This is a genomic window from Sulfuracidifex metallicus DSM 6482 = JCM 9184 (assembly GCA_032834875.1).
In the GTDB taxonomy this organism is placed as follows: domain Archaea; phylum Thermoproteota; class Thermoprotei_A; order Sulfolobales; family Sulfolobaceae; genus Sulfuracidifex; species Sulfuracidifex metallicus.
This window is the reverse complement of the sequence record CP135238.1, coordinates 1-111,499: the sequence shown is the minus strand read 5'-3', so window position 1 is coordinate 111,499 and position 111,499 is coordinate 1. Positions and strand designations below refer to the sequence as shown.

131 protein-coding genes, 12 tRNA genes, 1 other RNA gene and 1 pseudogene (1 of these 145 cut by a window edge) are annotated in these 111,499 nt (G+C 35.5%); 48 read left to right on the top strand and 97 right to left on the bottom strand.

Translation table 11 applies throughout. The annotated features are described in order from the left end of the window. From RQ359_RS00725 to RQ359_RS00620, 22 genes and pseudogenes are all read right to left on the bottom strand, one after another. Positions 1–77 carry the 5' portion of a 50S ribosomal protein L32e gene (locus RQ359_RS00725; protein WP_054838630.1) on the bottom strand. Its footprint begins 337 nt before the window's first position, so the window shows 77 of its 414 coding nt (coding positions 1–77); its start codon is at positions 75–77; the stop codon falls past the left edge of the window. A gap of 1 nt (position 78) precedes the next feature. Continuing rightward, on the bottom strand, positions 79–624 hold the full coding sequence (locus tag RQ359_RS00720; protein ID WP_054838631.1) for a 50S ribosomal protein L6: 546 nt from the start codon (positions 622–624) through the stop codon (positions 79–81). A 13-nt stretch (positions 625–637) separates the two neighbouring features. Continuing rightward, positions 638–1,039: a 30S ribosomal protein S8 gene (locus RQ359_RS00715; protein ID WP_338116954.1), complete on the bottom strand. Its 402-nt coding sequence runs from the start codon at positions 1,037–1,039 to the stop codon at positions 638–640. A 6-nt stretch (positions 1,040–1,045) separates the two neighbouring features. Next, the gene (locus tag RQ359_RS00710) at positions 1,046–1,210 is read right to left on the bottom strand and encodes a 30S ribosomal protein S14 (protein ID WP_083476976.1); all 165 of its coding nucleotides are present in this window, start codon (positions 1,208–1,210) and stop codon (positions 1,046–1,048) included. After that, positions 1,210–1,752 (bottom strand): 50S ribosomal protein L5, encoded by a 543-nt coding sequence (locus tag RQ359_RS00705; RefSeq protein WP_054838633.1) that lies wholly within the window; start codon positions 1,750–1,752, stop codon positions 1,210–1,212. Before RQ359_RS00705 ends, RQ359_RS00710 begins: the two co-directional genes overlap by 1 nt. Position 1,753: 1 nt before the next feature. Beyond that, positions 1,754–2,473 carry a 30S ribosomal protein S4e gene (locus RQ359_RS00700; protein ID WP_054838634.1) on the bottom strand — a complete coding sequence of 240 codons (720 nt, stop codon included), beginning with the start codon at positions 2,471–2,473 and terminating at the stop codon, positions 1,754–1,756. A 13-nt stretch (positions 2,474–2,486) separates the two neighbouring features. Then, the gene (gene rplX, locus RQ359_RS00695; protein WP_054838635.1) at positions 2,487–2,891 is read right to left on the bottom strand and encodes a 50S ribosomal protein L24; all 405 of its coding nucleotides are present in this window, start codon (positions 2,889–2,891) and stop codon (positions 2,487–2,489) included. A gap of 11 nt (positions 2,892–2,902) precedes the next feature. Beyond that, positions 2,903–3,319 (bottom strand): 50S ribosomal protein L14, encoded by a 417-nt coding sequence (locus RQ359_RS00690; RefSeq protein WP_054838636.1) that lies wholly within the window; start codon positions 3,317–3,319, stop codon positions 2,903–2,905. A 5-nt stretch (positions 3,320–3,324) separates the two neighbouring features. Continuing rightward, positions 3,325–3,660, bottom strand: a complete 336-nt coding sequence (locus RQ359_RS00685) for a 30S ribosomal protein S17 (RefSeq protein WP_054838663.1) — start codon at positions 3,658–3,660, stop codon at positions 3,325–3,327. Positions 3,661–3,664: 4 nt separating this feature from the next. Then, on the bottom strand, positions 3,665–3,916 hold the full coding sequence (locus RQ359_RS00680; protein WP_156016306.1) for a ribonuclease P protein subunit: 252 nt from the start codon (positions 3,914–3,916) through the stop codon (positions 3,665–3,667). An 80-nt stretch (positions 3,917–3,996) separates the two neighbouring features. Next, a complete protein-coding gene (gene rpmC, locus RQ359_RS00675; RefSeq protein WP_156016307.1) occupies positions 3,997–4,224 on the bottom strand; it encodes a 50S ribosomal protein L29 in 228 nt (75 codons plus the stop codon). After that, a complete protein-coding gene (locus tag RQ359_RS00670; RefSeq protein WP_054838637.1) occupies positions 4,221–4,949 on the bottom strand; it encodes a 30S ribosomal protein S3 in 729 nt (242 codons plus the stop codon). The genes rpmC and RQ359_RS00670 overlap by 4 nt, the downstream gene beginning before the upstream one ends. 1 nt (position 4,950) lies before the next feature. Beyond that, a complete protein-coding gene (locus tag RQ359_RS00665; protein ID WP_054838664.1) occupies positions 4,951–5,424 on the bottom strand; it encodes a 50S ribosomal protein L22 in 474 nt (157 codons plus the stop codon). Positions 5,425–5,429: 5 nt separating this feature from the next. Next, positions 5,430–5,849 (bottom strand): 30S ribosomal protein S19, encoded by a 420-nt coding sequence (locus RQ359_RS00660; protein ID WP_156016308.1) that lies wholly within the window; start codon positions 5,847–5,849, stop codon positions 5,430–5,432. Between the two features lie 33 nt (positions 5,850–5,882). Beyond that, entirely contained in the window at positions 5,883–6,596 is a 714-nt protein-coding gene (locus tag RQ359_RS00655) for a 50S ribosomal protein L2 (RefSeq protein ID WP_054838639.1), read from the bottom strand. Positions 6,597–6,606: 10 nt separating this feature from the next. Further along, positions 6,607–6,852 carry a 50S ribosomal protein L23 gene (locus RQ359_RS00650; protein ID WP_218185296.1) on the bottom strand — a complete coding sequence of 82 codons (246 nt, stop codon included), beginning with the start codon at positions 6,850–6,852 and terminating at the stop codon, positions 6,607–6,609. A 2-nt stretch (positions 6,853–6,854) separates the two neighbouring features. Further along, positions 6,855–7,649: a 50S ribosomal protein L4 gene (rpl4p, locus tag RQ359_RS00645; protein WP_054838665.1), complete on the bottom strand. Its 795-nt coding sequence runs from the start codon at positions 7,647–7,649 to the stop codon at positions 6,855–6,857. 7 nt (positions 7,650–7,656) lie between these two features. Continuing rightward, positions 7,657–8,670, bottom strand: coding sequence for a 50S ribosomal protein L3 (locus RQ359_RS00640; RefSeq protein WP_054838641.1), 1,014 nt, complete (start codon positions 8,668–8,670; stop codon positions 7,657–7,659). 65 nt (positions 8,671–8,735) lie between these two features. Next, complete coding sequence (locus tag RQ359_RS00635; RefSeq protein ID WP_276608302.1) at positions 8,736–9,461, bottom strand: putative RNA uridine N3 methyltransferase; 726 nt, start codon at positions 9,459–9,461, stop codon at positions 8,736–8,738. Between the two features lie 53 nt (positions 9,462–9,514). Further along, a pseudogene (gene ileS, locus RQ359_RS00630) lies at positions 9,515–12,652 on the bottom strand (isoleucine--tRNA ligase); the annotation flags it as partial. Positions 12,653–12,725: 73 nt separating this feature from the next. Next, positions 12,726–13,739, bottom strand: coding sequence for an isocitrate/isopropylmalate family dehydrogenase (locus RQ359_RS00625; RefSeq protein WP_054838666.1), 1,014 nt, complete (start codon positions 13,737–13,739; stop codon positions 12,726–12,728). Positions 13,740–13,752: 13 nt separating this feature from the next. After that, positions 13,753–14,328, bottom strand: coding sequence for a DUF447 domain-containing protein (locus tag RQ359_RS00620; RefSeq protein WP_156016311.1), 576 nt, complete (start codon positions 14,326–14,328; stop codon positions 13,753–13,755). An 8-nt stretch (positions 14,329–14,336) separates the two neighbouring features. Here RQ359_RS00620 and RQ359_RS00615 point away from each other — a divergent pair, with 8 nt between their 5' ends. Continuing rightward, on the top strand, positions 14,337–15,803 hold the full coding sequence (locus tag RQ359_RS00615; protein WP_156016312.1) for a M28 family peptidase: 1,467 nt from the start codon (positions 14,337–14,339) through the stop codon (positions 15,801–15,803). On the opposite strand, the gene RQ359_RS00610 is transcribed toward RQ359_RS00615, so the two are convergent. From RQ359_RS00610 to RQ359_RS00535, 16 genes are all read right to left on the bottom strand, one after another. Next, positions 15,786–16,505 (bottom strand): HAD family hydrolase, encoded by a 720-nt coding sequence (locus RQ359_RS00610; RefSeq protein WP_156016313.1) that lies wholly within the window; start codon positions 16,503–16,505, stop codon positions 15,786–15,788. The two genes, RQ359_RS00615 and RQ359_RS00610, sit on opposite strands and share 18 nt — an antisense overlap. A 6-nt stretch (positions 16,506–16,511) precedes the next feature. Continuing rightward, on the bottom strand, positions 16,512–18,725 hold the full coding sequence (locus tag RQ359_RS00605; RefSeq protein ID WP_054838647.1) for an elongation factor EF-2: 2,214 nt from the start codon (positions 18,723–18,725) through the stop codon (positions 16,512–16,514). 164 nt (positions 18,726–18,889) lie between these two features. Next, positions 18,890–19,612 (bottom strand): 3'-flap repair endonuclease Xpf, encoded by a 723-nt coding sequence (gene xpf, locus RQ359_RS00600; protein WP_156016314.1) that lies wholly within the window; start codon positions 19,610–19,612, stop codon positions 18,890–18,892. A gap of 33 nt (positions 19,613–19,645) precedes the next feature. After that, positions 19,646–20,023 carry a prefoldin subunit beta gene (locus RQ359_RS00595; protein WP_054838667.1) on the bottom strand — a complete coding sequence of 126 codons (378 nt, stop codon included), beginning with the start codon at positions 20,021–20,023 and terminating at the stop codon, positions 19,646–19,648. Continuing rightward, a complete protein-coding gene (locus tag RQ359_RS00590) occupies positions 20,001–20,258 on the bottom strand; it encodes a KEOPS complex subunit Pcc1 (RefSeq protein ID WP_156016315.1) in 258 nt (85 codons plus the stop codon). Before RQ359_RS00590 ends, RQ359_RS00595 begins: the two co-directional genes overlap by 23 nt. Further along, complete coding sequence (locus RQ359_RS00585) at positions 20,255–20,788, bottom strand: hypothetical protein (RefSeq protein WP_054838648.1); 534 nt, start codon at positions 20,786–20,788, stop codon at positions 20,255–20,257. Before RQ359_RS00585 ends, RQ359_RS00590 begins: the two co-directional genes overlap by 4 nt. After that, positions 20,748–20,960, bottom strand: coding sequence for a 50S ribosomal protein L37ae (locus RQ359_RS00580; protein ID WP_083476981.1), 213 nt, complete (start codon positions 20,958–20,960; stop codon positions 20,748–20,750). The genes RQ359_RS00585 and RQ359_RS00580 overlap by 41 nt, the downstream gene beginning before the upstream one ends. After that, complete coding sequence (gene rrp42, locus RQ359_RS00575) at positions 20,953–21,804, bottom strand: exosome complex protein Rrp42 (protein ID WP_156016316.1); 852 nt, start codon at positions 21,802–21,804, stop codon at positions 20,953–20,955. The genes RQ359_RS00580 and rrp42 overlap by 8 nt, the downstream gene beginning before the upstream one ends. Next, positions 21,805–22,542 carry an exosome complex exonuclease Rrp41 gene (rrp41, locus tag RQ359_RS00570; protein WP_054838649.1) on the bottom strand — a complete coding sequence of 246 codons (738 nt, stop codon included), beginning with the start codon at positions 22,540–22,542 and terminating at the stop codon, positions 21,805–21,807. Then, the gene (rrp4, locus tag RQ359_RS00565) at positions 22,508–23,251 is read right to left on the bottom strand and encodes an exosome complex RNA-binding protein Rrp4 (RefSeq protein WP_156016317.1); all 744 of its coding nucleotides are present in this window, start codon (positions 23,249–23,251) and stop codon (positions 22,508–22,510) included. Before rrp4 ends, rrp41 begins: the two co-directional genes overlap by 35 nt. A gap of 6 nt (positions 23,252–23,257) precedes the next feature. Beyond that, complete coding sequence (locus RQ359_RS00560) at positions 23,258–23,956, bottom strand: ribosome assembly factor SBDS (protein ID WP_156016318.1); 699 nt, start codon at positions 23,954–23,956, stop codon at positions 23,258–23,260. Between the two features lie 9 nt (positions 23,957–23,965). Continuing rightward, positions 23,966–24,694: an archaeal proteasome endopeptidase complex subunit alpha gene (gene psmA / locus RQ359_RS00555; RefSeq protein ID WP_054838650.1), complete on the bottom strand. Its 729-nt coding sequence runs from the start codon at positions 24,692–24,694 to the stop codon at positions 23,966–23,968. Positions 24,695–24,958: 264 nt separating this feature from the next. Then, positions 24,959–25,405 carry an Rpp14/Pop5 family protein gene (locus tag RQ359_RS00550; RefSeq protein WP_054838651.1) on the bottom strand — a complete coding sequence of 149 codons (447 nt, stop codon included), beginning with the start codon at positions 25,403–25,405 and terminating at the stop codon, positions 24,959–24,961. After that, a complete protein-coding gene (locus RQ359_RS00545) occupies positions 25,402–25,947 on the bottom strand; it encodes an RNase P p30-like protein (RefSeq protein WP_156016319.1) in 546 nt (181 codons plus the stop codon). The genes RQ359_RS00550 and RQ359_RS00545 overlap by 4 nt, the downstream gene beginning before the upstream one ends. Beyond that, the gene (locus RQ359_RS00540) at positions 25,895–26,359 is read right to left on the bottom strand and encodes an RNA-binding domain-containing protein (protein ID WP_162308969.1); all 465 of its coding nucleotides are present in this window, start codon (positions 26,357–26,359) and stop codon (positions 25,895–25,897) included. The genes RQ359_RS00545 and RQ359_RS00540 overlap by 53 nt, the downstream gene beginning before the upstream one ends. Before the next feature lie 4 nt (positions 26,360–26,363). Further along, positions 26,364–27,014, bottom strand: coding sequence for a 50S ribosomal protein L15e (locus RQ359_RS00535; RefSeq protein WP_054838654.1), 651 nt, complete (start codon positions 27,012–27,014; stop codon positions 26,364–26,366). 65 nt (positions 27,015–27,079) lie between these two features. On the opposite strand from RQ359_RS00535, the gene RQ359_RS00530 reads away from it, so the two are divergent. Continuing rightward, the gene (locus RQ359_RS00530) at positions 27,080–28,282 is read left to right on the top strand and encodes a redox-regulated ATPase YchF (RefSeq protein ID WP_156016321.1); all 1,203 of its coding nucleotides are present in this window, start codon (positions 27,080–27,082) and stop codon (positions 28,280–28,282) included. Here RQ359_RS00530 and spn read toward each other — a convergent pair. From spn to RQ359_RS00490, 8 genes are read right to left on the bottom strand one after another with little or no spacing between them, the layout of a single operon-like run. After that, entirely contained in the window at positions 28,272–29,483 is a 1,212-nt protein-coding gene (gene spn, locus RQ359_RS00525) for a bifunctional sugar-1-phosphate nucleotidylyltransferase/acetyltransferase (RefSeq protein WP_156016322.1), read from the bottom strand. The two genes, RQ359_RS00530 and spn, sit on opposite strands and share 11 nt — an antisense overlap. Continuing rightward, on the bottom strand, positions 29,455–30,081 hold the full coding sequence (locus RQ359_RS00520) for a 30S ribosomal protein S3ae (protein WP_054838655.1): 627 nt from the start codon (positions 30,079–30,081) through the stop codon (positions 29,455–29,457). The genes spn and RQ359_RS00520 overlap by 29 nt, the downstream gene beginning before the upstream one ends. Positions 30,082–30,090: 9 nt before the next feature. Beyond that, positions 30,091–30,792: a tRNA (cytidine-2'-O-)-methyltransferase TrmJ gene (trmJ, locus tag RQ359_RS00515; RefSeq protein WP_054838656.1), complete on the bottom strand. Its 702-nt coding sequence runs from the start codon at positions 30,790–30,792 to the stop codon at positions 30,091–30,093. Next, positions 30,780–31,367 (bottom strand): HemK2/MTQ2 family protein methyltransferase, encoded by a 588-nt coding sequence (locus RQ359_RS00510; RefSeq protein WP_156016323.1) that lies wholly within the window; start codon positions 31,365–31,367, stop codon positions 30,780–30,782. Before RQ359_RS00510 ends, trmJ begins: the two co-directional genes overlap by 13 nt. Then, positions 31,319–31,969, bottom strand: a complete 651-nt coding sequence (locus RQ359_RS00505; protein ID WP_083476984.1) for a 16S ribosomal RNA methyltransferase A — start codon at positions 31,967–31,969, stop codon at positions 31,319–31,321. Before RQ359_RS00505 ends, RQ359_RS00510 begins: the two co-directional genes overlap by 49 nt. Beyond that, on the bottom strand, positions 31,966–32,616 hold the full coding sequence (locus RQ359_RS00500; RefSeq protein WP_156016324.1) for a DUF655 domain-containing protein: 651 nt from the start codon (positions 32,614–32,616) through the stop codon (positions 31,966–31,968). The genes RQ359_RS00505 and RQ359_RS00500 overlap by 4 nt, the downstream gene beginning before the upstream one ends. Positions 32,617–32,659: 43 nt before the next feature. Further along, on the bottom strand, positions 32,660–33,001 hold the full coding sequence (locus RQ359_RS00495) for an Rpb4 family DNA-directed RNA polymerase subunit (protein WP_054838658.1): 342 nt from the start codon (positions 32,999–33,001) through the stop codon (positions 32,660–32,662). Between the two features lie 12 nt (positions 33,002–33,013). Next, positions 33,014–33,319, bottom strand: coding sequence for a 50S ribosomal protein L21e (locus RQ359_RS00490; protein WP_054838659.1), 306 nt, complete (start codon positions 33,317–33,319; stop codon positions 33,014–33,016). An 86-nt stretch (positions 33,320–33,405) separates the two neighbouring features. On the opposite strand from RQ359_RS00490, the gene RQ359_RS00485 reads away from it, so the two are divergent. Continuing rightward, positions 33,406–33,506 (top strand) — tRNA-Leu (locus RQ359_RS00485). Between the two features lie 327 nt (positions 33,507–33,833). Here the strand turns inward: RQ359_RS00485 and RQ359_RS00480 are convergent. The 7 genes from RQ359_RS00480 to RQ359_RS00450 form a co-directional block, all read right to left on the bottom strand. Beyond that, positions 33,834–33,918: transfer RNA gene (locus tag RQ359_RS00480), tRNA-Leu, on the bottom strand. Between the two features lie 37 nt (positions 33,919–33,955). Further along, positions 33,956–34,063, bottom strand: a tRNA-Ser gene (locus RQ359_RS00475). A 31-nt stretch (positions 34,064–34,094) separates the two neighbouring features. Next, positions 34,095–35,006 (bottom strand): polyamine aminopropyltransferase, encoded by a 912-nt coding sequence (speE, locus tag RQ359_RS00470; protein ID WP_156016325.1) that lies wholly within the window; start codon positions 35,004–35,006, stop codon positions 34,095–34,097. Next, positions 35,006–35,191 carry a 50S ribosomal protein L37e gene (locus tag RQ359_RS00465; protein WP_084739562.1) on the bottom strand — a complete coding sequence of 62 codons (186 nt, stop codon included), beginning with the start codon at positions 35,189–35,191 and terminating at the stop codon, positions 35,006–35,008. Before RQ359_RS00465 ends, speE begins: the two co-directional genes overlap by 1 nt. 6 nt (positions 35,192–35,197) lie before the next feature. Further along, complete coding sequence (locus RQ359_RS00460) at positions 35,198–35,422, bottom strand: LSM domain-containing protein (RefSeq protein ID WP_054838660.1); 225 nt, start codon at positions 35,420–35,422, stop codon at positions 35,198–35,200. A 56-nt stretch (positions 35,423–35,478) separates the two neighbouring features. Beyond that, positions 35,479–35,569: transfer RNA gene (locus RQ359_RS00455), tRNA-Tyr, on the bottom strand. Between the two features lie 46 nt (positions 35,570–35,615). After that, complete coding sequence (locus RQ359_RS00450; RefSeq protein ID WP_156016326.1) at positions 35,616–36,077, bottom strand: zinc-ribbon domain-containing protein; 462 nt, start codon at positions 36,075–36,077, stop codon at positions 35,616–35,618. Between the two features lie 203 nt (positions 36,078–36,280). Between RQ359_RS00450 and RQ359_RS00445 the strand changes: the two genes are divergently transcribed. Continuing rightward, positions 36,281–36,357: transfer RNA gene (locus RQ359_RS00445), tRNA-Ile, on the top strand. Positions 36,358–36,646: 289 nt separating this feature from the next. On the opposite strand, the gene RQ359_RS00440 is transcribed toward RQ359_RS00445, so the two are convergent. Then, positions 36,647–36,719: transfer RNA gene (locus RQ359_RS00440), tRNA-Val, on the bottom strand. 34 nt (positions 36,720–36,753) lie between these two features. Then, a complete protein-coding gene (locus RQ359_RS00435) occupies positions 36,754–38,673 on the bottom strand; it encodes a beta-CASP ribonuclease aCPSF1 (protein WP_338116956.1) in 1,920 nt (639 codons plus the stop codon). A 78-nt stretch (positions 38,674–38,751) separates the two neighbouring features. Between RQ359_RS00435 and RQ359_RS00430 the strand changes: the two genes are divergently transcribed. Continuing rightward, entirely contained in the window at positions 38,752–39,807 is a 1,056-nt protein-coding gene (locus RQ359_RS00430; protein WP_054838823.1) for an NAD(P)-dependent glycerol-1-phosphate dehydrogenase, read from the top strand. 94 nt (positions 39,808–39,901) lie between these two features. On the opposite strand, the gene RQ359_RS00425 is transcribed toward RQ359_RS00430, so the two are convergent. Next, entirely contained in the window at positions 39,902–40,597 is a 696-nt protein-coding gene (locus RQ359_RS00425; protein WP_156016328.1) for an FKBP-type peptidyl-prolyl cis-trans isomerase, read from the bottom strand. A gap of 153 nt (positions 40,598–40,750) precedes the next feature. Here RQ359_RS00425 and ahcY point away from each other — a divergent pair, with 153 nt between their 5' ends. After that, positions 40,751–41,992, top strand: a complete 1,242-nt coding sequence (gene ahcY, locus RQ359_RS00420; protein WP_206338976.1) for an adenosylhomocysteinase — start codon at positions 40,751–40,753, stop codon at positions 41,990–41,992. Positions 41,993–42,196: 204 nt separating this feature from the next. On the opposite strand, the gene RQ359_RS00415 is transcribed toward ahcY, so the two are convergent. The 7 genes from RQ359_RS00415 to RQ359_RS00385 all read right to left on the bottom strand — a co-directional run bounded on the left by RQ359_RS00415 (position 42,197) and on the right by RQ359_RS00385 (position 46,355). Further along, positions 42,197–42,287 (bottom strand) — tRNA-Val (locus RQ359_RS00415). Between the two features lie 35 nt (positions 42,288–42,322). Continuing rightward, positions 42,323–42,793, bottom strand: coding sequence for a RecB-family nuclease (locus RQ359_RS00410; protein ID WP_054838822.1), 471 nt, complete (start codon positions 42,791–42,793; stop codon positions 42,323–42,325). Continuing rightward, positions 42,786–43,742, bottom strand: a complete 957-nt coding sequence (locus tag RQ359_RS00405) for a DNA cytosine methyltransferase (protein ID WP_054838821.1) — start codon at positions 43,740–43,742, stop codon at positions 42,786–42,788. The genes RQ359_RS00410 and RQ359_RS00405 overlap by 8 nt, the downstream gene beginning before the upstream one ends. After that, the gene (locus RQ359_RS00400; RefSeq protein ID WP_156016330.1) at positions 43,729–44,256 is read right to left on the bottom strand and encodes a transcription factor; all 528 of its coding nucleotides are present in this window, start codon (positions 44,254–44,256) and stop codon (positions 43,729–43,731) included. The genes RQ359_RS00405 and RQ359_RS00400 overlap by 14 nt, the downstream gene beginning before the upstream one ends. Further along, a complete protein-coding gene (locus RQ359_RS00395) occupies positions 44,249–44,713 on the bottom strand; it encodes an RNA methyltransferase (protein ID WP_156016331.1) in 465 nt (154 codons plus the stop codon). The genes RQ359_RS00400 and RQ359_RS00395 overlap by 8 nt, the downstream gene beginning before the upstream one ends. 68 nt (positions 44,714–44,781) lie before the next feature. After that, complete coding sequence (gene hflX / locus RQ359_RS00390) at positions 44,782–45,849, bottom strand: GTPase HflX (protein WP_338116957.1); 1,068 nt, start codon at positions 45,847–45,849, stop codon at positions 44,782–44,784. After that, the gene (locus RQ359_RS00385; protein WP_156016332.1) at positions 45,846–46,355 is read right to left on the bottom strand and encodes a multiprotein bridging factor aMBF1; all 510 of its coding nucleotides are present in this window, start codon (positions 46,353–46,355) and stop codon (positions 45,846–45,848) included. The genes hflX and RQ359_RS00385 overlap by 4 nt, the downstream gene beginning before the upstream one ends. A 73-nt stretch (positions 46,356–46,428) precedes the next feature. Between RQ359_RS00385 and RQ359_RS00380 the strand changes: the two genes are divergently transcribed. The 3 genes from RQ359_RS00380 to RQ359_RS00370 are packed head-to-tail and all read left to right on the top strand — an operon-like array spanning position 46,429 to position 48,837. Beyond that, positions 46,429–47,616 carry a proteasome-activating nucleotidase gene (locus RQ359_RS00380; RefSeq protein WP_054838820.1) on the top strand — a complete coding sequence of 396 codons (1,188 nt, stop codon included), beginning with the start codon at positions 46,429–46,431 and terminating at the stop codon, positions 47,614–47,616. Further along, on the top strand, positions 47,613–48,122 hold the full coding sequence (locus tag RQ359_RS00375; RefSeq protein WP_156016333.1) for a PUA domain-containing protein: 510 nt from the start codon (positions 47,613–47,615) through the stop codon (positions 48,120–48,122). The genes RQ359_RS00380 and RQ359_RS00375 overlap by 4 nt, the downstream gene beginning before the upstream one ends. Next, a complete protein-coding gene (locus RQ359_RS00370; protein WP_054838818.1) occupies positions 48,112–48,837 on the top strand; it encodes a proteasome assembly chaperone family protein in 726 nt (241 codons plus the stop codon). Before RQ359_RS00375 ends, RQ359_RS00370 begins: the two co-directional genes overlap by 11 nt. Here RQ359_RS00370 and tgtA read toward each other — a convergent pair. Beyond that, positions 48,799–50,292, bottom strand: coding sequence for a tRNA guanosine(15) transglycosylase TgtA (gene tgtA, locus RQ359_RS00365; RefSeq protein ID WP_338117023.1), 1,494 nt, complete (start codon positions 50,290–50,292; stop codon positions 48,799–48,801). The genes RQ359_RS00370 and tgtA overlap by 39 nt on opposite strands. Further along, positions 50,292–50,729, bottom strand: coding sequence for an Lsm family RNA-binding protein (locus RQ359_RS00360; protein WP_156016335.1), 438 nt, complete (start codon positions 50,727–50,729; stop codon positions 50,292–50,294). Before RQ359_RS00360 ends, tgtA begins: the two co-directional genes overlap by 1 nt. A gap of 57 nt (positions 50,730–50,786) precedes the next feature. Here RQ359_RS00360 and RQ359_RS00355 point away from each other — a divergent pair, with 57 nt between their 5' ends. Beyond that, entirely contained in the window at positions 50,787–51,170 is a 384-nt protein-coding gene (locus RQ359_RS00355; protein WP_156016336.1) for a DNA-directed RNA polymerase subunit G, read from the top strand. A 4-nt stretch (positions 51,171–51,174) separates the two neighbouring features. On the opposite strand, the gene psmB is transcribed toward RQ359_RS00355, so the two are convergent. Genes psmB through RQ359_RS00340 form a run of 3 tightly spaced genes read right to left on the bottom strand, consistent with a single transcriptional unit; the run spans position 51,175 to position 53,453 of the window. Beyond that, complete coding sequence (psmB, locus tag RQ359_RS00350; RefSeq protein WP_156016337.1) at positions 51,175–51,762, bottom strand: archaeal proteasome endopeptidase complex subunit beta; 588 nt, start codon at positions 51,760–51,762, stop codon at positions 51,175–51,177. A gap of 35 nt (positions 51,763–51,797) precedes the next feature. Next, positions 51,798–53,072, bottom strand: a complete 1,275-nt coding sequence (gene hisS / locus RQ359_RS00345) for a histidine--tRNA ligase (protein ID WP_156016338.1) — start codon at positions 53,070–53,072, stop codon at positions 51,798–51,800. A gap of 6 nt (positions 53,073–53,078) precedes the next feature. After that, a complete protein-coding gene (locus RQ359_RS00340; protein ID WP_156016339.1) occupies positions 53,079–53,453 on the bottom strand; it encodes a ribonuclease BN in 375 nt (124 codons plus the stop codon). A 57-nt stretch (positions 53,454–53,510) separates the two neighbouring features. Here RQ359_RS00340 and RQ359_RS00335 point away from each other — a divergent pair, with 57 nt between their 5' ends. Both RQ359_RS00335 and thsB read left to right on the top strand, forming a co-directional pair. Then, complete coding sequence (locus RQ359_RS00335) at positions 53,511–54,020, top strand: TFIIB-type zinc ribbon-containing protein (RefSeq protein WP_156016340.1); 510 nt, start codon at positions 53,511–53,513, stop codon at positions 54,018–54,020. A gap of 124 nt (positions 54,021–54,144) precedes the next feature. After that, positions 54,145–55,797 (top strand): thermosome subunit beta, encoded by a 1,653-nt coding sequence (gene thsB / locus RQ359_RS00330; protein ID WP_156016341.1) that lies wholly within the window; start codon positions 54,145–54,147, stop codon positions 55,795–55,797. An 8-nt stretch (positions 55,798–55,805) separates the two neighbouring features. On the opposite strand, the gene RQ359_RS00325 is transcribed toward thsB, so the two are convergent. From RQ359_RS00325 to RQ359_RS00295, 7 genes are all read right to left on the bottom strand, one after another. Then, positions 55,806–57,452 carry an ATP-binding protein gene (locus tag RQ359_RS00325; RefSeq protein ID WP_156016342.1) on the bottom strand — a complete coding sequence of 549 codons (1,647 nt, stop codon included), beginning with the start codon at positions 57,450–57,452 and terminating at the stop codon, positions 55,806–55,808. Positions 57,453–57,484: 32 nt separating this feature from the next. After that, positions 57,485–57,859, bottom strand: coding sequence for a hypothetical protein (locus RQ359_RS00320; RefSeq protein ID WP_156016343.1), 375 nt, complete (start codon positions 57,857–57,859; stop codon positions 57,485–57,487). After that, entirely contained in the window at positions 57,860–58,144 is a 285-nt protein-coding gene (locus RQ359_RS00315) for a ubiquitin (RefSeq protein ID WP_457921224.1), read from the bottom strand. Further along, on the bottom strand, positions 58,116–58,355 hold the full coding sequence (locus tag RQ359_RS00310) for a 30S ribosomal protein S17e (RefSeq protein WP_277020807.1): 240 nt from the start codon (positions 58,353–58,355) through the stop codon (positions 58,116–58,118). Before RQ359_RS00310 ends, RQ359_RS00315 begins: the two co-directional genes overlap by 29 nt. A 12-nt stretch (positions 58,356–58,367) precedes the next feature. Next, positions 58,368–59,516, bottom strand: coding sequence for a fructose-1,6-bisphosphate aldolase/phosphatase (gene fbp / locus RQ359_RS00305; RefSeq protein ID WP_156016346.1), 1,149 nt, complete (start codon positions 59,514–59,516; stop codon positions 58,368–58,370). A gap of 41 nt (positions 59,517–59,557) precedes the next feature. Next, positions 59,558–61,360, bottom strand: coding sequence for a ribosome biogenesis/translation initiation ATPase RLI (locus tag RQ359_RS00300; protein ID WP_054838824.1), 1,803 nt, complete (start codon positions 61,358–61,360; stop codon positions 59,558–59,560). Positions 61,361–61,825: 465 nt separating this feature from the next. After that, a tRNA-Arg gene (locus RQ359_RS00295) sits at positions 61,826–61,900 on the bottom strand. Between the two features lie 37 nt (positions 61,901–61,937). On the opposite strand from RQ359_RS00295, the gene rpiA reads away from it, so the two are divergent. From rpiA to rnpB, 6 genes are all read left to right on the top strand, one after another. Beyond that, the gene (gene rpiA / locus RQ359_RS00290) at positions 61,938–62,654 is read left to right on the top strand and encodes a ribose 5-phosphate isomerase A (RefSeq protein ID WP_240900017.1); all 717 of its coding nucleotides are present in this window, start codon (positions 61,938–61,940) and stop codon (positions 62,652–62,654) included. Between the two features lie 318 nt (positions 62,655–62,972). Then, the gene (locus tag RQ359_RS00285; RefSeq protein ID WP_156016348.1) at positions 62,973–63,125 is read left to right on the top strand and encodes a hypothetical protein; all 153 of its coding nucleotides are present in this window, start codon (positions 62,973–62,975) and stop codon (positions 63,123–63,125) included. After that, positions 63,125–63,442: a transcription elongation factor gene (locus RQ359_RS00280; RefSeq protein WP_054838806.1), complete on the top strand. Its 318-nt coding sequence runs from the start codon at positions 63,125–63,127 to the stop codon at positions 63,440–63,442. The genes RQ359_RS00285 and RQ359_RS00280 overlap by 1 nt, the downstream gene beginning before the upstream one ends. Continuing rightward, entirely contained in the window at positions 63,405–64,163 is a 759-nt protein-coding gene (locus RQ359_RS00275) for a phosphoglycerol geranylgeranyltransferase (RefSeq protein WP_156016349.1), read from the top strand. The genes RQ359_RS00280 and RQ359_RS00275 overlap by 38 nt, the downstream gene beginning before the upstream one ends. A 2-nt stretch (positions 64,164–64,165) precedes the next feature. Further along, positions 64,166–64,342, top strand: coding sequence for a preprotein translocase subunit Sec61beta (locus RQ359_RS00270; RefSeq protein WP_054838805.1), 177 nt, complete (start codon positions 64,166–64,168; stop codon positions 64,340–64,342). A 9-nt stretch (positions 64,343–64,351) separates the two neighbouring features. Next, positions 64,352–64,656, top strand: an RNA gene (gene rnpB, locus RQ359_RS00265) — RNase P RNA component. A gap of 4 nt (positions 64,657–64,660) precedes the next feature. On the opposite strand, the gene RQ359_RS00260 is transcribed toward rnpB, so the two are convergent. Next, complete coding sequence (locus tag RQ359_RS00260; protein WP_054838804.1) at positions 64,661–65,161, bottom strand: DUF367 family protein; 501 nt, start codon at positions 65,159–65,161, stop codon at positions 64,661–64,663. Between the two features lie 52 nt (positions 65,162–65,213). On the opposite strand from RQ359_RS00260, the gene RQ359_RS00255 reads away from it, so the two are divergent. Further along, on the top strand, positions 65,214–65,465 hold the full coding sequence (locus RQ359_RS00255) for an Lrp/AsnC family transcriptional regulator (protein WP_054838803.1): 252 nt from the start codon (positions 65,214–65,216) through the stop codon (positions 65,463–65,465). Between the two features lie 6 nt (positions 65,466–65,471). Next, positions 65,472–66,809: a tRNA(Ile)(2)-agmatinylcytidine synthase gene (locus RQ359_RS00250; protein WP_156016350.1), complete on the top strand. Its 1,338-nt coding sequence runs from the start codon at positions 65,472–65,474 to the stop codon at positions 66,807–66,809. On the opposite strand, the gene RQ359_RS00245 is transcribed toward RQ359_RS00250, so the two are convergent. After that, positions 66,804–67,757 carry an alpha/beta hydrolase-fold protein gene (locus tag RQ359_RS00245; protein WP_054838802.1) on the bottom strand — a complete coding sequence of 318 codons (954 nt, stop codon included), beginning with the start codon at positions 67,755–67,757 and terminating at the stop codon, positions 66,804–66,806. The two genes, RQ359_RS00250 and RQ359_RS00245, sit on opposite strands and share 6 nt — an antisense overlap. 100 nt (positions 67,758–67,857) lie before the next feature. Then, positions 67,858–69,105 carry a glycosyltransferase family 4 protein gene (locus tag RQ359_RS00240; RefSeq protein ID WP_338116958.1) on the bottom strand — a complete coding sequence of 416 codons (1,248 nt, stop codon included), beginning with the start codon at positions 69,103–69,105 and terminating at the stop codon, positions 67,858–67,860. 197 nt (positions 69,106–69,302) lie between these two features. Here RQ359_RS00240 and RQ359_RS00235 point away from each other — a divergent pair. From RQ359_RS00235 to RQ359_RS00225, 3 genes are all read left to right on the top strand, one after another. Beyond that, positions 69,303–69,376, top strand: a tRNA-Ala gene (locus tag RQ359_RS00235). 584 nt (positions 69,377–69,960) lie between these two features. After that, positions 69,961–71,142, top strand: a complete 1,182-nt coding sequence (locus RQ359_RS00230) for a Cdc6/Cdc18 family protein (RefSeq protein ID WP_156017885.1) — start codon at positions 69,961–69,963, stop codon at positions 71,140–71,142. Continuing rightward, entirely contained in the window at positions 71,123–71,650 is a 528-nt protein-coding gene (locus RQ359_RS00225) for an endonuclease dU (RefSeq protein WP_156016351.1), read from the top strand. The genes RQ359_RS00230 and RQ359_RS00225 overlap by 20 nt, the downstream gene beginning before the upstream one ends. On the opposite strand, the gene RQ359_RS00220 is transcribed toward RQ359_RS00225, so the two are convergent. The 5 genes from RQ359_RS00220 to cyaB are packed head-to-tail and all read right to left on the bottom strand — an operon-like array spanning position 71,626 to position 74,408. Beyond that, positions 71,626–71,979, bottom strand: coding sequence for an acyl-CoA thioesterase (locus RQ359_RS00220; RefSeq protein ID WP_457921223.1), 354 nt, complete (start codon positions 71,977–71,979; stop codon positions 71,626–71,628). The two genes, RQ359_RS00225 and RQ359_RS00220, sit on opposite strands and share 25 nt — an antisense overlap. Further along, a complete protein-coding gene (locus tag RQ359_RS00215; RefSeq protein WP_457921222.1) occupies positions 71,925–72,560 on the bottom strand; it encodes an acyl-CoA thioesterase in 636 nt (211 codons plus the stop codon). Before RQ359_RS00215 ends, RQ359_RS00220 begins: the two co-directional genes overlap by 55 nt. 15 nt (positions 72,561–72,575) lie before the next feature. Continuing rightward, a complete protein-coding gene (locus tag RQ359_RS00210; protein ID WP_054838563.1) occupies positions 72,576–73,094 on the bottom strand; it encodes a nicotinamide-nucleotide adenylyltransferase in 519 nt (172 codons plus the stop codon). Continuing rightward, the gene (locus RQ359_RS00205) at positions 73,049–73,879 is read right to left on the bottom strand and encodes an SAM hydrolase/SAM-dependent halogenase family protein (RefSeq protein WP_156016352.1); all 831 of its coding nucleotides are present in this window, start codon (positions 73,877–73,879) and stop codon (positions 73,049–73,051) included. Before RQ359_RS00205 ends, RQ359_RS00210 begins: the two co-directional genes overlap by 46 nt. Further along, positions 73,863–74,408: a class IV adenylate cyclase gene (cyaB, locus tag RQ359_RS00200; RefSeq protein WP_156016353.1), complete on the bottom strand. Its 546-nt coding sequence runs from the start codon at positions 74,406–74,408 to the stop codon at positions 73,863–73,865. Before cyaB ends, RQ359_RS00205 begins: the two co-directional genes overlap by 17 nt. A 1-nt stretch (position 74,409) precedes the next feature. Between cyaB and RQ359_RS00195 the strand changes: the two genes are divergently transcribed. The 6 genes from RQ359_RS00195 (at position 74,410) to RQ359_RS00170 (ending at position 79,597) form a co-directional block, all read left to right on the top strand. Then, positions 74,410–75,426, top strand: a complete 1,017-nt coding sequence (locus RQ359_RS00195) for an NOL1/NOP2/sun family putative RNA methylase (protein WP_156016354.1) — start codon at positions 74,410–74,412, stop codon at positions 75,424–75,426. Further along, positions 75,405–75,944: a hypothetical protein gene (locus RQ359_RS00190; RefSeq protein ID WP_156016355.1), complete on the top strand. Its 540-nt coding sequence runs from the start codon at positions 75,405–75,407 to the stop codon at positions 75,942–75,944. Before RQ359_RS00195 ends, RQ359_RS00190 begins: the two co-directional genes overlap by 22 nt. Positions 75,945–76,002: 58 nt before the next feature. Next, positions 76,003–76,986: a DNA repair and recombination protein RadA gene (radA, locus tag RQ359_RS00185; protein WP_338116959.1), complete on the top strand. Its 984-nt coding sequence runs from the start codon at positions 76,003–76,005 to the stop codon at positions 76,984–76,986. 69 nt (positions 76,987–77,055) lie between these two features. Then, entirely contained in the window at positions 77,056–77,550 is a 495-nt protein-coding gene (locus tag RQ359_RS00180) for an HIT family protein (protein WP_054838566.1), read from the top strand. A 12-nt stretch (positions 77,551–77,562) separates the two neighbouring features. Next, complete coding sequence (gene ilvA, locus RQ359_RS00175) at positions 77,563–78,780, top strand: threonine ammonia-lyase (RefSeq protein WP_156017887.1); 1,218 nt, start codon at positions 77,563–77,565, stop codon at positions 78,778–78,780. A 10-nt stretch (positions 78,781–78,790) separates the two neighbouring features. Further along, positions 78,791–79,597, top strand: coding sequence for a prephenate dehydratase (locus RQ359_RS00170; RefSeq protein WP_156016357.1), 807 nt, complete (start codon positions 78,791–78,793; stop codon positions 79,595–79,597). Here the strand turns inward: RQ359_RS00170 and RQ359_RS00165 are convergent. The 5 genes from RQ359_RS00165 to RQ359_RS00145 form a co-directional block, all read right to left on the bottom strand. Further along, positions 79,574–80,554: an AsnC family transcriptional regulator gene (locus RQ359_RS00165; RefSeq protein WP_156016358.1), complete on the bottom strand. Its 981-nt coding sequence runs from the start codon at positions 80,552–80,554 to the stop codon at positions 79,574–79,576. The genes RQ359_RS00170 and RQ359_RS00165 overlap by 24 nt on opposite strands. Positions 80,555–80,599: 45 nt before the next feature. Continuing rightward, positions 80,600–82,003 (bottom strand): NAD(P)/FAD-dependent oxidoreductase, encoded by a 1,404-nt coding sequence (locus RQ359_RS00160; protein ID WP_054838567.1) that lies wholly within the window; start codon positions 82,001–82,003, stop codon positions 80,600–80,602. A 1-nt stretch (position 82,004) separates the two neighbouring features. Continuing rightward, positions 82,005–83,018 (bottom strand): adenylosuccinate synthetase, encoded by a 1,014-nt coding sequence (locus RQ359_RS00155; RefSeq protein ID WP_156016359.1) that lies wholly within the window; start codon positions 83,016–83,018, stop codon positions 82,005–82,007. A 123-nt stretch (positions 83,019–83,141) separates the two neighbouring features. After that, entirely contained in the window at positions 83,142–84,191 is a 1,050-nt protein-coding gene (locus RQ359_RS00150) for a formate--phosphoribosylaminoimidazolecarboxamide ligase family protein (RefSeq protein WP_156016360.1), read from the bottom strand. Then, the gene (locus RQ359_RS00145) at positions 84,188–85,189 is read right to left on the bottom strand and encodes a formate--phosphoribosylaminoimidazolecarboxamide ligase (protein ID WP_338116960.1); all 1,002 of its coding nucleotides are present in this window, start codon (positions 85,187–85,189) and stop codon (positions 84,188–84,190) included. The genes RQ359_RS00150 and RQ359_RS00145 overlap by 4 nt, the downstream gene beginning before the upstream one ends. Positions 85,190–85,260: 71 nt before the next feature. On the opposite strand from RQ359_RS00145, the gene purB reads away from it, so the two are divergent. From purB to tes, 4 genes are all read left to right on the top strand, one after another. Further along, positions 85,261–86,613: an adenylosuccinate lyase gene (purB, locus tag RQ359_RS00140; RefSeq protein ID WP_156016362.1), complete on the top strand. Its 1,353-nt coding sequence runs from the start codon at positions 85,261–85,263 to the stop codon at positions 86,611–86,613. Between the two features lie 22 nt (positions 86,614–86,635). Then, positions 86,636–86,708 (top strand) — tRNA-OTHER (locus RQ359_RS00135). Between the two features lie 21 nt (positions 86,709–86,729). Then, positions 86,730–87,695, top strand: a complete 966-nt coding sequence (locus RQ359_RS00130; protein WP_156016363.1) for a thiamine-phosphate kinase — start codon at positions 86,730–86,732, stop codon at positions 87,693–87,695. A gap of 69 nt (positions 87,696–87,764) precedes the next feature. Then, the gene (gene tes / locus RQ359_RS00125; RefSeq protein ID WP_156016364.1) at positions 87,765–89,525 is read left to right on the top strand and encodes a tetraether lipid synthase Tes; all 1,761 of its coding nucleotides are present in this window, start codon (positions 87,765–87,767) and stop codon (positions 89,523–89,525) included. A 37-nt stretch (positions 89,526–89,562) separates the two neighbouring features. Here the strand turns inward: tes and RQ359_RS00120 are convergent, their stop codons facing one another. The 6 genes from RQ359_RS00120 to RQ359_RS00095 form a co-directional block, all read right to left on the bottom strand. Further along, on the bottom strand, positions 89,563–90,189 hold the full coding sequence (locus RQ359_RS00120; RefSeq protein ID WP_156016365.1) for a dihydrofolate reductase family protein: 627 nt from the start codon (positions 90,187–90,189) through the stop codon (positions 89,563–89,565). A 212-nt stretch (positions 90,190–90,401) separates the two neighbouring features. After that, positions 90,402–90,929, bottom strand: a complete 528-nt coding sequence (locus RQ359_RS00115; RefSeq protein WP_054838569.1) for a hypothetical protein — start codon at positions 90,927–90,929, stop codon at positions 90,402–90,404. 88 nt (positions 90,930–91,017) lie between these two features. Next, positions 91,018–91,731 (bottom strand): phosphoribosyltransferase family protein, encoded by a 714-nt coding sequence (locus RQ359_RS00110; RefSeq protein ID WP_156016366.1) that lies wholly within the window; start codon positions 91,729–91,731, stop codon positions 91,018–91,020. 84 nt (positions 91,732–91,815) lie between these two features. Continuing rightward, complete coding sequence (gatB, locus tag RQ359_RS00105) at positions 91,816–93,231, bottom strand: Asp-tRNA(Asn)/Glu-tRNA(Gln) amidotransferase subunit GatB (RefSeq protein WP_156016367.1); 1,416 nt, start codon at positions 93,229–93,231, stop codon at positions 91,816–91,818. A 5-nt stretch (positions 93,232–93,236) separates the two neighbouring features. Next, positions 93,237–93,887, bottom strand: a complete 651-nt coding sequence (gene upp / locus RQ359_RS00100; protein WP_156016368.1) for a uracil phosphoribosyltransferase — start codon at positions 93,885–93,887, stop codon at positions 93,237–93,239. A 3-nt stretch (positions 93,888–93,890) separates the two neighbouring features. Next, positions 93,891–94,133, bottom strand: a complete 243-nt coding sequence (locus RQ359_RS00095; protein WP_054838580.1) for a 30S ribosomal protein S28e — start codon at positions 94,131–94,133, stop codon at positions 93,891–93,893. Positions 94,134–94,201: 68 nt separating this feature from the next. Here RQ359_RS00095 and RQ359_RS00090 point away from each other — a divergent pair, with 68 nt between their 5' ends. Both RQ359_RS00090 and ndk read left to right on the top strand, forming a co-directional pair. Next, a complete protein-coding gene (locus RQ359_RS00090) occupies positions 94,202–94,375 on the top strand; it encodes a 50S ribosomal protein L24e (protein ID WP_083476968.1) in 174 nt (57 codons plus the stop codon). A 12-nt stretch (positions 94,376–94,387) separates the two neighbouring features. Then, positions 94,388–94,813 carry a nucleoside-diphosphate kinase gene (gene ndk / locus RQ359_RS00085; RefSeq protein WP_054838570.1) on the top strand — a complete coding sequence of 142 codons (426 nt, stop codon included), beginning with the start codon at positions 94,388–94,390 and terminating at the stop codon, positions 94,811–94,813. 5 nt (positions 94,814–94,818) lie between these two features. Here ndk and infB read toward each other — a convergent pair whose 3' ends face one another. Continuing rightward, positions 94,819–96,618, bottom strand: coding sequence for a translation initiation factor IF-2 (gene infB, locus RQ359_RS00080; RefSeq protein WP_156016369.1), 1,800 nt, complete (start codon positions 96,616–96,618; stop codon positions 94,819–94,821). A 102-nt stretch (positions 96,619–96,720) separates the two neighbouring features. On the opposite strand from infB, the gene RQ359_RS00075 reads away from it, so the two are divergent. From RQ359_RS00075 to RQ359_RS00040, 8 genes are read left to right on the top strand one after another with little or no spacing between them, the layout of a single operon-like run. Then, on the top strand, positions 96,721–97,998 hold the full coding sequence (locus RQ359_RS00075; protein ID WP_457921221.1) for an NAD(P)-dependent malic enzyme: 1,278 nt from the start codon (positions 96,721–96,723) through the stop codon (positions 97,996–97,998). Between the two features lie 53 nt (positions 97,999–98,051). Beyond that, positions 98,052–98,306 (top strand): DNA-directed RNA polymerase subunit H, encoded by a 255-nt coding sequence (locus RQ359_RS00070; RefSeq protein WP_156016371.1) that lies wholly within the window; start codon positions 98,052–98,054, stop codon positions 98,304–98,306. A 5-nt stretch (positions 98,307–98,311) separates the two neighbouring features. Further along, entirely contained in the window at positions 98,312–101,695 is a 3,384-nt protein-coding gene (locus RQ359_RS00065; RefSeq protein ID WP_156016372.1) for a DNA-directed RNA polymerase subunit B, read from the top strand. Continuing rightward, the gene (rpoA1, locus tag RQ359_RS00060; protein ID WP_156016373.1) at positions 101,688–104,336 is read left to right on the top strand and encodes a DNA-directed RNA polymerase subunit A'; all 2,649 of its coding nucleotides are present in this window, start codon (positions 101,688–101,690) and stop codon (positions 104,334–104,336) included. Before RQ359_RS00065 ends, rpoA1 begins: the two co-directional genes overlap by 8 nt. Positions 104,337–104,338: 2 nt before the next feature. Further along, positions 104,339–105,514, top strand: coding sequence for a DNA-directed RNA polymerase subunit A'' (gene rpoA2, locus RQ359_RS00055; RefSeq protein ID WP_156017889.1), 1,176 nt, complete (start codon positions 104,339–104,341; stop codon positions 105,512–105,514). Positions 105,515–105,517: 3 nt separating this feature from the next. Further along, on the top strand, positions 105,518–105,835 hold the full coding sequence (locus RQ359_RS00050; RefSeq protein WP_054838571.1) for a 50S ribosomal protein L30e: 318 nt from the start codon (positions 105,518–105,520) through the stop codon (positions 105,833–105,835). Between the two features lies 1 nt (position 105,836). After that, complete coding sequence (locus RQ359_RS00045) at positions 105,837–106,268, top strand: NusA-like transcription termination signal-binding factor (RefSeq protein ID WP_156017891.1); 432 nt, start codon at positions 105,837–105,839, stop codon at positions 106,266–106,268. A gap of 10 nt (positions 106,269–106,278) precedes the next feature. Continuing rightward, complete coding sequence (locus RQ359_RS00040) at positions 106,279–106,722, top strand: 30S ribosomal protein S12 (RefSeq protein ID WP_054838572.1); 444 nt, start codon at positions 106,279–106,281, stop codon at positions 106,720–106,722. A gap of 28 nt (positions 106,723–106,750) precedes the next feature. On the opposite strand, the gene RQ359_RS00035 is transcribed toward RQ359_RS00040, so the two are convergent. Next, positions 106,751–107,203, bottom strand: coding sequence for a bifunctional nuclease family protein (locus RQ359_RS00035; RefSeq protein WP_240900028.1), 453 nt, complete (start codon positions 107,201–107,203; stop codon positions 106,751–106,753). A 73-nt stretch (positions 107,204–107,276) separates the two neighbouring features. Between RQ359_RS00035 and RQ359_RS00030 the strand changes: the two genes are divergently transcribed. The 5 genes from RQ359_RS00030 to RQ359_RS00010 all read left to right on the top strand — a co-directional run bounded on the left by RQ359_RS00030 (position 107,277) and on the right by RQ359_RS00010 (position 109,833). Continuing rightward, entirely contained in the window at positions 107,277–107,861 is a 585-nt protein-coding gene (locus RQ359_RS00030; RefSeq protein ID WP_054838574.1) for a 30S ribosomal protein S7, read from the top strand. Positions 107,862–107,905: 44 nt separating this feature from the next. Continuing rightward, positions 107,906–109,213, top strand: a complete 1,308-nt coding sequence (gene tuf, locus RQ359_RS00025; RefSeq protein WP_054838575.1) for a translation elongation factor EF-1 subunit alpha — start codon at positions 107,906–107,908, stop codon at positions 109,211–109,213. Between the two features lie 62 nt (positions 109,214–109,275). Continuing rightward, positions 109,276–109,584, top strand: coding sequence for a 30S ribosomal protein S10 (rpsJ, locus tag RQ359_RS00020; protein WP_156016375.1), 309 nt, complete (start codon positions 109,276–109,278; stop codon positions 109,582–109,584). Between the two features lie 38 nt (positions 109,585–109,622). Then, positions 109,623–109,705: transfer RNA gene (locus RQ359_RS00015), tRNA-Ser, on the top strand. A gap of 51 nt (positions 109,706–109,756) precedes the next feature. Beyond that, positions 109,757–109,833 (top strand) — tRNA-Met (locus RQ359_RS00010). Here RQ359_RS00010 and treZ read toward each other — a convergent pair. After that, entirely contained in the window at positions 109,790–111,493 is a 1,704-nt protein-coding gene (gene treZ, locus RQ359_RS00005; protein ID WP_156017893.1) for a malto-oligosyltrehalose trehalohydrolase, read from the bottom strand. The two genes, RQ359_RS00010 and treZ, sit on opposite strands and share 44 nt — an antisense overlap. Positions 111,494–111,499: the final 6 nt, after the last annotated feature.

Below are 111,499 nucleotides of genomic sequence, written 5' to 3'. Positions count from 1 at the left end.
AAGTCTGGTATATTATTCCTTGACTTTGACCTTAATCTTTGAATTTTTCTCCTTACGGAAAGTACTTTTGATACCATTTTAACTTAACACCTCTTTTTTATACAAAAAGATACCGTCCGAAAATACTCTCTTATCAAAACCCCTTATCTTAGACTGCGTCTCTATATTTGCAGCAACATGAGAAACTTTTTCTAAATCTATGCCTTCTACAGTTATATCTTCTCCCTTTACTGTCACTTTAACTCCTGGATATATCTTAACTCTCCTTATGTCCTTTTCTCCTATCAAGTTAGTTATCTGAACTTCATCTCCAACAACTTTCACGCTCATAGGAAAGTGAGTTGATATTATCTTCAAAGAATAACGGTAGCCTTTAGTTACGCCTTCTATCATATTTAGTATATGCCTCTTAACAGAATATATAAGGGCCTTTTCCTTTCTGTTTAGGAAGGTCGACATTAAAATTACTTTATTTGCATCCAGGGATATTTCTATCTCCTTAGCAAAGGAAAAGTCTCTCTCAATCTGACCTTTTTTACCATTAACTGTTATTTTCTTACCGTCTATCTTAACTTCCACTCCAGATGGAATCTCTATTTCTTCCTTTACAACTATTGACTGCATGACTTTTCACCTTTTAGAACACGTAGCCTAGAGCTACACCACCTAACCTATTGGCTGCTGCCAACTTGTGTGACATTATACCCTTTGAAGTCGACACTATAATTATTCCTATTTCTTTAGATGGTAAATATTTTCTTACATGGTCTGGCAAACTAATCATATCCCTATATGATAGAGAATATCTTGGCGTTATTGGACCACACTTATTTACACGCCCAAGTAACTGGACGACTACCTTACTCCATCTACCATCATCTATTTGCTCAAATTCGCCTATATATCCTTCTTTTTGCATTACTCTGAGTACATTTATAACTAATTTTGAACCTGGCATTATTATGGCCTGATTATGCCTTCTTGCCTCATTGTTATATATCGTAGTTAGAGCATTCGAGAGAGGATTAACCATCACCACTCTGCATCACCAATACTTCTTGAAACCCAGATCAGAAGATACTTCCCTAAAACATTGACGGCAAAGATAAATCCCGTATTTCTGAATAACTGAATCTGTGCTTCCACATCTACGGCAATACTGAACTCCTCTTCCGTACTTTCTTTCTGCTGGAGGTTTGAATTTGCCCATTATGATTCACCCGATATTATTGTAACACCAAACTTCTGCTTTAAATAATCTATGACTTCTTCTTTAGTAACTCTATGCCTCTTAGGTATTCTAGCAGACTTACGCTGTCTCCTCGCTACTCTATAGCCAGGCCTTATGAACGTTATAGCAACATCTAAACCAAATATACCTATATCAGGATCATAATGAGTACCAGGAATTACTACGTGTTCAGATACACCAAATGCCACATTACCATATCTATCAAAGCTACTATCTTTAATTCTGTTATTTATTGCTGGAAGAACCCTAGCAAGAAATTCTTCAGCTTTCTTTCCTCTTAACGTTGCGGCAACTCCTATAGGAGTCCCCTTCCTTACGTCAAATTCTTTTATAGATTTCTTGGCCCTAGTATATACTGGCTTTACATCTGTCAATTCCTGAACTAATTGATATGCCTTCTGCAACCTCTCCCCAGATTCTCCTAGGCCTATGTTTACAGTAACTTTCTCCAGTTTAATTTGACGCATTTTATTTTGAGTTTGAATTTGAGCCTCTGCCATTCTACTCAAGCCTTATTTCAGGTTTTTCCTCTCCTATAACCATTACATTCTTTAAGTTAGTTTCATATTTATATCCAGCCTGATTCTCCACAGTAACTAAGGAATAGGCATCAACCTTATATTGAGCTTTCTTTATTGAGGAAATCTTTCCATGTGCGCCGACGTTTTTACCTCCAGTTATTATTCCATATGCACCCTCCTTCATCTCCAAATGCCCTATTATATTCTGACTTGGAAGTTCTATTTTCAAAGTATCTCTAGTATGAATTGACTTGGCTTTCTCTTCATTAACTAGAATATTTCTTCCGTCGTCCAAATTAAGTTGAGTCCTCTTCCCCGTTAAAGTTGTCTTATTGGCTACTTTAACTAACTTATAAGTGGCATCCTCTGAAGTAATCTTAACAAGAGTTATATAATCAGTGGGGTGTGGCATTGCTCTAAAATAAAGCGATGCTGATGGAATAGCTATCACATCCATGACACCAATAGGATATCTATAATCCTTCCTTATCCTTCCGTCAACTAGAACTTTTCCTTGCGAAACTATAGCTTTTACTTCCTTTATAGAAGTCGCAACTTTTAGCTGATCCCTAAGTACTACAGCTAAAGGAACGCTAAATCTCGCCCTATGAGGACCAGGAGATGGTCTTACCACCCATTTATATTCTTTCTTATTAACAGCAAGAAATCCAGGAGCCTCAAATCTCGTAAAATGTACCACTATTTTTCACCTTTTAACTCGTAGAAGTGTTTTGCTTCCTTTCTAAAGTTTTCTTCCTCTCAGAAGCTTTTCTCTCTATGCTTTCTCTCCTCCTATTGTCGCCCATATCAAGCTTAGTTATCATAACCTTAGAGGAATGAATCATTACGTAAACTGGAGTTCCATCAACCTTCTTCCTTGATAAACCTTCAATGCCTATTCTTCCAGTTCTAGTATCAATAACTGCCACTTTTCCTTCAGTTCCTACATGCTGACCTCTCGTTACTTTCACTGTGTCTCCTTTCCTTATGCTTATCCTGGTAATTCCTTGTTGGGATTTAATTTCATCTGTCACTGGTGCAACTAACATGTTTTTCCTTCTATGTAAAGGAGCATTTCTAATCTCAGATCTCTGTTTTGATGGTTTTGAAGAAACCATAAGTTCTCACCTTAAATTACAATAGTAGCTTGGCTAGCTATTTTTGGCCATCTTTCAGCAGCTTCCCTAGCCACTGGACCTCTGATCTCAGTTCCCTTCGGAGTACCGTCTGGATTTACAATAACAACGGCGTTATCTTCAAATGAAATCCACGTTCCGTCTGGCCTCTTAAATGGCATACGCTGCCTTATAACTACAGCCTTAAACTTCTGTTTCCTAACTTCGGGAGATCCCTTTTTCACTGAAACCATTACTAGATCTGCTATATTTGCAAAAGGTACCCTTCTTAGAACACCATGATAGCCATAAACTCCAATTATCATAGCTAATTTTCCTCCGCTATTATCAGCTACAGTCACCTCCGACATATGTTGCAGTGCTGGTGTTAGACCTTTTCTCGAACCTAATACTTGAAGCTTCTCCGACATTTATTTCACCTCTTTCCTAAAACTACAAATGATATAGATTTAGCTAGCTGTCTAGTCTCGCCAATTATAACTCTATCTCCCTCTTTAACGTCTAGACATGGAGGAATATGAGCGTGGATCTTGCTCCTCCTTTTCTCATACCTCTTGTACTTACTATTATAATAAAGATATTCTCTCTCTACGACTCCCATGTTCCTTGCTCTGTATTTCACTAAAAGCCCTTCATCTATCATGCCCCTAACTCTTAAAGTTCCATGATAGGGACAGTTATTATCTTGACATTTATTTGAGGGAACGGATACCCCCTGTACGCCTACCTCTTTTACTTCTGAGAACTTCATAAAATCACCTAATCTTTTTTGACCTTTTCCAAGGTTTACCTAGCAGTTTGTCCCCTCGTATAATATAAGATTTTCCTTGCGACGATAAAAGGAAGACCCCATTTGGCTTATAGACCATTATTTCCTTTCCGTTGTCCTTTTTTATAATTAGAAATTTTTGGGTTTCGTATACTATTTCCCCTGATATACCTATTAGATTAAAATCAGAATGAGATAAAATCTTCACTTTGAAACCTATCACATCAAGAAATTTCATGAGAAAACGAAAGCAAAGCCTAGATAAAAATCTTATTATAGTAAAAATATAGAAAAATTATAAAAGTAATAGATGCAAAATTATAGCTTGGATTCATTTGACTGTGATTTCGATGCTTTTTCCATCTCGGCTTTTATAGTTATTAGCCTAGCTATATCCTTTCTAGTATTTCTTATAGATGACGTATTTTTCAACGTTCCTATCTTAGATTGTAACCTTAATTTCATTAACTCCATTTGCAATTCCGCTATTTTGTTATCAATATCTTCCATCTTCATTTCTCTTATTTCTTTAGGTTTTATGGTCATGATTCTCCACCTCTAGTTTTTGTTTCGTCATTCTTATTTCCTCCTTCATTATCTATGAAGGAGACATTTGTAACTGTTATTGCGCCTTGTGAAGGGGCAGGAGATTCTCCACCTTCTTCATTCATGTTAACATCTTCGTTCAAAGACATCTTGTCAATTGGATTTAGAGGCTTAGTTATTACTACCTCTACTCCAAATATACCAGGCTTTAGAGTAGCTATTGCTATGGCTCTATCTACCATATAATCAAGACTCTGTCCGCTCTTATATACAGTACCTTCCTTTAGCTTTTCGTAGCGTGCCCTTTCAGAGCTTAACTTACCGCTTATTACTACCTCTGTACCTAAAGCACCTGCGTTCATTATTTTTCTTACTGTAATGAAAGCGGCCCTTCTGAAATGATAACCCTTTTCCAAAGTAATTGCCAACCTAAATGCCATAACCCTAGCGTCCAACTCTGGCTTTTCCACATTAGTAACGGTAATTTGAGGATTCTCTATCTGGTAATGTTTTTCCAATATCTGAGCTAACTGTTTTATTGTTCTTCCTCCTTTCCCTATTATCATAGCTGGTCTTCCCGCATAGATTATTACACGCGTACCTATAGGACTTCTATTTATTTCAACTCCAGAATATTCAGCGTTATAGAACTGCTTAGCTAGATATTGATCGACCATAACTCTAGTCATATATTTTTGAAGGAAATACTTTCTGACGTTAACCATTTTACTCGACCTCTGCTACTACCACCTCAATATTTGAGGTATATCTATATTTCTTGGACGATCTACCAAAAGCCCTTGGAATAAACCTCTTTAGGGTAAGCCCTTTATGAGCTGCTATATGAATTATCTTCAATTTTTCTGTATCCAAACCTTTTGAATTTGCATTAACTTCAACATTATCGAGTAACTTCAACACATATTTCGCCGCTTTACGCGGATATCTGCCTGCCTTTATCCCCCAACGTTGCTCTAATCCAGGCTTGTGTGAAGCGCCAGTATTATATCTCCAGTAAGGGACAGCTTCTTTCATTTCTATAACATTCTGTAGATAAGACTTTGCCTCAGTAAGACCCATTCCCCTCACTGCCTTGCATACGTTATAAAGATCTCTTATAGACACAGGTGCTTCTCTAACTAAACCCTTCGCTATCTTTGATTCCTCATATTGAAGTTCAGGATATATCCACTTGCCCATTTTTATCATCCCTTCATGGCCATGAATAAGCTTGACCTTGTTGCCTTTAGGCCAGGCTCTCCATGCTCTACCTTCTTCGTCGTTATTGAATATTCTCCCAAATAATGCCCAATCATTTCAGGAGTTATAGTAAATTCTACAAATTCCTTTCCATTAAATACAGCCATCCTTAAGCCAACCATTTCAGGTAATATAACTAGGCTACGTACATGAGTTCTTATAAGCTTGTTCTTTCCCTCTCTTCTGTATTTTCTAATTTTCTCTAAAAGAGCTCTCTGAGCATCAGTAAAACCTCTGTTTATAGATCTTCTCTGCCTAGAAGGAAGCAACTTTAGAAATTCATCCATAGGCATAGACATAAGCTCATCTAAGGTCTTTCCTCTATATTTAAACTTCCTCCATTCCGGCAATATTTCGATTGACATACAAATACTCACCTTCTGTTAACTATTTAAAACTCACTTGCTTTCCCTCCTTCCGGTCCTTCTAGCAGCTATATGCCCTACCTTTCTTCCTGGAGGAGCGTTACGAGATACAGTAGAAGGTCTGCTTACACTAGCGTGAAGACCTCCTCCATGAGGATGATCCACAACGTTCATTGCAACTCCTCTAACATGGGGCCATTTCTTCGCCTTGGCTTTGAATCTCCAGTAATTGTTTCCGGCCTTTAAGATTGGCTTTTCGGTTACTCCACCTCCCGCAACTATGCCTACTGTAGCTCTAGCGTCGGATTCGACCCCAATTATTTTGTCAGAAGGTAATTTTATCATAACTTTGTTACCAGATTTTCCTATAATTATTCCATAACCGCCGGCTACTCTTGCATACCTCCCTCCGTCTCCACGATTTTTTTCTATATTACAAACGAGAGTTCCTTCAGGTAAAGAAGATACTTCTACTATATTTCCCATAGAGGGATTAGTTCCTCCTACTTCAATTTTCTGGCCTACCCTTAGTCCTTGTACGGCTTGCGTAAAGAATTTTACCCCATTCTCTAATTTTATCTCTGCTAGAGGAGCTGCAATTCCAGGGTTATGAAGAATGTCTATAACTTTACCTATATAATGACCCTTTATGTTAGGATATCTAGCTTTCCCTACTTTCAACCAACCTGGATTTCTAAAATTTATATTACCCCTTCCTGCCCTCTGTTGTAGTAAACTCTTACCCATTCATCTCACCTTAGAATATACCTAGTTTACCAGCTAAATCACTGGCTTTATATTCTGGAGAAAGCCTAACAAAAGCTCTCTTCTCTCCCCTTGGAGTTATCTCAGTATTTACCTTCTCTACTTTTACACTAAACAATTCTTCTACTTCCTTTTTAATGTCAGACTTAGTAGACTTTCTATCTACAACCAATACTATAGTGTTAGTGGACTCGATTAATTTGATTGCTTTTTCAGCTGCTACCGCACTTAATATCACGTTCATTTAGATGCACCTAACCTCTTTTCCAGTTGAGTAATTGAGCTTTCCGTATAAATTGTTAATCTACCGGGATGTCCACCAGGAGCTAGATGAATTACACTTACTTGTTTAGATGTAATGACATCTGCACCAGGAAGATTTCTGAATGCTTTTACTATAGGTAACTCGGGTGAATGAACTACCAGCAAAGGACCTATAGGTTCCTTATATCTTCTACCTCTCATTTTACCCCTTCCAGACCTTATCTTCGTACCTTCCTTAACTCTTTTTATATCGTCAATAATTCCAATTTTTTCTAATAATTCCTCGACATCTGAAGTTGATGATAGCTGTGCCACCTCATCCTTTACAATTATTGGAAGAACTGCAACTGTAAACTTATGTCCTCTCATTTTCACTACATTTTCATCTGCAGTAGCACTTAAAGCACTTATCACTGCGTTTCGCATCTCTTTTCTATTTATATACTCCACTATCTTTTCCCTGGGAGAAGGAGGAAATGCTGCTCTTCCGCCTACAGTATTAGGTGCCAGAGCTGCATCTCCAGTAATCTTTACCCTAGGTACTCTTGCCATACCTAAGTTAATTCCGAAACTTTCTGCAGACGTTCTTCTACCAGCATTGGGATCTCTTCCCTTTGGCTGCAAGGATTTGGTAAAAGATGCATGAAATGCTCTTCTTATTAAATCGTTTCTTATTGGATAGCTAAATATTAAAGGAAGCTTTATTTCCCCTTCCACTTTTCCTTCTTTTCCAATTATTTGAGATTTCTTTTCTAATAACTCAAGATATATCATCTAATCACCCTTGTTTACTAAACGTGTCTATATATGTAATTTGTGGAGCCTCTGCTGCCAACTGGAAAGGCCTTATAGGATATCTTAAGAAAAGTGGCCTACCCTTAGCTCCCTGAACTGAACCTTTTATAACTAAATAGTTACTGGTTATAAGGCCATAGTTGACAAAGCCTCCAGCCGGATTTATTTCTGCAGGATCGGCTGAAATCTTCAATATCCTCTTATTATAGTCAGTCCTTCTGTGAAATCCCATTTGCCCTGGCTGAGGGGTATAGCTTGGAGTGCCCAAAGATGGACCTTTGGTACCGGCTTTTCTGCTTCCCTTTCTGTGTTTATGCCACCTAGGTAATTCAACTACGCTGTACCTTTTAACTACCCCTTGGAATCCTTTTCCTTTGGTAACTCCAATTACATCGATAAGCTGACCAACTTTGAAAATCGAATCTACTTCAACTGGTTTTCCTATTATATTTAACGCATAGTCAAGCTGTGCCTTTATATCGCCTCCTCCTATTTGTACCTCAGAGATGTCGGGGGTTTTCTTGCCTAACGACTTTACTTTGCTTGACATAGATCCTGCAATTACTCTTATATAACCAGCTTTTTCCAAGTTTTGTTTTATTTTTTCTAAAGATTTCTTGTTATCTTCTACATGTAACTTAAAATGCGATATTCTTCTCTCCAGCTGTAATTCTTTCGGAAGTTCCTGAGCCCAAAATTCCCCTATAATACTTCCTTTGGGTGTATAAGCTCTTATCGCAATTGGAACTATTGGAGGAGTTTCAATTACTGTAACTGGCACAAAGATCTCTTTTCCAAATGTCTCTGATCTTTGCTTGTCATTGACCATATAAACGTGAGTCATTCCGGCCTTATAACCTATGAAACCTAACAGAGTAGGATTACTGCCTTTTATAGATGGCCAACTTCTGGGCGTTGGCAAGAACTCTGATGACCTTTTCCTGGGTCTTAGGCCCGCGGAACCACGTCTTGGTGAAGATAACTTACGATGACCCATTAGCCTTACCTCTTATGATCCACTATCTCTTTTTCCTCTCGTTTAAAAGACTATCGTGGCTTTCATTAGTTTATTATCATGTTTATTATGGATAAAGAAGATAGTAAAGCCTCTTCTGCTCTAACATCTCTTACACCTTGTTTAGGAATAAAATTGTAAAACTCTATCTTGTTATATTGTTCTTTTTCTTCATTTCCATTGCAGGAAGATATTTTTCTAATTATCCCGCCCTTTGGTGGACCTATTATTAATGTTATACCAAATTTCTCATAATTATTCTTTATCTCAAAGTAACGTTCTAAAGGATTATTTCCACTTCTAGTGCCTACTATCGTGAAGGATGATATAGCTGAGCAAAATCCTTCTTCATCTATTATTTTCTGAGCGGCTCCTGAATATAGCGTAAAATCTGGATAACTGATCGCTCTTCTTTTTATTGAATCGATGACCATAGAGTAACCGTCGTTATAAGGTGTATCAACGTCTATTCCGAAATTCCCTTTCCTGCCTATTCTTACTTCGCCTTCCAAAGGCAAGGCTTGTTGAGGATGAGAAGGTAGATTGACTGGACTTAATAGGCCTGCATATTTTAGTTCATTTTTTATCGGAAAATCTTTCTTTAGATATGAAGGTAATATAGAATACTTATATAGTTCACATATAATTTTATTAATGTCCTTATTTTTTACGTCATCTATCCAAATCAAATCATTAACTCTGAATATTGAAGAAACTCTCATTATGAATGAGAATTTTTCAGTTATATATCTAAGATCTCGTTTATCAAACAATGATAAAAAAAGGACAAGATTCAAGGGTTTTCTACGAGGAATAAATATCAAGTTTATTTTACCTTTCTTATACCAATTGAATATTGTTCTTCTTCTATGTTCCAAGTCTTTGAATTGAACTTTGGCTCGGTTATAGTTAAGCTAATAGCTCTTACCTCGTTCTTAATATATTCTGACCATCTAGTTAGAATATCCCTCTTATCCTCGGGTGGCATAATTTCAACTTCTATGAAATCGGTGATCTGTAAACCTTGCTCCTTTCTCATGAATTGAATCCTTCTTATTATGTCTCTTATTATTCCTTCTTCTTCTTCCTCTTTTGATACTTCCTTATTTATTACAATAATGCCACCGTCGAATTTAGAGGATATGAAACCATCCTTGGTTTCCTCAGATACAGAAACATGGTTTTTCTTCAATTCTACTTCGGTGCCATCCAAGCTAACGATATGAGACCCTTTAGAAACTAAATCTCTCGCTATGTTTTCTTGATTCTTCTCTATATAGCTAACTATAGATTTAGAAAGCTGCTTAAATTCCTTTCCTATAGCGGATTTATTAGGTTCTACTTTGAAGCTGCTAAATTCCTTATAATGTGTAATAGGATAAAATTGTAGATCTTTAACATTCAAAATTGATGATAGTACAGCTTTAATCTCATTCAGACTTTTTAGTTCTTTTTCGTCCTCCAGGAAAACGTAAGCGATCTTTAAAGGCCATCTTAACTTTATCCCAGCCCTAGCTCTAGCATTAAGCCCGGCCTCTTCTATTTCCTTAGCCTTATTTATGGCTCTCTCCAGTTCTTCGTTTATATATTTCTCGTCCGGAATTGGTAAGTCCTCCATAGAAACGCTAGGTTTAGGGTTAACAACGAAGTTCTGATATACTTCTTCTGCTATATGAGGAATAATACTAGATAGCAATATAATAGAACCCTTTAAAATATTATATAAAACCGTATACATTGCAGTTTTAGTCATATCTTCGCCTTCTATCCACGCTCTTCTTCTTGCAAGACGTAAATAGAACCTACTCAAATCATCTTCAATGAATTGCATAATCAAATTTGCTAATTCGTGTACCTTGTAGCTTTCCATAGCGTCCTTTATGGTCTTAAGTGTCCTATTATAACGTGATAATACCCATAAATCAGAAATATCCATCCATTGCCTAACATTATCCAAGGAGTACTTAGCTGGATCATATTCATCTATTGACATGTAGGTAGAGGAAAACACAAATACGTTCCATATAATCTGTAACTCCCTTTTAATCAAATCCATAGAGTTCCATGAAAACTTAGCATCCTCCCAAGTTGTGTTCTTAAGTAACCATAATCTCAATACATCTCTTCCATACTTTTCTATAACCACAGATGGTTCTACATAGTTTCCTAGACTCTTGTGCATTTCTCTTCCTTGTTCGTCCAACATGAAGCCATGTACTAGAACTGATTCGTATGGAGATCTATTCAGAAGTATCATGCCTGCTCTAAGGAGGCTGAAGAACCATCCTCTTAGTTGATCATGACCCTCTAGGACTAAATCTACTGGTCCTGCCTCCTTCCAGACTTCGCTCCAATTATGTCCTAGACTTGCATAGAACGCTACACCGCTGTCAAACCACACGTCAGCTACATCTGGAATTCTATAGGATTCGGATCCACATTTATTACACTTAACAACTACCTTGTCTATCCATGGTCTATGCAAATCATCAGGTATATCATTCAGAGCAATTTCCTTCAGCTCTTCCTTACTTCCTACAACAATAACATTACCACACTTAGAGCATATCCAAATTGGAAGAGGAGTTCCCCAGAAACGTTGTCTACTCACTACCCAATCTCTAAGATCTTTGACCATATTTCCTATTCTCACCTTACCCCATTCAGGTATCCATTTTACTTTATCTATTTGATCTAACATCTCAGATTTTAACTCAGTTACTTTTATAAACCACTGATCTATTGCCCTAAGAATTAACGGAGTCTTGCATCTCCAACATATTGGATACCTATGTACTATCTTTGACGAATAGAAGAGCGATCTACGTTCTTTTAAATCTCTAATTATCTCCTCGGAGGCATCCCTGACGTACTTGCCCTTATATCTTTCTACAGCCCCAGTGAATTTTCCTTGGTCGTCGACGAACATAATAACTGGCATACCATTTTTAGACCCAATAAGGAAGTCCTCTTCACCATGACCTGGTGCAGAATGTACTAAGCCAGTACCGTCTTCTAATGTAACTATATCCCCAGCGTCAACTACCTTATGATATTCTTCGTACTTTCTTTGAAAATCTAAGAAATCTTTCAAAGGATGTTCATACGTAGTACCAATTAATTTTTCACCCTTATATTCAGATATTATTTCATACTTATCTATTCCAGCCTCCTTCATTACTTGGCTTACCCTTGCTTTAGCTATTACATAAATCTCATTGTCAACCTTAACGTCTACATAATCGTAATCCTTATTTATCATTACAAAAACATTGGATGGAATAGTCCAAGGTGTAGTAGTCCAGATTAGTAGAAATTTATTATTTTCTCCTTTTATCTTAAATTTAACATATATTGATGGATCTTCTATGTCCTTATACTCTGAAACTTCATAATCAGAGAGAGTAGTTTCACATCTAGGACACCAATGAAGAACGGAGACTCCACGTCTAAGTAAACCTCTCTCATGAGCCTTTTTGATAATTAGCCAAGAATTGCTCATGTAGTCCTGATTGAGGGTTAGATAAGGGTTGTCCCAATCCATGAAAACTCCTACATTTTTGAAATTCTTAGTCATAGCATTAACATTTTCTAATGCAAAATTTCTACAATAATTAACAAAGTTCTCTATTCCTACCTTCTCAATTATTTCCTGCTTAGTTTTTATATTAAATTTTTTCTCCGTTGCTACTTCTATAGGCAAACCATGAGTATCATAACCAGGCTGATCATATACTCTCTTGCCGTTTAGCCTTTCGTACCTCAAAATGCAGTCCTTTATTACCTTATTCCATATGGTTCCTATGTGAGGGATTGGAGCTGAGGGATATGGAGGACCATCTATGAAAAGAAATTTTCCTTGCCTTTTTCCATTTTCCTCTTTTAGCTTATAGTATATTTTATTTTCATTCCAATATTTTATAATTTTATCTTCTATATCTTTAATATTAAATTTATTGTCTAGTGCCTTTACTGGAGATAATTCAGCCCACCAATAGGTCTTAAAAACATCTGGTTAAAAAATCTAAGAGGATCCTTTAGATTATCTTAGAAAATATCTCCGTAACTATTTCTGAAAGATTTGAAGAACCGCCTATATCAGGAGTTAACCTCTTTCCATCTGAATAAACCTTTCTAATTGCGTTCTCTAGTGATGACGCTGCACTCAAGTATTTTTCTTCTTTCGAAATTTCACCCATTCTTTGCAACATGAGGGACACCGAAAGTAAAAACGCTGTAGGATTAACAATACCTTTACCTGCTATGTCAAAAGCTGCTCCATGCACAGGCTCAAACATTGACTTATTATCTCCAATATTGGCTGATGGGGCTATACCTAAACTTCCAGCTATTTGACTTGCCTCATCACTTAGAATATCTCCATATACATTAGTTGTAACTATTACGTCGAAGTAAGAAGGTTTTCGCACTAGGTTAGCCGCTGCGGCATCCACGTACATTTCTTCGTAGTTTACTTTACCTTTCAATACTTCTCTACAAGACTTAGCAAATAGGCCATCGGTAATCCTCATTACATTGGCCTTATGAACTGCTGTCACTTTTCCTCTTCTTACTTTAGCATAGTTGAGCGCAACGTTGGCTATCCTTTTAGAAGCATACTCAGTTATTATTTTCATGGCTACGGCGTTACCTGGACTTGTAATAAATTCAAAGCCTTTATATAAATCTTCTGTATTTTCTCTTACTATTAACAAGTCAACATTGCTGTAAAGAGAATTTACGTTGGGAAGAGATTTGGCTGGTCTAATATTTGCATACATATCATACATCTGTCTGAGCCTTACAACTACATCCATGGCGGATTCTCCTACAGGTCCTTTCAATATTATATCAGACTTTGAGATTATCTCTATGGTTGATTTAGGCAATGCCTCGCCATACTTAGCTAAAGCCGAGTCGCCAGCTTCGGCCTCAAAGAAATCTACGTCTAACGAATATAGTTCCTTTAATTTAGCTAGTATTCTTTTAGACTCGGAATATATTTCCGGTCCTACACCGTCCCCAGGTAGAACTACTACATTAAAATGCATATATAGAGAAGGTTTAATTAAGCTTATAACCTTTTGAGAGTATTTCACTTTTAATTTCTTCTATTATTGGTATGAAATCTGGTGAGGTTTTCTGTATAACATTAATCTCATATTTTATTATAAAAAGTAATCTAGAAAGTTCTTCTCCCTTATATATATCTATTCTACTGAAATTAATTAGTAAATCTATTAAAAGATAGTCTCCTCTGCGCAAAAGCATGTTAGGTAAGGTTAAATCCTTATAATCTATTATATCTATTATTATTTCAGCTGGATCCTTATCACCATCTAACACACTACATTTCGCTATAGCGTGATGTCTAAGGACTGGAACGTTGTAGTAAAAAGAATAGGGTATTTTGTCCTTTATGGCGTACCAAAAATCCTTTGGTGATGCAAAATTTATGGAGCAAATATCGTTTCTAAATAAATTTGCTAAGGTTAGGGTTCCCTTATAAATCCTTGCTTTTAAAGAATTTCCACTCTTAATTAAACCTATAGGTCTTAAAGCCGGTCTAATTCCATTGGTACCTAACAAAATCTCATAAATGCCATCTTTGTCAAAGATTAAATTGACTCTACCAAGCATATGAAGAAATGATAAACGAAAATGACTTTTATACTTTAATAAAGGAAGGTGAGGTAGTAGCAGGATCAAAGGAAGAGAGAAATATTTACCTTAAACTTTCATCCCTATTAAAGGAGAGAACTGACCAAGTAAGGGTAGAGCAAATAAGGGTTATGAATTGGGAGCTCAAGCATTCAAAGTTTTACGTTAATGGTGAGGCTATACCAGAAGACAAATACGTCGTCTTGCCTTATTCACCCAGTTCGTATGAAAAAGGGACCTTGGAAAAGGATTTCATGATATCCAAAATAAATAGCCTTTTAGAATTACCATTTGTTTACGAAAAATGCTATTCATCAGAAACATGTAAAGCACTATTCATATATATGGATGATAGCCTCAGAAAGTTCGTACTAAAAAGCGGACCTTTTTTACAAAGAAAGTATAGTAAACCTCCTACTGTTCCAGCGTTATATATAACGCCAGAATTGGCATCTAAAGTGGAAAAGAACAAAGGTGATATAGAATTACAGATTGAGACTTCTTTCAACCCTTATTCTGTAGGCTTCATTATAGAAGGAATACTTAACGGAAAAAGGGAAAGTTCTATATATATAACCGCTCATCATGATCATTGGTTTAATGGTTTCAGGGATAACATGGCTTCATTGCTAACATTGCTTAATATTGAAAGAAGTGAGAGCGAGCTACATCTGGTTAGCTTCACAGCAGAGGAGTCTGGATCACCGTCTTTTTCAAGTTGGTCTTGGTCCTATGGATCCCTCAACTTCTTAGAGAAAAGGAAAAACAAATTAGATAATATTACTCTAAATATAAATCTGGATAATCTGGAAACTAGTAATATAGAAGCTCTAGCGACTCCAGGTATATCAAACATAGTATATAGACTATTAAATACTAAAATTGAAATAGATCCATATAACGATGGATATTCGTTTATAAAATATGGAATACCTTCCATCATGATAGAAAGTAGATCGAGTCCAGTTTATCATAGTAATAAAGATGATTTAGATAAAAAAATATTTTCCTACGCTATAAAAGAACTACCGATTTTAATACAGAAAATAATCGGAAATTATATAGATTCAAACAAAAATTATAAAGAAGTAACTGACTTTATAAAGAATGAATCGTCGTACCTAACAACTAACTTAAAGTCTTACGTTACTAATTTGACCGAAGAACTATTTAGAAAAGACGAAATGATTTATAGAAACATCTTAAGGCTATGTGGAGCCACAATAACTCCCATCGACAGCACAGCTAACGTAAAATTGTTTCCAGTTCTATATGGAGTCTCTAATGTAAACAAGAGCTATATTGATATCGAAAATTTTGGGAGAATTGATAGATTAATTGATAACGGATATGGATTACTACGAGAATATCTAATTTACTTAGACGCAATTAAGGAAGAGTACTCAGAAATATATATTAACGAAATATATAATGCCTTAAAGAAGTTCTTCTAGATCAACCAGCTTAGTTACGACAAAGTCAGCATAAAGTTCTGGAAATTTTATTCTGCTTTGTCTATCTATTAAAACGGAAGCGTATCCAGCCTTTTTTGAGGCTAGGCAATCCTTAACTGGGTCGTCCCCTACCATAACACATTTTTCGACCGATACTCCAGCTTTTTCGCATCCCACTATGAATGGGTCTAAGTTCGGTTTAGGTTTAATACCGTCTTCCCCACCTACTATAACGATATTAAATATATCGATAAGAGGGAAATTCCTTATTCTTTTCTTCTTATTTCCTCCTTCTCCATCGCCATTTGTTATAAGCCCTATTATATATTTTTTATTAGCTAAATATTCTAGAAACTGTAACGCATCTGGAAACGGTTCACTATTGAAAGCTACGGACCAATATAAGTTAGTCCAATCGTAAAACTGTGCTCTATCAATACCTTTAACTCCCAAATTTTCCAGAGATTTCTCCCACCATAAATTTCTGTCTACTACGCCTTCTTCATCTAGCCTGGATGATACAGAAAATACAACTTGTTTTATTTTCTCTATTGGAAAATTTTGCTTTCCTTCATCAATTAGATAGTCATGAATTTCAGAAGAGACTTTATCTAAAGCAGCTATAGAACTGGACTGAAAGTCCACTAATGTATTATCATAATCGAAAAAGATTGCTTTAGCGTAGGAAAAAGGTCTGGACAATTCGGTTCACGATAGGAAGTCTTCGATCTTTGGCATCTGCTTTGGCATTCCTTTCCTTTCTCTTATTTTAAGTACTATATCCTGTAATATGCTATCAGGTACTGGAGCCCATCTGCTAAATTCGGTCCCCCAGAAGGCTTTTCCTCCAGTTGCACCCCTCAATTCGCTGGCCATCTCGTATGACTCTGACACTGGCACTTCTGCCATGATCCTCGCTACACTACCTGAATCAATAACGTTAATTACTCTTCCTCTTTTCCTAGTTATCACTCCCGTAACGTTTCCTATGAGATCCATTGGAACTCTTATATCCAGCTTCTGAATGGGCTCTAATAACGTGGGTCTAGCATCTAAGAATGCTGCAAATATTGCATTTCTAACTGCAGGGAAGAGCTGTGCAGGTCCCCTGTGAGCAGGATCTTCGTGTACCGTAGCATCATGTAGAACTACCTTAGTTCCTCTAATTGGCTCACGTGCTAATGGACCCTCTTTCATTGCTAACCTATAGCCCTGGAGCACTGTATCCATTATCTCTCTTAAGTGCTGAACACCGCTTGTCATATCAATGAACACATTAACGTTTTCATCTATTGCAATGATCTTCTTTGCCTCATCATAGTCCCAATTAGCTTGCTCCTTTAACACCTTAGCCATCTCCTTAGGATCCATATCCTCCTTTATTGTGCCGTTAGCTATAAGGTCGATAGTCTTATCGTTTAAAGGGGCTATGCTAATGTAGAATTTGTTATGCTTGTTTGGAGATTTACCTTCGAATATTCTTTTGCTAGGTTCCCTTATGCTTTCCCTGTATACTACTATAGGCGGTGAGGTCTGAACATCTATTCCGTAGTTTTCTCTCAGAAGTTGTAAAGATACTTCTAGATGTAGAAAGCCCATACCTGATAGAAGATACTCTCCTGTTTCCTCGTTTATCTTAACTACTAGATTAGGATCTTCTATGCTTAACTTCCTTAGTGAGTCTATCATCTTAGTTAGATCTTTAGGATTCTTTGGCTCTATTGCAATAGTTACAACTGGCTCGGAAACATAGTGTAGAGTCTCGAAGCTACCTTGTATATCCTTATATCTCGGATCTATTGCTGTCTCTCCAGATCTTGCTCTATCAAGGCCTAAAACTCCAGCTATGTTTCCTGCAGGAATTTCCTCTGCTAACTCTCTGGTTGAACCCATGTACAAGCTAACTTGTAACGTCTTTTGAGACGTCTTAGCGTTAACTAACCAAACTTCTTCTCCCGATCTTAAAGTTCCAGAGAATACTCTACCAGTTGCTACTAGTCCGGCATGTGGATCTACCTTCATATCAGTTATCATCAGAACTATAGGACCGTTAGGATCTGCATTTAACATGGCCTTAGCAATCTCGTTATCTAAATCGCCTTTCCATATTTTCGGAATCCTATATTTCTGAGCGTCTATAGGATTGGGAACAAACTGAATTACTGTATCTAATAATGCATCATGAATTGGAGAAACCGAGGCTAACTCCTGAAGTTTAGATTTATCGGGTGCAGTATACGCATCATATACGGTCTTGAAATTAACTCCTTTCTTCTGCGCCATGGGAAGCGTAAATCCCCACTTATCTTTAGCGGATCCAAAGACGACTGTACCCTTAGCAGGATCAACTATCCATTTCTCCTTATACTCTGGCTCAGCATAAGTATTTATCATGTTATTTACTTCTTTAATTAAATTAGTGAGCCTAGGCACCATTTCGTCCTTGCCAAGCTTTAGTTCCTTTATCAGTCTATCTATTTTATTTATGAAAAGAATTGGTCTTACCCTTTCCTCTAAGCTCTGCCTTAGAACTGTCTCTGTTTGAGTCATAACTCCCTCTACGGCATCTACAACTACGATAGACCCATCCAGAACTCTCAGGCTTCTGGTCACTCTACCGCTAAAGTCAACATGACCAGGAGTATCTATTAGGTTTATTACATAACCTTTGTTGTCCATTTCATGGTATAGGCTTACGTTAGCTGCCTTTACTGTAATTCCTCTCTGCTGTTCTACACTTAAATAATCTAACGCTAAAGCTTCTCCTGCTACTTTAGGTGAAATTATCCCAGATGCTGCTAATAGAGTATCACTTGTAGTTGTCTTTCCATGATCAACGTGAGCTATTATTCCTATATTTCTGACCCTAGTCCTATCCTTCATAAGACCTAGGACTTGGTCTGCTGTCTTATAACGTGGCAAAACATCTCACCACAATATCTGGGTAGATTTAAGTTGCCCTATATTAAAATGTAGTGGTAAAAACTTCATTAGATTTTTACCTCATAGGATATCGTGAAATTAGGTCATTAAGAATTTTAAATTAACACTGAATGATGAATAATAGAGAAGATCAATCAAGATGACTAACTTGAATCCATGAAATCAAAAAGCGACTTATGTTTGTTCTCTTTTTCGTTACTATTCTCAACGCCTTCGGAGCTAATAGAGAAATTCTTATGTATTATAGAAAAAATTAGTTCGGCACGCTTTTTGCTACCCAACGCTTTTTCTAGTTCAGGCAAAGATGCATTACAAAAATCATTTATAGATTTGAATTTTTTCATTATTTTTTTAGCAGTATTACTACCTATATTTGGGAATGACTCTATTATATATTCCTGAAAGTCCTCTATGCTAGATAATTTCCTCTTATCATGTAGGCTTATAGCTCTCATAGGTCTATCCTGTTCCTGACTTTTTTTAGCGATCTTTATTAATATTTCTACAGTATCACTTTTTGACATAGAGTAAATAACATTAATCTTGTAATCCATTATTAAAGAGATAATTGCACCATTTATTGCTTTCCATCTATCTGTTATTTGTTTTATCCTTGATAAATCCCCTTCGATAAGGAGAAAAGATAGAGCATAAGTTTGACTCATCCTGCTAATCTGATCAAATAAACGTTTATCAAATACAGAATTTACTAAATCATTAACTGATTTCCTTTCTACGGCCACCCCGTCGCCCAATATATAGTCGCCTACACTAAGCTGCTGTAAAACAACGGCAACTCCATAACTTCTTAATAAATCCGGTATCCCACTTTGATTTTCTCTTTCATCGACATAAATTCTTAGCATTAAAAATAGCTGAATTATAGAATAATATAAATGTTAGGCTTTAGTTACACCGCCTGACTGAGGATAATAACGTGATAGCATTTCATTAATCTTGGTCTGTAATTCTTCTAATTGCTTCCTCAAAAGACCTTCTTGTTTTTGGTATGCCTTAGATCTAAGTTCAAGAAGATCTTTCCTATCATTAAGCTCACTCTCTACCTTTGCTTTGTCTGTCTTCACAAATATATTCCCTATAATTTTATATAATAATGAGTCAGCAGGCAATGAGGAAAGTTCTTCTAGAACCTTGTTGATCTCTTTCAACTCTCCTTCAACTACCGCTTTTTCTTGCAAGAGCTTATCTAACTGATCCTTTAGTTGTTGAAACTTACCTAATTGAGTTTGTAGCTCAGGGGGTAATTTCTCTGTCATTTTTTTCTACCTCTTCTAAAGACTGAAGTATCGTATATAACCATAGTATATAAGAGTTGAGTATTGCCCTAGTCTTTGTATAAGAGCATGCACATATTTTAATTGAAAGAGAATTGCCTTCCAATTCCAACGTAACGAGATCCTTGTCTATTTCTTCCTGTCTTATTGCTCCGTATAGAAGCTCTGCGTTTTTACCTTCTATATTTGAAAGCTTAACATTAACTTTAGCATTCATTGCTCTAGAATGTTATGCAAAAGCAAGCTTAAAATTATTTCTTGCCCAGATGAAAAAATCACCCTACAATTTTTCTCTTCCTGCTTAATATTAACTTTAATTTTCCCTCTTTCATTTATTATTGCGCCTAAATCTATTAAAAACCACTTAACTTGTTCGCAAGCAGTCTCTACGTAGTTCAAATAAGGTCTAGAGAACTGAAATTTATGAGGAATACCCTTATCACTATACAAAGACAAACCTCTTATCTCAAAAGCGTACTTTAGTTGAAAAGTAGATAATGAAAATAACTTTATTGTAGATGGATTTCCATTCCTACTTTCTATAATGCATAAGAAGTCTGAGTTTAGCCTCTGCGCAGTAGTTAGAATTGATTCTAAACTGGCTCTACCCCTGTTTAGCTTTACAGAATCAGAGAAAATGGAATAGAAGTAGTTCTCTAGGGATCTAACCCTACTTCCAGCATCCCTAGACGAAGTAAAAACTACTCTAATACGGCGTGTAAGCAAGGCCAGCCCATTTAGTTCCACATTTTTTACATGACCATATTCCTGAAGCTAACCTTTTCACACTACCGGTAGTTTTACAATAAGGACATTGATGCTCCTCATATCTCTTTTCCATTAACGAATTCCAAGATTTCCTAAGGCTAGAGCCATACCTTGGGCCGAATCTACCTGCAATTCGAGTGTTTTTACCCATTTCTTATCTCACCGAATTCTATTCCGAGTAGACTTTTAAGTTCACCGAAGAGCTTCTCTGCAGAAGAATGTGCTAAATTCTCAGCCGCTTCTATCTCCTGCATGGAAAAAGTGCCGCTGCCACTTTTTTGAATTCCGACTACTCTAAAGTCTGGCGTATAAGATATTGATAGTTTTGCTTCAGCTATGCTTTCTTCTTCAAGATTAGGATCTACAATCAAAAACTTGCCTATTTTAGCCACAGTCACCGTAACTACAGGATAGTTCAAAGGAAAGGCTGAAGTTTTGTTTTCTTTATCTATTAACGCATTATTATCTGACTGAACCACTGAAGGCAATTTTGTGTTATATAAAGCACAAATAGAAGCTAAGGTACTAGCATCAAGTACATTTCCACCATAGTTAAGAATGTATATATCTACCCAGGCTGTCCATATCTGTTTCCCTGGAACTAAAACTAATTTAGATAAGTCAACTGCTTTAGAATCTCTGAGACTTCTGTCTACCACTCTGGCTAGTTCAATTGCATTCTCATCTGGAGGTCCAGGCTCAAAAGTTTCGTACGCTAAAGGAAGTAGCTCCACGTTGATTACTAAATTTCCCTGGTTAGGGGTATCTTGAAAAGGTTCTTCCGTTTCTAACTTTACTCCAGCAAGAACTAAAGTGTCTCCTAATCTTAATAGGCAAGATCCATCGGCTTTTTTGGCATATCCTAAGTTTACCTCAATATTTCTATAATCTGTTAGCCTTCTACCATCAGTTCTATTACCATGCTCTAAAATACTTATTATTGATTCTCTTTTAATAGAAGGAACCACGTTTTGGTTTGATGGAGTTATTGACATTTAATCACCTTCTTCTTTATATTCAGAGAATCTGCTCCTTAAAGCATTTTTCTCAAGCTCATATATTTGATTTATACCCTTTAATGCAAGCTCAAGTCCAGCCTTAAACTCTGACGGCGTCATGTTTCCATTAAGCTGAAGCAAAGTTATTTGACCTAAAGAAGGCATCATGGCAACGGGCATGTCAGCCTCGCCCCACATATCTTCTGGCTCATTTAGATCAAGGACTAGTTGACCATCGGCTTTACCTACTGCTACACCAGCTATTATATCCTTTACTGGAATTCCTGCATCAGCCACTGCCATCGATGACGCCATTAATGCGACCAGTCTAGTCCCTGCATCAGCTTGGAGAACTTCTGCAAAAACGTCAATTACTGATCTAGGAAACTGCTCTACTAGTATCGAAGCCTCGAGGGACTCCCTTATTACCTTAGATAATTCAATTTCCCTTCTACTAGGAGCTGGATTTTTCCTTTCATCGGTAGAAAATGGAGTCATGTGATATCTAACTCTTAGGACTGCCCTATCGGGCAGAGCTAAGTGTCTAGGATGCATTTCACGGGGTCCAAAAACCGCTGCAATTACCTTAGTATTTCCCATTTGGACTATAGCAGAACCATCCGCATTTTTGAGAACACCTAGTTCAATAGAAATAGGTCTCATTTGGTCGAAACTTCTACCGTCAGTCCTTTTACCGTCTTCAAGAATTAACCTTGGTTTCTGCATTTGAAGCACTTATACCACCTGCCTTTTCTCTTATTAATTGCTTTATCTTATCAGTAAGACCTTTAATATGTGACTCTTCCTCTATCTTTCTTATGGCGAAAATTAGGAGTTCCTCTGAAGCTTTAGATGGGCAATTAGCTAAAAGTCTACCATTCTGAGCTACAAAAATATTACAACCAGTTTCAGTAGACAAGGTTTCTATCATGTTCCTACCTTTTCCTATTATTCTGGCTACCTTTATAGGCATGAAATCAATTACTATTCCAGAATTTATTCTTCCTAAATCTTTTCCTCCCTTTAAGGAGAGAATAGGATCAGTTGTCCTGTCGAAGGCTTCAACTTTAGCAACTACATAATCACCTATATCCATAAATTTCCTGATTTCTTCTCCAGAGTTTACAGGTCTACCTAACAGAGATGATGCTGGAAGATACGCTGAATAAGGTGCCTTTATATCTGTACTCCATCCATAAGGCTCTATATCCTTTATCAAAGCTATTACCGTATCGCCTACTTTAGGATAGTAGAAGGAACCTTCTAACGGAATTACCTCAAACGAAGAATCCTTAACATTAACCATTCCGACTACTGTAGAAATGTATTTATCGCCTACTCTTAGAAAGTAAGGGGACCATCCTACTTTTATTTCACCTTCCGCTATAATGTCTCCAGGAGCCACTATAGCTCTGGGCTGTACTATCATTCTAGGCTGACTCAAATCAACTCACCTAAATTGCAACACTTTTACTTCTACATCACCTTTGGTTAAAGAATTCAACTTATCAATAACTTCTTGTTGAGCTCCTGCAGGAATTTCAAGTTCTGCGGTGAGAGTTCCATCGCTTAACCACTGACTCTTTTTTAAATCGCCTAATGAAGGAAGTACTGACTTCACCTTAGAGCTATATTGAGGTGGAACAGTGACTTGGAGCATTGCCCTAGCTACTTTTATAGGTATCACTTTAGTTATCTCTTTAATTATCTGCATGGCTTGTGCTTCTACTTCCTTATCCATATCTACATGAACTTTTGCTTGTTCCATAGCAGCTTCAATTCTAGCTGGTGGAATTGGAAGTCCAGTTTTTGGATCTACCGCATTTCTGTGAATGAAATCAATAACTTGCTTTCTCTTTTTTTCTAAGAGTTCCTTTCTCTGTTCAGAAGTAACTGGAATATCGCCTTTCTTTAGAATTTCTTTTACTATGCTCTCATAGTCCACGGTGCCGAAGACTTTCTTTAAAGAAGAGGGAGATGCCTTTTGGCCTTTTTTAATATCTTTATATATCGTATCAGAAACTACTATATCAGAAATACTTATACTTTTACCACTTCTAAAATCAAGAGCTTCCTTCGGTTTAACAAGAATTTCAAATTTCTCTCCATGAGACTCATATCTCACCGTCACATAGTTCTCTTTTGTCATATATGTTTATCACCCAAGTTTCTGAATAAAGGACTGTCTTTCCTCAAAATTACTTTTCCTAAACGTTCCAGTTTCAACCGAAGCTATACCTAGCTCTACTGTATTTGGAGTTAACTTCTCACCAGGTTTCTGAACTGTTTGCAATGCCTTTAACGCTAGAATCACTGAATCCTCCATGCTAAGATCAGCTTTGTAATTCTTTTCTAAAAATTCTGTGGCTGCAGCGTCACCCTGACCTATAGCTATAGCTTGATATGGAGTAAACTGACCGCTTGGCTCTGTTAGGTACAGTTTTGGAGTTCGTTTATCTATACCTGCAATGAGCAAAGCCACACCGAAAGGCCTAACTCCGCCGTGCTGTGTATAAGCCTGCTTAACATCAGAAATCAACTTGGTCAAGTAAGCTACGCTTATTGGCTCATCATAAACTAGTCTGTGCTGTAACGCATTAGTTCTTGCATAATCTATAAGAATTCTTCCGTCAGAAGCAAGACCTGCAAAACTACAGCCTATATGGTCATCTATTATAAACACTTTTTCTATATTGTCAAGATCTAGAAGCCTAGATTCCCTTTTCTTTTCACTTGCAATAACTACTCCACTGTTTGTCTTTATCCCTAAAGTTGTCCATCCTTTTTTAACTGCCCCAAAAGCGTAATCAACTTGATATAATGAACCATCAGGCGAGAAAATCGTTATAGCTCTATCATATCCCATTGCTGCTGGTCCTAATGCCAAACCATTAACACCTTCTTCTAATACAAGTCTGCTTTTTAAAAATCTTGTTCAGAAGCTTATCTACTTAAGATGTATTTTATTTCGACTTAATTTAGAAATAATATACAGAATAAGGCAATGCATAACGTTAAAAAGTGCACATCAATAATTAAAATGTAATACATTATAAATAATTTAATATTAAACATTACCTCTATCCCTTACTAAAATAACCAAACTCAGCTCGTCGCAGAGGTCATCATTCTGCAGTCTGGAGCGGTGTCATCACTTAAGCCCTATCATCTCTTTTGCCTTTTTTAAACTTCCCGTAGTCTTAACTGGCACTAGCAATACCTTAGTCCCAGAAACCTTTTTAGTCAAAGGAAGGCTTGCAATAACTACTTTATATCCTCCTCTATTTGTTGAAATTATACCTTCTTTTCTATCTGGCAAGAAAAATATCACTCTAGGATTAGAAATGTCTAACCAAACTTTCCCTAGCAATTCTTTTACAGAAACTCTTATTGCTTCTTCAATTTGTGAGGATTCGAGGTCGGAAGATTCGGTAATAACGTTAAAGATTATATATCTCTTGGCTTTTATTAATTGCCTATTTTTAGGTATTTCCATATTTAAACTCTTCTTATTTCTTTTTCTCTCCAATATTAAAATGATTGTCAACGTTGAAAGCCACACCGTAAATAGAATATCAATTAAAAGTTGTAACATCATTCATTCGAAAAGAGTTTGAACGGATCATTTAAAACCCATTTGTAAGCTTGCACTTGAGATGCACCGTGAACTATTAGGTAATTTATCTTAGAAACTAATGGCCAAATTTCATTAAATTCTTGAGCAAAAGAGGAAAAAATCAGGGGAAAACTCCATTTATAACCCCAAGATATTGCTCTACTAATCACAAATGAACTTGACTTCAGAGAAATCTCCACTATTTTCTTATTATAGTTTATTAAATTCAACATAGCTTTCCTGAATATCTTGATGTTACTATCATCAACGGTGATCCCAGAAATCTCAGAAGTTAGAACAGAGAATCTAAGCGTTTCTATATCATATGGCTTAGAAAATAATATCGTATTTCTATTTTTTTGCATTATATTTCTAAAGTTCTTTATTTCTCCCTTATGGAGTGTATATCGTGTGAACTTAGAATAACTAGAAGTTTTTGCTTCAACTAAGCCAGAGGAATAGCCTAAAACATTAAGATAACTTTGTAGATCTGGCTTCATTATGCATGGCTCTATTGCTAGCAATTTGTTTCAACTCCTTAATAACTTCTTTATATGGCCCATTAAATGAGACCATTATCCTTACAACGTCATTGCCCTCCTTTAAAGTGAGCTCTCCTTTAGCCACTAAATATTGTTTATCAAATCTGAGGTAAAGTTTGGATTTCTCCATGCGTTCCGATAATGTAGTAATAATTACTATCATATCAGCGGAAGAGAGCTTATTTAAAATGTCCTGAAAAGCCTTTACTGCAAGCGACTTAGAAAATCTATATTCTAGCAAAGTAATGTAATTGCCAAAATGACCTTTAACTTGATCAGATCTAATCTCCCCTTCTACAGCTGAAGGAATAACAAGTTCTATAGATTTCCTTATTTTTCCAAGGTCTTCGGTTTCATGACAAAAAACTGATATTGTAAGCAAAGATATTTTCATTTCCTCACTTTCCAGGTATCTTCTCAAAGCGCTGTATTCTATTGAACTTGGTACCTTCATGCCTCTTTCTTTGTTCGCGCTCAATCTGCTTCCTCTTCCACTTATAATTGACGGTTCCGCTTATACCTCTAGCTTTTCTAAGTCCCCTAGCTTTCTTACCTGCTGAGGTGAGCCCTCTGAATACTCTGCCCCTATTAGAGGGATTACTTAGCCAAGAAAGGTTTAGATCCGATTTTATCACTGGGTGGTTAGGATCTACTGCAATCACTTCATAATATTTATATAAAGCGTCCTTCGCAACCATGTAACTTCCTAAGATTTCTAGATTAGGATATTTTCTAGCTACTTTCTCTTCTGCTATCCATCTGTAGCCCTTAGATGGAGAATAGCCATATACACCCATTCTCTTAGGTCTTCTTCCTGAATTAGGTCTAATTTTATTGGATCCTCCCCTTCTAACTTTAACTCGTACTACAACAAAGCCTTGCTTAGCCTTGTAACCTAAAGCTCTAGCTCTATTTAGCCTAGTTGGATGTTCTATCCTCATTATAGATGGCTGTCTCCTCCATTCTATCAGCCTAGGTTTTACAACTTGTTTCTGCCATTCCTCCTTTTGCCATGTTTCTTCTATGAAACTGTAAAACGACGTAGCCATGTTTGATTCTACTTGAAAAGTTCGTCACATCTACTTAATAAATGTGTCCTCTAATCCACTCTTTAATGATAACTATTGGTCTAATCGGGAAAACCAACGTTGGGAAAAGTACGTTCTTTTCAGCTTCAACTATGGCAGAAGCTGAAATAGCCAATAGACCTTTCGTTACTATTGATCCAAACGTGGGAATGGGATACGTTAAATCAAAATGTGTTCACATAGAATTCGGAGTAAAATGCAATCCTAGAAATTCAATATGTATAGAAGACTACAGATTCATTCCAGTAAAGATTGTAGATGTAGCAGGACTAATTCCAGGTGCCCATGAAGGTAGAGGGTTAGGAAACAAATTCCTGGATGATTTAAGAAAAGCTGACGTTCTAATACATGTAATAGATGCAAGTGGATCTACAAATGAGGAAGGTATGCCAATTGAGCCTGGTACTAGAGATCCTGAAGAGGATATCGCTTTCATAGAAAAAGAGATGGATGAGTGGTTCTTTTCAATTATTAATAAAGATTGGAGCAAATTTGCTAGGACAGCTGATCTAGCAGGTAAAGATTATGTAGAATCGCTTCTAGCCAAGTTGTCTGGACTTTCAATAAATAAATTACAGATAATTGAAGCCCTAAAAGTTTCCAACCTAGAAAGTACAAAACTAATGCAATGGACTGAAGAAGATCTAAGAAGATTTAGTAAAACATTGAGACAGATATCAAAACCGATAGTTATAGCTGCAAATAAGTCAGATATACCAATATCTAAAGAGAATATTAAAAAATTGAAAGAAAAATATAAAATGGTTGTCCCAGTAAGCGCTAATTCAGAACTAGCTCTAAGGAAAGCTGCAAAAGCTGACATAATAAAGTATATACCTGGTGAGAATAATTTTGAAATAAAAGGTACCTTAAATCAAAAACAGAAGGAAGCTCTTGAGTTCATAAAGTCTAAAGTCTTGGATGTTTATGGTTCCACTGGAGTTCAAGACGCTATAAATATGGCTGTTTTTGAGGGACTTGGGATGATAGTGGTTTATCCTGTTGAGGACGAAAAGAAACTTACAGATAAAAACGGAAATATTCTCCCTGATGCCTTACTCATAAAAAATGGATCTACTCCTAAGGATCTAGCAGGCGAAATTCATACAGAACTAGCTAAGGGATTTCTCTTCGCTATAGATGCTAGAAAGAAGATGAGGGTAAGTGAAGATTATAAATTAAAAACAAATGACGTAATAAAAATCGTTTCAACCACGGCTAAGTCCTAAAGAATTCTCCTTTGTTTACGTCTCTGTTTACCACTGCACCAGGATATATTCTAGCATAAGAGCCTATTTTTACTCCAGGCAGAATAGTAACGTTAATCCCTATTCTTGAATGACCACCTATTACTGTACCTAACTTTTTCCTGCCAGAGTCTTCTAGCTTTCCTTTTATTCTCATTTTAACATGATTCTCGTCAAATCTAAGGTTTGCAACTAGGGTTCCTGCACCTAAATTAACGTCCTCACATATTACGCTATCTCCAACGTAACTTAAGTGAGGTATTTTAGAATCTTCCATGACTATAGAATTTTTTATCTCTACAGCTGAACCTGCTTTCGTATTTTTGCCTAAAACGGTACCTTCTCTAAGGTAAGTGTTTGGACCTACAGTGGCTCCTTTTCCTATGTATGCTGGTCCTTCGATATAGGAACCAGATTTTATTAATGCGCCTTCCTCTACTATTACTTTACCCTTGATCCTAACATCTTCTTCAATTTCTCCCTTAATGTTAGGATTTGCAAGGCTAAGAGCAAAATTGTTCGCCTCTAGCAAATGCCAAGGTTTACCTATATCGATCCAAAATCCTTTGTATGTTATGACATTAACTTTGTAGTTTTCCTTAATTGCTACGTTTATAATATCAGTAAACTCGATCTCCCCTCTTGATGATATCTTCACTTTATCTACAAAAGTCGCTATATCTGAAGATAGCTTATATATTCCAGCGTTTATCAAATTAGAAGGAGGTGAATCTGGTTTTTCTATTATTCCATCTAGATAATTATTGCTCATTTTAAGAACTCCGAAATCTCTAGGATTTCCTACCTCTTTACCTACAATAATATTATCTTGATAACTAACTATCTGAGAAAGAAGAGAAAAATCATAAAAAATATCCCCATAAATTAATAAGAAATTATCCCCGTTAAGAATAGATAATGCAGATGAAAATGCTGTCCCTGTACCTCCGACTCCCTCCTTCTGTTCAATTATAGAAACTTTGTGTCCATTTACTAAAGAAGAAATAGTCTCCCTGTCCTCCTTTCTTATGACAATGTAAATTTTATCTACGACTCTCTCTAGGTTCTCCAAATGCCATAAGAGTAAAGGTTTATCTAAAATTGGAACTAGAGGTTTAGACCTAGTCTCAGTTATAGGCTGAAGTCTTTCTCCTTTACCCGCTGCTAGGAGTAACGCTTTCATTTAATAGAGGTTGCTTTTCTGGCACTTTAAGGAGTTTCGTTTTCTCTATCTCAACCTTCCTCAACGGATATATCTTCTTACTAGCTTCAAATAAATCATTTGACATTTTACCAAATACTACAGCTTGCACTAAATCGTCAAAGGTCATCTCTGAGGCTTCTTTGACTATCAAATCTGCCATTATTTTCCTTATCTCGCTCATCTGAGAACGATGGCATTTATATGTAGTTAGTGCCAGACTTTTGATTCTCATTTGATATCCGTCTTTTGTGGTTACATCTACTATGGCATTTATTTTGGAACTTTTCCTTCTTATTAGAGACCTAGTATAGTCCCTGGACAACTCATGCCCATAAAATCTAGTGAAAACCTTATCTCCATTTACTGTAGCAGCTTGGAAGTAAACGTGTATATGAACTAAGCTAAAGTCACCAGTTAGATCATAAAGTGTAGTTTCAACTTTCCTCTTAGGTACGTAGCCAGAATCTGAAGCTGGCGTAGATCCAAGAGGAACCTCTCCAAACATTTTAGGAGCTATGAGTGTGAACCATTTTTTCATTTTCCATTTATCTTTGACTGCTGTTCCCTTCGAAGACATTTCATTCCCCTATTTATCTTCACCACTATATACTAGAGTAACATAAAGTTTTCTCAGGAAATGGACCACAGCTCTAGCTTGCTCATTATCTCTAATACCTCCGACTAAAGTTCGTCTCATTGCAACATACATTTCTATACTTTCGTCTGAAGGCTTAACGAGTTCATAGATTGTCCTCACATATCTATCAATAAGCTTCACATACTTTCCATTTATAGGAGGTCCACTAGTACCTCTTTTTCCGTGATTATAGATTTCATAAAGTACTATTCCAATTGCATGAGATAGATTAAGAACTGGATATTCTGGATTTGCTGGGATATGCAACAATAAATCTGCCTTCATTATTTCTTCTCGCGTAAGACCCACGCTTTCCCTTCCAAAGATTATGCCTGCATTTTTTACGTTTAAAATGAAATCGTGAATTTCCCAAGGTTTTATAGATCTCCTCAACATATCCTTTTCTATGTCAGCTATACTTGATGTTGCTATGGTTAGATCTAAATCTTTCAATGCTTCATTATAAGAGAAAACGACTCTAGTTTTATTCTCTAGGAAATCTATACCTTTAGCGGCAAAAGGTTTAGCATTCTCTATACTTGCAATTGGATTAACTATAACTAACTCATCTACCTTGAAGTTCTTACATAGGCGAGCGATGAAACCAAGGTTATAATCGCCTTCTGGTTCTACAACTATTACCCTAAGCATTTCACTAGCTCTATACCGAAGAGTGTTTCCAATCCTATTTGTTTTTCACGTTTAGTCTTGATACAAAGGCCAATGTTTTTCAACTCAGCAAGAATAGCGTCCTCGTCTGACAATGAGGAATAAAGAGTGTAAATTCTAGAAGCCTTCACTTCAGATAGAAATTTAATTAGAGATTCTGCTCCGCTTTTACCTCCAGACCAACTATAACCTATCCAACTGTCATACTCCTCAAATGGCAGATAGGGTGGGTTAAAAACCGCAACGTCGAAAACGAAAGGTCTTATGGGTGATAATAAATCACCATTTATTATATTAATTTGTACTTTATTTATTTTTGCCGTACATAGCGTAGCTTCAGAAGCATAAGGATTGATATCAATTGCAGTAACTTCAGCTCCTTTCAACGCCAACGAAACTGAAATTATACCAGTTCCAGGACCCACTTCTAATACCTTCTCGTTTTTCTCCGCATTAATTATCTCAAACATCAATTCAGTATCCTCGGCAGGCTCGTAAACTTGATCGTTTACGCATATTTTGATTTTATTAAACTCAATAACTGACGTACCTGCCAAGGCTTGAACTCACCTACATGAATTTCTGACTGTGATTCTAAATTACATAGGGATGCGGCTCTCCTTAAGGTCTTATTCCTATAATTCCCTATACATTCTAAAATATTAGAGATATTTTCGTCATATCTTCTTTGCCTATTAAATAATACTATTACGGAGTAAACTTTAGGAACAGGCGAGAATGCATTAGGTGGTATCACTTCCTTTCTTTCTATTATGAAATAATAATTTAGTATAAGAGAAATACTATTAGTATAATTTAGAATTTTATCTATAAAGTCTTTCTGAAGTATTAGCGTTGCCTTGCCTACATCCAGTTCTGAAAGTTGATGCATGAAGTCGCGCGTTATATAATATGGTAAAGAGGCAACTATCTCTCCTCTTAATGCAGGAAGATATGACGCATCTGATATCACTAGATTGTATTTTTTCAATTGTGCTTTAAACTCTTCATCTATTTCTATACATAAATCTGGATTTATGAACTTTGAAATTCTACCATCTCCACAACCTACCTCTATCAAAGGTCTTTGAAAGGAGATGTATGAAACGAAACGTCTTAGAAAGAACTCGGATGAAAGGAATACCTGAGATTGCTTTATCTTACCTTTTTTTCAAGATATCCCACGTATCTGACTTGTTGATCCGGGCTCCTTTTATTTTCTTCTGAAAGGAGAGCACTAGGATATACAAAGAGATAATACTTCTCTTCGCCTTTCATTTCATTTATTATTCTTTCAACTATTAAGTTTTTGACATCTTTTATTGATGTTCGACTTTCTAGGTCCTTATAATTCTCAAATGGTTTCTTTCGCCGTTCCTCTAATAGCATTCGTAGCGTCTTTTTACCGATTGAAGGGATGAGCTCAAGAGAGTGTAATTTTAATGTTAGTGGACCTGCATTATTAAAGAATTTTATTATTTCATTTTCTTTTTCAGTTAGAATTGTATAAAGAACCCTCTTTAGGGAATCCCTAGCTACTGATGTAAGGTCTTCATAAGTTATATTAACATCGAACATAATACCGGTTTCCTCCTTAAGGTCGATCCTCTGCTCTAATTGGATATCTTTACTTGTATCTTGGACTACAATCTCACATAAGGTAAAGAAATCTCTTCCCACAGCTTGAATTAGAGGCTTGTTAGAATGAAACTTATGTCTGTCTAAAGGATTACCTTCTCTCATGTAATCGAGAACATATACTATATCGTCCTTAGGACCTTCCCTATAATGTCTTCTTCTCTGCAATTTTAAGTACCCAATTAGAGAAGCGAATTTTAAAAGTAAAAACTCAACTCTTTAAGTGCTTCTTAACTAACTCTATTATTTTCTCAACTTCCTCTGTAGAATAAGTCTTACCGGTTTCTATAGCTAATATACTCCTCATTTCATCGATAGAAATAGGACATATGCTCGAAATTATTGCCCTTATGTCCTCACGCTCAACGACATCAGATAGCTCTTGCATCAAAATTTCTGCTTCTTCTGCCTCACATTTATCTACACGGATTAAATAATTCATAGTCTTTTGAAGTAAATTGGATGTATCTTGAGAATTTTCCATTACTTGTGAGAGCAACTTTTTGGCTACAGAATATGGAACATAATGTTCCTCAACTACTCTTGAAGACAAAAAAGTTACACCTCAAGAGGTTCCTTTGAATTTTTCTAAATGTTCTGGCCTAACTATAATAAGCTTTTCTTTATCACCAAGATTAACTTTTATTTCATATGCTCTTCCACGTTTTCCTACTACCTTTCCTACCTTTCCATGATACCTACGATGAGGCATTCCGTAATGAAATGATGGATTTATCTTTATAGAAACATATTCCCCTTCAGAGTATTTTCTCATTATTTTGCTAAGTGGTGGTATCGAGCCCTTTTCCTTAATATTCTTCTTCAGAAGTTTCCTCGTTCTAGTTCTGTAACCCTTGGAGTGTTTAACCATAATTTTTCCCTTGATATGGTGATGGTAACTCCCAATTAAGATTTTTGGAAAAGCATTTAAGGGAATATATGGCAATTTTAGATTAAGCGGGGGTTCCCGAGTCTGGTCAAAGGGGGCGGACTTAAGATGCGCCTCATAAGTGATCCGCTGGCGAAGGCCTGCGTGGGTCCAAATCCCACCCCCCGCATTTCCTTTTATTTGTTTTGAACTGGTTAGCTTATTTTTACCTATCTTGACTGAAATGAAATGCTTATATAATAAATTTAAGTATAAAATGATGTCATTTAACATAATTAAACTAGAGTATAATATTATATTTGAGATTTATATTCTATTAGATCTAGAAGATATTCAATACTCCAGAATGAATAATGCTTAAATTTGTCTTATTTTTAATATACTGAAACTAAGAAAGGATCGTGCATATAAAATTATGTGGCCAGTTGAAACTAGTGGGAAAAACAATAAAGTAGGCAGAGAATCGCTTAGGTAACTGGACTGCAGTAAAAGGAAATGCGGGGGGTGGGATTTGGACCCACGCAGGCCTTCGCCAATAGGGCCTGAACCTATCCCCTTTGGCCTAACTCGGGCACCCCCGCTCCTCATAACTCTGCTTTACAAAAAATAAAAAGATAACGCCGGGAACGGGATTTGAACCCGTGTGCCTCGTAGAGGCAGTAGGTCGCTTGCCTTTCACGCTGGATGGTCTCGAGCCTACCCCCTTAACCGCTCGGGCATCCCGGCATATTAATCTATATTTCTCCTTAATTAAAACTTATGCAGGTACATATATTGGGTTTTCCTCTGTTGATATTCTAGTATTATTTTCTATACATTTCCTTATATTTTTCGGCAACGAGAAAAGGGCAGTGTGCGTATCTACGTCGTACCATCTTAGCTCTCCTTTTATTCTAGATTTTATTCTGTTCTCAACTTCAGCTTTAGACATAGAGGATGGATCGGCATCGTCTGAAGCGTATACAAATCCCCAAAGTCCATCAAAAGAGGCTATATAAGTATACGAGGCTGAGACCTTGTTAAATACTTGCTTTAGAGTAGTGTAGATTGTAGAGTAGACTTCTGCAGAAAATGATGGAGAAGTAGCTTGCGTTACTATTCCTCCACGTTTATTTAGTATATTCTTCAAGCTCAAATAAAATTCCTTTGTATATAATTTATATGATGTAGAGCCCTTGAGTGGATCAGTAAGATCTAAGACTATCAGGTCAAATTTGTCTTTCGTGTTTTTAACATAATCTAAACCATCACCTATTATGAGTTCCGTTCTCTTATCTTCGAATGAATCTCTATGCCATTCCTTCAATTCCCTTTTCGCAAATTCAATTACTTTTCCATCTAAATCTACCATAACAGCTCTTTCTATGCTGTTATACTTGAGTACTTCCCTTAATGTAGCACCTTCACCCCCTCCTAATATTAATGCAGTTTTTGGTGAAGGATCTAATGAAATGCCTATAGGGTGAACTAAACTTTCATGATAAATGTATTCATCGTATATAGTAGACTGTACTTTGCCGTCTATAACTAATCCTTTCCCAAATCTAGTAAATTCTACCAGCATTACAGATTGGTATTCGCTTTTTTCCTCTGCTAAGACCTTCTTAATTTCATGACCATGGAATTCATATGGAGTTTGCCATTCTATTAGCCAATGCCAACTCATCATTAAACTAACCTTATTCCATTAACCTTTTTGTTCTGCCAGCTGTATCTTCTTATTCTCTTACTTTTTCCAAAGCCACATGCAGAGCAATAGTGTTTCTGAGGATTATACGAATTTCTTCCACACCTCCTGCATCTAATATGGGAGGCACCTCTATTCATTTTTCCAAAAGATGGAGTACCCTTCATTTCTCATCACTGAAGTGGAGAAATAAGTATTACATTATCTCCTCTAATTACCATTGTACCTAATTTTCTTCCGCTGCCGTCTGGCTGAATCTCTTCAGAATCGGAAAGGACTAGATTCATATGCTGATCATAGCTTTTCAGCGTACCTCTCACTTTCTTATCTCCCTTAAGTTTAACTAGGACTACATTATTTAGAGACTCCGCCAATACTTTATGAGCCGTTTCCGCCAAAAATATACACCTAAGTGAGTTGAATGCACAGTCAACTTAAAAATTAATCTGTAAAGTCCCGCCGCGGGGGCTTGAACCCCGGACCACCCGGTTTCTACAGCCCTTCCATCTACAGCCGGGCGCTCTACCAGGCTGAGCTACAGCGGGACTAAAAGTGATATACCCAACAACTATAAAAAAATTTTCTCAACAATCACATCAACTTAGCTCCACATGAACTACAGAACCTAGATCCAGCCGAATTTACTGCTCCACATTGAGAGCACCTAACTTGATTTGATTGAGGCTGCGGAACTGAAATCTGTTGAGGTATCATTGGCATATCAAATAATCCATCATTTATTTCTTTATCTATAGTTTTAATTAGTTTCCTTTCCATTAACTCCCTGCCTAAAGCTCCAATATGTTCCTCTTCTATAATTAGTCTGAAATCATTTGGAACTCCTGCTATTCTAACTATGACTTCCTCCACATGGTGCATATGTCCTTTCTTAGTTGCCCTTATCATGTAGTCGGCATACTGAGATCCGCCTTGTGGCATCATTGGCGACATAGTCTGAACTATTGATTCCCAGCCTTCACTAATAAAAATAGAGTTTATCTCTTGTGCTAGACTGCCTAGATTCACATATCGACCAGAAAATACTTTTTCCATATATCCTTACTTTATTAATATTTAATAAAAAGTTACCAGCCACAGTTGACTTCTAGTAATATATTTATAAATTTTAAAAAATAAATATATCTAATAATCTAAATGAAACTCAATATTAATTATTACAATAGAAGAATCTCACCTATAGTAAGTCAAACTATAGCGTAACTTTTAAAAAAGATGAGAAGTTAATTATGTTCCGTGGGCCCGTAGCTCAGCCAGGTAGAGCGCCCGGCTCATAACCGGGTGGTCCGGGGTCCGAACCCCCGCGGACCCACCACCTTTTACATATTGTATTTATAAAATCTCAACACTGTATTCAATATATTGCAAAAATAATCAGATATAAATCTCATTTTGTTTTTCATATCTTAACTATCTTTAAAAGTTATTTTTAATGATTTAATTATATTTCTTTAAATCTCTATATTATAATATTATTTAAATATTTTAATTAATATTAATAAAATAAAAATTATCATACAATAAATGGAATAACCATACATTGGTTTAAAAAGAGGGCTAAACAAAAAGAGTTTCTTGATAAAGGATAAGACCGATTATACGAGTGGGCCCGCCGAGATTTGAACTCGGGATCACCGCCGTGTCAGGGCGGCGTCCTAACCACTAGACTACGGGCCCAGCATTAGTAGAATGAACATATCCATATTAAAAATTAAGCTACCCTAAGACTGTCTAAAATGCTAGGCGTATATACGTTAGGTCTGTATCCGAGCTTGGCTCTATCAGAACGAATGAGACTTCCAAACTTATATATGGAATCAGCTTCTCCATGGTTAAGAATAACATTTCTAGGACGAGGATTAATGTTCCTCAAGAACGATAGAAGTTGCCTCCTATCCGAATGACCTGAAAAACCGTCTATTATAAACTTCTCCATATTCACCTTTATATTTTCTATACGACCGTCCCTGTTTACTATATTTACCTCCGGAGCTCCATCTCTAACTTTCCTTCCTAGAGTACCCTGTGCTTGATAACTGACAAATATAAGTGCATTCTTAGGATTAGGAGCCATAGCTTTAAAGAACTCTACAGCTGGTCCTCCATTAAGCATACCTGAAGTAGCTATTATTATTGAAGGCTCGCCGTTTGCTATATCTTCCTTAAATCCATCTATTCTTTTAAAGAACTCTGAGGTGAAAGGATTCTCATCTTTATAAAGAATTTCTTCCTTCACTTCTCTGCTTAGCATTTCTGGATATGCGTTGTGTATCGCAGTAACTTCGTCCACAAGACCTGTAACGTAAATAGGAGCTTGTTGGATTAGTTTGTTCTTCATCATGTAATTTATTATCAACATAATTTCTTGTCCCCTGCCTACTGCCAAAACTGGTATTAGAACCCTTCCTCCACCATTCAACGTTTTATTTATTACATCCATTAACTCTTTTTCCGACTCTTCTCTGTCAGTCTGTTCTTGTACACCGTAGGTCGTTTCCATGATTAATGTATCAACTTTGGGGAAATCCGAGTTAGCCCTATCAAGAAGTCTAGTTTTTGCGTACTTAAAATCTCCAGAGTAAACTATATTATGAGTTCCATCTCCTATATGAAGATGTGCCATCGCTGACCCTAGAATATGCCCTGCATTATAAAATGTAAGACGTATGTCTGGAGCTATATCTGTGACTTCCTCGTAATCTAATGTTATAGTATGCAAAAGCTCTTTCCTAACTTCTTTTGCAGAATAAGGAGCGGGTCTACCTTCTTTCTCTGCTATATCAAGCCCATCTAATTGCATTAACGCCATTATATCTCTAGTTGGAGAAGTTGTATACACAGGCCCTTCATAGCCATATTTAAACAGAAAAGGAATCATTCCGCTGTGATCCATATGGGCATGAGTTATGACCACCGCGTCGATCTCTTCCAGATCGACTTGTTCTATATCCAGTTTAGGATATAATCTTTCACCGAAGTTAACACTAGGATTGAGACCTACGTCCAGAAGAACCTTACTTTCTGGGGTTTCTACTAATACAGTTGATCTACCAACTTCCAAAAAACCGCCAAGCGCAGTTATTCTTACATATCTATCCTTAAATAATAACTCCCTATGAATCCTTTCTCCGAACGAGTGGAGAATATCGGAACGATACTCAGTTTCACTGTAAAGATGCTCCATTATATTATCCAATATTCTTGACTTGATAGGAGGTTCTCGTATTATAACAGCTCTCCAAAACGTATTTGCAAATATCCTTTGCTGAATTGAGCCTCCTTTTCCTATAACCAGTCCCGGTTTCTTTGCCTTAATCATGACCTCTCCTAAATCATCGTCGAATTTTATGTCGGATATCTGAGCCTCTTGCGGTACTTCATTCTTAATTATCTCCATTGTTTCTTCTTTGCTTTTCCTTACTGAAGGATCTGCCTTAATAACTAGCCTCTTCTTTAGTTCTTTCGCTATTTTCTTTACTAGATCTATTTTATCCTGAGCCAGAGACGGTTTTTTTACATAAAGAGCTATCTCGGGACCTTCAAACTCGATCCTCGAGATGTCAAGCTCTTTCAATCCTTCATATATAGTTGATATTATCTTTATTCTACTGCTTGATGCCAAGTTATTCACCAACTGCTAAGAAGTAGAATTGCTCTCCTTTCTCATCTGTAACTTTTAATATTTAAAATCTTCCTTTAAATGTGAAACATGGATCTGAAGGAACATATAATTAACTTGCCTAGAAAAGTCTACATCGGAAATAATATCTTAGAAGAGATAAACACCTATTTCACTCAACTTAATTTAGGTTCACCTTACTTATTCGTAACAGGACCATTTGTTGGAGAATTGGTAACAAAGAGGGTACTAGAAAGCATACCTCAAAATAAAGAGTACGAAATAATTACAGTAAAAGATGCTACATTGGATTACGTTTATGCAACAGAAGAGGCAGCAAAGAAGATAGGTGCGAAGGTAATAGTCGGTATAGGAGGAGGTAAAAGCATAGATGTAGCTAAATACGCAGCATACAAAGTAAATTCTGAATTTGTAAGTATACCTACTGCACCATCTCATGATGGAATTACCTCGCCTTTCGCTTCAATAAAGGGTCTAGGAAAGGCAGTTTCTGTAAAAGCAAAAGAACCAGTAGCTATAGTTTCAGATATAGGAGTCATAAGCTCTGCTCCTAGACGCTTAATAAATGCCGGAATAGGAGATACGGTAGGCAAGATCGTCGCAGTAAAGGACTGGAAGTTGGCTTCAAAACTTAGAGGAGAATATTACGGAGACTATACTGCGTCTTTAGCTTTAATGTCCGCTAAACATGCACTTATGTGCACCAAGATTATCGAAAAAGATGTTGAGGCGGGAGTTAGAATCCTTATGGAAGCTCTTATAACTAGCGGAGTTGCCATGGGAATGGCTGGCAGCACAAGACCTGCAAGCGGATCAGAGCATCTATTTGCTCATGCAATAGAAATTATGAAACCTGACGTTGCGCTACACGGAGAATTGGTCGGAATTGGAACCATTATGATGGCTTACCTCCATGGCTTAAGATGGAAGAGAATAAAGAAGTCTCTTATGTCAGTAGGTTTCCCTGTCAGAGCCAGAGATCTTGGAATACCAGATGAGATGGTATTGAAGGCACTTACGATTGCACATTCCATAAGGCCTGAAAGATACACTATCCTAGGAGATAGGGGTTTGACTTGGAGGTCAGCTGAAAAAATAGCACAAGACACTGGAGTTATAGATTGATTATATATACTTTAATCAGATCTAACATAAAAAATATCCTGTAAAAATATCAAGTAGAGATATGACATTGTATAAATCTTTTTCAATTATAGCTTTACTTTAAAAGAGAGGAATCGAATTCTTCCTCGAAGACCACTGAACCTTCTGGATAAACATACTTTACAATGTCTTTAGCTGCCAAGTATTTTAGTAGCTGTACATTTTCCAACAGCAACAATTCCTTAGGCATAGTCAGCTTTACCTTCTTCTCTGATAACATATCTATAGATATCTTGTCTCCAACCTTCTTGAACCATCTACCTAATAATGCTTTCACTTTGTCTTCTTGAGTGTCAAGAACTTTCTCAACTTTGAACGTATATACTATGACTTTGCCGGCCAAAGGATGATTCAGATCTAAGATAACTCTACCTCCGCTTACACTCTTAACTGTAGCAAGACCTCCATCGTTTAACCTTAGAACCATGTTAGGGTAAGGGTTTATGCCCTGCCTCTTTAATTCAGATAGAGAAACTATTTTTATCTTAGTGTTATCTCTGTTACCGTAAGCCTTTTCTGGCGCAATTTCTACGGTTTTCTCATTCCCAACTTCAGCATTATATAGAGCCTCTTCTAAACCCTTAACAACGTCGCCTTGACCTAATATGACAAGAACGGGGCCATAGCTCTTATCCTCGCTATATATTCCAGCCTTCTTAGCTTCTTCTTCTAATGTAGTATCAATTATTTCTCCACTCTCTTTAACTTTTTCTGTATAATCAACAAGAAGGAAATCTTTATCCTTGAACATTAAAACCCCTTTTCCAACTATGTAGAACGAATTTAAAGTTTGAGTATACCAAATGATTTTTAGATTTCCAAATTATTTTATTAATGCTATAATTGAGATAGATTACATCTAATTTACGTAAACTTTTATGCTTTTATGAAATGTAGACCAAACATGTACAAAGTAAAGGAAATAAAACTGGCAGATCAAGGCTTAAGGCAATTGGAATGGGCAGAAATGCATATGCAAACCCTAATGAAGATCAGAGAAAGATTATCAAAGGAGAAGCCCCTTGCAGGAATTAAAATATCTGCAGTCCTTCACGTAACTAAGGAAACTGGAGTCCTTGTTAGAACTCTTCATCATGCAGGTGCAGAAGTATACTTAGCTGGCAGCAATCCGCTTTCAACTCAAGACGACGTAGCTGCAGCGTTGGCCAGCGAGGGAATAAACGTGTTTGCTTGGAAAGGAGAAAATGAAAAAGAATATTATGAAAATATAGAAACTGTAGCTAAGGTATCTCCGAACATTATCATGGATGATGGTGGAGATTTACATGCATTAGTTCATGAAAAATATTATTCTACTAACATAATAGGAGGAACCGAGGAAACAACTACTGGAGTGGTAAGGCTTAAGGCAATGGAGGAGGCAGGCGTTTTAAAGTACCCAGTAATTGCTGTGAATAATGCTTTCACTAAGTACCTTTTTGATAACAGATTTGGAACTGGACAAAGCGCCATAGATGGAATCTTACGGGCAACAAATATTATGATAGCAGGAAAAATAGTAGTCATTTCTGGATACGGCTGGGTAGGCAGAGGAATAGCAAGTAGGATGAGAGGGATGGGAGCAAGAGTAATTGTAACTGAAGTAAGTCCAGTAAGGGCTTTAGAGGCATTAATGGATGGGTTCGAAGTAATGCCCATAGACAAGGCAGCTGAGATAGGAGATATTTTTGTTACAGCTACAGGAAATATAAATGTAATTGATATGAATAATATAATAAAAATGAAAGATGGGGCTATATTAGCAAACGCAGGACACTTTAATGTGGAAATAGATGTGGAAGGACTAAAGAAAGAGAGTAAGCAAATGAGAAATATAAGACCATTTACCGATGAATATTTACTGCCTAATGGGAAGAGAGTCTACTTATTGGCTGAAGGAAGGTTAGTTAACCTTGCAGCTGCAGAAGGGCATCCAAGTGAAGTTATGGATATGAGCTTCGCCAATCAGGCATTATCTGTGGAATATATGATAAGAAATAAGGATCTAAAGAAGGCAGTATATAACGTCCCTGAAGAAATAGATAATGAAGTGGCTAGCTTAAAATTATCTGTAATGGGTATAAAAATAGATGAAATGACGAAACAACAAAAGGAGTATTCAAAACAATGGAAATATGGAACGTGAAGTATTGTTAAGCATTTAGAAAACTATTTCCTGTAATTTTTTAATTAAATTATATATCAAAAATATCTTTTACATTAAATTATATCTACTTTTTTGTTATTTATATATCATGGAGATCAAGTAAGTCTTCCAAAAAAACTATATAAATAATCGAACAAATAAAAAACTAATACAATAAACATAGCACTTACCTAGAACTTAATATGGGCCCGTCGGGAGTTGAACCCGAGACCTCCGCCTATCTTAGAATTTGGCTTGTAAGGGCGGCGTCCTAACCAGGCTAGACCACGGGCCCTTCTTTAAGTTGATATGTAAAACTGACTTTTAATGTTAATGGTCTATTTTTATAACGCCTGAAAGGATGCTACTATAGATAAACGCGACTGCCATACCGGTAGGTCCTATGTCTCCTTTTATATAGGATAGACTAACGTAATCTCCTAATGCTTGTTCGGTCTTTGGAAAATCGTTCTCTATTCCATTAAACACTATAAGTAACCTCTTTGCTTCTTTAAGATCGTTCATGTCAATTCCATTACTAGCATATGAAGAAATAAGAAATATTTTATCTGGGTTAACTAGCTCAATTACGTCCTTTAGATCCGGTAAGACTAGAGCTGACTTACCTAATTTGTAAGACAATTTCATAACCTCTGGAATTCCAGCTTGAGCCGCTGTACCTCCAACTTTACTCATAATTAATGCTTTTATTGGAGGTGAAAAGGAATATACTACCTTAGAGAAGTCTATCAATTTCTGCACGCTGGCTACGTTATGTATACAAACGTAGAGCTCATCCATTAAAAGCACCTAATACTTCAGCTGCAATTATACTAGATAAGACTACTGGAACGGCTTCTCCAACCTGATTATATTGATCATCCCTGCTTCCCATGAAAACATGATTATCAGGGTAAGTCATCAATCTGGCCTGTTCTCTAACTGTAAGAAACCTATTAGAAAAAGGATGTATAAACCTAGAATTTCCCATAACAGTTGGCCCGACTTGAAAAGGATTTAACCTAATTTTAGCGGGTATGCTTCTTCCGTTGCTACCCTGAAACATCGTAAGATAATCCTCGAAACCGAGTTTGCTTATTTCCTTTATTTTCTTCTCATCTAGCTCTTGTATTTCGTGATTAGGAAGATCTCTTCTTTCTTCCAAATCTCCTATAGCTTCCCATACGGTAACTTTCCTATAAGATGGAGTAGGCTTTATTTCGATGTTAGAAATGAAAACGCGAGAACGTCTAGAAGGACTTCCGTATTTTTCTGCTTCCATAAAGTTAAGAAAAATATTCTTGAATCCTATTTTATTAAATTCATAGATTATGGCATCCCGTAGAGAAGGTGTGCCTACTATAGCTTGCACGTTTTCCATCACGAAGATTTTAGGTGAAAGCTCACCAACGAGCCTTATATATTCTAGCGTCAGTGATCCTTGACTGTCCTGATATAACCTATCTAAAGGATTGGCCATCCTCAGCGGATTAGCTGCGGTAAAAGGTTCACAAGGCGGACTTCCTATAACAACGTCAGGATTTCCGTTTATCAACTTCTTTATCTCATAACCAGAGATGTCCCTTATATCCTCTTGTAGGACTATTGAATCAGGAAAATTTAACGAGTAACTTTTAGATGCAGCCGAATTGATTTCTACAGCCAATTTTATATCAAAGTTATTTAACCTAAAGCCCTCAGCAAATCCTCCTGCACCAGAAAACAGATCAACTACCTTAAACCGTCCCATTCTTGGTCTCTTTTTCGATCTCGTTTTGTATGGTCTTTATTTTTTCCGAAAGAAATTGTTTAACCTTCTCCGAATCATAATATTCTAATGGGGTACCACATCTAGGACACTTAAATTCATTTTCGAAAGCTTCCTCAAAAGAATATCGATTCATATCTCTGCTGCAAATGTAAAACGTATTGCTACTTTCATACTCTAGCCTACTCTGAAGCTTGTTAAGTATTTGCCTTTTTCTTTCAATCAATATTTCATTTATATGATCTAGATTTGGTTTCCAGAAATAAATATACCATCCTTTTTCTTTTTCTCTTGTTCGTCTAGATACTACAAACCCCTGTTCTGAAAGTGAATATAGCCTTTTTCTTACATCATTAACTTTCATGTTAAGTTTATTCGCTATTTCATCATCTGTCATCTCGACCCCTTCATCTAACAATAACTTTAAAACTGACACTACGTCCTCTCCTAGTAGGCTCTCAGCCAAGCTTACAAAGAGTTCTTCACTGCTAACCATTTTTTACCACCTTCTTACCTGCCTCCTGAGGTATAACTCTAAGTTTAGAGTCCTCAAATATATAATGTAGCTCTAGTCCTTTATATAACCTATCTAAAAATATAGCCAATGCAGCTATTTCAGAATGTGGTTGATTTCCTATTGCAAGATTAAAATCGACGTTATGATAATACCAGCTGTCAACCTTTTCTGAACCGACAATAATTAATAAAGGTACCTCGAAGCTACTTAGCTCCTTTATTTTTTCACATACATTAATACCATACATAGTTAAATGTATGGTAATTCCACCCTTATTCCTCCATTGAGAAACTAAGGACTTTCCATCAGAAATAGTTTCTACCTTAAAATATGAAGAACCTCCCCAAACCTCAGTAGCCTTTTTTATAGAATCAATCAAATGAGTGTCCTCTCCTTCAATGAATACACCTTTAGCTCCAAATGCTCTAGCCACCAGCGCTACATGCGTGGTAACTCTTTTATCTCTTGATGGTCTATGGCTAAGTCTTAATACATATGCTTCCTTTAGCCTAAGGCCATTTTGAATATCTCATCCCTCAGTGAGCTTATATTCATACCTTTTAGTGCTGACACTGGAACTACTGCAATAATAGGGCAATATAGATCTTTTGAGACGTTTTCAACAATTTCTATCTTAGATTTGACTTCCTGTTCTCTAATCTTATCGATTTTATTTAGAACTATTAACATCGGCTTACCAGATATGCCAATTTCTCTTAAGGTAAATATCGACGATCTAAGATATTCTAGCATAATAGAGTCTTCTAAGCTCGAATCTAATACAAGCATTAAGAAATTGGAGTTTTTTGCTTCAGATAAAGTTACAAAGAAAGCGTCCACAATCTGTGGTGGAATAGCACGTATAAATCCAACCGTGTCTACCAACATTACCTTTTTTCCTTCCTTAGATATTGAAGAACGTTTAGGGCTCATGGTAGTAAACATTGTAGAGTCTACTTTTTGAGATAAACCTGTCATTACATTGAAAATTGTAGTTTTCCCTGCATTAGTATAACCAACTATGGATACAGTAGGAATTCCTACGTTTCTACTTGTATGAATCATAGTTTCTTTGAATTTTTTTAAGGATTCTAAATCTTTAGTAATTTTTACTATTCTTCTATTATATAATTTAATTATAGACTCAACGCCGTACGTACCTGCTCCTAAAGGTCCTTGTTGTTCAGTTATCTTAGCCTTGGTATAGGACTCTTTCAAAATTGGTATTTCATATTTCATTCTAGCTAGCTCTATCTGTAGCTTTGCCTCTTTCGAGCCTGCGTGTAACGCAAAGATCTCTAATAAAAGTAGAGTTTTATCTAAAATTTCCTTATTTATTAATTCTTTTTTTATATTAATAAAATTTCTTGGCTTTAATAAATCAAATATAATTACTGCGTCTATTTCGCTTCTATCCTTTATATAAAATAATTTATCTTGCTGTATAAAATATTTTGGATTAGGACGTTTGGGTAATTTATATTTTTCTACTACGTCGAAACCAGCTCCAAATGCTAGATCCGTCGCTTCATCTATAAAGTCCAAATCTGCAAATAATACTGCCTTCCTCACTTCCTCCCCTCTCTAATTCTCACTATATCTCCTAATGTAAGTTCGTTATCTGTTCCATTGTCACCTTCGTTACTTTCTATTGGAACTATAAGTTTAATTCCAAGTATCTTTTCCAATGATTTTGCCTGATCTAGGGTAGGTTTAAGTTTTCCAAGTTCAAATCGTTTTACTATATTTTCAGATACTTTCAATTTCTGCGCTAATTGAAACTGTGTCATTTTTAGTCTCTCTCTGGCTTGCTTAATTAACCTATAATAGTCATCAGCTATTTCAAGATCTTCGCTTAGATTGTACTTTGGCTTTGAAGAAGTTGCAGGAACGAATTGTTTAGGTTTATGTATTTCCTGCCTTGGGGCTGGGTTTGGAGCAGGTTTTGAGTATTTAGCGATCTTAGAGTAACAAGAGGAACAAACGGTAATAACACTTCCTTCATAAAGGACGGTAGTACCTTTACCGTGAATGGGTTCTCCACACAACTCACAGTATTCCCTATCAGAGGTTTCCATATAGTAAGTAATGGGAAAGCCTACTATTAAACGTTTTTAGGCTAACCGTGACAATAATCTTTATTGGTTAAAATTGTCAGGATATATTGATGTGATAAAAGAAAGAAGCAACCATAATAATGTAGGCGATGACACTTTAGATAGATTACTTCAAGAGAAGATAAACTCATTACAAATTGAAATAGATAGCCTTAGAAAAGAACTAAATTACTATAAAGCAGAAATGGAAAAATTGCTTAGCCCTCCTTTGATAGAGGCTACTGTGCTTGATGTAATGGATAATAATAGAGTTTTGGTTAGAAGTTCTTCAGGCCCAAATCTTCTTGTTAATATATCAAATAATATAAAAACTGCAGATATAAAGCCTGGAATGAGCGTTGCTTTAAATCAAAGAGGCTCAACCATAATAGAGCTCCTTAAGCAGAGAGATGATCCTTATGTTAAATCTATGGAAATTATAGACAGACCTAATATAACCTATGCGGAAATTGGAGGACTTGAGGAACAAATTAGGGAATTAAGAGAAGTTGTAGAGCTACCGCTAAAGAAACCTGAGCTCTTTAGAGAAATAGGAATAGAACCTCCTAAAGGCGTCCTGCTATTTGGTCCCCCTGGTACTGGAAAGACCATGTTAGCCAAGGCAGTTGCAAACGAGAGCAATGCTACGTTTATTCATGTAGTAGCTTCTGAGTTTGCTCAAAAATTCGTTGGAGAAGGAGCTAGAATAGTTAAGGAAGTGTTCGAGATGGCAAAGAAAAAAGCTCCCTCTATAGTATTCATAGATGAAATTGACGCTATAGGTGCTAAAAGGATAGAGCTAGGCACAAGTGGCGAAAGGGAAATTCAACGTACTTTGATGCAACTTCTATCAGAGATTGATGGTTTTAAAGCCTTAGATAACGTGAAGATAATAGCTGCGACTAATAGAATAGATATACTGGACCCAGCTTTATTAAGGCCAGGTAGATTTGACAGACTTGTAGAAGTACCCTTACCAAATACTGAAGGAAGGAAAGAAATATTTAGAATTTATACACAAAAAATGAAAATTGAGGAGAATATTAACAATGAAATCTTAGCTAATATGACCGAAGGATTTAGTGGTGCAGACATCAAAAACTCTTGCGTAGAAGCGGGATACATCGCAATAAGAAACGATAGAAACGTAGTAACAATGAACGACATGTTAGAGGCTATTGATAAAATACAGAAGAAAAAATCTATAAACAAGGGGATTGAACGAAAAGAGAAATTTATATGAAGGAATTTCTCACACCTCCCGAGAGACCATCAAAGTTTGACCTTAATTACCTAAGTGGAATTGCGGAATACCAATTTGGCTATGAGGCGTCAAAAGTCCTCTTCAGTAAAAATAATTTTTTTATTAGACGTTCAATAAATACACAAAAGATTAGGGAAATTCTAACTAATTCGTATGAGTTGTTCTTAGTCCTTAGGGCGCAAACTACTTTATTCTCGTTGACTACAATTAGTGCATCCCCTCTAGTAGAACATTTCAAAAAACCAAAATTTAGAGTAATAATAAACAATAATGTAAGAGATTACGTTAAAGTCGGCCAAAATGTTTTCTGTAAACATGTAATAGATGTAGATCCTGAAATAAGAAGTGGCGATGAAGTTATAATAGTAGATGAAGAAGACAAGGTAATAGGTGTAGGTAGAGCTAAAGTATCCGGCTTAGAAATGAATCTAATGAAAAGAGGAATGGCGGTAAACGTGAAGAGAGGTGTTAAAAATGAAGACTAAAATTATACTTAAAAAAGTAGATCCAAGAAGCCTAAGGGAGAGCGTTTTCATAACTGGATTCAGAACTATTGGAGAAGTAGGTTATCTCGCAACAAGACACCTCGTACTTAAGTTAGGAATGAAGAGGATAGGATTTGTGACAACCCCAAGATATAAAGACGTTGCTTTTCTGGACGAATATGGAGTAGCTACTCCATTTGAATTATTCTTTGATGATAAGAATAAAATAATTGTTCAGTTAAATCATTTCCTTCCATCTCAAAGAGAATGGGCTGACTTTGTAAAGACTACCATTAAATGGATGAAGGAAATTGGAGTAAAGGATTCTATTGCCATCGGTGGGCTTGACAAAAGATATAGAACAGGACAAGAGAGCTTTAGATGGTTAAAGACTACCACTAGTAAAGTTGAGTTGGATTCGCCTATGATAGAAAAGCAGCTATTGATGGTAGGACCTTTAGCTCTTTATACAGCGTATTCTGAAATAGAAGATTTTCCCGCTACAATACTTCTACCATATGCGGAGAGAGATATTACAGACCCTGCAGCAGCAGCTGTAGCAATAGAGACAATAAATCAAATCTATAGTATTAATGTGGATGTAAATGAATTGTATGAGGAAGCAAGGAAAATAGAAGAGGATATAAAAAGACAATTAGAAGCCTTCCAGAAAGAGTCAGGACGAGGAAAGAGTACCGATAGACTCTATATGTAGATCTTTACAATTAACAACTTCTACTTTACTATAGTTCTTTTTTGTAATAAAATCCTTTATTACGTCAATCATATGTTTCCTTACCAAATCGTCAACTGGCTCAGATAACTCGAATTGAGCTAATGGATAAGAATCAGACCAATATATAGGTATTAATCCGAAGAAAGGTACCACTATAAAAACGTCTTTATTCTCTCTTAATGAAATAGATACGTATTTTCTTACTAGTTCGTCTTCTAGGAAAGGTCTACTGAGACCCTCGTAACATATAAGAACGGCGTTTTTACTCTTAGGTTCATACCTATTTAGTATTTTTCCAAATCTTCTAATTTCTGGTCTAAATACTGAGTCATAGTCAAATAGAAAAATTCCTTTCCCAGTAGGTTTTATACCATTATCAAATTTTTCTAAAAGTTCATTATATTTTAAAGCCTCTTTAAAAGCAGAATATACAGCTGGATGACTTCTAGATTTCTCTTGCAAATACTCAAAAAGTCTGCCCTCTTTTATTGCCTGCTTTGTAGAATTTACCTCTAATTTAATTGCATAAAGATTATGAATTGCGAGCAATTTAATTCTTTCATCATAATCCATTTCTAAAAGTTCCTTCGGAGTGTATTTTGCACATACATCGCAACTACATGGAAAATAATCCATTTCTTCTAACTTAAGAACACGATCTCTTGTAATATACCGGTTATCTCTTGCATATAGTATATAAGAAGCGGAGTCGAATGAATCCACTCCTAGAGCTACCATTATGGGTATCATGTGTGGAACACCTCCTCCAAACAAGTGGAGAGGAACTCCTCTAGATAGATTAGTTCTAACTTCAACTAGCATTGAGACTACAGATCTATAGTCATATTCCTGTAAAAGGACAGTTGGACTACCTAGCGCGGCAAATTTAAATTTGTCTTTGAATTTATTGAAATCTATTGTTGATTTCCTTATTAGATCTAGGTATCTTCCTCCTTGAATTGGATAGGTCCAAATAATATCATCATCTACTTCATTATATACCTCTCCAACTCTTTTGATGGTTTCCTCCACCGATTTTTCTGCCTCAGCTCTATCTTCGGTATTTCCAGTAGGTAAATCTAAGATTACTGCAATATCAGGCTTTATTTGTTTTTCAAACTCGACTATAGTTAAATTATCTATATCTACATTACCATATTGTAAAATTTGATATGCTCCACTATCTGTCATTATAGTTCCATCAAATTTGAATTCTTCATGAATTTTTTTAAAATTCTTTCTATTTTTGTAGATTAAAAATGCATTAGTAATAAAATTATTAAAACCTATCTTTTTTAAAATATCTATTCCTATATCAAGTCTAACTGGATGAATTACAGGGAAAAATGTTGGAGTTTCGAGTGTTCCATGTCGGGTTTCAAGTTTACCTATTCTTCCTGCTAAATCTTCTTCTCTTATTTCGAAATCTCCTATCATTGATTACTCTCCTTCTTGCGTTTTGACATATATTCGTTATATATTTCATAAACTCTTTGTGCTAAAGGTCCGGTTCCTTCTACTCCCATTTCACTAACCTTTATCTTGTCCATTACTGTCAGAATTCCTACGTCATCATAAATTTTTACATCTCCTGGCCTTAAATTAAGATCTTTCTCAAGTTTTTGACCAAACTCCTTTACATCGAATATAGGTGCATTTTTCAATTGAATTTCCTCTACTAAATTACCATTTATTATAACTTTATAGTAGACATTTTTATCTGAGTCTTTTGCATTTAATAACGTTATGATAAAAGGGTTCAGCTCAAACGAATAGAAGGTTCCAGTATATGTTCTCGAGTCAGTTAATCTTACTGTTACAGTTTTATCCAAAATTGAATTAAATTCACCTAATATCCTTCTGGATGACATTAAAGACCTCCCACTAACGTTAATAGTTGGCAACTTATATAAGTGAGATGATCCGCTTTGTTAAATACCATTGATGGACTTAACGAGCAATGTGAAATTACATCAATAAATAAGGGTACACTTAAAGGAATTCTTTTAGTAGAAATGCATTGTGAAAAACGCGAAATAATATTTGATATAGTAAATGATATTAATACTTTTACTGAAAAAGAAAAAGTAAATGTAGTATTGAGCAAAATTAGACCAGAATTTGGCCCAGAGGATTTCTGCGGTCATGGCTATATAGTTACTCAGAAAAAGAATGAAAGTGGATTAGTTACTATAATATCAATTTTTGGATTATTAGTGAAAATCATTGATAAAGACGATAATAATTTAATAAAGGATACAAACTTAAATATTATGGATCATATATACTTCTGCGTTAAAAAAGCCAAATAGATAGCTATTGATTTAAAAATTTCTCTTTAAAACCATTTTTGTCAATAGCTAATATATCTATTCCGTCTCCTGAAGTTATATCCCTTTCTATAGAAGCTCTGATTGCCTTTTCCGCTAATTCTATCCCTTGATCAATGCTAATGTTTTTAGAATAGCTTGACTCTAAAACTCCTATTGCTGTTCTAGCTCCTGAACCTACTGCAGCATAGTCGTCCTCTATTAGGCTGCCTACTGGGTCCATAATGAAGAGCTGAGGTCCATTTTCATCTATTCCTCCGAAAATTATTTCAGATATAAAAGGCATCATTTTATATTGATATAACAAAGTAGACAGTAACTTTGCTGCAGCTTTAACTGAAATTTTTCGATTGTTAGATAGTTCATAGTACTTTATTTCAACGTTCATTATCCTAGTTAGAGATTGAAGGTCTCCATATATTCCTGCTCCTGCTATTCCAAACTCTCCTATTTTTGCTATTTTTTTAGCTTCTCGACTTAACACATAACCTCCGTAACTTAATCTCCTTTCTGAACCTAGTATGATACCATCAGACGTCTTAAGTCCTATTGCAGTTGAAGGTAATTCTTCCATTTAAAACCCTCTCAGAATTACTTAAGCGTAGACTCTTATAACATTTGTTTTAACAGATCCAATAACTTATCTACAGCAACTGTGACTTGAGTCTTTTTGTCTAAATCCTTTACCGTTACGTTTCCCTCTCTAACCTCTTTTTCTCCAATAATTATCATTAGTCTAAAACCTTGTGAAATATAGGAGGGAATTGCTTTACCTAGAGATCCACCTTTTGTATCTATCTCAGTTATGTAGCCATTTTCTCTTAATTTTCCAGCAAGGGAGATAGAAAACATTAAGCAGGACGAAGTTAAATTAAAAATTATTATTTTAGGAAGTTGCGAAATTTTTATATACCCTTTCCCAGCTATTAAAGTTCTCTCTATTCCAACCGCGAAACCTACAGCAGGTGTATGAGGACCACCATATATTTCTATTAATCTATCATATCTTCCTCCTCCAGCAATGCTAAACTGAACGTTTTCAGTTTTTACCTCAAAAATTATTCCAGTGTAATAAGCCAATCCTCTAACTAAACTCATATCTAACTTTACAGGAATGCCTAAGTTCTTGGACATTTCGTAAACTTGTTTAAGATAAATAAATTGTTGTGAAAGATTTTTATAATACGAAATGTAATCTTTTAGCTTAACCTCTGATATAGTACCAGCTTTTATTATTTCGAACATTGTCTCCATGTTTTTCTTATCAGACGTAGCTAGTCTGTCTATTTCTTGAACCGCATCGTCAAAAAGGCCTTTGTCAATTAAATGTAAAATATGTTCTTGTTCTCCCTCATTAATTCCCATATCCTCTAATATTCTTCTTATAATTGATATATTATTTAATTTAATTGTAATTATATTTCCCATTCCTATCTTATTGAAAAATGTATATAGATCATTAATTACTAAGGTGTCAACCAAAGGTCCTTCTGCACCAAGAACCTCTACTCCAGCTTGTCTAAACTCTCTATATCTTCCGTTTTGAGGTTCATCGTACCTGTAGACTGTTCCAATATAATATAACTTAATTGGCCTAGGTAAGGGTTGAAGCTTGTCTAGAAAAACTCTAGCAATAGAAGGAGTTATTTCTGGTCTCAAAGAGAGTTCCCTTTCTGCCTTATCTTTAAAGGTATACATTGTTCTTCTAAGTTCTTCTCCACCCTTCATTGCAAAAAGCGAAAACTCTTCTATTATTGGAGATATTACCTCAATATAATTTGAAAGCTCTACCGTTTTTCTAAAAACGTCTTCTAAAAATCGTATCTCCTTAGCCTCAATACCAACGTAATCCTTCATTCCTCTAACTGGTTCAGTTCTTATCATTCAACATCACTTAGATAGCCTTGTTTCACTCATATTATAATAAGTAATGTCTCCGTATTTATCCACTATAGCTAAAAAGAAATCTAGATTTAACGATTTTGATCTAGAAATTATTTCCAGTAGATTATCAAGCTTTAATTTAGATGATTCGCTAACAACTAGGATTAAGGATCTATTTTTGCTCTCGCCCTTATGCTCTTTTAAGATTAACGTGAAATCGTTGTAACCGCTTTGAACTACCTTACCCTTCTGCCTAAGATCTACATATACAACAAATCTATCCCAATTTAGATTTAAAATGTCATCCTTATTTAAACCTTTCTTGTTTATTATGCTCTGAAAAACTTGTTCTTCCTTTATATTTTCGACTGGGTCGGACACTCTACTTTACATTATAAGCAACCATTGTTATATCTATCTGCCTTTGGAAGTCTGCTCATGGAAGGAAATAGATGCAGTTTTTGTAACTCAACTAATCTAAGATGGGACTACAAGAACGGTATAATAGTATGCGAAAACTGTGGATCAGTTATAGAAGACATAATATTTGACGAACAACCAGTTTTCTTTAATGCAAATAACTTCAAACCTTTAAAATATAAAGAGAAGAAACTAGAGAAAATTCTCGCCCAAAAAAATAAGGATGTATCTAGGTTTTTTTTAAGTAAAAATAATAGTCAATTTAATGATCTATTTAAGACATACCTTAACCAAATTTTGGAAAAAGATGAAAACCTGAAGAGAACTTACGATAAGTTATTAAAAAATGGCATACTAAGTGGTAAAAAAGCAAAAACAAGAATAATTCTTACAATTTATTTTAGCAATGATGATAGATACAAACAATATTTAAGATATATAGGAATTACAGATAAAGAATACAAGAGTATAATATCAGAGATAAAAACAAAAAATAGAATAGCAATAATGAATATCATTAACGAATAGACTATAAATAGAAATAATAAGATAGCTTATATTACCTAAACTAGAAGGCTAATATGTTTCAGTCCTTTTTTGAGTAAACTTTTTATATAAGCATTTTCTAAGGATGTGTGGAAGGTGACATAAAATGGCAACAGCTACAGTAGCTCAAACTCCAGAAGGAATCCCAGTCATTATTTTAAAGGAAGGATCTAGTAGAACATACGGTAAGGAAGCCTTAAGAATAAACATAGCTGCAATAAAGGCAGTCCAAGAAGCATTAAGAAGTACCTATGGTCCACGTGGAATGGATAAGATGCTCGTTGATAGTTTAGGAGATATAACAATAACTAATGATGGAGCAACAATAATGGATAAAATGGATCTTCAGCACCCTGCAGCTAAATTATTGGTACAGATAGCAAAGGGGCAAGATGAGGAAACAGCAGATGGAACTAAAACTGCGGTCATATTCGCAGGAGAGTTAGTAAAGAAAGCTGAAGATTTGCTTTACAAGGAGATTCATCCTACAATAATAGTAAGCGGATATAAGAAGGCTGAAGAGATTGCAATAAACACAATAAATGAAATTGCAGAGAAAGTATCAGTTAATGATACAGATACCTTAAAGAAGGTCGCTATGACTTCATTAGGAAGCAAAGCTGTTGCTGGAGCCAGAGATTATCTAGCAGACCTAGTAACTAAAGCTGTAACCCAAGTAGCAGAGTTAAGAGGAGATAAATGGTATGTAGACCTTGACAATATACAGATTGTAAAGAAACATGGAGGAAGCATAAACGACACACAGATGGTCTATGGAATCGTAGTCGACAAGGAAGTAGTTCATCCAGGCATGCCTAAGAGGGTAGAAAATGCAAAGATTGCATTACTAGATGCTTCTCTAGAAGTTGAGAAGCCTGAGCTTGACGCAGAAATTAGAATAAATGATCCAACTCAAATGAAGAATTTCCTTGACGAAGAGGAGAAATTATTGAAAGAAAAAGTAGATAAGATAGTTAACACTGGAGCTAATGTTGTAATATGCCAGAAAGGGATAGATGAAGTAGCACAGCACTACTTAGCTAAGAAGGGAATATTAGCTGTAAGAAGAGCGAAGAAGAGCGATCTAGAAAAATTAGCAAGAGCTACAGGAGGAAGAGTAATATCTAATTTGGAGGAACTAACTGAGCAGGACCTTGGATTTGCAGCTTTAGTCGAAGAGAGAAAAGTAGGAGAGGACAAGATGGTATTCATAGAAGGTGCTAAGAATCCCAAAGCAATAAGCTTACTGATAAGAGGAGGTCTAGAGCGTGTAGTAGATGAGACTGAAAGAGCTCTAAGAGACGCATTAGGAACAGTAGCTGATGTTATAAGGGATGGAAGAGTCGTAGCTGGAGGAGGAGCAGTCGAAATAGAAATAGCAAAGAGACTTAGGAAGTATGCTCCTCAAGTTGGAGGAAAAGAACAGTTAGCTATAGAGGCATATGCGAATGCTATAGAAGGATTAGTCATGATATTAGCAGAGAATGCTGGATTAGATCCAATAGATAATCTCGTTAAATTAAGAAGTCTACACGAAAATGAAGCCAATAAATGGTATGGGCTAAACTTCACTTCAGCATATCCAGATAACATGTGGAACGTTGGAGTAATAGAACCAGCAATGGTAAAGAATAACGCAGTTAAGGCTGCAACTGAGGCTGTGACTCTAATACTTAGGATAGACGATATAGTAGCTGCAGGAAAGAAGAGTGGCGGAACAGAAAACAAGAAGGGAGAAGAACACCACGAAGAGGACTAACCTAAAATCTAATTAGTTTTTATATTTTTTCTTTTTATGTTAATTATTATAGCTTTTTTGATATTTGGAGCAGAAAGCAAGGCTTCTCCTACATCTAGCTTGTCTAACGACGAGATAATTCGTTCGTCTAGAGATAGAGATTCCCTTATAGATCTCTTGTCAATATCTGATTTAATAGCATGAACTATTTTAATATTGGTATTCTTCATTATTTCAGGTGATAGAGATGAGGGAGACTGCGATACTATACAGAAGGAAATACCATATTTTCTTATTTCAGAGACTAGCCTATCGGTGAAATCATTTTTTTCAGAAAAGTAGTTATGAGCTTCATCTACAATTATCATAGTCTTTTTGCTGGGTTTCTTCTCCATATAATAATCTGAAATTAACTTCATAATTAATAGACCATATAATCTTCTTAATTTTGTATTTTTAATATTGCTAATATCTATTATAACAAAGCCGTTTATGTAACTTTCTAAATTATCTAAAGTTAATCCATCAGTAGAGAATAAGCTCCTTCCTTCCTTCCCAAAAAGAATAAAAAACTTTCTAGCTAAGGCATACTTAACATCTCTTATCCAATTTGATGTTTCCTCTATATTTCTTAGTATTGTTAATAAGTTCTTAAAACTTAACTCAGGATTTTTTTTCAATTTATTTAGAACTGTATACAGGAGAAAACGTTGAGGATCTGTCAATTGCATTACGTCACCGAAGATGTCTACTGCATCATTAATATCATTAGATATAATCTGGTTTAGATTTATTTTAAGTATATTAATCTTATTGTAAAACATAATGTTTATATCATTTGGTATTAGTTCTCTATATTCACCGTGCCAATCCAGTATAACAATATTCACACCTTTCTTAAAGGCCTGAATTGCGAGATGCGACGCTGTGGTACTCTTGCCAGAACCAGTACTGCCAAATATACCTATATGCCTAGTAAGATCGCTTAATTTTATACCTACTTCAGTTCTGCCAAAACTGCTCATAGCTTCTCCCAAGGGCAAATCGTATTCATAAATTAACATTTCGTTAGTAGATGGACTAAATGTTCTTTCTGGAGCGTAAAGATAGGGGATGTTCCCAAAAATTGATGGAAGTGGAACAATTGTGGATGATGTAGATGAAGGGATGAGATCCAAATGAGGGGAAATTGCTCTAGATATGTTATATACATCGTTTACCTCTTTCTCTATATCAGAAATCAGACTGGATTTGTCTTCATCATTACATTTTTTATATATTATTATGGCTGATCCCATTTTCCCTTCATATATTGAAGTAGTAAAAACGTAATGGAATCCCGATTGCCTCCTAGCCAATGACATGCTCAGTTTTCTAAGCTCTTCTTCTAAAATACTTCTAGATGTAGACGAAGTATCGGTTTTTCCAATAATACGTAAAATGATACCGCAATATTGATCTTTATCGGTAATTATATTATATAGATTTGACTGTAAGACTATTTTGTTAATCTTTATAATTTTCTTATTTAATAGATAAGAAATAATTATTGTAGATATCAAAGTAAATAAAATTATATAAATACTAATTCTATTAGTAGAACCTAAATATCTATAAATAATAATAAATATAGACCCAATTATAAGTAATATTGGTATAACTCTTCCTTTCTCCATATAAAAGTGAGCAAGGTATAGGAAAGAGTGTGTCAGGTAAAAGTAATAGCATTAAATGTCAAATGTAAACGATCCTCTATAGAGAGGTGCATTTCCCTATGCTTACCCTCAGTAAAACATTTTCTACATTTTATAATGTAATTTTCACCATCTAAAGAAACACCAGAGGCGTTTATAGCATCTTTAACTTGAGATGTGGAGGTTAATAACATAAGGAAAATCATAGCATTATTTTTAACTCTAGAAAATCTAATAAAATTAGAACTAAAAAAAATGTAGCAGGATTGATCAATGATTACATCTTTAGGTAAATATCCTAAAACCTGAACAACTTCATTATCACTAAACTTAGCTATCGATTTAATGTCTTCCCTAGATCTAATTATAACTTTAGAAACTAAAAACATTCAACCACCATGATTTACTGGAATGAACGTTACTTCGTCGGTTTCCGATAAAACTCTTGTATTTACTAGGCTTTTATCCAATAGCCTAGTATCTTTTCCATTTAATAGTATTATTATACCTGGCTTTATTCTCATTGATTTATCTATTAATATTCCTGCCTTATCAATATCCATAAGAAGATCTATAATTGAGCCATCTTTTTTAATTTCAACACATTTACCAAAAAAAGAAATTAAAGGTCCTTCAAAAATTAACTTAGGCATAACTTTCGGTTTCCTCCTCAAATGTCTCTTGTGCTGCTGACTTATTCTTAGCTTTATTATAATATCTAGTTAAGTATCCGGCGAGCCTATTTCTAACAGTTTTGGAATTTACATTGACAACCTTTTTTACAAGCTCCTTATTTTTCTGATAGTCGGATGTAACTTCTTCAGTATATTTCTCATAAATTAATTCAGCCATTCGTTTTATATCTTTAGTATATACTGTGCCTATGGCCTAACACCTTTATTCATTTGTTTCTGAGGATGTATATATGCTTGCCTTTGCCTTGTTTGTTCCCTCTTCTTTCTTAAATCTTCCCTTCAATCTTTCCATTACTTTTGGAAGAGTAGTATATTCCATAACTTGTGGCTCTAATCTATGAGGCATGAATGGACCGTGTCTACGCATATAGTCAGCTATTATATTAGCAGTCCTTCTTACCTCGTCAAATGCAGGATCATCAAATAGGTCAGAAGGTCCTACTAATCTACCATTCTTTAGATTAAATCCTAAACCTACTAACCTAGGTGGACCATCAAATCTAGTTGCCCTAGCGTCCTTTTGTGAAACTGGCATCAATGGACCGTAATGACTGCCCCTCATCCAGCCCGCGACTAAGTAGGGCACAGTAAACGCTTCTAATGTTTCACCTAGTGCAGGAAGGCCATGCTGCACTCTTACGATCATCGCAGGGTCGTCTTTACCAACATATTTTCCTGCTATCAGATTAAGCCTTTCAGTTGTAACTACTGCAGCCAGCATGTTATCTTGCTTTCTATAAATTCTTCTTATAATATATCTATCAGGAGTTCCTATAAGAGCTAAAAGGTCGTAGCTCTCCTCTGGGGTATTAAGTGTTATTGATTCTCCTTCATATACATCAAGAATCTCAAATTTGAAACCGTCATGAAGGGCCGGGTCTATAACTAGTCCTGCAGTATTAAAGGGATCTGCAAACATCTTAAATAAAGGTAAATTAAATGCACCAGGCTCGGTTTTATCTGCCATGAAGACTACAAAAGGTTCCGATGGTCTCTCCTCTATTTCCATTTCAGCTATTCCAGGTCCCATTCCCTTTAGGTTTCCTGAAAAGGAATCTGATAAAAGATCTTGCCCCGCGGCATATAAACCAAGTTCTTTAGCTTTCGAAGCTGCTTCTTTTAACGCGTTCCATACAAGTTCGTGTACTTTCTGATCCAATTCGCCTCTATTGTGAGAAATTATGAACTCCATGTCATCTCCGACAAAGGTCGGATAGAAATCGTTTATTATACCTTGTTTTTTACCTTCAGATAGAACCTTTGTCGCTACAGCTATCGTATCAGGATGAACCATATGATGTCCTGCTAAAGAACCTATATCTGCTTTTAATACGCTGATAGTAGATTTCATCTTGAATAAAGAATAGGGATATCATCTAAAAACTTTTGCTCTTATGAGGAAACTTTCGCTATAGAGTAATATTCTCCCTTTTCTTTCTGTATTCTATCAAGATAACTATCTATCTTATTTACTCTAGGTCTTCCAGTCTCTGCATCTCTTCTGAATGTAATCCCTAAACTTTTCAGGAATGTATTCATTCCTTCTCTAATAGAGAGAGGACCTATAGCTTCGCCTTCTATTGAAGGAGTACCCAAGAACACCATTATCCTATCTGCTATATAATCATGAATTGAGAGATCATGTTCAACTACAAAAGTTACTGATTTTCTCTCTCTAGAAATTTTCTTTATGGCTTTTGCTACTATATAACGTTCTTCTACGTCTAGATAGGACGAAGGTTCATCAAAAACGTATACATCTGCATCTCTAGCTAGGGCTGCAGCTATGAGGAGTTTTTGGAGTTCTCCTCCGCTTAAATTATTCACAACTGATTCCAGTAGTCTATGTAGACCTAACCTCCTTATTACTTCTACGTAAAACCAGGAAGAATTAGAGAGTATGTCTTTACTCACGTTTTCTAGATATTCCTTCACTGTTAAATCGCTGTTTGGAGAAATAACTTGAGGTTTATAAGAAAGCCTCAAAGTATCAGGAGTCACTTCGCCTATATCTGGCTTATATTCTCCTACTAACATCTTTACAAAAGTGGTCTTACCTATTCCGTTAGGTCCAACTATCCCTATTATCTCCCCCTCTCTAGCGTTTCCAGCATTAACTTTAAGTTTAAATCCAGAATTGTTTTTATAAATTTCGGTCCAAGTTACCTTTTCTTTAACGTCCTTAGCAAAATCTAGGTCTGATAATTCCTTTATTACAAAATCAATTTTGTCTTGCCTAATTTTCATATTTTCTGTAGGTAGAAATCCATTAAGGAAATTATTTATTCCTACTCTAGAAGAATATACTTTGGATACCTTACCATATATGCTTCCCTCTCCGTAGACTATATTTATAAAATCAGCAAGATAATCAAGTACGACTAGATCATGTTCCACTAAAACTACATATTTGCCTTTTGTGAGTTCCCTTATAGCTTTAGCCATGTTTGTCCTTTCTCTTACGTCTAGATAGGACGAAGGTTCATCAAAAACGTATACATCTGCATCTCTAGCTAGGGCTGCAGCTATGAGGAGTTTTTGGAGTTCTCCTCCGCTTAAAACTTTGCAATCTTTATCCCAAAATCTTTCCATTGAAAGCAGGCTTTTTATTTCGTCTATTCTACCTCTCTGATCTGCCTTTTTTAGTATTTCACTTACAGATCCTTTCAAAAACTTTCCTGCATATTCCACATATTGTATTTTATGCGCTACTTTTAATTCTTTAGAGTAAAGTTTCTCAAAGTAACCGTACATTTCTTTACCTTTGAACCTCTTAAGTACATTTTCCTGGCTGGGCTGGCTATCCACATCTCCAAAATTAGGTAAAAGTTCTCCAGAAATTATCTTAAGCATAGTGGTTTTTCCAGTTCCGTTTTTACCCAAGATTCCGGTGATGAATCCTTCTTTAAGCGTAGGAATTCCAAATAACTTAAATCCGTTTATCCCGTATCTATGAATTACATCTCCTTCATATTGATCTGGCAAATTGATTACAGTAATAGCTTCAAATGGACATTTCTTTACACATATTCCACATCCTATGCACGTCTGTTCATATATTACGGGTTTACCTTTAACTATCTCAGCGAGTTCTATGGCATTACCTCCAGATCTATCGATTGGACAGTAAGAAATGCATTCAGTACTGCATTTGTCTGGTTTACAAAAATCATAATTTATAACAGCAAGCCTCATAATCTCACCAAAAACTTTCAATTAAAAAATAAAAAGTAAATAATTTTACTTAAAATTCATCTTCTTCCCAGTCATCTTCTAGATCTTCTTCCTCCAAATCTTCTTCTTCCCATTCCTCGTCCTCTTCCCAGTCTTCATCCCAGTCTTCTTCAAACATTAGATGACCACAATTGAATCTCAACTAGCGAAACTACTTTATTTTTTTCTGTTTTCATGCCTTTCTTTACTCTCGTAAAGTTAATATATTATTTTCAATCAACACATTGCTTTATCGAAATGTTTCTATTCTATTAAAGTGGGAAAATAAAAATTTTTTTAGAAATTATTTTTGAGATTAAACTTATAATAAGTAAAGCTAATTTACTTAGTAAAACGTTGCAGAGGAATCCCTTAAATGCTCCCATAACAAAACATTGGGCTTTACTATAAATTTCTAAATAAATTTGATAATAGCTTTTAATTATACGGATCCGCCGGGATTTGAACCCGGGACCAAGGGCTCCGGAGGCCCTCACTCTGTCCTAGCTGAGCTACGGATCCAGTGAAACATATTATAATAAACGTACTTCTATAATTAATGAGGTTTGCCATGTCGGATTTAAAAGAACTCTTAGCTTCAGAAACGCTACCGTTGTTAGCTAATGAAAATCTAATAGGAATAGGAACTGGGAGAACAGCCAGAACGTTAATAGAAAAAATTAATATAAATAAAGAGTTATTTATAAACAAGAAATTTATTACTTCTTCAATAGATTCTGAGATAAGGCTAAGTAATTATGGATTCAATGTACTATCGTTATATATCGGTGTTAGGCCTGATATCTATGTAGATAGTTTCGATTCACTTTTATTACAAAAAGATATAAATAATTCAGTAATGATAAAGGGCGGAGGGGCTGCCTTATTTAGAGAAAAAATTCTTGCCTCATATTCTAAGCATAGAGTATATATCGGAGAATATACTAAAATAATAAATAGAAATTCTTCGATAAAAATACCTATAGAAGTATTACCCGTAGCTCATAAATACGTTATAGATTCGTTGAAGGAAAAAGGTATTGAAGCCAAACCCAGAGAGTCTGACGGTAAAATAGGTTCAGTCTTTTCAGACAACGGGAACATGATCCTGGATTTAGAAATAAAAAATGAAATTGATCTTTGTGAACTTGATAAAAAACTAAAAAATATTACAGGAATATTAGAGACAGGAATATTTTGTTCTAATTTAATTGATAAAATAGTAATAGCCAGAAAGGAGGATGAAATAGAAATTGTCGAAAAATCATCAAAATAAAAGGCATTATGCAGAAAATATAGTTAAATTAAAGGTAAATGATGAATTACCTTCTTTATATATCTATATGAGCAGAAACGGTTCAGATTACATAATGAGCAAAGATACATGCTCATGTAAATCATTTCTTTTTAATAACGTCTATAGAAATAGATCAGATTTCTGTTATCATTTAAGATATTTAAAAAATGCCATTGATAGCGATGAGTTGTTGACCTTATATCTAAATAAAGAAGATTTTCTTAAGATTTTAGAAGAGATTTATTCTACTGGAAAATCTTTAAAGCTAAGGAAAGCGTTGCTACATAGGAACTCTTAATGGTTAGCTTAGGTTTAGTTGGTTCAGTATTTTTTGCGGCAATAGTTACGATAATAGTTACTTTTGCCTATGTAGTTATAGTAGATATTATGACCCCTGAAAGAAGAGAAACCGTAAATAAGAAAAAGAAAAGTGTGAAAGGTAGAGCATAATGGGAGGTAAAAGAAAGAAGAGGACTAAACCGATAAGAGTAAGACCTAAAGTCCCTAGTACTTTCGAATGCCCTAGATGTGGGAAGGTAAGTATAAACATTAAAATTAAGAATGGGATGGCAAACATAACCTGCGGTGCTTGCGGCCTCCATGCTGAGATAGAAGTTCCACCAGTATTTGATAATGCTAATGCATATGGCAAGTTTCTAGATATGTATCTTGAAGGGGAAATTGAAATAAGCGATGAAGAAAATAACCAAAAGGAGGAAGAGGAGAACTATGAAGATGAAGGGAAGAGTGAGGAATTACATCAATAAAGTTTTGGAGGAAGGCAGACCTTTACATTTCTCTTTGATTGATCCAGATAAACTATCATCTTTAAAGGATCTTTCAATGTTATCAAAACAGTTATATGAGGCTGGAACAGATGCCTTTCTAATAGGAGGAACGTTAGGAATATCTAAAATCGAGCTCGAAACATGTCTAGATATCCTAGAGGATTTTCCTATACCAAAAATACTTTTCCCAGGCAATGTCAACGTAGTGTCAGAGAAGGCGGATGCTATCCTTTTTATTTCATTGTTAAATTCAGATGATATTTATTATGTAATAGGGGCTCAGGTATTAGGAGCGCCAATTATAAAGAAAACTAGACTAGAAACATTGCCTACTGCATATTTAATAGTAGGCTACGGTGGAACTGCAGGTCACATAGGAAGAGCCAGATTAATTCCTTTTGATAACTACGACCTTGCAGCAGCTTACGTAATGGCAGCTGAATTCATGGGCATGGAATTTGCTTATCTAGAGGCTGGATCTGGTTCTCCAGAAACAATCAGACCTGAAATGATATCTGCTATAAAGAAAATTTCAAATATCAAATTAATTGTTGGCGGTGGCATAAAAACTGAAGATAAGGCAACAAAAATTGCCGAGGCCGGAGCTGACATAATAGTTACAGGGAACATAATAGAGAGTAATATAGAGAACGCAACAAAAATTATAAGACAGATAAAGAAGACAAGAATAATTGAGTAAATATGCCAGCCTCAAAGAAAAAGAAGGAAAATATACCACTATCTTCAATGGCAGGGTTAATCAGATATTATGATGAGGATATAGAGAAGATTAAAGTTAATCCTAAAGCTGTGATTATAATAAGCATAGTAATGATAGGTTTAGTGATAGCATTAACAAAAATACTTCCAACTCCATAATTTTTAAGGGGGCCATGGCAGGGGACTACGGCCTCAAGGCTGAGGAAACTCCGACCTCCAAACTCAAAGAGAGCTCCGTCATGGGGCAAGGGGAGATCCCTTGGCTACTACACAGAAACGAAGCCGCTTAGCTCTAGATGAAGATGAACCGATCCTCAGGCATGTAAATGCTAGAGGTAGGCGAGATGAGCTAAAGTGGCTTGAAACGGTAGACCTCTCTGGAGCAAGTAGGAGGGATATGAGTGGAGTTCGATCCCTCTAATAACGCAAAGCCAAATTCCCCAGATACAGAAGTCGGGTTATTACCATGGCCCATTTTTATCCGTCTTTTATGCTATTTATTATATTATTTTCTATCTGTCTTATTTCTTCTTCTTTTTTATTAACATAAGAATCTAATAGTTCTCTATTTAAATCTAAAAACGTTTTACCCCATTTAAATACACTCATCAATTTGTTAGCCTCTACGATATTTCCTAAAATATATAATGCAGCTGCCGTTGCTTCTATCGAGGAAAGTTTAAACGGTTTAGCGTAATTTATCGGATTTCCTGCAACTAAAAAAGGAAGTCTTCTTCCATTTTTTAGAAATTTTCTAAAAAAGCTTTCGTCAGATTTGTTCCATGAACTATCCAGCACAGTAAGACCTTCTTTTTCAAATGAGGTCTTGTCGTCTATAGATATTATTCTTTCCGCAAGAGGATTGAGAACTATTCCTTGAGGTCTCTTAGTAGGTTCTGCTAATTTCATCCTAATCATTTTTCTTGCAGTGTTTTTAGTGGGGTCGTCCTGATTGAACTCTATTACGTAAATTTTCATAAATGCCGTAAAGTTCATATAACCAAAGTTGTAATAAAACTACTGGGAAAAATTGCCTTCTGCGATAGTCCTCATAAACACAGATCCTGGTGGAGAACAAGAAGTTTTTGATAAATTAGTAACACTAGACGAAGTAGTAGAGATTGATATAGTTTACGGTGTCTATGATCTGGTTGTTAAAATACAGACAAGCGATACTGATAAGCTAAAGAGTTTTGTTACAAATACTATAAGAAAGTTACCTAAGGTTAGATCTACTCTAACAATGGTAATTATGGAAGGAAAGAGTTTAGTTAAGAAATGAATTAAAATGAAATTTATAGTTGGAGTAGATGATCACGACTCTACTAAGGCCGGCTGTACAACACATTTTTCTTCCATACTACTAGAAAAACTTTTTCTTAAAAATTGTAAAATAAGTGAATTACCAAAACTAGTTAGACTGAATCCAAATATTCCATGGAAAACTAGGGGAAATGCTAGTATCTCGTTTATAGTAGATTGTAATATAAGTTTATGTGAATTAGAGCAATTAGTGTCAGATACATCAGAAAAATATGTTAAAAAAATTTCTATGGGATATAACCTAAATAGGAAGCCAGGATATGCTATCTTAGAATATGATAAATATAATCTCATTAAGGATAAATTAGAGTCATTCTATGAAAGAGCAGTTTCGGATGTAATTCCCCTAGATTTAGCTAAAAAATTTGCTAAAAATAATAAAATTTTGATAGGAGGAAGTAGAGGATTAATTGGAAGTATAGCAGCATTAGGTTTCGACGAAGATTATACGTTCGAACTATTAACTTATAGAAAAATAGAAAATTGGAATAAAGATAGAGATGTAGATAACAAATCTATAATGGAAGCAGATTCTATCTTCTTCCCTAGAGTAGTAGCTAATTATGACTACTTTAAGAATAAGCCGTTAATCCTATCTCATGGAAGAGACCCAGTCTTTTACGGACTAAGAGGAACAGATCCAGAAATTTTAATAAAAGAAATGAACACAATAAATGCAAAAGAGGAATTAGATTTTTTCATGATATTTAAAACTAATCAGATGACGGATTCACATTTAAAATATTTAGGGACTAGATATTATCAGACTACTTCAATGAAAATTAAAATCAATTCTATCAGAATAATGAAGGGAGGGCATGTACTAATAGAGGGAAGCGATAATGAGATGCTTGTTATAGTATACAGAGAATCAAGAGAGTTAAATTCTCTAGCTAAAGAACTTAAAAGAGGAGATCTTATACACGTAAGCGGAGCAATAAAACCATCATTTAATAACTCAAAGATCCTTGAGGCGGAGAGAATTGAAGTTCTTTATTTAAACGATCAGATTAATGAGATACCTTTATGTCCTATATGTAAAAGGAGAATGGAATCTGCAGGGAAAGATAAAGGATATAGATGTAAAAGATGTAGAACATTCGCAAATAGTAAAACAACGAGGAGCATATCCAGAAACATAACTTTAGGATTATATCAATCTCCCTTATATAGACATCTAACAAAACCGATCTACCTCAACCTAAGTAAACCTGAAATAAATGAAGAAGAATTAATAAATAATATATTAAGTAAAATGATAAAAAGACAAGATAGATATGTATCAACCATGGTTTCCTCATAGTTGTTCGCTAAGTCTCTCCTCTAGGTATGGAAGAGAATATTCGTATCTAGACGAGTTACCAAAATGTCCTCCCTCAAATTCACAATACTTATGTTGAATTTTCATCTTAGCCATCTTCTTATGAAGAGTTCTTATCCCTACAAATAGATTATATTCGTCCTTTGTTCCTACGTCCAAATAAATTCCTTTTAACTTAGACAAACTTTCTAAGTGCTTTTCAACATTCTTTGCTGGATCAAATGACAACCATTTAGCCCAAGTTTCTACCTCGATACCTCCAGTCTCCAAATCTATAGGAAGATCCGACATAATTTCACTCCTTAGATTGGGAGAATAAAAGAAGGCACTTCCAATTACATTTACTGCCCTCATTTCATCTTCGCTTAATTGTTTTCCTTTAAGTACAGAATTCAGCCAGTTCTTTACACATTCAGATCTAAACAGTTTGTTGGTATACAAAAAGTCTTGAATATACATATATTCGAAGCAGCTATCACCAAAATGATTAGCAAAGCCGTTGATTATGTCTGGATGTCTTACGGCAAGCGTATATGCCCCAAAGCCTCCTGACGACTTACCGAAAAGGGCTACCTTCTCTACGTCGTATTTTTCTCGAAAATAAGTAATTAGTTCATTAATAATAAAGTTCTCATAACTCCCAAGGATTGGAGAATTTATATATTGATTAACATAAATTTTTGTTTTAAAATTAGGATTTATTACAATGCTTCTCTTCAATTTCTTCGACGAGAAGAGCTTACCTATAATTTGCCCAAATTTATTAGATATCACTGGCTTCCAGTTTAAGCCAGCTAGCTCTATAAGAAGAAATGGTTTCTGATCGTTTTCAGGTGGAAGAAAAGTCAATATCTCCCTAGTTGAAGGGTCTCCTACTACATTATCTTTCAATGACTCCGATTCTATTTTTTCTATCACATAGTTTATCATAGCAGAGAATTATACCTAATCTCTTTTATACTTACACATGCTTTAGTGATAAAATGAACTTTATAGGTCTAGCTGGCTATGTTTCTTATTTAAATTGATACTATTCTAAATATTTATTGATTATGTTTTTAACTGCTATAGCTACATTATCCCAGCTAGAATGTAGACGTAAAAAGTCTAAAACCTTTTCATTATTAATTAACGTATTTAGTTCCTTTTCTGAAGTAGAATATAGTTTAGAAGCTTCTATAGCCATGGAGTTCTTATCGAACTCTCTTACTATTTTAATCATTTCTAGATTAGAATATACACTTTTTATTGCAGGAATGTCATATCCTACTACTGGAGTTCCTAATGCCAATGACTCTAGAACCACTAAAGAGAAACCATCTACGTGACTAGGGTATATTAAAACCTTAGCTTTAGAAACTATCTCGTTAAGCTTTTCCCGTTCTACGAACCCATAATATTCTACATCTAAATTTAACTTTTTCACTTTATTCCAAAATCTCTTTTCATTATATTTATCAAAGAACTTCCCCATTAACTTTAACTTTATCTTTTTATGAAGGTTGTATTCCATAATCTTTAAAATTTGAGGAACTTCTAAAATTCCTTTATCTTGATTTAATCTACTCCAAAATACTACATAATCTTCCTTACCTTTATCTCTATAAGACAATAGATTAGAATCAAATGCGTTTCCAGGTCTAATTACTTCTCCATCTAAGTGTGAAGTTTCTAGAGATCCCTGGCTTACTGAAGCTATAAATGTAGGTTTAGATGTTTTCAAAAGACGCTTGTATTTAGGTTTAGCTAAAAGCTCGTTGTAAAGAAAACGGGTATAAAATCCCTTTCCAGTATAAGGATTTATTTTATAGAATTTTAAAAGCCTTCTTAAATAACTAAAAGAATCTGCATAAAAAAGGGGTTCATGTATTGTAAAACCAAATTTTTTATTAAATGCTTTTCCAAAATAAAAAATGTCTGGAGAAGTATGATCTGGCTCATAAAATATATCAACATCAGAAGAATATTTTTCTATAAGTTTATTAATAATTTTCTTTTCTTTTAAGATTATTTCCATTTTATTTATTGATAATTTATTTTTGGATATATCGTCTAAAATAGAATAAAATCCATCAACTATTATTATTCCTTGCCTTTCTAACTCATTAGCTTTCTGTGTTAAGATATCAGTACTCCACTTGAAAGATAAAGAAGAAGGATAATATACTATGTCAAAAAATTTTCTAAGTCTCATAACTACCTCATAGGCATGAAGCGAACCTCCTCCTGCGAAATGAGGTGATAATAAATTACTATAAACAATGCCTAATTTTACCACATTGCTAACTTAGATAGAAGTATGATAAAACGCTTATTATCTTTAACTTAGTAAGCATAATATATTAATAAGCAAGTTATATTCAGTCGTATATAAATTATATAAAAGATAAAAAATGATTATAGATATTCTACGTTCTATTCAATGTCAAACACCCAATAAAGTTTTATAAGATAAAAGGAGAGAATGAGAAAAGTGGGCCGGTAGCTCAGACTGGAAGAGTGCCCGGTTGGCATCCGGGAGGTCCCGGGTTCAAATCCCGGCCGGTCCATTATAAGGACATTATAGCATCGTAAAATATTACCTTTCATATAGCTATAACAACTGTTTTATAGAGTTTTATAGAAATGTGGTACCAATTCTATCTTCATATTTTATATAACTAAATTCTTATTTCTCTGCAAATATTATTTATTTGGCACTACCCAGTTTCAATGTTAATAATGTTAATTAATATCTAATTTTATATTAATAAATATTATATTTCTAATTTTCATAAAAATACTACTTAGTCGTATAAAATTTTTCATTCTTCCTGACCCCTCTATTTCCACTGGAGACAATTCATAAGCCATTAAGCTGTCTAATTATACATATGGATTATGTTAATTATTTTATTTTCCTATCTTCAAAATAAACTATTTATTTTATACAAACCGTTACTTTTCTATCGTTTTCTGATATAACTCATTCTGAATACTAAGCTATTTTTTCCACTAGAATCGAAGGGGTATGTCAGAATTTTTGTTCTCTCATTCTTACAAGATTTTCTCCAGTGGAAATAGAGGGGTATTTTACTCCCCAGTAAAATGCCTGATCTTTTTTAAGTTGTTATCTCAAAAGATGTTTATGTCAATGAGCGACATTATAGATGAAGTCCTAGAGAACATAAGGAATTCAGCCATTTTCAAGAACAGGGAGTATCTCTTACCAGACTATATACCCGATCAACTTCCATTTAGAGAAAGGCAAATAAAGGAAATTGTTAGTGTTATGGCACAACTATACAAAGGAGAGAGACCTGGTAACATCTTTATTTATGGCCTTACTGGTACTGGAAAGACCGCAGTTACTAAATTTGTTCTTTCTAATCTTCAAAAGAGAATACCGGATAAATTTTCATTTATATATATCAATACAAGACAAAGTGATACTCCTTATAGGGTAATAGCTGACATTTTAGAATGGCTAGGAGATAAGGTTCCTTTTACTGGCCTATCGTTAGCAGAATTATATAGAAGATTATTGAAGTCCTTGATGTTAGTTAAGAACAATGTGGTAGTTGTTTTAGACGAAATAGATGCTTTAGTGAAAAAATATAATGATGATATATTATATAGACTTACTAGGATAAATTCTGAATTAAACAAGAGTAAAGTGTCTCTAATAGGAATTACAAATGATATTCAGTTTATAGATATATTAGATCCTAGGGTCAAGAGTAGCTTAGGAGAAATAGAGATAGTGTTTCCCCCTTATAATGCGGAAGAACTAACAGAGATTCTAAAGATGAGGGCAAACTTAGCCTTTAGAGAGAATGTGTTAGACAATTCGATAATTAGTCTTTGTTCAGCGCTAGCTGCAAGAGATCATGGAGATGCCAGAAGAGCTCTTGATCTTCTTAGGGTCTCAGGAGAAATAGCAGAAAGGAAAGGTAAGGCTAAAATTACACAAGATGATGTGCAAGAAGCTAGAGGTGAAATAGAGAAAGATAGAGTTCATGAGGTAATCTCAACTCTTCCATTTCATTCTAAATTAGTTTTAGCATCTATCCTATCATCCAATGATAGATTAACAACTGGAGAGGTTTATAATATATACTCATCATTAGCTAGAAAAATGGGAATAGAGGTAGTAACTCAAAGAAGAGTCAGTGACATAATAAATGAACTAGATATGATAGGTATTCTCAATGCTAAAGTCATTAATAGAGGGAGATATGGTAAAACTAAAGAAATTTCTTTAGCTGTAGAGAAGCCTCTTGTAATTAAAATATTGAAGGAGAGTGATTCTAAAATTGCTAGTATCTGGAGTTGATGATGGATATTTTCCCCTCTCGTTCAAAGGAAGGAAAGGAAAAGCACCTTTGATAAGCGTGGTCTATGACAACTTCAGTATAAAAAATATTGATTTAGATTTTATAACTGTAGATGGAGAAGATGCAACTGAGATATACTCTTCCTTAGATAAGGGAGATATTACAATAATAGATAGTGTTATATGCGGAGGATTTAATTACATCAAGCCTACATCTAATTTTATTTATTTTTTTGGAAAAAAACCTAATAACACATCCATTCTTAATGCCCTTAAAAAGCATTTTAGAGACGATAATGAAAGAATAGAAACAATTAATAAGGTCATAGGAAATTTAACTTCGCTTTCTACAAAGAAGGGAACAGTTTTCGTTTATACAGACCTAGACCTACAAATTGCTAAGGAAATAATAGAAAAATATCAGATATTTGTAAAGTATCCAGAGCCAATAAGATCAGCACATATAATAGGAAGAAGTGTAGGTCAACTACAATTGAAAGTACTCTGAATCGCTTTGGACGTTCTTATTCTATCCTCTCTTTCTTTCAATCTTAGTTCGAATCTACTCTTTTCCTTTTCAGACGACGGTTCAATTTTACGTATAGATCTTGGTTTATTGTTATCGTCTATCGCAACAAAAGAGAAAACTGTATTAGTAACTAGCCTTTTCTTTCCTTCAAAGTAATCTATAGCGAAAACTTTTCCTCCTACGTCTAGCGAAGTATTTCCAGTATACTCTACTGCACTTTGAATTTCCAATATATCACCTACCTTAACTGGAGTTAAGAAATCAGCACTTCCAGTAGAAACTGTAAATACATTACCTTTGGAGTACATTTTAGCAATGATTGCCATGGCTCGTCTAACATAGTGTACATTTTACCCGCATAAAGAATTCCATTTCCAAATGCATGCTCCGGATATATTGTTCTAGTATAAGACCTAGAGAACGTCATATCTGTAAGTAGGTCTTCTTGATCTGATAATACCTCCTTTCTTCTTTGTAACCTCTTTTCTTTTCTCCTTTCGCTCTCCTCATCGTTAACAAACTTATCTTTAAGATCTATTTGCCTAGGTCTGTTATGTTCGTCTGTAGCAACTAAGGTCATATAGCTAAATGCTCCTAATTCTTCTTTTTCAGTACCTCCTTTGCTTATACATCCCTTAACTCTAACCTCTACAGATGTGTTCCATATTCCCGTTACTTCAGCAATCACCCTTACTATATCACCTATCCTTGCTGGCTTTATGAGAAATATGTAATCAACAGATGCTAGAAGGTAATTTCCTTTGCTTACTGAAGACATTAATAAACCTGCAGTATCTACTAACCAATTCATATAAATTCCTCCATGTAAGGAACCGAAATGGTTAGTATGCCAAGGAAAGACGTTATAGAACGTTTCTAATTTGTACATAATATCTCTACCTCCCTATTTATCACTTCCAACTATTTCTTTTAATCTTTCATCTCCCTTTATTGATTTAATAAAGGTGTATGTACTTTCCGAAACTAGATCCTTCCAGTTTCCGTTAGTTATCATTAGCTTTCTTATTAAAGTGGAGTTATATTTCTCTCTATTAAAAGCAGGAGGTATAATAGTGCTATATCCTGCCTCTTTAAAGATTCTAACTACTAATGGATTTCTTGCGAAAAGAATAGAAAAGGAAGGCACATACATACTTACATGATGGGCCCAAACGCTATTCATTAATATATCTGGAATAGGTATTATAATAATTTTAGAAAGATCTATTTCATTTTCAATTAAAGTTCCTCTTATCATTTCGATTCTTTCTCCTGCGGTAAATGGATTTGTCAGTGTGTGACTTTCCTGTGCGCTGCCTACTAAAACTATTAGTTCGTCTACCTTATTAAGCCCCCATTTAAGGACTTCCAAGTGTCCTAAATGGAATGGTTGAAATCTCCCTGGGTAAATCCCTCTAAGCATACCTCATCTCCTTCTGAAGTTTTGAGAATATCATGAGCACTTCCTTTATTAATTCCAATTTCAATAAACCCAAACCCATTGCTATAAATAATTAATTCGTTCTCCTTTCCATATCCAAACGTTTTCACTACCCTAGCGTTGTATTCTCCGTTTCTAGTTTTTATTCTTACTATTTTATCATCAATTAGATTAATTTCACTTTTATGTATATTTAATGCAACATTACCAAAATTATCAACATATATTACCTTCGCTATAATTCCGCAACTATCTCTTTTGAAAAATTTTATGTTATATGGAACTAGATCTCTTTCGTCTTTCCTATTTCCAAATGTATCCAGCTGAACTCCTACAGAGATTAGAGCCGCTGAGATTGCGAAAATGTCTCTACCATGAAATGTTCTAGAAATTTGGTTAGAAAGAAACAGTTTAGGATTTGAGATTATTCGAATTTCTGAAATTCCGTCATCCATAATTGCTGGATATAAAATGCCATTATCTGGTCCTACAAAGTAATAGTTTTTAGTCTTAGCCACGATAGGATGTCTTTCTGTCCCAACTCCTGGATCTACAACAACTAGGAATACGGTACGTTTTGGAAAGAATCTATAACCTGTGTAGAGAAGATATGCTGCACTGCTCAAGTTAAATTTCTTTACATTACCCGACAAATACGAAATTTTTGCGTCCTTATTGAAGTTCCTTATTACTCCTTCCATTACTCCGTTATAGTTATCATAAAGACTGAAATCTGTTAAAATTGCAATGTTATTCGTCTTTGCCATTCTTCATCAATAAAAGTTCAAGATAAGAGGTATTTGTTACTTCTCCTTCTATGTGAAAGTCTCGTATAAAATGTTCAGAGAAAGATTTCAATTCGTCTTCGGTAACGTTGTCCCCCTCAATTTCGATGAATTCTCCTAATCCCTCCACCCTATCCAAGGATATTATAAATTTTTCTATTTTAAAATTTTTTCTTAATTTTTTAACAATAAAAGTTTCATATAAGCCGATTCTTTCCATTATGATTCTTATATTTGGTATGTCAGTGTTAGATATTGATATTGTAATTTCTTCTCTGCTTTTTCCAAAACTTCCCTGTTTAGGTCCTTTATATGTTAATTCATATTTATTTCCTATCTTTCTTAATCTAATAGCTTCATCGCTTTGTTTAAAATTCCTATATTTATAATTAAAGTATATATCCTCTTGTTCTTCCGTGCTAATTATTGGAACAGATCTCTGTTGCAGTTCTCTTTCTAAATCATTAAGAGAGGGAGATTTAAGCTTCATTTTTATTTCTCTTTCTATCATTATGACATCTAAACCTGAAGTATACTTAAAGACTTATGACAAGATATTTCGCTATTCTAGGCTTCATGGAGACGCTAACCTCAGTAAACGTTTTCATATAATGGATTACATGGTGTCAAGATATTTAGAGATATTTAGAGAGAAAAGCGATGTAGAACAGTTTCTGAATTATTGTCAATATCCTTTACGAAAGACTATAAGATATAATTCATTAAAAATTAATAAACAGGAATTTGAAAAAGTAATGAATGAAAATGGATTTAAGATAAAAAGAATAAAAGATATAAATATAGGATATGAGATAATAGAAATGCCAAAAAAGCCAACACTAGGTTCAACATTAGAGTATATGAAAGGCTATTATCATATACAAAGTAAATCATCCATGATTCCACCTCTAATGTTGGCACCATCAGAGAATGATGTAGTTCTAGATATGGCTGCAGCTCCCGGAGGTAAAACTACCGAGATGGCTCAGCTAATGTCGAATCGAGGATTAATAATGGCTGTTGAAAGATCTAGATGTAGAACTAAATCTTTACAAAGCAATATTAATAGATTAGGAGTTCTAAACACTGTAATTGTAAGGACCGATTCTGTTAATTTGAGGAAAATGAACTTTAATTTTGACAAAATTCTTTTAGATGCACCTTGTTCAGGAGAGGGAATTATGTATAAGGATCCTTCAAGGAAACAGAAAACTTCCCCAGCCGATTTAAAACAATTTGCTTTAAACCAATTGAAATTAATAGAGACTGCATTTAATTTACTTAAAGATGGAGGGAGACTTGTATATTCAACGTGTAGCATAGGTCCTGAAGAGGACGAGTTCATTATTAACTATGCAGTAACTGAACTAGGTATGAAGGTGATTAAGAACGTCTCTTTTAATTATTCAAATGGAATAAAAGAGTTCAATGGGATTTCTTTCGAAGAAAGTGTGTCGCAATGCATCAGAATTTATCCACATATTCATAATACAGAGGGATTTTTTATATGTCAACTAGAAAAGGAATAAAAATTATAAAACTTGATGAAAGTAAAATACAAGAATTATTATCTAACTTTGCCTCTCTGTACAGCTGTGATGATTTTAGTGATATTATCAATCAGAATTTGTTTTATACTCTTGAGGGTAAATTTAAGCAAGTATATATGTTTAAAAAGAATAATTTTTTAGAAGAATTACTCTTGAAGCTAAACGATTTGGATTTTTTTCCATATAGTATAGGCACTCCAATATTAAAGGAATATAATAACTCATATTTCAAGCCAACTTTAACTTTTGGTAGTTTAGTTAAAGATAAATGTAATAATAAAATAACTATAGACAGAAATAAAGCAGAACTTATAACATTTAAAAAATCCATTATAATAAATAATTTATTTAGTTTTAATAATGCTATAGTTTTAGATGATAGAAAAGATTTTGTTGCGTTTGCAATACTTAAGCCAATTAAGCTAAATAAAATAGAAAATGCCACAGAAGTAATACCAACTTTAGATATAGGATGGTATTTAAGAGAGGGAGGATAAGTTATATTAGATACAAAAGAGATGGTTTTAAGTTTAACCAAATTGTATGGTGATTAAAGTGGGAGATCAAGTTCAAGAAAATTTAAGCAAGAAGTCAGTTAGATCTATAGATGAATTACCTGGGGTCAGTCAGAATATTCTAACTAAACTTCAAGAAGCAGGTTATCCTACTATAGAGTCAATTGCAATAGCTTCAGCCCAAGATCTAAGCGTTGCTGCTGGAATACCTTTAACCACAGCACAAAAAATTATAAAGGAAGCTCGTGAATCTCTAGATATAAAATTTAAGACAGCTCTTGAAATTAAAAAAGAGAGACTAACAGTAAAGAAAATAACTACCAGCAGTCAAGCTTTAGACGGTCTTCTAGGAGGAGGAATAGAAACTAGAACCATGACTGAATTTTTCGGCGAGTATGGTACTGGCAAAACACAGATATGCCACCAGATAAGCGTAAACGTACAGCTTCCTCCTGAGAAGGGAGGCCTGAACGGAAAGGCGGTATATATTGATACAGAAGGTACGTTCAGATGGGAGAGAATAGAAGCTATGGCTAAAGGTCAAGGTTTAGATCCAGAACAAGTAATGAACAATATTTATTTCATAAGGGCTGTAAACAGTGACCATCAGATGGCTATTGTAGATGAACTGCAGGAAAAGATAGTGGAAGACCCTTCAATAAAGCTAATAGTAGTTGATTCAGTAATGGCTCAGTTTAGGGCGGATTACACTGGAAGAGAGAATTTAGCCGCAAGGCAACAGAAACTCAACAAGCATCTTCATCAACTTACTAAATTAGCCGAGATGTATGATATTGCAGTAGTTATTACTAATCAGGTGATGGCAAGGCCAGACATGTTTTATGGAGATCCAACTACCGCAGTTGGAGGGCATACTCTTTATCATGTACCAGGGATAAGACTTCAAGTAAAGCGTAGCAGGGGGAACAAGAGAATTGCGAGAATGATTGATGCTCCTCATCTGCCTGAAGGAGAAGTAGTGTTTGAAATTACAGAGGAAGGAGTAAGAGACTCTCAAGAGTAAGATAACAAGCTGTTTTTTCTTCTTAGCTTGGATAAGAAAACTTTAATCTATAACTAGTTCTAACATCTTATGGAAAACTTATGGGCACCATGGAGGTCTACATATATTCAGAATACTACTAATAAGAGCAACGAAGGAGAATGTCTATTTTGCAGGCTTCATAATGAACATCAAGACGAAAAAAATCTCATTGTAAAAAGAAGTAAGTTTTCATTCGTAGTTTTAAATGCATTTCCATATAATGCTGGGCACGTCATGGTAGTTCCTTATAGACATGTTCCATCAATTGAAGTTCTTTCTGACGACGAGATGATAGACGTGTTTCATCTAGTTAAAGCTAGTATAGAGGCCATAAGGAAAGCTTACAATCCGCAAGGATTCAATGTTGGAATAAACATAGGAAGAGTTGCAGGGGCAGGGGTTGAAAATCACGTTCATATTCACATAGTTCCTAGATGGAATGGTGACGCTAACTTTATGCCAGTAATATCGAATACTAAGGTTATATCAGAAGCCTTGGTAGATACATATTCTAAGTTATATGAAAAACTCAAAGAAGAATGATAAACCATGAATATGAAGTACGTTGATTTGTTTGAAAAAGTTAGAGAAGCAAAGGAAAGAATATCTCCTTATATTCATGAAACACCAGTGGAATATTCAACTACCTTCTCTAGGAGATCAGGCAGTGACGTTTTTTTAAAACTTGAGAATTTCCAAAAAACGGGCTCGTTTAAAGTTAGAGGCGCTTTCAACAAACTTCTATCGATGATGCCAAAAGATAGGAGTAAAGGCGTAATAGCGGTTTCAGCAGGGAATCATGCTCAAGGAGTTGCTTACGCCTCATCTACGTTAGGAATTAAATCTACAATAATAATGCCAGAAACTGCCCCAATATCTAAGTATTTAGCTACTAGATCCTATGGAGCTAATGTAATTCTATACGGTAGATTTTTACATGAAGGAATAGAAAAGGCTAATGAAATAATGCGAAATACTGGAAGTATTTTTATTCATCCATACGATGATATAAACGTCATTTTAGGACAAGCAACACTTGGCTTAGAACTTCTTTCACTCTCCCCTGACGTGGTGGTAGTTCCGATAGGAGGAGGAGGATTAATTTCTGGAATAAGTATTGCCTTAAAGGCAAAACTCCCTAATGTGAAGATAATAGGCGTTCAGACTACTGCTTCGCCATCAATGAAGATTTCTAAGGAGTCAGGCAAGTTAATAAGTGTGGAGCCTTCATTCTCAGTTGCTGATGGTATATTAGTTAAAAATCCATCTTCTCTTACATTTGATATAATAAATGAATTGGTTGATGATATAGTTTTAGTAAATGATGAAGAAATTAGTGAAACTATCTTTCTTTTAGCAGAAAGATCAAAGGTTCTAGTAGAAGGAGCGGGAGCAGCTTCCTTGGCCGCTATTATAAATAATAAAATTAGTCTACCTTTAAATAAATCTAAAGTAGTGTCAATAATAAGTGGGGGCAACATCGATATGAGTTTATTTACAAATATAATAGGGAAAATGCTATATATATCCAAGAGGGTAGTAAAAATTAAAGTAATTGTTCCTGATAAGCCTGGTTACCTTAATAGGATTTTAAGTAATGTAGTAAAGGTAAGAGGAAATATAATAGATATTGTTCATGATAGGGTAAGCAGTGATGTGCCACCGGGCTTTACAAAGATATATGTTACTTTTGAAGTACCTAGTAAAGAAAACCTTAATTCATTTATTAATGATATGAACAATGAAGGTATAGAAACTAAATTTGTAGAATGAGGTTTCATTTATGGTAAAACATAGCTCGATATGTTTTCTAGGTCCTTTAGGTTCATTTTCTCATCATGCAGCAGCTCTAGTGGCTGAAAACAGAGAACTTTTGCCTAAGGTTACCATTACAGATGTCTTTAGGTCAGTTGATAATGATGAGTGCACCGAAGGTTTAGTTCCAATAGAAAATTCTCTAGAAGGACCAGTAAATGAAACTTTAGATAACCTCTTCTATAAAGAGAATATATTTGTTAACCTCGAAATAGAACTGCCTATAAATCTAGTTATAGCTTCCATTGGAGATAACTTTGATATGGTTTATTCTCACTCACATGCACTTCAAGAGTGCAGAGAATATCTTTCTAGAAGGAGATTATCAAAGATAATACCAGTTGAAAGCACTTCTAAGGCTGCAGAAATGGCATCAAAGGACCCTAGATCAGCAGCTATATGTTCTGAAATGGCAGCTAGATTATACGGTCTCAAAATCATAGATTATAATATACAAGATAATATTAATATTACTAGATTTTTTTTAATTTCAAAAACAGAGATGCAGAAAGGTAACAAATCAAGTATGATTTTTACCATACCCCATATATCTGGTTCTCTTTATCATGTCTTAGGGAAGTTTTATGAGGAAAAGGTAAACCTTTCGATGATATATTCTAGACCCTTGAAAAATATTCCATGGAGGTATTATTTTTATATTGAATATGAGGGAGAGAAAAACCATAAGTTAATAGAAAAACTCAAAGGCGTTACAACTTCATTATATTTTAAAGGAAGTTATGAGAAACTTTCAAATAACTACACCAGGCTTTAGGTTATCCATACTATATAGTGTCATATAACTCTTAGCAGAAGTAATGCTAACTATTTTCCTGGCTGCTTGAGATATTACTCTCTTATCCTTACCGTGTATCATTGCATAACATAGGTAGTCCCACTCCTTATCAGCTTCCCTAAGTACCACATGTGTGGCCTCTTTAACGTTAGTAGCAATATTGATACATCCTTTTTCTAAATCGTCTGAGTTTATTAATACCATAGCGTTTTCCTTTATTCCTACTTTTTCACCATTTATTGTAGCTCCGTAGTCCTTTATTACATGTAGCTTTCTAAGCCTTAATACAAGATCAATTAAATTTTCCTCACTAATAGAAATTTTATCTGCTAAATCCTTAAAAGGTCTACTGCTTAAAGGTAAAGGATAAGAGAGCTGTTTTAGTAACTCGTTGTTTATACCTATCTCTTCTGCAGTAGGGATGTGTTCTGGCGTTAGTTCATCATCTCTACTCATAGAAACTCCTTCTATTACATTATATTTAACACTTAACTTTAAATTTTTCTTTGAGAATAAAATTACATAATCATTACATTCCACTTTTTTAAGAATTTCGTTCACCCTTTCTGATAAGTCCTCTCTCGTGTAATCCTTAATTACAAACCATACGTTAAATCTAGGATGATCCCTGACGAAATTATGAGTGATTTCTCTTATCCCTAGCGCCATCCTTCTAAAAGAGTCTAGATTAGACGTCTTTATATTGGAAGCCACTAGAGCTCCTACCATTCCTTTACTTCTAAAATTGACATACATTCCAATTCTTTTTATTACTTCTTTATCAATTAGATTTTTTATTCTAAAAATTACTTCATCTTCTGTAATACCTAACCTTCTACCTATTTCCAAATAAGGTCTTTCAGAGATTGGAAAATTATACTGTAGCTCCATTATTAGCTTATAATCAGTTTCTTGTATGTCACTTTGAAGTTCCATGTTATCTATATAATACATGGTTTCTAAAAAACAGTTCGTTTAATACTAGCTAACTCCTAGCTTTAATAATATACCTTTCGCGGCTAAAATTCCTGTAGCTGCAGCCACATTTATTCCTCTTGATAGACCAGTTCCATCTCCAGCCGCAAATAGATTATCTATTACCGTTTCCATGTTTCTATCTACTACAGCCTTCATGCTATAGTATTTTATTTCAGGAGCGTAAAGCAAAGTATTTGAGGAATATATGCCTGGAGCTATATTATCTAATCTTTCAAGCCCTTCAATTAAATTGCTTATTACTCTATAAGGTAATCCCATGCTTATGTCTCCTGGAGTTACGTCACGTAATGTGGGTTTTACAGTAGATCTTTCTATTCTTTCCCAAGTACTTCTTCTGCCCTTCTCGAAATCTATGAGTCTTTGGAGTATAGGCCTTTCTCCTCCAAGTCTAGTCATTAACCTTGCTATACTTTTACCGTACTCTATAGTATCCTCTAGTGGATCAGAGAGTTTTATAGTAGTAAGGAATGCAAAATTTGTATTGTTGCTTTTTCTATCTGCGTAAGTTTCACCATTAACTCCTATAGTACCATCATCATAAACTTCCTTCATTATGAATCCTCCTGGGTTAACGCAGAAAGTTCTTACTTTATCGTCATATTTCTTCGAATACATAATTACCTTCGGATCCCATACTGCTTTGGTTAATTCCTCAGTGACAAATTTTTCCGCCTCGACTCTCACTCCTATATCAAGGGGTCCAGGTATCATATCTAAGCCTAATTTTTTAGCTTGGTCGAAGAACCACTTAGCTCCAGCTCTCCCTGGAGAAGCCATTACTATGTTAGCCTCTACTTCTCCCTTTGAAGTCTTGAGCGAGAACTTATTGCCAGATTTTTCTATCTCCATTACATCAGTTAATTCCCAAATTTTAACACCTTCTCGCTCTACGAAAGACGTCATATTTTCTATTACTAGAGGAGTTTTATCTGTTCCTATATGCCTTTGTTTAATTGGTACAAATTCTGCTCCAACCTTAGCTGCCTTCTTTTGTATTTCTAATACTCTTTCCATGTTTGGTTCGAAAAGTCTATCCTTAGGTGCTCCGAACTTTACTAGCACATCATCGACGTAATTAATCAGACTTTGTGCTTCATCCCAACTTCTAACTATTTCTTGTAATTCTCCACCTATATCTGGTCTTAGATTGATTATACCACTGCTATAAGTTCCAGCTCCACCTATTCCGTAGGTAATATGGCAAGGATTACAGAAGGTACATTTTTCCTTAGGAGAAAGTAGAGGGCAAGTTCTCTTTATCGCTCTAACTCCCTTATCTATTAAAACTATATTGTATTTTCTCGAAGCCCCGCTAATAGCCATTTCGTATGCTGCAAATAGTCCAGCAGGACCTCCTCCTATTATTGCTACATCTATCTTATCCATTTTATTCACCAATTTTTTCTTTTCTTAGATCTATTATATCATTTGTATCTTCTCCAGTTCCAATTAGCGTAACCGGAACTTTCAATTCGTTCTCTATATTTTCAATCCATCTCTTGGCTTCCATGGGTAACTTATCGTAATTTCTTACCTTATATACTTCTTTAAATAGAGCATCAAGCTTAGTTATAGCTACTTGTGTTGCAGAATTAATTTTAACAGAGTCCTTAGCCAAATTTATATTAAATTCAGAAGCCCTTCTTTGCCTACCAGTAACAGTACCAAATTCTATTAAACCTCTCTTCTTAGCTTCCTCCACACTTAATTCTCCTTCTAGAGGTCCTTCTCCTACTCGTGTAACAAAGCTTTTGAATATTACTATTACATTATTAACATATTTTGGACCTACTCCAACCTCACTTAAAACGCCTGAAGAAGTAGTATTTCTACTCGTTACGTAAGGATAGTTTCCATGGTACAAACTTAATAAGAAACCTTGTGTTCCTTCAACTAGAACTTTTCCACCATTTTCTATAGTCTCTATTGTCATTTTTGGTATATCAGCTAAAAATTTCTCTAGCTTAGGATACTGGGAAGCTAACTTTAATTTTCTTAGTATTCTCTCACTTTCGGCATATCCCACTCCTTGTCCAGTACTACCTATTACCTTCATAAGGTATTCGTCTTCTCTTTCCCTTTTCCTTTCGTCCTCAGTAATTATTGCCGCATGCTTATCTATAAAGAATCTATTGCTTATCTCAGTTTCTTTTATTTCATTCATCAATGCGTCTATGGAAGTTACGGCCCCTGGTCCTAGTGCTAATAGTGTATTTCTATTTAGAAATGAAGAAGGAACTATTCTTAATTTCCAAGTCTTACCTTGAAACGATATAGTGTGACCAGCATTTATTCCTCCTGTTCTAATGGATAAATTTGGATTATCGTTAATTCCTAAGTAAGATACTATTTTACCTTTACCTTCATCTCCATAAAAACCTCCTACTACAATATCTAGCATTCAAATCCATTTTGATGTGATTAAGTTCATGTTATTTAAACGTGACCTATGTTAATTTATCATTATAAACGTCTATTTTCTTCTATATATCATACTGTTTTATCGATAGTCTATAATGATAAATTAGCTAAGTATTTCCTCTACTTCATTCTTTATTATTGAGTCTTTAATTTCAATTCCTATTCTTCTACCTAAGCTGATTGGTTTTCCAAAGTAGAATTTAGAATATTGACTTCCTATTCCCATATAGGCGTTTGTTCCTCCTCCTATTCTTGGAGCAACATCGTAGACAACTAGATCCAATTCTGGCGTTACCATCACTTGTAGCGTAAATGGTCCTATTATTCCTGGACTTTCTAACTTAGCTGTAGCATCTACAAATTTTTTACCTATTTCAAAGACTTTCTCTAATAAACTTTCTCTTATGGTAACTGGTATATGGCCCACTTCTATAAGCCTTGGCTCTCTGTCAAGTTTGAGTTGGATCTCAGCAGGAAGTCTGTAAAAACCATCCCAATCACTCTGTATCCTACGGTCAATACTTAATAACTCCAATCGTTTTTTTATTTTGCTATAGAAATAGTTAAGATTGAAGTGAGCTCCTAAAATAAACTCCTCTATTACCATATGTTTTCTACTATTCTCATCTACGACTCCTAGTTTTTCTAGTTCATTCATTTTCTGATTAAAGTCTTCCCTGTTTACTGCTATGAAGAATCCTCTTTCTACCTTTCTCTTTGCCTCAGGCATTTTTACCATTACAGGACTTTCAATCTCGTTTTCTGTTAGGATTCTAGGTCTTTTGATTCCTGCGTAATCTAGAATTTTATAATAATTCTTATTTCCTTCTCTTTCTTCCCATCTAAGCATCATTTTATTGCCGAAGAATCTTACCTTCATTTTTTCTATTGTATCATAGCCCAAATAAACTGCCATGCTTCTATTTGGTACTATTATTGTATTCATGGAATTCAATTTTTCTTGAAACTCATCTTTTGCTATATCTTTATAGTCATCTAGAATAAAACAGTGATCGATTATGGCTTCAAACTCCTTATATGCTAGCTCTCTTCCTTTTTTACATAATGCTATAGTTTCAAATCCCTCATCTTTTACTCCGTCATATACGTCTAGGGCCGAGTGACTAGCAACCGAGGCTATTTTGAAATTCATGTTGTCACCAAATCTATCTTGTTATTTATTATAGCGTTTTTTAGTTCCCTTGAAATTCGTCTACCCATACTCATAGGCTCATTCCAATAAAGCCAACTATACGGACTTCCGTTTGTATAGAGGTTAGTTCCTGCTACTATTCTTCCTGAGAATTCAAAAACTACTATTTCACCCTTATCCGTTACAATTGACTCTAGACAGAAAGGACCTATCATGCCAGGAGGTACCTTTTCCTTAACGTTGTTGACGAAACTTTCAGCGAACTCTTGGGCCTTGGGTAAAAGGCTCTCTCTGGCTACTGCTGGTATATTGCCTACTACTATGAAGGTTGGTTCAACATCTATATATCCTTGAGGCAATCTTCTTAATCCATCTATATTAGTTTCATATCTTATATCAATTCCAAATATTTCAGTTCTTTGTAGCAACGTACTATAGAAAAACTGAAAATACATTGGTACTCCAACTATATATTCCTGGATAATTACGTCTTCTTCACTGTTTATTTCTTTTTTCTTTATTAAATCATCAATTCCTTGTCTTACTTCCTGCTTGTTCTTTGCAAGGAAATAACCTCTTCCCCCTTTAGCTCCAGGTAACTTGACTATAACTACTCTATCTACATCTTCAGGTTTCTCGAAGGTCTGTGGAATTTTTATGTTTGAAGTTTTAAGTAAATACATTTTTTTATGCTGATTTCCTTCCCATCCAAAAATATTTCTATTCCCATATATCTTTATTTTTATTTTATTTACTCTCTCTTGTCCCAAATACTCCACTAAACTCCCATGTGGTATTAAAACTGAATCTTCCTCGCTATTTATTAGGTCTACCGCTTCGTCTATATCTTTAAAGGCTAATACTTTATCAATGAAGTTGAACTGTTGATAAAATTTTTCTCTTTTAGTATCAGTAATTACTGAAGTCTGAAATCCTTCCATTTTTGCACCATGTAAGATTTGAAGTGATGAATGACTTCCTATAGTAGAGACTTTCACGAGAATGACTAGACACTTCAGGTATAATAAGATTAAATTTCGGTAAACTTTCCTATACTTTAGTTAAAGATATGGAAGTATGTCCTTTGGATTGGAGATATGGAAGCGAAGAAATGAGAAAAATTTTCGATAAAGAAAATATATTACATACAAGATTAAACGTAGAAATAGCCCTTCTTAAGGCTTTACGTGATGTGGGAATAGTTGAACCCAAAGACGTTGAAGAAGTTGAGAAGAAAGTTGATGAGGTATCTTCCAAAGAAGTTGAGGAACTTGAGTCTAAACTTGGTCATGATGTAATGGCGATGGTAGTGGCTCTAGCGGAAAAAAGTGGAGAATCTGGTAAATTTATTCATTTCGGAGCTACTAGCTATGATATTGTAGATACTGCCAATGCTATTATATTTAAACAAGCATTGCAACTAATAGAAAATAAATTGACAAAAATAATGGATATACTTGCAAAATATGCAGTAGAATATAGAGAAACAATAATGGTAGGTAGAACTCACGGTCAGCATGCCCTTCCTATAACTTTAGGCTTTAAGTTCGCTAATTATCTTTACGAGTTCACTAGATCATTGGAAAGAATAAACGATTCCAAGAAAAGAGTCTTGCGTATAAAAATGGCTGGAGCAGTAGGTACTATGGCAGCATGGAATAGTAAAGGAATTGAAATAGAGAGCGCTGTTTCAAAATATTTAGGAATGGAACCTCACATAATTTCAACTCAAGTTGCACCTAGGGATGGCTTTGCGGAGCTAATATCTGATATGGCAATTTTAGCAGCAACAGCAGAAAGATTTTCCCTCGAGGTTAGAGAGTTAATGAGACCAGAAATTAACGAAATAGGAGAAGGAGTAGGAGAAAGAGTTGGAAGTAGTACTATGCCTCAAAAAGAGAATCCGGTTACAGCAGAGAAGATAACCGGATTATCTAGATTAATGAGATCTTTTGTCTCAGCTGCAATTGAAAATATACCTTTATGGCATGAAAGAGATCTGACAAATAGCTCTGCAGAGAGAATACTAATATCTCATAGCTTTATTATTTTAGATGAGATATTAGAAAGTTTATTGTCTTTATTAACAAGTCTACGAGTAAATACTAGCAGAATGCATGATAATTTACTTTTAACTAAAGGTCAAATCATGGCAGAGAGCCTAATGATAAACTTGACGTTAAAGGGTATGCCTAGGCATGAAGCACATAAGCTTGCAAATGAGATTTCAAGGCAAAGCAAGGCTTCTAACACATCGTTTTTAGATGAATGTCTTAAAAACGATAAAGTAAAGAAGATGGTCTCAGAGGAGGAGTTAAAGAGAATTCTAGATCCGAAGTATTATCTAGGTCAGAACTCTACCTTAATAGAAAGAAGTCTATCTTACTATAGGAGTATTAGGTACATAATGAAAGAAATTTAAGAGCGTAGTCATATTTTAGAATGCCGCTGTAGCTCAGCCCGGTAGAGCGCTGGCTCGTAAGCCAGTGGTCGCGGGTCCGAACCCCGCCGGCGGCTCCGCTCTCGTGGCTGATATATATGAAATTGAAGGAAATTGGAGAGCACGAGTTCATAGATAAAGTCCTAAAAAAGTATCTAGACATTAAGAAGCTTGATGATGTGTTCTCTGCAGACGGTATATCAATGAAAGTGGATGGTTTTCCTTTTTCCTATAAAAGTGGGGATATTACACTTTATGACCTCGGATGGAAAGGTTGTATTTCTACAGTAAGTGATTTAATTTCAGCTGGGTCAGTTCCGTTGTACTTTATGTCGTCTATAGGAATAGATGAAGAAACAGAGGACAGCGAATTGGAGGACATTCTTCTAGGTTTATCTGAATGCATAAAATATTATGGAGCGAAATACGTAGGAGGCGATCTAAATAACTCAAAAATAGGATGGATCGATGTAGTTGGAATAGGAAATGCAATTCTAAAGTCAAATTTAACCCCGCAAAAGGGGGACATTATTATTCTTACCAATCCAATAGGTTACACTTCTTTATATTTTCTTAGCAATTATTCTAATTATAATTATTTTATGCTGGATGATATTAAAGCAATAAAGAACAAGGTTCTACAGCGGGTTAGACATCCAGTAGTAAATAAATCATTAATAAGCTTATTTAACTTCTTTTCAAATAATATTGTCTATTCTACTGACATAAGCGACGGTCTTTTAATTTCTCTGTATAATATTCATACTCGTTTGAATGTAGGTATTGAGCTTAAGGATCTGGGAATATCTGATGAAATTAAATCCTATTTAGATAAAATAGATAACGATCTAGATTTAATGAAATTAATTAAGTATGGTGGAGAAGAATTTGAGGCAATTATAGTTATAAGACCTTCAATAAAAGAAGAAATGATAAATTATATGATAGATTTAGGCTTCAATCCTATAATTTTAGGCGAGATAGATCGTGAGACAAATTATATCACTTTTAATAAAATACATATAAAAATTACTGGTTGGGATAATTTTAAAGGTTGGTTTTAACTGTAGCTACAATACACAGAGTGAATATTCTTAAATATAATAAATAGTGTTAATGTAAAGTAGATAGTTATGGCCCAAACAACTGCAGAGAATAACGAAGAAAAATTCAGACTATTGTCAGCACCTTCTTCATTTAATGAAGGTGCAGTAAAGTTCGGTGATAGAGAAATAAAGATTGGTGGACCCTTACCAAAGCTTTCCTCAAATGAAAAGTTAGTCAGATTAACTCATTCATTATGTCCCGCATGCTATAGATTGCTCCCCGCTACAATATTCGAAAAGGAGAATAAACTGTACATAAGGAAGATATGTCCAGATCATGGCGAGTTTGAGGATCTTTATTATGGAGACGTTGGAATGTATTACAAGTTTGATTATTGGGAGTATGAAGGCAAAGGTCCAAAGGTTCCATATGTTGATCTGAAAGCTCCTTGTCCATACAACTGTGGACTATGCCCCATGCATCATCAGCATTCGGCCCTAGTTAACTTAGTAATTACAAATAGATGTGACCAGTCTTGCTGGTATTGCTTCTTCTATGCAGAGAAAGCCGGCTATGTATATGAGCCATCTTTAGAGCAAATATCTTATATGGTAGATCAATTGAAAAAGCAAGGTATAACATTAGTAATACAAGTCACTGGTGGAGAGCCAACGCTAAGGGAAGATATATTAGACGTCTTGAAGATCCTGAGAGAGAAAGGAGTAAGGCATGTTCAGTTAAATAGCTGGGGAGGCACTTTCGCTAAGATGTATATGGAAGATCCAGATAAGGCAATAGCTTATGCAAAGCAGCTAAGGGAAGCTGGGGTTAACACAATTTATATGAGTTTTGATGGAACAAATAGAAAAACAAATCCCAAGAATCACTGGGAGATCCCATATACGTTTGAAGTATTTAGAAAAGCAGGAATGACTAGTGTAGTTTTAGTTCCTACTGTTATAAAGACAGTAAATGATAATGATCTTGGAAACATAGTCAAATTTGCTGCAAGAAATCTAGATATAGTGAGGGCAGTAAACTTCCAGCCTGTAAGTTTGACTGGTATGATGAAGAGGAACATGAGAGCAAAGTTCAGAATTACTATACCAGAAGTTCTTAGAAACATTGAGGAACAAACAGACGGGGAGGTAACACGTGATAGTTGGTATCCTATAGGAACATCTGTGGTCTTCTCCAAGATAGTAGAAGCATTAACAGGTAAGGAACAATTCGAGATGGCTAATCATCCTTCCTGTGGAGCTGGAACCTATATATATGTAGAATGGAAGGGTGGAGAACCTCACTTCATACCTATATCTAAATTTATAGATCTTGAAGGATTGCTAGAATATTTGAAAGAAAAATCAGAAGAAATTAGAGAGGGATCTAGCAAGGCATGGGTAGGAATGAAGGCCTTACTTAACATCAGGAAATTTATAGATAAAGAAAAGGGTCCAAAGGACTTTGATGTATATAAGATGCTTTACAATGTTGTAATTAATCATAACTATGAGGCATTAGGAGAATGGCATTACAGAACTCTATTCTTAGGAACCATGCACTTCATGGATCTCTATAACTACGATGTCCAAAGAGTAATGAGATGTGATATACATTATGCATCTCCTGATGGTAGGGTAATTCCGTTCTGTACGTACAACGTATTAAATGACTTATATAGAGATAAAGTTCTTAGAGATTATCAAATTCCTCTAGACGAATGGATTAAAGTTCATGGATCAAACAGCTTAGGAGAGTCAGTAAAATACAAGAGGAAAGCATCTACTTTAGAACAAGGAGACCTATACAAAATAACTTACAAGGGATTCGTAGACTCCATAAGTTAGATCTATTTAATTAGATCTATTTAATAAAATTTTCTTATTATATCTTTTTATAGATTATATGAACTTCATTTTTACATTCGCATAATTTTGTATCTATAAGTTTTACGGAGGGTTTTTTCAAATCTAGTTCCTTTCCATTAAGGAAGTTTACTCCATCTCCCATTAGATAAGGCGATATTGTAATTCTAATTTCATCATAGCACCCTTCTTTAATGGTATTAAAAATCAAGTTTCCTCCTCCCTCTATGAGAACTTTTCTTACACCTTTTATATATAAATCATTCATAACGGAGCATATTGAAAAAGGTTTTAATTTAATTATGGTACAAGCTTTACTCAATCTATTTGAGGCCGCATTTTCATTATCAGTATATATAAAAGTTAGTGGGGGCTGTCTGAAAATTTTTAGTGAAGGGTCAAAAGTTAGTGAGTGCGATATTATTACTCTTATAGGTTGATGATCACAATGTATTTCCCTTACTGTTAAAAGGGGATTGTCTATCCTTGCCGTGTTTCCTCCAATTACTATCGCATCGGAGTTACATCTCATGATCATTTGTCTTTTTTTATCAAACTTGCAGCTGAGCTTACTGAAACCAGATCTAGAAGCCAGTCTGCCATCTAAGCTTATCGTACTATAGATGATAATGTAGGGCTTTTTCATTAAATTCTTATCTGACCTTTCTCTCCCCTTAATGTTTTGCTAGGTATTAATGGTTTGAACCATACTCTTGCTTCACAATTGTTTCTTTTATTACAATTTATACAGCATTCATAACATACTTTTATATTTCTAATTTTGCAAAATTTTATTTGAGTATATCTTCCGCATACCTCACATAATTCTTCGAATACCATCTTCTTTATTTTATTGTATTACTCTCTTATACATCCTTCTATGCTGCATACTGTATATCCTTTTAATGGGGAAATGTTGACAATAGCTCCTGTTATTAACACTTTATCCATAGAAACGATCATATGAAATGACTTATCACTTTTTACTACCCTTAATTTAATTCGACCTAGTTCAGCACATTTTTCATCTATTTCTAAAGAAATAGGGAAAGGACTAAAGTTTCCATTTATCCCTTCTCCTCTTCTTAATTTAGTCGAATATAACTTATGTGAAACTATGTAAGTAGACTTAAAAATATTATATAGACCTACAGTGCCATTTACAAGCCTTTCATCATTAGTTGTTAAGATTATATATTTTAACTTATCTTTTCTCTTTAATATTTCCATTATATCACTAATTATGTAATTTATTCCATTTCCGTTTCCGCTGTTTATGAGAGCGAAATTATTATCATCGTCTACTCTAACTAGATAAATGTTATAATCTTTTATGTATCTTAAGTTTATTTCAAATATATCATGAGTAATTCTGGCTAGACTCATAAGTAAAGCTTTGTTGAGGTTTAGTTTTAATTTCTATGACTATGACGAGCTAACAACTAAAAGAAATCTATTTTTATCTTTAATAAATTTATAATTTAAATAATGTAATTATCTGAGTATCTGTCCTTGCTGTGGAGATGTTTTCCCTCGAGCTTGCTATTATTACCGCTGCTTCTATCTTAGCTCCAGCCTTAGCGGCCAAGTTGCTTAGAGCCAAGAACGTCTTTCCAGTTCTTAAGACGTCATCGACTATTAGCACTTTGTCGTTCTTTTTTATCAAGTCTTCTCTAATGTAAATTGGGCTAATCACACTATTGCTTTCCTTTATATTTTCCTCTAAATATCTTAAAAAAACTGAATCTTTATGCTTCTTTGCTATTATTAGAGGAACATTGTAAATTGAAGAGACAAATGTGGCAAAAGGCAACCCGTTTGATGCTATGCCTATGACCTTATCTATGTTGTTTGAAAGCTTGCTTTCAAGAACTAAGGTTAGATATGACCTTAATAGATTAGGGAAGAAAAGTAATTTAGACACATCTATGAAACCATCTTCAAATATTTTAATTTGATTTCTTAAAAGTTGAGAAATACCTATTCTTTCTCTGACTTTTAACATTATGTTTGAACATTGTTTTTCACTAGGAATTCTATTTCCATTTACATATCTGCAAAGTACACTTTCTTGAATATTTAATATTTCGCTTAATTCCTTATAAGTATAAATTTCCTTTAGTTCCTGTAATAATCCTACAGTTAATAACCTTTGCCTAAGATTATCATCCTTGCCTTGAGCAAGCATATATATCACAAAATGCTTCCTTTCTAATTATAGATGTACTGCATTTTAAGTGCTGAGTTGTGACGAGAGACCCACGCTGTGAATTCACTTTAATAACTTTTCCTTTAGGATTTTATTTGTTAGCTGAGGGTCAGCCCTCTTATTTGTCTTTCTCATTACTTTGCCTACAAGGTAATTTATTATTCTAGGGTCTTCCCTTACTTTCGATACTGCATCTTTTTCTTCATTAATAACTTCATCAATTACCTGCTCTAGGTATTCTTGGTCTGAAATTGCAGTCAGACCTCGCTCTTTTACTAGCGTGTCAGGATCTATCCCTTTGAGTACAACATCAGGTAGAATTTCTTTTAATATTTTAATTGTTATTATTCCATTATCCATCAATTGCATTAACTTCACTATATTTTGTGGTGTTGCCTTGCTTTGAATTACTCTCATGTTATTTTCATTGAGCCTTCTCAAGAAATCATTAATTAATAGATCAGCTAGTTTCTTATAACTTGTGTAAATTTTACAACAGCTTTCAAAGAAGTCTGCTAATTGTTTATCTGAAACTAAAATTGAAGCTTCATATTCATTTATACCGTACTGCTTCATGAATCTGTTCGCTCTAGCATCAGGTAATTCTGGCATTTCCCTTTTTATCTTTTCCAGAATTTTTTCGTCGATATTAAATGGAGGAAGATCTGGGTCAGGAAAATATCGATAGTCCTCATCGGACTCCTTAGATCTGGTTGGTACTGTTACTCTTCTTTCGCCATCCCAATGTCTTGTTTCTCTGTAAGTAGCTAATCCTTGAGATATTGCTGCTTTCTGCCTTGCAATTTCATAGTCTATTGCATCCTTTATGTCCTTTATTGAACCTATGTTTTTTACCTCTACTCTTTCTCCGCCCTCTACGGATACATTTGCATCTGCTCTCATACTTCCTTCAATATCACAGTTGCATACTTCTAGGTGTTCTAGAATGTTTCTTAATTTTTCCATAAACTGCCTTGCTTCTTCGGAGGTTTCCATATCAGGTTCAGTTACAATTTCCAATAATGTCATTCCAGATCTGTTATAATCTAGCAATGTATATCTACTACTTAACATGGATCCCGTAGGGTATATCGTCTTAGCAGGATCTTCTTCGATGTTTATTCTTCTAATTCGTATTTCCTTTTTACCTACTCTCACTTTACCTTCCTTCGCAATGGCTAGACTACCTAATCCATCATACTGCGAAATCTGGTAATTTTTTGCCATATCTGGGTAAAAGTAATGTTTTCTAGTAAAAACTAATTTATTTGCAGTAGAACAATTTAATGCTATAGCTACCATAAGGGCTTTTTCTAACGCCTTTTCGTTAGGCACTGGGATTGCCCCTGGCAGGCCTAAACAAACAGGACACACTATAGTATTTGGATCTTTTCCACTATAATCAGAGGGACAATTACAAAATAATTTCGTGTTAAGGGAGGTTAGATGGACATGAACTTCTAAACCTATTTTAGGCATTTAGATCACCCAAAAGCTCTATCTCCAGCATCTCCTAGACCAGGAAGTATATAACCTAAGTTGTTAAGTTCCGGATCAATACTTACGGTAAAAATATTAACATCAGGATATTTATCTAATATCCTTTTAACTCCATATTCTGAACCTATTACTGACGCTATATAAATATTTTTTGGTTGAAAATTATTTATCTCAGCTATAACGTTAAGCATCGTACTTGCAGTGGCTATCATTGGATCTGCTATTATTACATTATCTATATCTTTCCTTATTTTTGGTATTTTCTTATAGAAGATATCTATTTCCATTTCTTTCGGTACCTCTCTTCCAACGATTTCTTTTCTGCTTGCAGCTATGACTCCTTGTCTAGCTGCAGGGAAGGCTTTCAGTAACCCCTCCACAAGCGGAGTCGCTGCACGTAATACATTTATAATGACAATATTATCGATATCATATATATCAACTCCAACTGCCTTAGCCCCAAGTGGAGTTGTTACCTCAATTATCCTGAAGTCTAAGTTATTGCAAATCTCATATCCAAGTATTCGTCCTAATCTTACCATATTTTTTCTAAAAGTAATCTGATCTGTATTAGCATCTCTAAGTTTAGTTAAAATATATAATGTAAAAGGTTTTTCAACTAAAAACAGAGGCATGTTTTACCTCTTCGTAGTTAACTTTCTTGCTTCTCTTTCTGTCTCCCTTAGAATAAGTATATCTCCTAGTCTCACTGGTCCTAATACATTTCTAGTCAGTATTCTTCCCTTATCTCTACCTTCAAGCACTCTAACTCTTACTTGAGTTACTTCTCCAGTTACTCCAGTCTTAGCTAAAATCTGGATAACTTCTGCTGGGAAACCAAACTCCTCTATTATTGAGCTCGACTGTTGCTTTTCACTCATCTTAATCCTTATGAAATAACAAACATTCGACTTAAATACTTGCCTCATAATTTCTAGATGGATAAGGCATGGAATGTAGCTTCTGTGGCAAAAGCATACCAAGAGGAACCGGGTTAATGTACGTAAAAACTGATGGTACGGTTCTTTGGTTCTGCTCAAGTAAGTGCAGGAAATACATGTTAAAGTTCAAGAAAGATCCTAAGAAATTAAAATGGACCTCTAGTTACATGGGTAATAGATAATCTGCTAGGCTGATGCTAATGGAGAGGACTTTCGTTATGATAAAGCCTGACGGCGTAAGAAGAAATTTGGTAGGCCAAATAATTTCTAGATTTGAATTAAGAGGCCTAAAGATAATAGGGATGAAAATGCTGAAAATGGATAAAGAAACTGCTGAGAAGTTATACGCCGAACATAAAGGTAAATCATTCTTCGAAGACTTGATCAATTACATAACTTCAGGTCCAGTAGTTACGATAGTAATAGAAGGAGACGGCGTAGTTCTATTAATGAGGAAGATGATAGGAAATACAGACCCTAAGGAATCACCTCCAGGAACAATAAGAGGCGATATGGCCATAACCAAGTCTGAAAATGTGATTCATGCATCTGACTCTCCAGAGAAGGCAGAAAAAGAAATATCAATATTCTTTACAGAGAAGGAGTTAATCAAGTCATAGCTTATTTAGATTTGAACGTTAATTCCATATAATGGATCGTCTATTTTCTTAATTTCTATTATTTCTTTAATTACCTTTTTCATATCATCTGTTATGATATCTTTATATTTTGTAGTTAATATTTCTAAATCTTCCTTAGGCACGTCTGTGTATAGTACTTCACCTTCCTCTATTTGCCTTCCAACCATAACATTACCTTTAATTGAAAGGGCAACTTCCATTCCTGCAGAAGCCTTATCTACGCTTTTCTTATTATCTTGTATCTGGAGTACCTCTCCGATCCTTTTTCCATCCTTTTTAATTAGTGGAGATTTAGATTTAACTATCCCTCCTTGTATTTCCACACCTACGATTGCTGGATCACTTCTTCTGAAAACATACCCAGGTAAAATTTTGAACTTACCAGGCAATACCAGACTTTCTAATGTCTTTCTCTTCTCAGCGTTCCTTATGTTTTCTATGTATTTTTTAATATCTTCAATTAACTGATATATTATTTCGTCGTATATTATTTTTATATTTGATATATCTAAACTTGGCTGTGGTTTTACCCTAAACGCTGCTATAATCCCGTATTCCTTTTTTTGCTGCGCTACTATCGAGGCTTCCATTAAATCTCTTTTAGAAATGTTACCTATGTCTGCTACCCTTACAGGGATATTTTCTTTGCTTAAGGCTGTTACAATAGCTTCCAAAGTTCCTAAACTATCAGCTTTTACAACTATACCTTCGATACTATTGTAAAACCTTACCTGCTTTAGTTCTTCTTCTATTTTATTCTTAATTTCATCCAAGTTGCTTTCGCTGTTGACTACATAAATGGGAGATCCAGCTAGAGCTTCTTCTAGATTAGGGGCAGATATCTTTACTCCCGCAGCAGCATAAACTTCGTCGATAGACGTGAAGTCATATTTGCTTAGTTTCATATCTTGAAGAGGTCTGGGAACGAAGATTCCTCTTATTTTAGTTGTAATTATACCATTAATTCCACCAAGCACAATTTGATCATTTTTCCTAAGGATGCCGTCATAAATTATTACATCTATAGTGTGTCCGAGTCCTACATCCTCTTTTACCTCCAGTACTACTCCCTTTGCGGGCCCCTCAGCGAAGGTTAGCCTTTCCTTCATGTACCGTTGAGTTAAACCTGCCAATAATGCTAGAAGATCTGGTAATCCTTCTCCCGTTTTAGCTGATACTGGAATGATTGCAACATTTCTAGTGAAATCTTTTATTCTATCAAATCTGTCCGCGTTGAGTCCAGCTTCAGCTATTTGAGTTACTATATTATAGACCTGATTATCTAGCCTTATTTGAACGTCCTTTTTTTGCTTACCTATGGTTTCTAAGAAAGGTTCATTCTCGAATGGTTTCCATCCAGGTATTCTGTCTATTTTATTTGCGGCAACTAAAAACGGAACCTTTCTTTCTTTCAAAATATTTATTGATTCAAAAGTTTGCTGTTGGAAGCCTTCGTTTATATCTACAACTAATATGGCTATATCAGCTATACTTCCTCCTCTTCTTCTTAGGTTTGAGAAGTATTCATGTCCAGGTGTATCTATAAATAGGAGACCAGGGATTTCTAACTTAACTGGTAATACTTTCTTCAATTTCTCTGAAAGTCTTTCAATAACAGAACTTGGGACGAAACTTGCTCCTACTTCTTGGGTCATTTCCCCTGGCTCTTTTTTAACTACTGTGGTCCCTCTAATCTTATCTAATAACGTTGTCTTGCCGTGATCCACATGTCCTAGCACAACAACTATAGGTTGTCTTAACTTCTTAACTTGTGTCTCTTCCATAATTGTCACCGATATAAATAAGGATAGATAAACTAGATATTGAGTTTATTAGCTGTGAGAATTATTTATAACCTTCATAAGGCTTATACTCATGGATTCTAAATGGTAGATTTCGATAAGGAGGCCATAGAGGTATCTTCTAAATATAAGGGAAAGATACAAGTTACTCCCAAGGTCCCAGTTAAGTCTTTACAAGACTTCGCCATTTTATATACCCCTGGCGTAGCTGCAGTTTCGAGGGAAATTCATAAGGAGAAAGTTAAATCGTTTGATCTTACATATAGATGGAATTCAATAGCAATAGTTACAGATGGAACCAGGGTTCTTGGCCTTGGAGATATTGGTCCAGAAGCAGCAATGCCAGTAATGGAAGGAAAGTCATTGCTTTTTAAATATTTGGGCGGAGTTGATGCAGTTCCTCTTACATTAAATACAAAAGATCCAGAAAAAATAATAGATACAGTAAAGATATTGGAGACATCCTTTGGAGGAATTAACCTAGAGGACATAGAGTCGCCTAAGTGCTTTTATATTTTAGATAAATTAAGAGAAGAATTACAAATACCAGTGTGGCATGATGATCAGCAAGGAACTGCAGGAGCAACTCTAGCAGGATTGATCATAGCACTTGAACTAACAGATAGAGATCCTAAGAACACTAGGATTTTACTTTATGGATCTGGTGCTGCTAATATAGCAACTGCGAGGCTGCTTAACTCATACGGAATACCTTATGAGAATATGATAATGACAGATTCTTTTGGCCCTTTATTTAGGGGAAGAAAAGACGAGGAAGAAATGAAAGTTGAAAATGCATGGAAATACGATCTTTTACAAAAAACTAATAAGGATAACGTTACTACCTTCGAAGAAGCCTTTAAGGGAACTGATGTACTAATAGCGGCTTCCAAGCCTGAGCCAGGTACAATAAAGCCAGATCAAATAAAACTCATGAATAAGGATCCTATAGTATTCGCACTTGCCAATCCAGTTCCTGAAATATGGCCTGATGAGGCTAAGAAAGCTGGGGCTAAAATAGTAGGGACAGGAAGAAGCGATTTTGAAAATCAATTAAATAATTCATTAATATTTCCTGCAGTATTTAGAGGAGCTTTAGACGTTAGAGCAAAGACAATAACGGACGAAATGGTCATTGAGGCTGCTAGGGAATTAGCATCACATGTGAGGACTAAGGGTGCATCTGAATCATACATTATTCCAAGGATGACTGAGTGGGAAATTTATCCTAAAGTAGCTGCTGCAGTAGCAAGTAAGGCTCAAGCTCAAGGTCTAGCAAGAAAATCTATAACATTTGATGAGGAAATTGAGAACGCTAAGTCTTTAATAGAGTCCGCTAGAAGGATAATGAACTTGCTGTGATAAACTCTTAAATGCCAAATCTCTTTCTTTATGATACACTTCTTGGTGAACGTATGAGAGCAACTTCTAGTAAAAAAATAGATCCTCGTATACATTACCTCGTACCAAAACATGAAGTCCTCTCTATAGAGGAAGCATTTGAAATAATGAAGAAGTTAGGTATAAAACCTGAAGATTTACCTTGGATTAGGGCATCAGATCCTGTAGTGAAAGCAATAGGAGGAAAGCCAGGAGATATAATTAAAATTACTAGAAATAGCAAGTTGACTGGAACTTCTATAGCGTTAAGATATGTAATAAGCGGGTGAAATAAATGTCAAGTTCAACTTTAACTATAGATGATAAATGGACTCTTGTAGAAGCATACTTTAAGGCAAACGGGTTAGTAAGGCAGCATCTGGATTCCTTTAATGACTTTATTAGAAATAAACTGCAAGAAATAATTGATGAGCAAGGAGAAATTGAAACAGAGATACCAGGTTTAAAGGTTAAGCTAGGGAAAATAAGGATCGGAAAGCCTAGATTAATGGAGACTGACAGAGGAGATAGAGAAATTACACCTATGGAGGCAAGATTAAGAAACCTAACCTATGCAGCGCCATTACATTTAACTATGATACCTGTGGAAAATAACATCGAAGGCGAACCTTCAGATGTTCATATAGGAGACTTACCAATTATGCTTAAATCAATAGCAGATCCCACTTCTCAGCTACCTCCAGAAAAATTAATTGAAATAGGTGAGGACCCAAAGGACCCAGGAGGATACTTCATAGTCAATGGATCGGAAAGAGTAATAGTAACCCAGGAGGATTTGGCTTCAAATAGGGCTTTGGTAGACAATGGTAAGACTAGCTCCAATATTACACATACAGCAAAAATAATATCTAGTACCTCTAGCTATCGTGTTCCAGTTACGATAGAGAGGATGAGAGACGGAACGATCCAGATCTCCTTCTCTGCAGCGCCAGGGAGAATACCTTTCGCGATATTAATGAGAGCCTTAGGGATAACAACAGACCGTGATATTGTATACGCTGTATCGTTAGATAACGAAGTTCAGAACGAGTTACTTCCCTCATTAGAGCAGGCTAGTTCCATAAATAATTCAGAGGATGCCCTAGATTTCATAGGCAATCGTGTTGCTATAGGTCAAAAAAGGGAAAGCAGGATCCAGAAAGCAGAGCAGATACTGGATAAATACTTCCTTCCACATTTAGGTACAACGCCAGAAGATAGATTGAAGAAGGCATACTATCTAGCTTCTTCTGTATCTAAAGTAATCGAGTTACTTCTAGGGAAGAGGGCTCCAGATGATAAAGATCACTATTCTAACAAGAGATTGAAGCTTGCTGGAGACTTATTTGCTAGTCTATTTAGAGTCGCATTCAAGGCTTTCGTAAAAGATCTTAAGTATCAGCTGGAAAAATCAAAGGTTAGAGGGAGGAGGTTAGCATTAAACGCTCTTGTAAGGCCAGATATTATAACAGAGAGAATTAGGCATGCCCTGGCAACTGGAAATTGGGTAGGCGGAAGGACGGGAGTAAGTCAGCTTCTAGATAGGACCAATTGGCTGTCAATGCTAAGTCACCTTAGGAGAGTAATTTCATCCTTAGCTAGAGGTCAACCTAACTTTGAGGCTAGAGACTTACATGGTACTCAATGGGGTAGGATGTGTCCATTTGAGACTCCCGAGGGTCCAAACAGCGGTTTGGTTAAAAACCTAGCTTTAATGGCTCAGATTTCAGTTGGCATAAACGAGACAATAGTAGAAAGGACTCTATACGAACTAGGCGTAATCCAGGTAACTGATGTAATCAGAAAGATAATAGAGGAAGGGGAAGATCAAGAAACGTATCTCAGTTGGTCTAAAGTTTATCTAAATGGAAGGTTGATAGGTTACTATCCAGATGGAAATGATCTAGCCAATAAAATTAGAGAGAAAAGAAGATCAAACGAATTAAGTGATGAGGTAAACGTTTCTTATATCTCAACCGAGTTTATAAATGAGGTTCAAATAAACTGTGATTCTGGAAGGGTTAGAAGACCTCTTATTATAGTAAAGGACGGAAAACCCCTCGTAGATAAGGAGGATATCGAAAAACTTAGGAGAGGAGAGAAGAACTTTGAAGATCTGGTAAAAGAAGGTAAAATAGAATATCTGGACGCACAAGAAGAGGAAAATTCGTATATATCAATTGAGCCAGAGAACCTTACGACTGAGCATACTCATATGGAAATTTGGGCTCCATCGATTTTAGGTATAACAGCATCGATTGTTCCGTATCCAGAGCATAACCAGTCACCTAGAAACACTTATCAATCTGCTATGGCAAAGCAAGCTCTAGGTTTATACGCCGCAAATTATCAGTTGAGAACAGACAGTAGAGCTCACTTGCTTCACTACCCACAAAGACCATTAGTCAGCACTAGAATTCTAGACGTAATAGGATATAATGAGAGACCAGCTGGGAATAACGCAATAATGGCTATAATGTCATATACAGGATATAATCTAGAAGACGCAATTATTATGAATAAGACGTCAGTAGAAAGGGGAATGTACAGATCAACCTTCTTTAGGTTGTATTCTACAGAGGAGGTAAAGTATCCAGGAGGTCAGGAGGATACTATTGAATTACCAGAAGCTGGAGTTAAAGGATATAAGGGAGCCGAATTTTACAAGTCATTAGAGGATAACGGAATAATACCTCCAGAGACAGAAGTAAAGGGTGGAGATGTTTTAATAGGCAAAGTAAGTCCTCCCAGATTTTTGCAAGAATTTAAGGATCTATCCCCAGACCAGTCTAAACGTGATACGTCCATAGTAACAAGGCATGGAGAAATAGGTATAGTAGATCTGGTACTAGTGACAGAGACATCTGACGGTAATAAGTTAGTTAAGGTAAGAGTTAGAGACCTTAGGATTCCTGAAATAGGAGATAAGTTTGCTACTAGGCATGGACAAAAAGGAGTAGTTGGTATGCTAATACCGCAGTATGACATGCCTTATACTACAAAAGGCGTTGTACCAGATGTCATACTGAACCCTCATGCATTACCATCTAGGATGACATTAGGGCAATTGATGGAGGCAGTTGCGGGCAAATATGCCGCATTAACTGGGAATAAACTGGACGCGACTCCCTTCTATAAGACACCTATAGACAAACTTCAGCTCGATATCTTCAAGAGTGGCTTCCTTCCAAACGGCATGGAAGTAGTTTACGACGGAAGAACCGGACAGAAGGTTAAGTCTAACGTATTCTTTGGAGTTGTATATTACCAGAAGTTGCACCATATGGTAGCAGATAAACTTCACGCTAGAGCTAGGGGTCCAGTGCAAATACTTACTAGACAGCCTACCGAAGGAAGGGCAAGGGAAGGAGGACTCAGGTTTGGAGAAATGGAGAGAGATTGCCTTATAGGATATGGTACGGCTCTGCTGATAAAGGACAGACTTCTAGACAATTCAGATAAGGCTGTTGTTTACATATGCGAACAGTGTGGCTATGTAGGATGGTACGATCGTTCTAAGAACCGTTATGTATGTCCAGTGCATGGCGATAAAACAAACTTATATCCGGTGACAATATCTTATGCTTTTAAGCTACTAGTTCAAGAGCTGATGAGTATGGTAATTTCACCTAGGCTCATTTTAGGAGATAAGATTTCCTTGGGTGAAGGCAATGAGTGAAAATGAAAAAGTAATTAAAAGAATAAAATTTGGAATAATTTCCCCTGACGAAATAAGAAAAATGTCAGTGACTGCAATAATTACTTCAGAAGTGTATGACGAGGACGGAACCCCGATAGAGGGAAGTGTAATGGATCCTAGACTTGGTGTAATTGAACCTGGTCAGAAGTGTCCTACTTGCGGAAATACTTTGGGGAACTGCCCCGGTCATTTTGGTCACATAGAGCTAGTACGTCCGGTAATACACATAGGATTCGTTAAGCATGTATATGAATTTCTAAAAGCCACCTGCAGTAGATGCGGAAGGCTAAAGATACCTCAGGACGATATCACAAAATATGAACGTATATACAACGCAATTAAAAATAGATGGCCTTCTGCTGCTAAGAGACTCAATGATCATATAAAGAAGACTGCTATGAAAGCCAATCAATGTCCTCATTGTAATACAAAACAAATTAAGATAAAACTGGATAAACCGTATAACTTTTACGAAGAGAGAAGCGAAGGCCTTCAAAGGCTAACTCCTTCTGATATAAGGGAGAGATTAGAGAAGATTCCTGATTCTGACGTCGAACTCATGGGGTATGATCCAAAAACTAGTAGACCAGAGTGGATGATACTTACCGTACTTCCAGTACCTCCTGTTACGATTAGACCTTCCATAATGATTGAAAGTGGTATACGCGCTGAGGACGATCTAACTCACAAACTTGTTGATATTGTAAGGATTAATGAAAGGTTAAAGGAGAGCATTGATGCTGGAGCACCTCAACTGATAGTGGAGGATCTATGGGACTTGTTACAATATCATATTTCCACTTATTTTGATAACGAAATTCCTGGTTTACCTCCGTCTAAACATAGATCTGGAAGACCATTGAGAACTATGGCTCAGAGGCTTAAGGGTAAAGAAGGCAGATTCAGAGGCAATCTATCAGGAAAGAGGGTTGACTTTTCATCTAGAACTGTAATCTCTCCTGATCCGAACATAAGTATTGACGAGGTAGGTGTACCAGAACATATTGCAAAAATGCTCACTGTACCAGAAAGAGTTACAACTTCAAACATAGAAAGAATGAGACAATATGTAATAAATGGCCCAGAGACATGGCCAGGCGCGAACTATGTAATAAGGAATGATGGAAGGAGGATAGATCTAAGATATGTGAAAGACAGGAAAGAGTTCGCCTCTGCCTTAGCACCGGGATTTATAATAGAGAGACATTTAGTTGACGGAGATGTTGTCATTTTCAATAGGCAGCCCTCACTTCATAGGATATCAATGATGGGACATAAAGCCAGAATATTACCAGGGAGAACATTTAGGCTCAATATATTGGTCTGTGCACCATACAACGCAGACTTTGATGGCGACGAAATGAACTTACACGTCCCTCAGTCTGAAGAGGCCATAGCGGAGACAAAGGAGCTAATGATAGTTCATAGGAATATATTGACGCCTAGATACGGAGGTCCTATAATGGGAGGTGGTCAAGATTACATAAGCGGAGCGTATCTTTTGACCGTTAAGACCACCTTACTCACCAAAGAGGAGGTCATGAGGATATTAGGAGTGGTAGATTTTCATGGAGAGATAGGGGAGCCTGCTATTTTGTCTCCTAAGCCATTATATACTGGTAAACAGCTAGTAAGCCTCTTCCTTCCAGAGGACTTCAACTTCCATGGTCAGTCTAATGTATCAAGCGGCTCTAGGCTATGTAAGGATGAGGACTGCCCACATGATTCTTATGTCGTTATAAAGAAGGGCAAACTTTTGGAGGGTGTCTTCGACAAGAAAGCCATTGGAAATCAACAGCCAGAGAGTATACTTCATTGGCTCCTTATAGAATATCCTGAAGAATACGGTCTATGGATAATGGACAATTTGTTCAAAGCTTTTCTGAGATTTATTGAAATACAAGGATTTACTATGTCTCTAGATGATGTGACCTTACCAGAAGACGCCAAAAGGGAGATAGCTGAACAAGCAGAAAAAGCTAAGAAAGATGTAGATAATTTAATTTTACAGTACAAAGAAAGAAAATTGGAGCCAATACCAGGGAGAACGCCAGAGGAGAGTCTGGAGAACTATATTCTTGATGCTTTGGACAAGTTAAGGAATTCAGCAGGTGAAATAGCAACAAAACATTTGGATCCTTTCAATTATGCATATATAATGGCTAGGACAGGAGCTAGAGGTAGCGTTCTTAATATTACCCAAATGGCCGCAATGTTAGGCCAACAATCTGTAAGGGGAGAGAGACTAACAAGAGGATATATGAACAGAACCTTGCCTCACTTTAAGCCATTTGACATATCTCCTGAGGCAAGAGGATTCGTCTACTCTTCATTTAGAACTGGTCTGAATCCTGTTGAAGTTTTCTATCATGCGGCTGGAGGTAGGGAAGGTCTAGTGGATACGGCGGTAAGGACGTCGCAGAGCGGATATATGCAGAGAAGGCTTATAAACGCTCTGTCTGACCTTAGAGCTGAATATGATGGTAGCGTCAGAAGTCTTTATGGAGAAGTTATACAGCTGGCCTATGGAGAAGACGGCGTCTTTCCAATGCAGAGTGCACATGGGAAGTCAGTAGATGTAAATAGGTTAATAGAGAGAGTTGTAGGGTGGAGGAAATGAATATGAATCCTGAGATGGAGAATTATCTTAAGGAAAGGCTTTCTCAACTTGAAAAGATAGTTCCTCCAAAGATATTACAGGATATAGAGAACGGAATAAGAAATACTGATATGGAATTAAGAATGGAAGAAATAGACAAAATATTGAATTTAGCTGTAAATGAATATGAAAAAGAGTTAGTAAATTCAGGAGAATCGGTAGGTGTAGTTGCTGCTCAATCTATAGGAGAACCCGGAACGCAAATGACATTAAGAACTTTTCATTATGCAGGCGTAAGGGAGCTTAATGTAACCTTAGGTCTTCCTAGGTTAATAGAAATAGTAGATTCTAAAAAAACTCCATCTACTCCGATGATGACAATTTACCTTACAGACGAGTATAAATCAGATAGAGACAAAGCTTTGGAAGTTGCAAAGAGACTAGAATATACTAGAGTGGAGAACGTTGTAAGCTCCACGAGCATAGATATTGCATCTATGTCCATAACCTTTGAGTTTGATGTGGACATGCTTTCCGATAAGGGTATAACTATAGATGAAGTGAAGAAAGTTCTATCAAAGTTAAAGCTTGGTGACGTTACCATAGAGGATATAGATGACAACTCTGTGTCAATTACTTTTAATGATATAGACAGCGTAACTGCCCTCTTCAAAATGAGAGAGAAGATTCTCAGTGCTAAGATTAAAGGCATCAAAGGAATTAAAAGGGCTATAGTCCAGAAGAGAGGAGACGAATTTGTAATTATAACCGACGGGTCTAACCTAGAGGGAGTACTCTCTGTAAAGGGCGTCGATCAGAGTCGTGTAGAAACTAATAACGTTCATGAGGTTGAGGAAACTTTAGGCATAGAAGCAGGAAGGGAAATGATAATAAAGGAAATTAAAAGAGTACTTGATGAACAAGGTCTAGACGTAGATATAAGGCACATAATGTTAGTGGCAGACATAATGACTAGAACAGGAATCATAAGACAGATAGGTCGTCATGGAGTTAGCGGAGAGAAAACAAGCGTTTTAGCTAGGGCTGCATTCGAGGTTACAGTTAAACATCTTCTAGACTCAGCAGCCCGTGGTGACATGGAAGAGTTTAGAGGAGTAGTAGAAAACATTATTATAGGGCATCCTATTAAACTGGGTACTGGTATGGTAGAATTAATGATGAAACCAAGTTTAGGGTGATAAATGTTGTCTCAACAGTTGTCATTTGAAGGAGAATTAAAAGTTCTTTTAAAAACTGGAAAAGTAGTTTTAGGATCAAGGAACTGTATCAAAATGCTAAAGACAGGTAAGTTGAAGATGATAATAATAGCATCAACTTTACGTGAAGATATAAAAGATGACATTATTTATCTCGCAAAAGTATCTGGCATTCCATTTTACGAGTATGCAGGAAGCGGATGGGATTTAGGAACTCTGACTGGAAGGCCATTTATAGTATCAGCTATAGGAGTTGAGGAAGAAGGTAGTTCTAAGATTTTGGAACTAGGAAGGGGTGGATGATCTGCCAGAAATTAGGCTAACCCCAGAAGAAATGCGATATATTTCTTTATTTCAGGATATTACAAAGGCCGCAGTTAAAGATTGTATAATAGATCAGGAAAACAATAGGATAATATTTTTGGTGGACAGCAAAGATATGGGGATGGCCATTGGTAAAAATGGTCTTAATGTAAGAAAATTGAAGAACTCGTTAGGAAAGGACGTTGAAATTGTTGCCTATAGTGATAACTTAGACGATATGGTTAAGTTTCTAATGGCTCCGGCTAGAGTCAGAAGCATAAGACTTGTTAATAGTGATTCTAAGAAATCTGTTTACGTAACTGTTGATCCACAAGATAAGGGTATTGCAATAGGTAGAAGTGGAAAGAATGTTGTAAGGGCTAAGCTAATTTTAAAGAGGTATATGGATATTGACAATGTGGTTATAGTATAAGGTGAAGTGAATGGCAGGCAATAAATCGCCAAAAGGAATATACGCAGCAAGAAAGTTGAAGCTTAAGAGGCTAAGATTCAGATGGAATCAAAGAAAGTTCAAGATAAGGATGATGGCGCTGAAGGAGAAATTTGATCCACTGGAAGGAGCTCCTATGGCTAGGGGTGTTGTTCTAGAGAAAGTTGGAATAGAGTCTAGGCAACCTAATTCAGCTGTAAGAAAGTGTGTGAGAGTTCAGTTGGTGAAGAACGGAAGAGTAGTAACTGCGTTTGTCCCCGGAGACGGCGGTGTAAATTTCATAGATGAACATGATGAGGTCATTATAGCTGGTATAGGAGGAACATTAGGTAGGTCTATGGGTGATCTTCCAGGTGTTAGGTTCAAGGTAATAATGGTCAACGGAGTATCTTTAGATGCTCTATATAAAGGCAAAAAACAGAAACCTTCTAGGTAAAATATACAAATATGTGTTCCTTATATAATCAACTTTCTCCTTTATCCTCATTTTCTTGTTCATCAACTAAATTTCTTCTAACATATATTGGCTTTTTAGTAAGTAAGGCCAAAAAGACGGCGTGGCTAGGAATCATTCTTTTCTCAATTACTATTGAATCTCCAAATTTTAGCTCAATTGAGGCGGAATAAACTCCTATCTTTTCATTTAGCTGATCAATTACTACTTTTTCTATGTGTTTTTCCAAATTATCTTTTACTTCTGGTATAAAATTTAAAATATCAAAAACGTTCTCTCTTTCTTCAATTATTCCGTCTTTGTTGTTCAACTTTCTAATTGCAAGTACAATCTCAACTGGTACATTAGATAACATAAACTGTCTGTTATCATCTAAATAACAAACTATTGCGGGTGAATTGTATATTGGTATAAAGAAGGCGTCTACGTTCGTCACTCTAGCTAAATCTTCATTGTTGTCCATTCTATTCATATTTACCATTAACCTTCATAAACTTAAATATCCAGTCGATTTAGTTATAGGTTGGTAAGATCGTATGGAATCAGCGGAAATTACGCCCATTCAAATAAAGGTTTTCGGTAAATGGGATAACAAGGTTGAAGTTAGAGATCCTAGTCTAAAGAGATATATCCCATTAATGCCAGTTTATTTGCCCCATTCTGGAGGAAGGCATGAACACAGAAGATTCGGTAAGTCTAGAATATCTATAGTAGAAAGGCTAATAAACAACGTAATGAGGCCAGGCAGAAATAAGGGCAAAAAACAACTAGCTTACAACATTGTTAAAATGACCTTCGATCTAATTCATGAAAGAACTGGAGAGAACCCTATTCAAGTTCTAGTTAGGGCTATAGAAAATAGTTCTCCACGAGAAGAAGTAACAAGGATAATGTACGGAGGTATTGTATACTACGTTGCAGTCGACGTTGCCCCACAGAGAAGGGTGGATATGGCATTAAGACATCTCGTTACGGGTGCTAAGGATGCTGCATTCAATAATGCTAAACCTATTGAAGAAGCTTTGGCAGACGAAATAATTGCTGCATATAATAACGACAACAGGAGCTTCGCAGTAAAGAAGAAAGAAGAGATAGAAAGGATAGCCTTAAGCTCTAGGTAATTTTTTATTACCTGCAGTATAGAAGCCTTAAGAGTGTGTGATAAATGTCGCAAAAGCCTCATCTTAATTTGATCGTAATAGGACACGTAGATCATGGTAAGAGTACTCTAGTTGGAAGGTTACTGATGGATAGAGGATTTCTAGATGAGAAAACAGTGAAGGAAGCTGAGGAAGCTGCTAAGAAGTTAGGTAAAGAAACAGAGAAGTATGCATTTCTACTAGATAGATTAAAGGAAGAAAGAGAAAGAGGAGTTACAATTAACTTAACTTTCATGAAGTTTGAGACCAAGAAGTACTTCTTCACTATAATTGATGCTCCTGGGCACAGAGACTTCGTAAAGAACATGATTACTGGTGCAAGCCAAGCAGATGCAGCAATTCTAGCAATCTCAGCTAAGAAGGGTGAGTTCGAATCAGGTATGAGCGCTGAAGGTCAGACTAGGGAGCACATAATATTAGCAAAGACTATGGGAATTGACCAAATGATAGTAGCAGTAAACAAGATGGACTTAACTGATACACCTTATGATCAAAAGAGGTTCAATGAAGTAGTAGATACTCTAACCAAATTCATGAAAGGTTTTGGCTTCAACATGAACAAAGTTAAGTTCGTTCCGATAGTAGCACCGACAGGAGAAAACGTTACTAGTCGTTCAGAGCATATGTCATGGTATAACGGACCCACTATTGAAGACTGTCTAGATATGCTAGAAGTACCTCCTAAGCCAGTAGATAAGCCTCTAAGGATACCAATTCAGGAAGTGTATTCCAAGTCAGGTGTAGGAACAGTACCAGTAGGTAGAGTAGAAACTGGTGTATTGAAGGTCAACGATAAGGTGGTTTTCATGCCGGCAGGAAAAGTAGGAGATGTGAGATCAATTGAGACTCACTATACTAGAATAGACAAGGCTGAGCCTGGAGATAACATTGGATTTAACATAAGAGGCGTTGAAAAGAAAGACATAAAGAGAGGTGACGTTGCCGGTCATCCAGACAAGCCTCCAACAGTAGCTGACGAGTTTACAGCTAGAATAATAGTAGTATGGCATCCTACAGCGCTGCCTGAGGGATATACTCCAGTCTTACATCTGCATACTGCTAGCGTAGCTTGTAGAATATCAGAAATAGTGTCAAAGTTAGATCCAAAAACTGGTAAGGAAGTAGAGAAGAATCCAAAGTTCATCAAGCAAGGAGACGTAGCTATAGTGAAGATGAAGCCAATTAAGCCTCTATGCGCAGAGAAGTTTAATGAGTTCCCACCATTAGGAAGGTTTGCAATGAGAGATATGGGTAAGACTGTAGGAGTAGGAGTTATAAACGATGTTACTCCCGCAAAAATAGAGATCAAGTAATGAGGGAGATATATATAACCTTTTATTTTTCTGTTTTCTTTTTAGTCGAGGTGTTATGATATATGCCTTCTAAAGCAAGAATAAGACTTTGGAGCACTAATGTAAAGGATTTAAATTACGTAGTAGGACAGATAAAGACGATCGTAGATAAGACAGGAGTAAGTATGAGAGGTCCTATTCCGTTACCATCGTCGACAATGCAAGTGCCTATAATGAGATTACCCCACGGTGAAGGTCATAAGAAATGGGAGAAGTGGGAAATGAGAATGCATAAAAGGATAATGGATATTGCTGCGGACGAAAGAATAATGAGGCAGTTAATGAGAGTTAGAGTTCCAGAAGACGTTTATATAGAGATAGAACTAATCTGAAAAAACGTTTTAATCCCCGTTGTTCTTTTTATATGAGTGCCGGGATGCCCGAGCGGTTAAGGGGATGGCCTGGAGAGCCATTGGGGGAAACCCCACACGGGTTCAAATCCCGTTCCCGGCGTACGTTAGATTTTTAATCTATATCTACCTATTCAGCTTGGCGAGGTAAAGCAGCGAGGTAGGCCAGCCTGGTAGGCCGCAGGGCTCATAACCCTGAGGTCCCTGGTTCAAATCCAGGCCTCGCTACCATTTCTATTACCACTCCGGTTTCTTCTAGTTGGTACTCTTTTTCCTTTTCCTCTACTTTGCCATATTTGAAGAGTAAGGTGCCGAATTTCCTTTCTGTTAGCGTGGATGCGAAGTTAGCTATTATTCTAATCCCTCCCCTCTCAAATTTTATATAATTACTACTAGCCTCAACATAGAATTTTCTTTTACATTTTTCGTTTATCATTTTTCTTATTTGTATCAATTTTTTATAGGAATTTAAGACCTCATGATCAATATTCCAACTCAATTTGGATAGCTCGAATGTTTCTCTTGCTTGGGGGTCAATATCCTGGCCATTATCCCTTTTCCTTCCTTCCCTTACGCCCTGAATTAGTTGATCATCAGAAAAACTGGAAAAATATAAGAAAGGATTACTCTCTCCATACTCTTCTCCCATAAAGATCATAGGTATAAAAGGTGATAAGACATAGATTGCTGCCATTGTTATTTGTTTAGTCTTACCTACTAATGTAGAGATCCTTTCTCCTCTACCTCTGTTTCCAACTTGATCATGATTCTGAATGTAAACTATAAAACGACAACCATCTACACTATCATCTACCTTTTCTCCAAAGGTTTTGTTTCTAAATTTAGAATAAATTCCATCGTAAACATACCCGTTAGTTAAAGTCTTCTTAACTTGTTCTAGATTTCCATAGTCTTCATAATATCCTGTTCTTTCTCCTGTGACGTAAGCGTGAAGCGAATGATGAAAGTCATCGCACCACTGTGCATCTATGCCGTACCCACATTTGTCTACTTCCCTAATGATTTTTGGATCGTTTAGGTCGCTTTCTGCTATGACTACTCTTTCCATTTTGTGGACTCTCTCAGCTATTCTTTGAAGAATGTGTATAGGAGATGTATCAAATATAGCATGGATTGCGTCTAGCCTAAAGCCGTCTATATCAAAATATCTTATCCAATAATCTACGTTGCTTAATATCAAGTCTCTAACAAAATCGCTTCCGTTTCCATCTAAATTGAAAGATAAACCCCAAGGTGACTTATACATGTTCGAGAAATACGGTCCGAGTTTTCCCAAGTAATTCCCTTCAGGTCCCATGTGATTATAAATCACATCTAAAATAACCCATAGGTTTCTTCTATGTGCTTCTTTAACAAGCCTTTTGAGCGATAAAGGTCCACCATATGAGTTCTGAACTGCAAAAAGATAAGTCTCATCGTATCCCCACCCCCTATCTCCAGGGAACTGATTAATAGGCATCAATTCTATAGTATTTACGTCTAATTCTTTAATATAATCTAATTTTTCTATTATTCCGTCAAAATTTCCTTGACTGGTAAAAGTTCCCACATGTATCTCGTAAATTATCATATCTTCCTTTTTTATTTCTCTTTTAGAATATGATTCATTTATATTAATAATTTGTGAACTTCCGTGTACGCCTTCAGGTTGAAATCTCGAAAATGGATCGGGAATAACTTCACCGTTGCCTAGCCTAAGCTTGTACCTTGAATACTCCTTTATGCTAAATTCTCCTTCAAACATACCACTATCTTTCTTCTCCAAGTCGAGGGTTTCGCTATCATTTAATATTATAGATAATTTTTCTTGATACGGAGCCCAATATGAAAATCTTACTTTATTATTTGATGTTTCATATCCAAATAACATTTCCAT

Excerpts from the sequence above, each read along its gene's own strand:
- RQ359_RS00720 (WP_054838631.1), bottom strand. The coding sequence starts at position 624 with ATGCAGTCAATAGTTGTAAAGGAAGAAATAGAGATTCCATCTGGAGTG.
- RQ359_RS00710 (WP_083476976.1), bottom strand. The coding sequence starts at position 1,210 with ATGGGCAAATTCAAACCTCCAGCAGAAAGAAAGTACGGAAGAGGAGTT.
- RQ359_RS00705 (WP_054838633.1), bottom strand. The coding sequence starts at position 1,752 with ATGGCAGAGGCTCAAATTCAAACTCAAAATAAAATGCGTCAAATTAAA.
- rplX (WP_054838635.1), bottom strand. The coding sequence starts at position 2,891 with ATGGTTTCTTCAAAACCATCAAAACAGAGATCTGAGATTAGAAATGCT.
- RQ359_RS00690 (WP_054838636.1), bottom strand. The coding sequence starts at position 3,319 with ATGTCGGAGAAGCTTCAAGTATTAGGTTCGAGAAAAGGTCTAACACCA.
- RQ359_RS00685 (WP_054838663.1), bottom strand. The coding sequence starts at position 3,660 with ATGAAGTTCTCAGAAGTAAAAGAGGTAGGCGTACAGGGGGTATCCGTT.
- RQ359_RS00680 (WP_156016306.1), bottom strand. The coding sequence starts at position 3,916 with ATGAAATTTCTTGATGTGATAGGTTTCAAAGTGAAGATTTTATCTCAT.
- rpmC (WP_156016307.1), bottom strand. The coding sequence starts at position 4,224 with ATGACCATAAAACCTAAAGAAATAAGAGAAATGAAGATGGAAGATATT.
- RQ359_RS00670 (WP_054838637.1), bottom strand. The coding sequence starts at position 4,949 with ATGGTTAACGTCAGAAAGTATTTCCTTCAAAAATATATGACTAGAGTT.
- RQ359_RS00665 (WP_054838664.1), bottom strand. The coding sequence starts at position 5,424 with ATGGGCAAGTGGATATATCCTGAACTTCAATATGAGGAATCAAAGATA.
- RQ359_RS00660 (WP_156016308.1), bottom strand. The coding sequence starts at position 5,849 with ATGTCAATCGAAATATTGCCGGAATGGAGGAAGTTTAAATATAGAGGA.
- RQ359_RS00655 (WP_054838639.1), bottom strand. The coding sequence starts at position 6,596 with ATGGGTAAGAGTTTACTACAACAGAGGGCAGGAAGGGGTAATATAAAT.
- RQ359_RS00640 (WP_054838641.1), bottom strand. The coding sequence starts at position 8,670 with ATGGGTCATCGTAAGTTATCTTCACCAAGACGTGGTTCCGCGGGCCTA.
- RQ359_RS00625 (WP_054838666.1), bottom strand. The coding sequence starts at position 13,739 with ATGCATTTTAATGTAGTAGTTCTACCTGGGGACGGTGTAGGACCGGAA.
- RQ359_RS00620 (WP_156016311.1), bottom strand. The coding sequence starts at position 14,328 with ATGCTTGGTAGAGTCAATTTAATCTTTGACAAAGATGGCATTTATGAG.
- RQ359_RS00615 (WP_156016312.1), top strand. The coding sequence starts at position 14,337 with ATGATAAACGAAAATGACTTTTATACTTTAATAAAGGAAGGTGAGGTA.
- xpf (WP_156016314.1), bottom strand. The coding sequence starts at position 19,612 with ATGCTAAGAATTTATGTCGATGAAAGAGAAAATCAAAGTGGGATACCG.
- RQ359_RS00595 (WP_054838667.1), bottom strand. The coding sequence starts at position 20,023 with ATGACAGAGAAATTACCCCCTGAGCTACAAACTCAATTAGGTAAGTTT.
- RQ359_RS00590 (WP_156016315.1), bottom strand. The coding sequence starts at position 20,258 with ATGAATGCTAAAGTTAATGTTAAGCTTTCAAATATAGAAGGTAAAAAC.
- RQ359_RS00580 (WP_083476981.1), bottom strand. The coding sequence starts at position 20,960 with ATGGGTAAAAACACTCGAATTGCAGGTAGATTCGGCCCAAGGTATGGC.
- rrp42 (WP_156016316.1), bottom strand. The coding sequence starts at position 21,804 with ATGTCAATAACTCCATCAAACCAAAACGTGGTTCCTTCTATTAAAAGA.
- RQ359_RS00560 (WP_156016318.1), bottom strand. The coding sequence starts at position 23,956 with ATGACAAAAGAGAACTATGTGACGGTGAGATATGAGTCTCATGGAGAG.
- RQ359_RS00550 (WP_054838651.1), bottom strand. The coding sequence starts at position 25,405 with ATGATGTTACAACTTTTAATTGATATTCTATTTACGGTGTGGCTTTCA.
- RQ359_RS00540 (WP_162308969.1), bottom strand. The coding sequence starts at position 26,359 with ATGAAAATATCTTTGCTTACAATATCAGTTTTTTGTCATGAAACCGAA.
- RQ359_RS00535 (WP_054838654.1), bottom strand. The coding sequence starts at position 27,014 with ATGGCTACGTCGTTTTACAGTTTCATAGAAGAAACATGGCAAAAGGAG.
- RQ359_RS00530 (WP_156016321.1), top strand. The coding sequence starts at position 27,080 with ATGATAACTATTGGTCTAATCGGGAAAACCAACGTTGGGAAAAGTACG.
- spn (WP_156016322.1), bottom strand. The coding sequence starts at position 29,483 with ATGAAAGCGTTACTCCTAGCAGCGGGTAAAGGAGAAAGACTTCAGCCT.
- RQ359_RS00520 (WP_054838655.1), bottom strand. The coding sequence starts at position 30,081 with ATGTCTTCGAAGGGAACAGCAGTCAAAGATAAATGGAAAATGAAAAAA.
- trmJ (WP_054838656.1), bottom strand. The coding sequence starts at position 30,792 with ATGCTTAGGGTAATAGTTGTAGAACCAGAAGGCGATTATAACCTTGGT.
- RQ359_RS00490 (WP_054838659.1), bottom strand. The coding sequence starts at position 33,319 with ATGGTTAAACACTCCAAGGGTTACAGAACTAGAACGAGGAAACTTCTG.
- speE (WP_156016325.1), bottom strand. The coding sequence starts at position 35,006 with ATGATGAGTTGGCATTGGCTAATAGAATGGCAAACTCCATATGAATTC.
- RQ359_RS00465 (WP_084739562.1), bottom strand. The coding sequence starts at position 35,191 with ATGAAGGGTACTCCATCTTTTGGAAAAATGAATAGAGGTGCCTCCCAT.
- RQ359_RS00450 (WP_156016326.1), bottom strand. The coding sequence starts at position 36,077 with ATGGAAAAAGTATTTTCTGGTCGATATGTGAATCTAGGCAGTCTAGCA.
- RQ359_RS00430 (WP_054838823.1), top strand. The coding sequence starts at position 38,752 with ATGGATCTGAAGGAACATATAATTAACTTGCCTAGAAAAGTCTACATC.
- RQ359_RS00425 (WP_156016328.1), bottom strand. The coding sequence starts at position 40,597 with ATGTTCAAGGATAAAGATTTCCTTCTTGTTGATTATACAGAAAAAGTT.
- ahcY (WP_206338976.1), top strand. The coding sequence starts at position 40,751 with ATGTACAAAGTAAAGGAAATAAAACTGGCAGATCAAGGCTTAAGGCAA.
- RQ359_RS00410 (WP_054838822.1), bottom strand. The coding sequence starts at position 42,793 with ATGGATGAGCTCTACGTTTGTATACATAACGTAGCCAGCGTGCAGAAA.
- RQ359_RS00405 (WP_054838821.1), bottom strand. The coding sequence starts at position 43,742 with ATGGGACGGTTTAAGGTAGTTGATCTGTTTTCTGGTGCAGGAGGATTT.
- RQ359_RS00400 (WP_156016330.1), bottom strand. The coding sequence starts at position 44,256 with ATGGTTAGCAGTGAAGAACTCTTTGTAAGCTTGGCTGAGAGCCTACTA.
- RQ359_RS00385 (WP_156016332.1), bottom strand. The coding sequence starts at position 46,355 with ATGGAAACCTCTGATAGGGAATACTGTGAGTTGTGTGGAGAACCCATT.
- RQ359_RS00375 (WP_156016333.1), top strand. The coding sequence starts at position 47,613 with ATGAAGGAATTTCTCACACCTCCCGAGAGACCATCAAAGTTTGACCTT.
- RQ359_RS00370 (WP_054838818.1), top strand. The coding sequence starts at position 48,112 with ATGAAGACTAAAATTATACTTAAAAAAGTAGATCCAAGAAGCCTAAGG.
- RQ359_RS00360 (WP_156016335.1), bottom strand. The coding sequence starts at position 50,729 with ATGTCATCCAGAAGGATATTAGGTGAATTTAATTCAATTTTGGATAAA.
- psmB (WP_156016337.1), bottom strand. The coding sequence starts at position 51,762 with ATGGAAGAATTACCTTCAACTGCAATAGGACTTAAGACGTCTGATGGT.
- hisS (WP_156016338.1), bottom strand. The coding sequence starts at position 53,072 with ATGATAAGAACTGAACCAGTTAGAGGAATGAAGGATTACGTTGGTATT.
- RQ359_RS00335 (WP_156016340.1), top strand. The coding sequence starts at position 53,511 with ATGGAAGGAAATAGATGCAGTTTTTGTAACTCAACTAATCTAAGATGG.
- thsB (WP_156016341.1), top strand. The coding sequence starts at position 54,145 with ATGGCAACAGCTACAGTAGCTCAAACTCCAGAAGGAATCCCAGTCATT.
- RQ359_RS00325 (WP_156016342.1), bottom strand. The coding sequence starts at position 57,452 with ATGGAGAAAGGAAGAGTTATACCAATATTACTTATAATTGGGTCTATA.
- RQ359_RS00320 (WP_156016343.1), bottom strand. The coding sequence starts at position 57,859 with ATGTTTTTAGTTTCTAAAGTTATAATTAGATCTAGGGAAGACATTAAA.
- fbp (WP_156016346.1), bottom strand. The coding sequence starts at position 59,516 with ATGAAATCTACTATCAGCGTATTAAAAGCAGATATAGGTTCTTTAGCA.
- RQ359_RS00300 (WP_054838824.1), bottom strand. The coding sequence starts at position 61,360 with ATGAGGCTTGCTGTTATAAATTATGATTTTTGTAAACCAGACAAATGC.
- rpiA (WP_240900017.1), top strand. The coding sequence starts at position 61,938 with ATGAGGTTTGCCATGTCGGATTTAAAAGAACTCTTAGCTTCAGAAACG.
- RQ359_RS00285 (WP_156016348.1), top strand. The coding sequence starts at position 62,973 with ATGGTTAGCTTAGGTTTAGTTGGTTCAGTATTTTTTGCGGCAATAGTT.
- RQ359_RS00280 (WP_054838806.1), top strand. The coding sequence starts at position 63,125 with ATGGGAGGTAAAAGAAAGAAGAGGACTAAACCGATAAGAGTAAGACCT.
- RQ359_RS00275 (WP_156016349.1), top strand. The coding sequence starts at position 63,405 with ATGAAGATGAAGGGAAGAGTGAGGAATTACATCAATAAAGTTTTGGAG.
- RQ359_RS00270 (WP_054838805.1), top strand. The coding sequence starts at position 64,166 with ATGCCAGCCTCAAAGAAAAAGAAGGAAAATATACCACTATCTTCAATG.
- RQ359_RS00260 (WP_054838804.1), bottom strand. The coding sequence starts at position 65,161 with ATGAAAATTTACGTAATAGAGTTCAATCAGGACGACCCCACTAAAAAC.
- RQ359_RS00250 (WP_156016350.1), top strand. The coding sequence starts at position 65,472 with ATGAAATTTATAGTTGGAGTAGATGATCACGACTCTACTAAGGCCGGC.
- RQ359_RS00245 (WP_054838802.1), bottom strand. The coding sequence starts at position 67,757 with ATGATAAACTATGTGATAGAAAAAATAGAATCGGAGTCATTGAAAGAT.
- RQ359_RS00230 (WP_156017885.1), top strand. The coding sequence starts at position 69,961 with ATGAGCGACATTATAGATGAAGTCCTAGAGAACATAAGGAATTCAGCC.
- RQ359_RS00220 (WP_457921223.1), bottom strand. The coding sequence starts at position 71,979 with ATGTACTCCAAAGGTAATGTATTTACAGTTTCTACTGGAAGTGCTGAT.
- RQ359_RS00215 (WP_457921222.1), bottom strand. The coding sequence starts at position 72,560 with ATGTACAAATTAGAAACGTTCTATAACGTCTTTCCTTGGCATACTAAC.
- RQ359_RS00210 (WP_054838563.1), bottom strand. The coding sequence starts at position 73,094 with ATGCTTAGAGGGATTTACCCAGGGAGATTTCAACCATTCCATTTAGGA.
- RQ359_RS00205 (WP_156016352.1), bottom strand. The coding sequence starts at position 73,879 with ATGGCAAAGACGAATAACATTGCAATTTTAACAGATTTCAGTCTTTAT.
- cyaB (WP_156016353.1), bottom strand. The coding sequence starts at position 74,408 with ATGATAGAAAGAGAAATAAAAATGAAGCTTAAATCTCCCTCTCTTAAT.
- RQ359_RS00195 (WP_156016354.1), top strand. The coding sequence starts at position 74,410 with ATGACATCTAAACCTGAAGTATACTTAAAGACTTATGACAAGATATTT.
- RQ359_RS00190 (WP_156016355.1), top strand. The coding sequence starts at position 75,405 with ATGTCAACTAGAAAAGGAATAAAAATTATAAAACTTGATGAAAGTAAA.
- RQ359_RS00180 (WP_054838566.1), top strand. The coding sequence starts at position 77,056 with ATGGAAAACTTATGGGCACCATGGAGGTCTACATATATTCAGAATACT.
- ilvA (WP_156017887.1), top strand. The coding sequence starts at position 77,563 with ATGAAGTACGTTGATTTGTTTGAAAAAGTTAGAGAAGCAAAGGAAAGA.
- RQ359_RS00170 (WP_156016357.1), top strand. The coding sequence starts at position 78,791 with ATGGTAAAACATAGCTCGATATGTTTTCTAGGTCCTTTAGGTTCATTT.
- RQ359_RS00165 (WP_156016358.1), bottom strand. The coding sequence starts at position 80,554 with ATGGAACTTCAAAGTGACATACAAGAAACTGATTATAAGCTAATAATG.
- RQ359_RS00160 (WP_054838567.1), bottom strand. The coding sequence starts at position 82,003 with ATGGATAAGATAGATGTAGCAATAATAGGAGGAGGTCCTGCTGGACTA.
- RQ359_RS00155 (WP_156016359.1), bottom strand. The coding sequence starts at position 83,018 with ATGCTAGATATTGTAGTAGGAGGTTTTTATGGAGATGAAGGTAAAGGT.
- RQ359_RS00150 (WP_156016360.1), bottom strand. The coding sequence starts at position 84,191 with ATGAATTTCAAAATAGCCTCGGTTGCTAGTCACTCGGCCCTAGACGTA.
- purB (WP_156016362.1), top strand. The coding sequence starts at position 85,261 with ATGGAAGTATGTCCTTTGGATTGGAGATATGGAAGCGAAGAAATGAGA.
- RQ359_RS00130 (WP_156016363.1), top strand. The coding sequence starts at position 86,730 with ATGAAATTGAAGGAAATTGGAGAGCACGAGTTCATAGATAAAGTCCTA.
- tes (WP_156016364.1), top strand. The coding sequence starts at position 87,765 with ATGGCCCAAACAACTGCAGAGAATAACGAAGAAAAATTCAGACTATTG.
- RQ359_RS00120 (WP_156016365.1), bottom strand. The coding sequence starts at position 90,189 with ATGAAAAAGCCCTACATTATCATCTATAGTACGATAAGCTTAGATGGC.
- RQ359_RS00115 (WP_054838569.1), bottom strand. The coding sequence starts at position 90,929 with ATGAGTCTAGCCAGAATTACTCATGATATATTTGAAATAAACTTAAGA.
- RQ359_RS00110 (WP_156016366.1), bottom strand. The coding sequence starts at position 91,731 with ATGCTTGCTCAAGGCAAGGATGATAATCTTAGGCAAAGGTTATTAACT.
- gatB (WP_156016367.1), bottom strand. The coding sequence starts at position 93,231 with ATGCCTAAAATAGGTTTAGAAGTTCATGTCCATCTAACCTCCCTTAAC.
- upp (WP_156016368.1), bottom strand. The coding sequence starts at position 93,887 with ATGCCTCTGTTTTTAGTTGAAAAACCTTTTACATTATATATTTTAACT.
- RQ359_RS00095 (WP_054838580.1), bottom strand. The coding sequence starts at position 94,133 with ATGAGTGAAAAGCAACAGTCGAGCTCAATAATAGAGGAGTTTGGTTTC.
- RQ359_RS00090 (WP_083476968.1), top strand. The coding sequence starts at position 94,202 with ATGGAATGTAGCTTCTGTGGCAAAAGCATACCAAGAGGAACCGGGTTA.
- ndk (WP_054838570.1), top strand. The coding sequence starts at position 94,388 with ATGCTAATGGAGAGGACTTTCGTTATGATAAAGCCTGACGGCGTAAGA.
- infB (WP_156016369.1), bottom strand. The coding sequence starts at position 96,618 with ATGGAAGAGACACAAGTTAAGAAGTTAAGACAACCTATAGTTGTTGTG.
- RQ359_RS00075 (WP_457921221.1), top strand. The coding sequence starts at position 96,721 with ATGGTAGATTTCGATAAGGAGGCCATAGAGGTATCTTCTAAATATAAG.
- RQ359_RS00070 (WP_156016371.1), top strand. The coding sequence starts at position 98,052 with ATGAGAGCAACTTCTAGTAAAAAAATAGATCCTCGTATACATTACCTC.
- RQ359_RS00065 (WP_156016372.1), top strand. The coding sequence starts at position 98,312 with ATGTCAAGTTCAACTTTAACTATAGATGATAAATGGACTCTTGTAGAA.
- rpoA1 (WP_156016373.1), top strand. The coding sequence starts at position 101,688 with ATGAGTGAAAATGAAAAAGTAATTAAAAGAATAAAATTTGGAATAATT.
- rpoA2 (WP_156017889.1), top strand. The coding sequence starts at position 104,339 with ATGAATCCTGAGATGGAGAATTATCTTAAGGAAAGGCTTTCTCAACTT.
- RQ359_RS00050 (WP_054838571.1), top strand. The coding sequence starts at position 105,518 with ATGTTGTCTCAACAGTTGTCATTTGAAGGAGAATTAAAAGTTCTTTTA.
- RQ359_RS00040 (WP_054838572.1), top strand. The coding sequence starts at position 106,279 with ATGGCAGGCAATAAATCGCCAAAAGGAATATACGCAGCAAGAAAGTTG.
- RQ359_RS00035 (WP_240900028.1), bottom strand. The coding sequence starts at position 107,203 with ATGGACAACAATGAAGATTTAGCTAGAGTGACGAACGTAGACGCCTTC.
- RQ359_RS00030 (WP_054838574.1), top strand. The coding sequence starts at position 107,277 with ATGGAATCAGCGGAAATTACGCCCATTCAAATAAAGGTTTTCGGTAAA.
- tuf (WP_054838575.1), top strand. The coding sequence starts at position 107,906 with ATGTCGCAAAAGCCTCATCTTAATTTGATCGTAATAGGACACGTAGAT.
- rpsJ (WP_156016375.1), top strand. The coding sequence starts at position 109,276 with ATGCCTTCTAAAGCAAGAATAAGACTTTGGAGCACTAATGTAAAGGAT.
- treZ (WP_156017893.1), bottom strand. The coding sequence starts at position 111,493 with ATGTTATTTGGATATGAAACATCAAATAATAAAGTAAGATTTTCATAT.